The following is a 115343-nucleotide window of genomic DNA, read 5'->3' as shown; positions in this document are numbered from 1 at the left end:
TTCTTGCGGTCGGTCTCCTTACCGCGCTTGGCCCGCCACAGGTGGTACGAGGCGATGCCGACCACGAAGGCGGCGCCGGTGAGGAAGGCGGCGGTCATGGTGTGGAAGACCTGGACCAGGGTGGTGTTCTGGAACAGCACCCGGCCGATGTCGGTGAGCTGGGCCTTCCCGGTGGCCGGGTCGATCCGGTAGCCGACGGGGTGCTGCATCCAGGAGTTGGCGGCCAGGATGAAGTAGCCGGAGAGCACGGTGCCGACGGCCACCAGCCAGATGCAGGCGCAGTGCAGCTTCTTCGGCAGCCGGTCCCAGCCGAAGATCCACAGGCCGATGAAGGTGGACTCGAAGAAGAAGGCGATCAGCGCCTCCATCGCCAGCGGGGCACCGAACACGTCGCCGACGAAGCGGGAGTAGTCCGACCAGTTCATGCCGAACTGGAACTCCTGGACGATGCCGGTGACCACGCCCATGGCGATGTTGATCAGGAAGAGCTTCCCCCAGAACCGGGTGGCGTGGAAGTACTTCTCCTTGCCGGTCCTGACCCAGGCGGTCTCCAGGCCGGCCACGATCGAGGCCAGGCTGATGGTCAGCGGGACGAAGAGGAAGTGGTAGACGGTCGTGATGCCGAACTGCCAACGCGCGATGGTCTCGTGTGCGACTGCTAGTTCCACTGCGCCCTCTCTTGCTGAGATTGCCGTATTTCAGGACAAGCCGTACGTCTAGCACGGAACCGCAACCAACCCGGCCAAGCTTGCCCGCTTGTGAAAGTGAACACTTTCACAAGGAGAGTATCCACCATGCTTACGCAGGCCTCGACGGCGGGGTGTGGTTTTCGGTCAAGCAGATGATCCGACGGCGTTTCGGCCGGTCACAAGCGGCATCCGGGAGGACGCGGTGTACTGATCGGCGCTTGACAGCTCAGCGCTGGTGTGGGAGCTCCACCCGGAAGGCGGCGCCGCGGCCGGGCGCGGTGTCCAGGGTGATGGCACCGCCGTGCGCCCGGACCAGCGCCGAGGCGATGGCCAGGCCGAGGCCCGCTCCCCCGCCCTCGTGGCGGCTGCGCGAGGCGTCCACCCGGTAGAACCGCTCGAACACCAGGGAGGCCTGATCCTCGGTCAGGCCCGGACCGCGGTCGGCCACCTCCAGCAGGCAGCGGCCGTTCACCGAGCCGACGCCGATCCGCACCGCGGTACCGGTCGGGGTGTGCTTGACCGCGTTGCCGACCAGGTTGGTGACCACCTGGCGCAGCCGGGCCTCGTCGCCGACCACCGGCGCGGGCTGGGGTGCGCCGGTGCCGTCCGGTCCGGTGAGTGAGACGGGGCGTCCGGGATCGAGCGCGGTGAGGTCGTGCAGGGCGTCGGCGGCGAGGGTGCGCAGGTCCATCGGGGCGAGGTCGAGCGGGCGCTCCTCGTCGAGGCGGGCCAGCATGAGCAGGTCCTCGACCAGGCCGGCCATCCGGACCGCCTCGGACTCGATCCGGTCCATCGCCCGGTCCACGTCGTCCAGCGCGCCCATCCGGTGCAGCTCGGCGAAGCCGCGGATGCCGGCCAGCGGGGTGCGCAGCTCGTGCGAGGCGTCCGCGACGAAGCGCCGCATCCGGGCCTCGGAGGCGGCCTGCGCGGCGAACGCGGTCTCGATCTGGGTGAGCATGCCGTTGAGCGCGGCGGACAGCCGGCCGACCTCGGTCCGCGGGGAGAGCTCGGGCATCCGGTGGGAGAGCTCGCCGTCGGCGATCCGCTGGGCGCCCAGCTCGATCTGGTGCAGCGGCCGCAGGCCGGCCCGGACGGCGAAGGCGCCGAGCGCCGCGATGACCACCAGGACGGTGCCGCCGATGGTGAGGAAGGTGGTCTGCAGCCGGTCGAGGGTCTCCTCCACGTCGTCCATCGGGACGGCGACCAACACATAGCTGAAGGTGGAGAAGTCGCCCGGGTTGGCCCGCTGGACCGGCAGCACCAGGGCCCGCCAGTGCCCGCCGCGCCCGGAGGGGGTCGAGAAGGCATGGCCCTTGCGCTGGGCCAGCACGGCCGCGGTCAGACCCGGGACCTGAGGCGTCGGGTCGGTGTCCACCATCGGCTGGCGCTGCGTCGTCTGGACCGAACCGTCCGCGCCCAGCCACTGCACCACGAACTGGCTGGGCAGTCCGACCCGGCGGCCGGCCGCGTTGAAGAGGCCGTTGGAGTTCTGCTGGGTGACCCGGCCGGGGGCGCGCCGGGAGATCTGCTCACCCATGCGGTGCAGCTGATCGTCGGCCCGGTCCACCAGCTGTCCGCGGACGGTGTGGAGCACCAGGACGTCGCTGACCACCAGGCCGGTGGTGACCAGCAGCAGGGCCAGCACCAGCAGCCGGGTGCGCAGGGAGAAGCGGGCCGCCACGAGGTCAGCCCTGGGGCGGGCGGCGCAGCGCGTAGCCGATGCCGCGCACGGTGTGGATCAGCTTGGGGCCGTGCGTCGGGCCGGAGTCGAGCTTGCGGCGCAGGTAGGAGATGTAGGACTCGACGATGGAGAGGTCGCCGCCGAAGTCGTACGCCCACACGTGGTCGAGGATCTGCGCCTTGGAGACCACTCGGCCGACGTTGGCCATCAGGTAGTGCAGCAGCTTGAACTCGGTGGGGGAGAGCGAGACCTGTCGGCCGGCCCGGGTGACCTCGTGGGCGATCGGGTCGAGGGTGAGGTCGGCGACGGTGAGCCGGCCGTCGTCGGAGGGGCCGCCGGCCCGGCGGAGGATCGCCCGGATCCGGGCTATCAGCTCCTCCAGGCTGAACGGCTTGGTGACGTAGTCGTCGGCGCCGACGGCCAGGCCCTGGACCTTGTCGCCGGTGCCGTCCTTGGCGGTCAGGAAGAGCACCGGGACGTGCTCGGGGCTGTGCGGCCACTGGGCCTGGTCGCGCAGGCGCTCGACGACGGTGAAGCCGTCCAGGTCGGGCAGCATCACGTCGAGCACCACCAGGTCGGGGCGCTCGGTGGCGACGGCGGCCAGCGCCTCCTCGCCGGTGGCGGCGGAGGCGACCCGGAACCCGGAGAAGCGCAGGCTGGCCGAGAGCAGCTCACGGATGTTGGGCTCGTCATCGACGACCAGCAGGAATGCCTCGCCGCCGGTGTTCGCCACCTGTACTGTCCCTGACACGACTGATCCGCCTCCCGGTCGATTGCTCTGCATGGACGATAGCCCGGGGAGGCTACGCCGGGTGGATGAAAGTTGTATGAATCACCCGGTTTCCTCCCCGGTCAGTCGTCCGACGACCGCGCCGGATCAGCCGTTGCTCGGTGCGCCGGCCCCCGGACGGCCGCCGCCGAAGCCGGCCGCACCCTCGCTGAGCTGGGTGGCGGTGTAGCCGCCGTCGGCGCCCTTGGTGCCGACCACCGTGACGCTCTGGCCGGGCTGGAGGTCGGCGACCTTGCCCTCCTTGTTCATGGTGACCTTGGTCGAGTCCCCGGTGGTGACCTTGATCGTATTGCCCTGGGCGTCGGTGAGGTAGACGGTCGTGCCGTCCACCGCCTTCACCGTGCCGCGGGTGAAACCGCCGCCGTTCTGGCCACCGAAGCCGCCGCCCTGCCCCTGACCCTGGCCGTTCTGGCCGCCGCCGCTGCGGCGGCCGGTGCCGTTCTGGCCGCCGAAGCCGCCCTGGCCCTGGCCCTGGCCGCCCGCCCGGGGACCGGCCGCGGACGTGCTGCTGCTGTCGCCCTTCTCGTACCAGACGCCGCCGGCGAAGGAGACGACGGCGATCACGCAGCCGGACAGCGCCAGGGTGATCCAGGGAAGCTTGCGGCGCGGGGGCGCGGCCAGCTCGGCGGTGACGTCACGGGCGTCCGGCGCGGTGGCCAGCAGCTCCTGCTCGTCGGACATGGAGGTCTCCTACTCGTGCCGGAGGGCGTCGATGGGCCGCAGCGAGGCGGCGCGGTTGGCGGGGTAGCTGCCGAAGAACAGGCCGATGGCCACGGCGATCGCGAAGGCGCCGAGCACCGACTCGGGGATCACCACCGGCTTGATGCCGACGATGGAGAAGTGCGAGCCGACGATGCCGGCCAGCACGCCGAGCCCGGCGCCGACCACCGACAGCAGGGTGGACTCGGCCAGGAACTGCCCGAGGATGACCCGGCGGGGTGCGCCGAGCGCCTTGCGGATGCCGATCTCCTTGGTCCGCTCGGTGACGGTCACCAGCATGATGTTGGTGATGCCGATGCCGCCGACCAGCAGGGAGATGGCGGCCACCGCGCCGAGCAGCACGGTGAAGGTCTTGGTGGTGGACTCCCGGGCGGTCAGCAGCGAGGTCTGGTTGGAGATCCGGAAGTCGACCTTGGTGGCGTCCTGGATGGCGTGGGTGCCCATCAGGATCCGGGTGATGTCGGACTGGGCCTCGGCGGTGGTCTCGGCCGAGGAGGCCTGCACCAGGATCTGGTTGAGCGAGCCGAAGCCGGTGAAGGCGTTCTGCACGGTCGGCAGCGGGGCGATCACCACGTCGTCCGGGTCGTTGAAGCCGGTGGCGCCCTTGGTCTGCAGCACGCCGACCACGGTGAACGGGGTGCCGCCGATGGTGATGGACTTGCCGACCGGGTCCTCGGTGTCGAAGAGCTGCTTGGCGGTGGTGGAGCCGATCACCGCGACCTTGCGGGCGTTCAGCACGTCGTCGCCGGAGAAGTAGTCGCCGTGCGCCACCTTCTGGTTGGAGGTCTCGAAGTACGCCGGGTAGGTGCCGACGATCGAGCCGGGCTGGTACGAGATGTTCCCGTACAGCGCGGTGCCGGTGGTGGTGACGACGGGGGCGACCGACTTGATCGCCGGCGAGTCGGAGGCGGCGGCCGTGGCCAGCGCCTTGGCGTCGTCGACGGTGAGCTTCTTGGCGGCGGTGGCCGAGCCGCGCAGCGCGCTGGAGGAGACGGTCAGCGAGTTGGTGCCGAGCGCGGTGATGGAGTTCTTCACCGCGACCGAGGAGCCGTTGCCGACCGCGAGCAGCAGGATGACCGAGGCGACGCCGATCAGGACGCCGAGCATGGTCAGGGCGGAGCGCACCTTGTTGGCGGCCAGGCCGCCGACCGCGAAGCGGAGCATCTGCCAGGCGATCACACGCCCACCTCCACGGCGAGGGCCGGCGGCGGACCGTCGACCTCGGCCTGCCGGACGTCGCTGATGATCGCGCCGTCGACCAGCCGGATCACCCGCTTGGCATGCCGGGCGACCTCGTCCTCGTGGGTGATCATCACCACGGTCCGGCCGGAGGCGTTCAGGCGGTCGATGATGCCGAGCACCTCCTCGGTGGAGTGGCTGTCCAGGTTTCCGGTGGGCTCGTCGGCCAGCAGCATCGCCGGCGAGGTGACCAGCGCCCGGGCGACCGCGACGCGCTGCTGCTGACCGCCGGAGAGCTGGTTGGGCTTGTGCCCGGCCCGCTCGCCGAGGCCGACCAGCGAGAGCGCCGCGAGGGCGCGCCGGCGGCGCTCGGCGGCGCGCACGCCCGCGTACGCCAGCGGCAGCTCGACCTGGGCCAGCGCGGTGGTGCGCGGGACCAGGTTGAACGACTGGAAGACGAAGCCGATCTTGCGGTTGCGGACCAGCGAGAGCTGGCCCTCGTCCAGGTGGCCGACGTCGATGCCGTCCAGCAGGTAGCGGCCGGCGGTGGGGACGTCCAGGCAGCCGAGGATGTTCATCAGGGTGGACTTGCCGGAGCCGGAGCTGCCCATGACCGCGACGAAGTCGCCCTCCTCGATGTCCAGGCTGACGCCGAGCGGGCTGCCGTCCGGCGCGGACGGGCCGCGCAGGGCGTGCACGGTGGCGTCGCCGTGGCCGTACGACTTGGTGACCCGGCGGATCTGGATCACCGGGGGCTTGCCGGCCGCCATCAGCGGGTGCCTCCGCCGCCGCCGGTGCCACCGCCGCCACCGCCGCGGCCGCCGCCACCGCCACCGCCACCGCCACCGGTGAAGCCGCCACCGCCGCCGAGGCCGGGGAAGTTGCCGGACGGGAAGCCGTTGCCGGTGCCCGCCGTGGTGGTGGTCAGCTCGACCTTCTCGCCCTCGGTCAGGCCGTCGGTGACCTGCACGGTGGAGTCGCCCTCGACGCCGACGGCGACCTGGACCCGCTCGGTGGTGCCGTCGTCATGGACCACGGTCGCGGTGCGGGAGGAGCCGGTGCCGGCCAGCGCCGCGGTCGGGACCGAGAGCGCGTTGTCGGCCTCACCGGTGACCACCGAGATGGTGGCGCTCAGGCCGGTGCGCAGCTTGCTGGTGTCACCGCTGATCTGCAGCGTCGCGCCGTACTGCACCGCACCGTTGGTGGAGCTGGAGGGCAGCGAGCTGACCGACAGGACGGTCGCGTTGAGCTTGGTGTCGGACTGCGCGTTGAGCGCGACGGTGGCCGCCTGGCCCTTCTTCAGCTTGAGCGAGTCGAGCTCGGAGAAGGAGGCGGCGACCTGCATCCCGGTCGGGTTGGTCAGCACGATGAAGCCGCTCGGGGCGGCGGAGGAGCTGGTGGTGGTGGACGACTTGGCGGAGCCCGAGCCGCCGGAGCCCGCACCGGTGGAGGAACCCGTCGAGCTGGTGCCGTTGCCGGAGACGGTGTCGCCGACCTTGCCGGAGACCGAGGCGACCGTGCCGTCCGCGGTGGCGGTCAGCGTGGTGCCGGCCAGCGCCGTCTTGGCGTTGGTGAGGTTGGTCTCGGCGGTGTCCACCTGCTGCTGGGACTGCGCCACCTGGGCCTGGTCGACCTTGGTGGTGGTCGTGGTGGAGGGCTGCGGGGTCGCCGAGGCGCCGCGGCCGCCGCCGCCGGACTGGCCGCCGCCGGCGACCGTGGTGGTCACCGTCTCGCCGGCCTCGGCCTTGGTCAGGTTGGCCTCGGCCGCGTTCAGGGCGAACTCGGCGGCGTTCACCTGCTGCTGGGCGGCGGTGGTGTCGACGGTGGCCAGCACCTGGCCCTTCTTGACCGCGTCGCCGACCGCCACCTTGATCGCGGTCACCTTGCCGCCGGTGGTGAAGTCCTGCGCCGAGTCCGACGGCGAGGTGAGTGTGCCGGATCCGGACACGGTGGCCAGGACCGTGCCCTTGGCCACGGTCGCCGTCCGGACCCGGGCCTTGCTCGCGGCCGTACTGGTCCCGCCGTCCAGGGTGGTGTACGCCAGCGCGGCCCCGCCCAGCAGGGCCACGCCGAGCGCGGAGTTGACGAGGACGGCACCACGCCGTCGCGGAAGTACCTTCATGGCGGACAGCTTCGCCGGACGCCCTTGCGCACTCCTGGGCGGTGCCTGGGAGTCGGCTGAACCCAGCAATCCGGACATTACGGAGTTATCGCCCCGCCAGGGGTGGGCGCGCTACCCGGCAGCGGTGAACCCTTGAACGAACTGTCAGGAAGTTCCCAGGATTTCCCCGCCCCGGGTTCACCCGCCCCGCCACCGAGCGTGGACAGGCCCTCCCGACACGCGACAGGACCGCCCCCGAATCCGGGGACGGTCCTGTCGGAGCGCGCGTCGCGGCGGCTCAGAACTCCTTGCGGAAGGTCTCGGCGGTCGCCAGGAAGATGTCGTTGCCGGCCACCTCGCCGATCGACACCCGGACGCCCTCGCCCGGGAACGGCCGGACCACCACGCCCGCCCGGCCGCAGGCCTCGGCGAACTCCATGGTCCGCTCGCCCAGGCGCAGCCAGACGAAGTTGGCCTGGGAGTCGACCACGGTCCAGCCCTGGGCGGTGAGGCCGGCGGAGACCCGCTCGCGCTCCTGCACCAGCGCTTCGACCCGCTCCAGCAGGGCGTCCTCGGCGCGCAGCGAGGCGACCGCGGCGTCCTGGGCGAGCTGGCTGACGCCGAACGGCACCGCGGTCTTGCGCAGCGCGGTGGCCACCGGCTCGTGCGCGACCGCGAAGCCGACCCGCAGGCCGGCCAGGCCGTACGCCTTGGAGAAGGTGCGCAGCACGCAGACGTTGGGGCGGTCGCGGTAGAGCTCGATGCCGTCCGGCACCTGCTCGTCGCGGATGAACTCGCGGTAGGCCTCGTCGAGGACGACCAGCACATTGGACGGCACGGCGTCCAGGAAGCGGACCAGCTCCTCCCGGTGGATCGCGGCGCCGGTCGGGTTGTTGGGGTTGCAGACGAAGATCAGCCGGGTGCGGTCGGTGATCGCGGCCAGCATGGCGTCCAGGTCGTGGGCCTCGTCGGCGGTCAGCGGGACCGGGACGGGGGTGGCGCCGGCGACCTGGGTGATGATCGGGTACGCCTCGAAGGAGCGCCAGGCGAAGATGACCTCGTCGCCCTCGCCGGCGGCGGAGAGGATCAGCGACTGGGCGACGCCGACCGAGCCGGTGCCGGTGGCGATGTGCTCGGCGGGGACCCCGAAGCGCTGCGCCAGCTCGGCGGTCAGGCCGGAGACGGCCATGTCCGGGTAGCGGTTGAAGGTGCCGGCGGCGGCCACGGCGGCCTCCAGCACACCGGGGAGCGGCGGGTACGGGTTCTCGTTGGAGGACAGCTTGAACGAGTCGGCGCTGGCGGGCTTGCCGGGCTTGTAGGTGGGGATGCCGTCCAGGGTCGGGCGCAGCCGGGGGCCAAGCTCACTCACGGGTCTCTCCGTTTCTCTTCCTTGCGAAAGGTTCGTACCACCCCGGTCGGGTGCCTTGAACGATACCGATCGCCCTCACCCGTAGGGGTGAGATGCTCATCCGGGTCACGGGTGCAGATCAGCCATTCTGCCGGGTTCCGATGGCACATGTCAGAGGTAAGACGGCCGGAAAACCGCAGGTATCGAAGGGTCCCGTGCAGACCCGTTCATGGAGAAACGGTTCTTCAGCGTCCTGTAGCGAACCGGTCACAGAACGCCGTCATGCGCCATACGATCGGTCCGCCATGACAGCAGCAGCCAACCAGAACGGTCGACGACCCACCACCTCGCGGCGTCTGGAGCGGGCCGGAATCCGGGACGTGGCGGCGGCCGCCGGCGTGTCCATCACCACCGTCTCGGACGCCCTGAACGGTAAGGGCCGCCTGCCGGACGAGACCAGAAGCCGGGTGCGCGAGGTCGCCGAGCGCCTGGGCTACCGCCCGTCCGCCGCCGCCCGGACCTTGCGCACCGGACGGTCCGGCCTGATCGGACTGACCGTCACCACCTACGGCGAGGAGCCCTTCACCTTCACCGAGTTCGCCTACTTCGCCGAGATGGCCCGGGCCGCCACCAGCGCCGCGCTCAGCCGCGGCTACGCCCTGGTGGTGCTCCCCGCCTCCTCCCGGCACGACGTCTGGAGCAACATCGCCCTGGACGGCACCGTGGTGATCGACCCACCCGACCAGGACCCGCTGGTCAGCGAGCTCTACCGGTCCGGCGTCCCGGTGGTCAGCGACGGCAAGCCGGGCAACTGCCCGGTCACCGCCTGGGTCGACAACGACCACGAGGCCGCCGTGCTGGGCATCCTGGACCACCTGAGCGAGGCCGGCGCCCGCCGGATCGGCCTGCTCACCGGCACCTCCACCGACACCTACACCCGGCTGTCCACCGACGCCTACCTCGGCTGGTGCGGCCGGGTCGGCCAGGAGCCGGTCTACGAGACCTATCCCGCCCACGACCCGGCGGCCGGCGCGGTCGCCGCCGACCGGCTGCTCGCCCGCCCGGACCGCCCGGACGCGGTCTACGGCCTGTTCGACCCCAACGGCACCGACCTGCTGGCCGCCGCCCGCCGGTACGGCCTGCGGGTGCCCGACGACCTGCTGCTGGTGTGCTGCAGCGAGAGCGACGTGTACGCCGGCACCGAGCCGCCGATCACCACCCTGTCGCTCAAGCCGCGACGGATCGGCACCACGGTGGTCAACCTGCTCATCGACGCGATCGAGGGGATCGACTCGGGCACCGGCGGGGCCACCGCCGACCCGGGCACCGGCGGCCGGCTCTTCCCGCCGCGCTACCGGACCGCCGGGACCGGTCCGCCGCCCGGCACCCTGATGCCCACCGAGCTGATCGTCCGGGCCTCCTCGCAGCGACGCAGTCCCCGAACCACCGTCAGCCCGCCGCGTACGCCCGGCGAACTGTGATCCCCCGCCCGCCCGGCTCCCGCCCCACGGTCCGCTCCATCCCAGACCGGGGCAGACCGGGCGGGCACCACCATCGGGTGACGCCCCGAAGAATGTGGATACCGACCAGGTGAGGACGCCGGGAGAGTGCTCTTCCTATGATGGTCGAATGACACCCGAGGACCTCTTCCGCGAGCCCGAGCCACCACTCTCGGGAACCCGCCACCAGCAGGACCTCGACGTGCTCCCCTACGGCTCCTATTTCGAGCCCCCCGAGCAGGCCGCCGGGTACTCCTACGAGGAGACCAACAGCGGCTACGGCGGCGCGCGCTACCTGGAGCAGCACTGGGCCCCCGGCGGTGCGCCGTACCCCGGCCCCGCCACCGCCCAGGCACCCGGCCACTACGCGCCCAACGGCGGCGCCGAGGACCCGCAGGGCGCCCCGGCCCCGGCCGAGGGGCCCGCGCAGCACGAGGACCCGCCGACCATCGAGCTCGGCCCGCCCATCGCGCCCGTGCCGGACGTCCCGGAGGTCCACTTCCCCTACCCGCAGCCCGAGCCCGGCGAGGGCCCCGGCCCGCTCTACGTCATCGGCGACGTGCACGGGTACCTGGACGAGCTGCTCGCCGCCCTCCACCAGCAGGGCCTGATCGACACCGAGGGCCACTGGTCCGCCGGGCGCTCACGGGTCTGGTTCCTCGGCGACTTCACCGACCGCGGCCCGGACGGCATCGGCGTCATCGACCTGGTGATGCAGCTGGCCGCCGAGGCCGCCGCCGCCGGCGGCTACTGCCGCGCCCTCATGGGCAACCACGAGCTGCTCTTCCTCGGCGCAGCCCGGTACGGCGACGAGCCGGTGCAGTCCACCGCAGGCACCGCCTCCTTCCTCGCCGCCTGGCGGCTCAACGGCGGCCAGCAGCACGACCTGGAGCGCCTGGAGCCGCACCACGTCAGCTGGCTCTCCCGGCTGCCCGCCATGGGCATCGAGGACGGGCACCTGATGCTGCACTCCGACACCACCGCCTACCTCGAGTACGGCGAGACCATCGACGACGTCAACGACGCCGTGCACACCCTGCTCGCCGACGAGGGCATCGACGAGCTGTGGGACTGCTTCCGCAAGTTCACCAAGCGCTTCGCCTTCCGCGGACAGTCCGGCACCATGGCCGCCCAGGAGCTGCTCTCCACCTACGGCGGCTACCGGGTGGTCCACGGCCACAGCCCCATCCCGTACCTGACCGGCACCGACCACCCCGACGACGGCACCCCGCCGCACGTGCCCGGACCGTACATCTACGCCGACGAACTGGCCATCGCGATGGACGGCGGCGTCACCATGGAAGGCCGCCTGCTGGTCGCCCGACTTCCGCTGAACTGAACAACTGTCGAACGCTGCAAGGGCGCTGACCACACTGAAGTTCTGGAAACAGTCTGTCACCGCGCTCCCGCACACCCCTACCATCAAGGCACCGAGTCCACTCCGTAGACCTTGCGGAACGGGGTACCCATGAGCAACGCCCCGCACCTGCTCGCCGAGGACCGCCCAGACTTCGCGCGCATCCTCGACGAAGCACTGCGTGACGCCACCGTCCGGGACGCCCTGCGCACCCCCGGTGACCACCTCAACGCCGAACAGCTCCACACCAAGGCCATGCTGGAGGCCGGAACCATCGCCGCCGGCGCCGCGGAGGAGTACCGGCACTACCGCGCGCTGCGGGCGAGCCTGGCCGAGACGCCCGCGCCCGCCCACTCCACCCTCGGCGAACTCTCCGGGCGGCTGCGCTCCGAGGAGGGCGCCGGCTTCTTCCCGGTGCTGACCGTGCTGGCCCCGATCCTGGCCTGGTCCGCCGCACTCCTGCTGCTGCTGATCGGGTACGCGCTGCGCGCCGGCGCGCCCGACCTCACCCTCGGCCGGACCGTCGTCACCGCCGGCTGGGTCTCCCTCGCGGCCGGTGTGGCCGCGCTGTGCGTCGGCAGCATCGGCCTGGTGCTCACCGCCGTCCGCGACGGCTCCGCCACGCCCGGCGGCCACGACCCGCAGCTGCACGCCGACCTCGCCGACGCCCGCCGCGCCTGGCACACCGCCCTGCGCGAACGCGCCCTGCTGCCCTGGCTGCTCGCCAACCTCGACAGCGAACCCGCGCTCTCCCCGCAGCCGACCGGACGCCCCGTCCCGCCCGACCTGCTCAGCCCCGGCTACAGCCGCGGCACCTTCTCCAGCCCCGGCTTCTCCAGCCCCGGCGTCGAGGGCCTCACCGACCCGCAGGGCCGCACCCCGCGCTCCGCGGAGTTCACCAGCCCCGGCTACACCTCGCCGGACTTCACCGGCCCCGACGACGTCTGACCCGCCGAGGCCGGCTCCCGGCCGTGCGCGGGGCGCTCGGCGGCTGGGCGGTCGGTCGCGGGGCGCTCGGGCCGGGGTTGCGCCGCGGCGCGCGCACCACCCACCGCGACAACCACCGGCACGCCCGCCGCGCACGCCAGCGCGCAGCACAGCCAGATCCCGGTGTACGCGCCCTCGGTCGGCACGCCCGGACGCAGCAGCAGCCGGTCCAGCACCGTGGCCGCGCCCGCCCCCGCCGCCGCCCCGGCCAGCGACTTCAGCGTGTTGTAGACCCCCGTACCGATACCGGTCTGCTCCGCCGGCAGCCGGCGGATCAGCAGCCCCGGCAGCAGGCTCAGTTCGAGCCCGGCGCCGAACCCGGTGACCGCGCCCGCCGTCGCGAACTGCCAGAACGCGGCGTGCGCCAGCGCGATCGACCCGTAGCCGCCGGCGCACAGCGCGAAGCTCAGCGCCAGCATCCTGGCGGCGTCGTACCGGCGGGCCAACCGGTCCGCGACCAGCGCGCCGGCCATCGCGGCCAGCGTCTGCGGCAGCACCAGCAGGCCCAGTTGGAGCGGCACGGCCGCCAGGCCGTACCCGGTCGCGGCCGGATCCGCCGCCTGGAACGCCAGGGTCGGCCCCTGTGCCCCGTACAGCGCGCAACCGAGCAGGAAGCTGAGCACGAAGACCGGTGCGGTGGCCCGGCGGGAGAGCACCCGGACATCGACCATCGGCTCGGCGGTGCGCAGCTCCTGGCGGACGAAGAGTGCGAGCAGCGCCAGTCCGAGCGTCGCCGCCACCGCGGTGGCCGCCGCGGGCAGGGCGGCGCTTCCCGCGAGCGAGCAGAGCAGCAGGGCGAGGCCGAGCGAGAGCAGGGCGGAGCCGGCCCAGTCGATCCGGCCGCGGGCCCGGGTGGCGGACTCCGGGACCAGCCGCCAGACCACCGGCAGGGTGAGCGCGGGCAGTGCGGCCAGGGCCCACAGCAGCGGCCGGGTGGCGGCCGGCGAGGCGCCGAGTCCGCCCACCGCCACCGCGCCCAGGGTGGAGCCGACCGTCAGCGCGCCGACCAGCGGGCCGACCGCCCGGCTGCCCCGCTCCTCACCGAGCCGGTCGCGCAGCAGCGCGAACTCCAGCGGCAGCCAGGAGGCGAGGAAGCCGCCGAGGGCGCGGCCGAGCAGCAGCATCGGCAGGGAGTCGGCGAAGGCGGTGCACACCCCGCCGAGCAGGGTGAGCACGGTGGTGATCCGCAGCAGCAGCCGGTGTCCGTACAGGTCGCCGAGGCGGGAGGTCAGCGGGACGGCGACTCCGGCGACCAGGAACTCGGCGCCGAGGGCGAGGCCCAGATCGCCGGCGTCGAGGTGCAGCCGCTCGCCGAGCCGGGGCAGCAGGATCGGGAAGCCGCCCTGCAGCACACCGCTGGCGAACTCGACGGCGGCCAGCAGGGGAACGGCTCGCAGCGAACCGGCCGGCCTGGGAGCGGGCCGCCGACCGGCGGTGCCGAGGCCGGTCCTGCTGTCGGTGTCACGCATCGGCGGCTCCCTGGGGGACGGAGGTCGGACTCGGATCGGCGGTGCCCCGGACGCGGGTCGGCCCGGCGGCGGGGTGGCGGCAAGGATGGCTAGCCTGGTGGCCCTGTCCCCGCGCAGCGCACGAATCGGCAGCTGTCGCCCTCCCCGCGCAAGGATCGGCCATGATCGACGAGTTGGACCTGGCCCTGGTCGACGCCCTGCGGCTGGACCCGCGGGCGCCGTGGTCCCGGCTGGCCGGACCGCTCGGGGTCGACCCGGCGACGCTCTCCCGCCGCTGGGCCCGGCTGGCCGCCACCGGCGACGCCTGGGTGACCTGCTACCCGTCCGCCGACCGGATCGGTCGGGGGCTGACCGCACTGGTCGAGGTGGAGTGCCCCGCCGACCGGGTCACCGAGGTGGCGGCGGCCCTCGCCCGGCACCCGCAGACCGCCTCGATCGAACTGGTCACCGGCGGCGCCGACCTGCTGCTGACCGTCGGCGCACTCGACCCCGCCTCGCTGACCCGCTACATCCTGGAACGCGTCGGCGCCGTGCCCGGCGTCCTGCGCACCCGCACCTCGCTGGTGGAACGCACCGTCCGCGAGGGCAGCCGGTGGAGCGACGGCGCGCTGGACGCCGAACAGCGCCGCGCCATCGGCGGCCCGGCCGCAGGCCGCCCCGGTCGGCCGTCGGGCCGCCAGATCGAGCAGGACCTCGCGCTCCTCCACGCCCTCGGCGGCGACGGCCGGATGCCGTACGCCGAACTCGCCGACCGCACCGGCCTGCCGGCCACCACCGTCCGCCGCCGCCTCGCCGAACTCCGCGACTCCGGACGGCTGGTCCTGCGCTGCGACGCCTCGCCCCGGGTGACCGGCAACCCGGTGGCGGCCATGCTCTGGCTGGACGCCCCCGCCGGCCACCTCGAACAGGCCGCCCAGTGGCTCTCCGCCCTGCCGCAGGCCCGCATGTGCGCCGTCACCGTCGGCCCGGCCAACCTCGCCCTCTACCTGATCGTCCATCGAATGGTCGAACTGCGGCAATTGGAAGAGGAGTTGGCCCACCGATTTCCCGACATCCGCATCCGCGACCGCCAGGTCACCCTGCGAACGGTGAAGCTGGTGGGGCGACTCCTGGACGCGGAGGGTCGGGCGGTGGACTACGTTCCCATCGATCCCTGGGCCGGGGATTGAGCAGTCGTCAGATGCTCGATTGACGCACAGCCATGGCCGTGATTGCCCACCACATTCATTTTTTCATCAGCATTCTGATTTCCAACCATCTCCCGGACTGTGCGTCAGTCGAGCTTTCCGAGCGCCAGCGCGGCCAGCAGAGCCGCCGCATCCGCCAGCACCGCGTCGTCGAAGGCCGCCTGCGGCGAGTGGTTGTACGGCGCGGTGAACGGATCCCGGTCGGCCGGGCAGGCGCCGACCATCAGGTACGCGCCGGGGACGAGCGCCGCCAGGACGCCGAAGTCCTCGGAACCGGTGACCGGGCGCGGCATCTCCACGTACCGGTCCGCGCCGAGCAGGGTCCGCGCGGTGTCGGCCGCGTAGGCCGCCTCGGCCGGGTCGTTGACGGTGACCGGGTAGCCCTCGTCGATCTTGGCGTCGACGGCCAGGCCGTGCGCCTCGGCGACACCGCGGACCACCCGCAACGCCTCGGCCAGCACCTTTGTCCGGGCCTCGGGGGAGAAGGAGCGGATGGTCGCGGCGAACACGGCCTCGTCCGGGATGACGTTCTCCGCGGTGCCGGCGTGCAGGCTGCCCACCGTCAGGACCACCGGGTCGAAGGCGTCGAAGCGGCGGGTCACCATCGACTGCAGCGCCAGCACCGCCTCGCACGCCGCCGGCACCGGGTCGAGCGCGAGGTGCGGGCTCGACCCGTGCCCGCCCCGGCCGCGCAGCACCACCCGCAGCGAGTCCGACGCTGCCAGGACCGGCCCGGGCCTGGTCGCCACCCAGCCGCTCGGCAGCAGCGAGGCGCCCACGTGCAGCGCGTACGCCGCCACCGGCCGCTCCCCCGACGCCTCCAGCACCCCCTCGGCCACCATCAGCGCCGCCCCGCCCGCGCCCTCCTCACCGGGCTGGAACATGAGGACCACGCTGCCGGCGATCTCCTCCCGCCGCTCGGCCAGCAGCCGGGCGGCACCGACCAGCGCGGCGGTGTGCAGGTCGTGCCCGCAGGCGTGCATCGCACCGGGCAGTTCGGAGGCGTAGGGGAGTCCGGTGTCCTCCTGGACGGGCAGGGCGTCCACGTCCGCGCGGAGCAGCACCGTCGGCCCCGGGCGGGCGCCGCGCAGGACGGCGGTCACCGAGCCGAGCCGCTCACCGAGGACGATCTCCAGGCCGAGGCCGTCCAGCGCGGCCAGCACCTTGGCCCGGGTCAGCGGCACCTCCAGCCCGATCTCCGGCTCCCGGTGCAACGCCCGCCGGAGCTCGACGAGTTCGGGTTGCAGGGCCTCGGCCGCCGCACGGAGTCCAGCGGGATCACGGAAAGCCGACATGGCCACTCCTCGGGGTAGACGGTCCCCGCATCGTCACCCGCCCGCCACCCCCACCCCGCCCCCGCGCAAGGATCCGTCCACCCGCCCGGCACCGCGCACGGAAACGCCGCGGCGCCCCCACCCGAGCAACGGGAGAGGGCGCCGCAGGATGCGTGCGGGGTCAGTGGACCTGGTTCTCGGCAGCCGGGGCCGGGACGGCGTCGGCCGGCGCCGGGGCCGGGGCCACCATCGAGGCCTGCACCGGAGCCGGCTTGTTGCTGCGGTTGGCCAGCGAGCGGACGAAGTTGACGATCATCAGCACCGGCAGGATGAAGGCCTTGAAGAAGATGATGTACGTGCCGCCCTCGAAAATGAACCCGAGGTAGATGCCGTAACCGACGAAACCGACACCGGCGATCACGTTGAAGACGCGCCATCCGGCGCTGAGGCCCGAAGAAGCGACCGCGCCGATGCCCACCATCGCGACACCGCTGATGAGAAGGAGCACGACGTACCAGGAGAAAAGGGGCTCAACGCTGAAGTCGAGGTTCACAGAGATTCCCAAACTAGACATAAGGTATGCATAAGGTTTGACGCGCCCGCGTACAGTACTGGACTTTGCCCACGCGCGTCTTCCCTTTTCTTTACCGACCCTCCGACCCCCCTTGTCCCCCCGGTGGGGGAGCCGGATCCCTCCGTCCGACGACGCCCACCCGCCACCGCCGCTGCGATCGTCGAAGGGACCCGACGGGACACCAACTCCCGCCGCTCCCACGGAGGATCGCCATGACCGTCAGCACCGCCCTGACCCGCCTGCACGGCCGCACCGCCCCCGGCGTCCCCCGCTGGGCGGTCCGCGCCGCCTACGCCGTCACCCTGACCGTGCTGCCGTCCTGCGTGTGGCGGATCGCCGCCTTCACCTTCGACGCCCCGCTGGTCGAACGGCTCGACGCGCCCCCACCCGGCCACGGCCCGGTCCTGATCGGGGACGCGACCTGGTACGTCATCGTGCTGAGCGTGGTCAGCGAGGCCCTGGCCTTCCTCGCCGTCGGACTGGTCGCCGACTGGGGCGAGACCTGGCCCCGCTGGATCCCCCACCTCGGCGGCCGCCCCGTCCCCACCCTCGCCGCCGTCGTCCCGGCCGGCCTCGGCGCCGCCGTCCTTATGGTCTTCCCGCACTCCCTGCTGATGGCCGCCTGCGGCCGCATGCTCAACGGCCACCCCGCCACCGCGCTCACCCACGGCTGGCAGACCCCCGTCTTCTGGCTCGCCTACCTCCCCCTCGCCGCCTGGGGCCCCCTCCTCGCCACCCTCACCGTCCACTACCACCGCCGGAGGACACGTCAGTAAGGCAGCAGCACCGACGTGTCGAGGGTGAACCCGAACGGTTCGGGAATGTGGACTGCCTCCCCGAAGTCGGCGTCCTCGCGCATCCGGTAGCGCCCGGCCTCGGGCTCGCGGAAGAGCGTGACGGTCTTCTGGGTGGCGTCGACCACGAGGTAGAGCGGAATCTGCATCTGCGGGTAGTCGCGCAGCTTGCCGACCCAGTCGTTCTCCGGGTTGGACGGCGAGACGATCTCGACGGCGATGAGGGCCAGCTCCGCCGGGACGCTGTGCTCCGTACTGGCCATGGCGTCCTCGGGCAGGTACGTGAGATCGGGGTTCCGCAGCTTCGCGACCTGGGGAGAAGTCAGGTCCAGGTTGCCCGTCGAGAGGTAGCCGGCCGGCGCGTGTGCCTCGAACTGCCGGCGAACCACGGAGAGGTTCCGCTCGTGGATGGCCGACGGAGACGCCTGCACGATGATGACGTCACCCGAGAACTCGATCTTGAAGTTGGACGGAGCGGACCGTCGGAATTCCTCGATGAGCGCGATGTGCTCGGGGTTCATCTGTCCTCCAGGCGAGCGGCCCGGCTCCACGCTACCGGCAGTCGGCCGAGCACCACCGTGCGGACGCGGTCGGGCCGGGACGATGGTGGCGATGCCGCCTCCTCCTTCTCGGACGCCAGGACCTCCCGGTCGTACGGCCCTGGGACGGCCCTGGGACGGCGCCGCGGGCCCGGGATGGCGTAGTTCCACGGGCCGAGCCGCCCCGGGCTCCGTAGTGTCCGACTCGGACCAGTGGACCGATACGAGAGGGGACCCACCGGTGGCTCTCCACAGCGCACAGGAACCGGCGTCCGACCCGGCCGTCGACATCTTCGCCTCACCGTTGAGCGAACGCCCCCTGCCCAAGCGGGCCATGCCGGACTTCCCGGCGCCGCCGCCGGTGGTCTTCCAGCTGCTGCGCAACGAGCTCCTGCTGGACGGCAACGCCGCGCAGAACCTCGCCACCTTCTGCACCACCTGGACCGACGACGAGGTCCGCCGCCTGATGGACCTCTGCCTCGACAAGAACATCGTCGACAAGGACGAGTACCCGCAGACCGCGGAGATCGAGTCCCGGTGCGTGAACATCCTCGCCGACCTGTGGCACGCCCCGGCCGGGCCCGGCTCCGCCGACGCCAACGCGGTCGGCTGCTCGACCACCGGCTCCAGCGAGGCGGCGATGCTGTGCGGCCTCGCCCTGAAGTGGCGCTGGCGGGACCGCCGGCGGGCGGCGGGCCAGTCGACGGACCGGCCGAACCTGGTGTGCGGGCCGGTCCAGGTGTGCTGGGAGAAGTTCGCCCGGTACTTCGACGTGGAGCTGCGCCAGGTGCCGGTCGAGCCGGGGGCGACCGGCCTGCAGCCGCACCAGCTGCGCGAGTACGTCGACGAGAACACCATCGGCGTGGTCGCGATCCTCGGCGTGACGTACACCTGCACGTACGAGCCGGTGGCGGAGATCGCGGCCGAGCTGGACCGTCTCCAGGTGGAGACCGGCATCGACGTCCCGGTGCACGTGGACGCGGCGTCGGGCGGGTTCATCGCGCCGTTCCTCCACCGCGACCTGGTCTGGGACTTCCGGCTGCCGCGGGTCGCCTCGATCAACGCCTCCGGCCACAAGTACGGGATGGCCCCGCTGGGCGTGGGCTGGGCGTTGTGGCGCGACCAGGACGCGCTGCCGGACGGGCTGGTCTTCCACGTCGACTACCTCGGCGGCGACATGCCCACCCTCGCCCTGAACTTCTCCCGCCCCGGCGGCCAGGTGGTCACCCAGTACTTCATGTTCCTGCGCCTGGGCCGCGAGGGGTACCGCCGGGTCTACCAGGCCTGCGCCGACACCGCGCAGCACCTCGCCGGGCAGATCGCCGAGATGGGCCCGTTCACCCTGCTCTACGACGGCGTCGGCGCCCTGCCCGCCGTCTCCTACACCCTCACCGACCCGGACTCGGTCAGCTGGAGCCTGTACGACCTCTCCGACCAGCTGCGGATGCGCGGCTGGCAGGTCCCCTCGTACCCGCTGCCGCCGGACCGCCAGGAGACCGTCATCCAGCGCGTCCTGGTGCGCCACGGCGTCGACCGCGACGAGATCGAGCTGCTCGCCGAGGACATGCGCCGGGCCATCAAGCACCTCGACCAGGGCCACCCCCACGACCGCGACCGCGTCGGGTTCCACCACTGAGCCACCACGCACAGCGGCGCTGCCCCGGGAAGCCCCCTCGCCCTCCCGGGGCAGCGCCGTCGCGCGTCGCCCGCAGCACTGGGAAGCCCCCTCCGCTCCCCAGTACTGCGAGCCAGTGACACTTCGTCAGTCGGCCAGCGGCAGGTAGACGCGGTTGCCCTGGGCGGCGAACTCCTCGGACTTGGCCTGCATGCCGGCGAGGGCATCGGCGTCGTAGCCGGACTCGACGGCGGTGGCTCCGTCGCCGTGCTCGTCGCGGATCTTCTGGGAGATCTTCATCGAGCAGAACTTCGGGCCGCACATGGAACAGAAGTGGGCCGTCTTGGCGGGCTCGGCGGGGAGCGTCTCGTCGTGGAAGTCGCGGGCGGTCTCCGGGTCGAGGGCCAGGTTGAACTGGTCCTCCCAGCGGAACTCGAAGCGGGCGTCGGAGAGGGCGTCGTCCCAGGCCTGGGCGCCGGGGTGACCCTTGGCCAGGTCGGCGGCGTGGGCGGCGATCTTGTAGGTGATCACGCCGGTCTTGACGTCGTCCCGGTTGGGCAGGCCGAGGTGCTCCTTGGGGGTGACGTAGCAGAGCATGGCCGTCCCCCACCAGGCGATCATCGCGGCGCCGATGCCGGAGGTGATGTGGTCGTAGCCGGGGGCGACGTCCGTGGTGAGCGGGCCGAGGGTGTAGAACGGCGCCTCGTCGCAGATCTCCTTCTGGAGATCCATGTTCTCCTTGATCTTGTGCATCGGGACGTGCCCCGGGCCTTCGATCATCACCTGGACGTCGCGCTCGCGGGCGATCCGCCCGAGCTCGCCCAGGGTCTGCAGCTCGGCGAACTGCGCCTCGTCGTTGGCGTCGGCGATCGAGCCGGGCCGCAGGCCGTCACCGAGCGAGAAGGTGACGTCGTAGGTGCGCAGGATGTCGCAGAGTTCCTCGAAGTTGGTGTAGAGGAAGTTCTCCTGGTGGTGCGCCAGGCACCAGGCGGCCATGATCGAGCCGCCGCGGGAGACGATGCCGGTCTTGCGACGGGCCGTCAGCGGGACGTAGCGCAGCAGCACGCCGGCGTGGACGGTCATGTAGTCGACGCCCTGCTCGCACTGCTCGATGATCGTGTCGCGGTAGACGTCCCAGCTCAGTTCCTCGGCCCGGCCGTCGACCTTCTCCAGGGCCTGGTAGAGCGGGACGGTGCCGATCGGCACGGGGGAGTTGCGCAGGATCCACTCGCGGGTGGTGTGGATGTTGCGGCCGGTGGAGAGGTCCATGACGGTGTCGGCACCCCAGCGGGTGGCCCAGGTCATCTTCTCCACCTCCTCCTCGATCGAGGAGGTGACGGCGGAGTTGCCGATGTTGGCGTTGATCTTCACCAGGAAGTTGGTGCCGATGATGGCCGGCTCCACCTCGGGGTGGTTCACGTTGACCGGGATGACGGCCCGCCCGCGGGCGACCTCGTCGCGGACGAACTCCGGCTCCAGGCCCTCGCGGAGGGCGACGAACTCCATCTCCGGGGTGATGATGCCGCGCCGCGCGTAGCCGAGCTGGGTGACGGAGGCGCCGTCGCGGCCGCGCAGCGGGCGGCGCGGGCGGCCGGGGAAGACGGCGTCCAGGTTGCGGAGGTTGCCGCCGCGCGGCGCGGTGTGCTTGATCCCGTCGTCCTCGGGGCGGGCCTCGCGGCCCTCGTACTCCTCGACGTCGCCGCGCTGGCGGATCCACGCGTCGCGCAGGGCGGGCAGGCCGCGGCGGACGTCGGCCTCGTAGGCCGGGTCGGTGTACGGGCCGGAGGTGTCGTACAGCGGGACGGACTTGCCGTTGGTGAGCCGCACTTCGCGGTACGGGACGCGCAGGTCGGGCCGGCTGCCGTCGCGGTAGGCCTTGCGCCAGGCCGGGGTCGGGTAGCCGGTGGTCGCGCTGCCGACCGTGTTCTGGGCAGGCTGGTGTGCATCAAACGTGGTCATCTGACCTTCTACTCCCTACGCCGGCATTACCCGGTCCAGGTTCCTGCGGTCGGCGCAGCGGTTGGTACGTGTACTCACGTACCGTTCAGCGCCCTCTCAGCCCGGTGCTCCGAGCTCCCGTTGTCGCAGGCGGTGCCGCCTGCGCATGACGCCCAACACCGTAGCGCCCGCATCGACCCAGGTCCAGGGCGGGAGTTCCCGGGACGGGGCACCGCCTGTTCACGCCCGCGGCCGCGTGGAACACTCGACGGCATGGTGGGACTGATCGGGCGGGTCACCGGGCGGATCGGTACGGGGCTGGTCGGCGAGGTGATGGTGCACGTACCGCAGCGGCAGGGCTCGGAGGCGTTCCTGGCCTACCCGGCGACGCCGGGCGGGCCGATCCCGGTGGGTGCCCAGGTGGTGGTGGTCGATTACCAGCCACCGCGCACCGTCTATGTCGAACCGTTCTGACGGCCCGAAAATCCAGGGGCGCTGACGGTTTCTTGACACCCCTGGGACGGAATCAGTACGGCAGCCCCTTCCCCTGCGATCACGACAGGCGCAGAATCTCCGGTTGCCACCGCGTTCCGCGCCATCCTGCACAACAGAGCGCAGCCACGGGACCGGTGTGCCCTGAAGGGGGAATCAGCCGATGTTGATCGGCATCGCGGGCGCCGTGGCGGCGTCCATCATCGTCCTGGTCGTGCTGTTCAAGCTCATGTGGCGGGTCGCCGAGCCGAACGAGGCACTGATCATCTCCGGTTCGAAGCACGGCGAGGGTCTGGGCTTCCGGACCGTCACCGGCCGGGGAACCCTCGTTCTGCCCGGCGTGCAGGTGGTCCGCCGCCTCTCGCTGGACCTCAACGAGGCCGAGCTGGACGTGGAGTGCGTGACCAAGCAGGGAATCCCGGTCCACGTCAAGGGTGTCGTGATCTTCAAGGTGGGCGACGACCCGGTGTCGATCGCCAACGCCGCCCGCCGCTTCCTGGACCAGCAGAAGCTGATGGGCCAGCGGGTGCACAACGTGTTCGCCGGCCATCTGCGGTCCATTGTCGGCAGTCTGACGGTCGAGGACATGATCCGCGACCGGGAGCGGCTGACCGGGGAGACCCGGGCGGCGTCCGGCGCCGAGATGGAGAAGCTCGGCCTGATCATCGACTCGCTGCAGATCCAGGAGATCCTGGACCCGACCGGCTACATCCGGAACCTGGCCGCCCCGCACGCCGCCGCCGTCCAGCGGGACGCCCGCATCGCGGCGGCCGAGGCCGACCGGGTGGCCACCGAGGCGGAGCAGGAGGCGGTCGCCCGCAAGGCGGAGGCCACCCGCAACTCCGGTATCCAGCAGGCCGGTTACCAGGCCGAGATGGAGACCGCGACGGCCCGCGCGATGCAGGCCGGGCCGCTCGCCCAGGCCGCCGCGCGGCAGGAGGTCGTCGTCCAGGAGACCAAGGTCGCCGAGCTGGAGGCGCACCGCAAGGAGCAGCAGCTCCAGGCGGACGTCCGCAAGCCGGCCGACGCCCGCGCGTACGAGACCCGCACCAAGGCGCAGGCCGACCGTGACGCGCGGATCTCCGCGGCCGAGGCGCTCGCCCAGGAGACCGAGCTGAAGGCGGCGGCCGAGGCCAACCGCGTCAAGATCGCCGCCAACGCGGAGGCCGAGGCCACCCGGGCCCGCGGTCTGGCGGCGGCGGAGGCCACCAAGGCGACCGGTACGGCGGAGGCCGCCGCGGCCGAGGCCAAGGGTCTGGCGCAGGCCGAGGCGGCCCGGGCGCTCGGTCTGGCCGAGGCGGAGGCGATCAAGGCCCGGGCCGCGGCCCTCGCCGAGAACCAGGAGGCCGTGGTCGCCCAGCAGTTGGCGGAGAAGTGGCCGGAGATCGTGCGGGCCGGCGCCGAGGCGTTCGGCAACGTCGAGCACATGGTGCTGCTGAACGGCGCGGACGGCATGGCGGAGACCTTCGCCAAGGCGCTGACCATGGGCGGCACCGGCCTGGGCCTCGCCCGGCAGCTGCTGAACTCGATGAACGCCGAGCCGGCCGGGAAGGAGCCCGCGAAGCGGGAGCCCGCGGCCGGGGTGCCGGTCACCCAGGTGATCCCGGTGCAGCAGGACCAGGACTGACCGGACGCGTCCCGACCCGACGACGCGACGACGCCGCGCCCGCCCACGACCCGTGGGCGGGCGCGGCCCTTCTCCCGGGAGCCCCGTGTCCTCCGGAAGTCCTGCCGGACGGCCTCGGCGGGCCTCACGAGTCTCAGCGGGTCTCAGGGGTCCGGTACGCCTCGGCGATGGCGTGGAAGACCGCCTTGGTCCGCCACGCGCCGCAGTCGTCCCGGGTGACCACGGCGTACGAGGCGAGGTCCAGGTCGTGGCGGGGGTCGTCCGGCCGGTGCGGGGCGCGGTAGGCCGCGTAGGTGAACCAGAAGGCGCCGTCGACGCCCTCCGCCTCGAAGACCGCCAGCAGGTCGTGCAGGTGGCGCACCTGCTCCTGCTCGTCCCGGACCAGCTCCTCGGTGATCACCGGGGGCTGCTGCTCGTAGTCGGCCACCGCCCAGCCCAGGCCGCCGCGGTCCGCGGCGCCGGCGTAGGTGCAGCAGCCGAACTCGGTGACCACCACCGGCTTGCCGTGGGCGAGGTGGCCGCGCAGCTCGTCCCGGTAGCGGTCGGCGTTGTGGGCGTCGCGGTAGGCGTCGACGGCGACCAGGTCGAAGGGCGCCCACTCGATCCGCTCCCAGCTGCCGGAGGCGTAGGTGACCGGCCCGCGGAAGAGCGTCCGGGCGGCGTCGGCGGTCTCGGCGAGGAAGCCGTTCAACCGGGCCAGGGTGGCGGGGAGGGTCCGCCAGGTGGCCGGGTCGGAGAGGGCGGCGATCCGCTCCCCCAGGTCGGCGCCGGGAAGGAACCCCTCGGCGAACAGGGTGAGTTCGCAGCCGAGCACCAGGACCACCCGGGCGCCGGCGGCCCGCAGTTCCTCGGCCCGGCGGGCGCTGTCCAGCAGAAGGGGCCGCATGCCCTCGGGGTCCAGCCCGCAGGGGAAGGGGGCGAACCAGACCTCCAGGCCGGCCTCGGCGGCGTACGCGGCGGCGGCGGCGATCCGCTCCGGGTCGGCTCCGGTGATCCGGACGGCGGTGCAGTGCAGTTCGTCGGCGATGGTCCGCATCTCGCGGCGGACCTCCTCGGGATCGAAGTGCGGCCGGGAGCTCTCGCCGGCCGGGGTGAACCCGGTGTCGTAGTTGATGCCCTTGGTGCGCATGGCGGTCGTTCCCCGATCGACGGCTCGGACTGGGCAGTTCTCGGACTGGGCGGTGGAGTCGGCCGGTGGGCTCAGGCCGCGGTCTCGGTGCTGATCCGCTGTCCCAGGCGGGCGGCGAAGGGGTTGGCGACCACGGTGGCGAGCACGATCGCGGCGACCAGGAACACGGTGCCCAGCCAGACCATGGTGTCCACCGGGAGGGTGTACGCGCCGACCACCTTGGCCGTGCACTCGGCGAGCAGCATGCCGCCCCAGACCAGCGAGAAGGCCCGCTCGTTGCGGCGGAAGGAGGTGTCACCGGCGGAAAGCCGGTCCCAGGCCGCGGACCGGGCGGCGTCGCCCCGGACCACGAACGGCCGCATGCCGCGGGACATCATCGGACGGCCCGCCAGCGCGGAGACCAGGATCGCGCCGCCGATCACACTGCTGACCACGGCGTCCTTGGCGATCGCCAGCCGGGCGTCCCCGGTGAAGCCGGAGAGCGCGATGCCGACCACGTTGACCACCAGCATCAGCAGGGCGAGCCCGTTGACCGAGCGCTCCCGCACCAGGCCGACGACGGTGCGGACCATCGGGACGGCACTGCCGACGGCCAGCGCGGCCACCACACCGAGCCCGAGGACGCCGTGCGCCACGTAGTAGGCGCCGATCGGCACGGCCACGTCGATCGCCAGCGGCCGCAGCGCGGCGGCGGCGCCCTGCCGGGCGGCGGTCCGTGCGGCGGTCGATCCGGCGCTCTGTCCGGTACCGGCCTTCGGCTCGGTGGTGATCGCGCCGGTGGTGATGAGTGCCATGGTCCGCTCCCCGTGGTCCCGCTGTCGCCGGTCTCTCCGACCTCTCGAGAATCCCGCGAACGGCAGGTCCGGAGTCAGTGTCCGCTGTGCTCGAAAGCGCATGACAGATGTCACGGCACGGTCGGTGACACCGCCTCACGACGAAGTCCCGGCACCGGGGTTGTCCACACCCCGGGCCGGGACTCCGTCCTCGCCCGTCCCCCGTCCGACGCCCCCCCGCGTCAGCTCTTGACGGCCTTCTTCACCAGGATCACCACCGCGGCGGCGATGCCCACCAGCACCAGCACATTGATCAGGAATCCGATCAGGCCGCTGACGACGCCGATGACGAACCACATCAGCTTCCAGGCGATCACCACGGCGATGATCGGAACCACGATGTTGCGCACCCACGAGGGCAGCGACTTCCAGAGCTCAGCCATGTCCGTTCCTTCTCTCCCCTCGGGCTCGGCGTCGGTCTGTCCGCCGCGGTCCCGCTCGCTTTCGGTACTTCGACCGTACCGGGACGGCAGAGGCGAAACGAGGTCTCCGGCCCCCGAGAAGACCCGGAGATCACCCCGAGACCGGGCCTCGGGGCTCACCCTGGTGCCGCTCCGCGGACCGCTGTGGGCCTTGTTCAGACAGGCCAGCGCTCACCGCGCCAGGCGGCGTCCCAGAACATCCACTCGTAGCGCGAGGTGGTGGTGAAGTGCTCGACCATCCGCCGCCGTTCGGCCGGGGAGATCTCCTCCCCCAGCCGGTCGGTGAGCTCCAGCACCCGCCGGACCACCGCCTGGAACGCCTCGTCGCCGTAGGTGGCGATCCACTTGGCGTACAGCGGCTCCGGCGAGGAGGCCGCCAGCAGCCGCTCGCCGACCCGGGCGTAGATCCAGTAGCAGGGCAGCACCGCGGCCAGCGCCTCCGCGAAGGAGCCGCCGTACACGGTGGCCAGCAGGTAGCTGGTGTACGCGCGGGTGGTCGGCAGCACCGGCTCCTCGGCGGCCCGCTCGACGCTCTCGCCGAACGCGGTCATGAACTCGGCGTGCATCCCCTGCTCGGCGGCGATCGCCCCGACCGCGTCGTCGGCGAAGGCCCGTACGTCCTCCTCGCCCGGCGCCTTGGCGGCGCAGACAGCCAGCGCGCGGGCGTAGTCCCGTAGGTAGTGCGAGTCCTGGACGACGAAGTGGCGGAACGCCTCGCGCGGCAGGGTGCCGTCGGTCAGGCCGGCGATGAACGGGTGGGCGAGGATCTCCGCGTAGATCGGCTCGATCGCCGCCCACAGTTCGTCGGTCAGGTTCACAGCATCGCTCCTCGGCGTGGTCAGGTCTCGGGCGGGGAGAAGACCACCAGCACCCGCAGCTCCTCGGTGATGCGGTGGAACCGGTGCGGGACGCCGGCCGGCACGTACACCACGCTGCCGCGTCCGACGGTGGTGGTCTCCCCGCCCACGGTCAGCTCGGCCCGGCCGCTGATCACGGTGTAGATCTCGTCCTGCTCGTGCGGGCCCTGCGGGTCGGTCTCACCGGGGGAGAGCGCGTACAGGCCGGCGGACATGTTCCGCTCCTTGAGGAAGCGCAGGTAGGCGCCACCGTGGGCGGCCCGCTCCGCGTCCAGCTCGTCCAACCGGAACACCTTCACCGCGGCCGCTCCCCTTCCGTGCCAGCCCGCACCGGCTCCCCCGGCGGGCCCCATTCAACAACATCCCTCGGGGAGCTTCCCTGCGGCCGTCCGGCCTGCGACCATCCGCACCATGAAGAGTTTCGTGATCAAAACACTCATCAACGCGCTGGCGATCTGGGTGGCGGCCTGGATCGTCGACGGGATCGTGCTGTCCGGTGACGGCTGGCAGGACAAGACCCTCACCGTGATCGCGGTCGCGCTGGTCTTCGGGGTGGTCAACTTCCTGATCAAGCCGTTGGTGAAGCTGTTCTCGCTGCCGTTGTTCATCCTCACGCTGGGGCTGATCACCTTCGTGATCAACGCCCTGATGCTCTGGCTGACCTCCTGGGCCTCCGACAAGCTCTCGCTGGACTTCCACGTCGAGGGCTTCTGGGCCGCGCTGCTGGGCTCGCTGATCATCAGCGTGGTGTCCTGGGGCCTGCACCTGGCCCTCGGGGACGACTGAACCGACTCCCGCCGGAACGCCGGCCGGCCGCCGCGGCGGTCAGCCGGCGTTCTCGCGTCCGGGGGCGGCGAGGATGCTGGCCAACTGTGTGTCGAGCTCGACCCCGATGGTCTCCTGACCCATCGGCACCACCCGGTCGGTCCGCGCCAGGAAGGCGATCAGCGGCGGGACACCGGCCCGCATCCGGGCGTCGCCCTCCGGGGAGTGCAGCACGATGGCGACCTCGCCGAGCTCCTCGCCGACCGGGTGGATGTGCACGTCGCCCTCGCCGGTGGGCCGGCTGATCCCGTCGACCAGCAGCTCGCGCGCGAACACCCAGGTGACCGGGGCGTCGCCGGGGAGGTGGAAGGTGAAGGCCACCGCGTACGGGTCCTCGGCGTCGTACTCGAGGTCGACCAGGATGCGGAAGGAGAGCTCGTCGGACACCACGAGGTGCATGACCACGTGGGCCTGGACCGTGTTGTGCATGTACCAGTACCTCTCGTTCTGCCCGGCCGGGGTGTTGAGGGCCACCGGAGTTTTGTCCTGATTCGCCGTTCAATCCCCATCGTCCAGGTTTGCAAACGATGAGGACAAGATGAGCTTTTTCAAATGGTGAACGAGCCCCGACCCCCGGTCGGCGCACGCCCTCCGGTCAGCGCACGAACGCCGGGGACATCGCGCCCACCAGCGAGCGCAGCCGGCCGGCCGCGGCGGTCAGCCGGTCGGACTGCTCGACCGGGAGCGAGATCGCCATGGTGGCCACCACCGAGCCGATGGTGATCGGGACGGCGGCGCACACCGTGCCCAGCGCGTACTCCTGGCGCTCCGTCACCGGCACGGTCGGGCGGACCGCCGCCAGCCGGCGCAGCACCGTGCCCTCGCGGGCGACGGTGTACGGGGTGAGCGCCGACGGCGGGTGGCGGTCCAGGTGGTCGCGCCGCTCGTCCTCGCCGAGTTGGGCGAGCAGGCACAGGCCGACCGCGTGCGCGTGGGCGGTGGCGCGGAAGTCGGCCCACTCCTCGACGGCCGGGTGCTGCGGTCCGGCGACCACGTGCACCACCCGGATCTCGCCCTCCTCGTACACCGCGTAGTAGACGGCGGCGCCGAGTTCGTCGCGCAGCTCGGCCATCCGGTCGTGGAGGTCGGCGCGGGCGTGCTGGCGGGTGTCCGCGCGGCTGATGCCGTCCAGCGAGTCGCCGAAGAAGAACTTCCCGCCGACGCGGCACAGGTAGCCCTCGTGGGTGAGGGTGCGCAGCAGGTGGTACGTGGTGCCGAGCGGCAGGCCCGCGGCGCGGGCGAGCTGCTTGGCGGTGGCTCCCTGCAGATGTGCGCCGACCGCCTCCAGCAGGCGCAGCGCGCGCTGGACGGAGGTGATCAGCGTGGGTGACCCGGCCGGCCGTATGCCCCGGGTGCTCGCTCTGTCGGCCGTCCCGGTCATCTGGTCCATGGCCGCCTCATCCCCCTGGTCATTCGGAAGCCGTTCGGAAGCCGTTCGGGGCAGTTCGCTCGCTTTCCGCCCGATAGCGGCTCATTGCAGCACACCGCGGGCCCGCGTGCACCCAGGCGCGACACGGACGGCCGAAGCGCTCCCGAATCATCCGTTCGGCGGAACCCGTACCTCCGATTCACCCACTCGTTCGGGTTTGGCCGCGGGCCCGGTGCGGGAGACTCCCGCACAACGCTCGCGCCCCGGAGGTGGCAAGCATGGCCGGCCCCGTCCGCCCAGTGGTCAAGCGCACCGCGAGGGCGATCCTGCTGGAGCTGGACCGGGACGATCCGCACGCGCCCGCCTCGATCGTGCTGATCAAGCGCGTCCGGCCGGGCTCCCCGCACCCGTACTGGATCACGCCGGGCGGCGGGGTGGAGCCCACCGACCGGACGGTGGTGGAGGCCCTGCACCGCGAGGTGGACGAGGAGCTCGGCGGCAAAGTGGCGGACGTGGTGCCCGCCTTCGTCGACACCGTCGCCCACTCCCACCACGAGGACGGCACCCTGGCCCATCCGCACGGGGTGAAGGTGCAGCACTTCTTCGTCTGCCGACTGGCCTCGATCGACCCCAGCCGACGGCACGGCCCCGAGGTGGACGAGCCGCGCGGCGAGTACGAGATCGTCCGGCTGCCCTTCACTCGCGAGGGCGTCACCTCGGTCAACGTCGTGCCGCCCAGCCTGCGGGCGTACCTGGCGGCCAACATCGAGGGCGTCCGCGCCCTGCTCGCCCACGACCTCGGCTGATCCGGCGCCGGCTACGCCAGGTCTCCGACCAGGTCGTGGTGGATCTCGGCGGAGGTCAGCCCGGCCCGTTTGAGGGCGGCGGTGCCGCGCCGGACCATGGCCGGCGGGCCGCTCAGGTAGGCCCGGAAGCCGTGCCACGGCGCGTACCGGGTGACCACCTCGGGCAGTTCGCCGGCCAGTGCCTCGCCGGGCGCCACCTGCTGGTCGGAGACCACCGGCCGGACGGACAGCCACAGGTGGCGCTCCGCCAGCTCGCGCAGGTGCGCCAGCTCGTACAGCTCGGCGCTCCGCCGGGCGCCGTAGAAGACCTCGACCTTGCGGCTGCCGGCGCCGTACGCGGCGACCTCCTCGACCAGGGCGCTGATCGGGGCGATCCCGGTGCCGCCGCCGATGCAGAGCAGGTTGGCGTCGCTGCCGTGGTCGACCACCATCGAGCCGGCCGCCGGGCCGAGCCGCAGCACGTCGCCGGGCGCCGCCCGGTGGACCAGCGCGTTGCTCACCCAGCCGGCCTGGACGGCCTTCACGTGGAAGGTCAGCAGGCCGTCGGAGCGCGGCGCGCCGGAGAAGGAGAAGTGCCGCCAGACCCGCGGCCACCAGGGCGTCTCCACGGTGGCGTACTGGCCGGCCCGGTAGGGGTACGCCTGGTCGGGGCGCAGGGTGACGACGGCGATGTCGCGGGTGCGCCGCTCGTGCGCGACCACCTCGGCCTGCCACCAGGGCGGGGAGGTGCGGGCGGCGTCCTCGGCCGCCTCGATCATGATCCGTGAGACCAGTCCGTAGACCCGCCGCCAGGCCAGTTCGGTCCGGTCGTCCCAGCGGCTGCCGCAGTACCGGGCCAGCGCGGCCACCAGGCACTCGCCGACCGGTCCGTAGTGGGCGGCGAGGGTGCCGTACTTGCGGTGGCCCTGGCCGAGGCGGGTGAGGTACGCGGTCAGTCCGGCCGGGTCGTCGGCGCTGGCGGCGGCCATCAGCAGGGCGTGGAACAGCCGGTCGCGCTGGACGTCCATGGCCGCCGGGAACATCGCCCGGATCTCCGGGTGGTGGACGAAGATCAGCGCATAGAAGTGGGCGGTCGCGCGGTCGGCGACCGGCTCCACCACCGCGAGGGTGGTCCGGATCAGCTCGATGTCCTCGGCGGTGGGCGCCTCGGTGGCGCTCACCCGGACGGGCACCGCGGCCGGCAGGGCCGGAACGGCGGGCGCCGCGGGGGCGGCGGGCGGCTCGGCCAGCGTCTCCAGGGCCCAGGCGCGGCTCCAGTGGTCGCCGGGGCCGGACCAGTTGAGCCCGGGGGCGTCGGTGAACAGCGGCCGGTGGCCGACCGGGGGCGGGTCCGCGGGCAGGCTCGGCGCGGGGATCCGGGGCGGCTCGGTGGGCTTCGCCGGGATCGCGGGCAGCCCGGCGGCCACGGGCGGGTCCGCGGACGGCACCGGCTCGGCCGGATCCGCGGGGGGCCGGGCCTCGACCGCTCCGCCCTCGGTGGCGGAACCGGCCGCGGCGGGCCCCAGACCCGGTACGGACGAGGCCGCCGCCGATCCGGGCCCGACCCTGACGACTTTCAGTGGCCTGTTCTTCAGCGCGATCTGACGAGTGCCCAAGAGAATCGTTTCGCTTCCGGTCGACCAATCTGCTGACGGCCTCAGCAGATTGGCACCAGGCGTGAAGCTCATCCGACAAATCGCGAGAACCCCGGACACCCGCGCCCCGGGCGCGCTACGCTCGCTCGACCTACGGCCACCTTGCGCAGTGGAGCCACCACGCAAGGTGACCGGAGAAACGGAACCGCGCGCGGTGTCAGAGCCGGCGCAGCAGCAGTCCGGGCTGCTCGACGCAGTCCGCGACGAACCGCAGGAACCCGCCGGCCGTCCCGCCGTCGCACACCCGGTGGTCGAAGGTGAACGACAGCTGCGTCACCTGGCGCACCGCCAACTGGCCCTCGTGCACCCACGGCTTGGGCGTGATCCGGCCGACGCCCAGCATGGCCGCCTCGGGGTGGTTGAGGATCGGCGTCGAGCCGTCCACCCCGAAGACGCCGTAGTTGTTGAGCGTGAAGGTGCCGCCGGTCAGTTCACCCGGGGTGAGCGAGCCGGCCCGGGCCGCCTCGGTCAGCCGGGCCAGTTCGGTGGTCAGCTGCTCGGTGCCCATCAGCTGGGCGTCGCGCACCACCGGCACCACCAGGCCGCGCTCGCTCTGCGCGGCGAAGCCCAGGTGGACGGCGGAGTGCCGGCGGATGCCCTCCGGACCGACGCTGGAGTTGAGCTCCGGGAAGCGCTCCAGGGCGGCGGTGCAGATCCGGGCGAGCAGCGCCAGGACGCTGACCTTGGGACCGGCGGCGCGGTTCAGCTGCTGCCGGAGCTCCATCAGCCCGGTGGCATCCGCGTCCACCCAGCAGGTGGCGGCGGGGATCTCCTGGTGGCTGCGGGTGAGCTTCTCGGCGATCGTCTTGCGCAGACCGCGCAGCGGCACGATCTCGTCGGCGACGGTTTCACGTGAAACAGCGGCCGCGACCGGCGCGGGGGCGGCCTGCGCCGGGGCGGCGACCACCCGCTCCACGTCGCGCCGCATGATCAGCCCGTCCGGACCGCTGCCGGCCACCCCGGCCAGGTCGATGCCGTGCTCGCGCGCCATCCGGCGGACCAGCGGCGAGATCACCGCCACCACGGCCGGGACGGCGGGTGCGGCAGGCGCGGCGACGGCCGCAGGAGCGACCGGAGCGACCGCGGGAGCGGCCGCCCGGGCGGCGCCGTTGCCTGCCACCACGCGCCGGCGCCGGGCGCCCTTGCCGCCCTCCGCGACGCCGTACCCGACCAGCGGGCGCTCGGGCGCGGGCTCGGCGTCGTCGCTCGACGCGACCGACACCGCGACGGTCACCAGCGGGGCGCCGACCGGCACCTCCTCGCCGACCTCGCCGAAGCGGGCGGTGACCACGCCGCCGTACGGGCAGGGCACCTCCACCACGGCCTTGGCGGTCTCCACCTCGACCACCGGCTGGTCGATCGCGATGACCTCGCCGACCTCGACCATCCAGCGCACCACCTCGGCCCCGGTGAGTCCCTCACCGAGGTCGGGCAGCGTGAACTCACGGACCACGGCCATCGACATCAGTCCTCCCACTGGAGCCGGGCGACGGCGTCCAGGATCCGGTCCACCCCGGGGAGGTGGTGGTGCTCGAGCATCGGGGGCGGGTACGGGATGTCGAAGCCGGTGACCCGCAGCACGGGCGCGGCCAGGTGGTGGAAGCACTTCTCGGTGAGCCGGGCGGCGATCTCCGCACCGGCGCCGCCGAAGCCGGTCGCCTCGTGCACCACGACCGCGCGGCCGACCGAGCGGACCACCTCGCAGGCGGTCTCCTCGTCGAACGGCACCAGGGTGCGCAGGTCGAGCACGGAGAGGTCCCAGCCCTCGGCCTTTGCCGCCTCGGCGGCCTCCAGGCAGACCGGCAGCGACGGGCCGTAGGTGATCAGCACGGCGGAGCGGCCGGTGCGGCGCAGCACCGCCTTGCCGATCGGCTCGACCGGCGCGGTCGGGTCCCACTCGGACTTGCCCCAGTAGAGCCGCTTGGGCTCCAGGAAGACCACCGGGTCGTCGGAGGCGATGGAGGCGCGCAGCAGCCCGTAGGCGTCGGCGACGGTGGCCGGGGTGACCACGTGCAGGCCGGCGGTGTGCGTGTAGTACGCCTCGGAGGCGTCGCTGTGGTGCTCCACGCCGCCGATGCCACCACCGAACGGGACCCGGATGGTGATCGGCAGCGGCAGCTTGCCCGCGGTGCGGTTGCGCATCTTGGCGACGTGCGAGAACAGCTGCTCCATCGCCGGGTAGGCGAAGGCGTCGAACTGCATCTCGACCACCGGGCGCAGGCCGTACATGGCCATGCCGATGGCGGTGCCGAGGATGCCGGCCTCGGCCAGCGGGGTGTCCAGGCAGCGCTCGGGGCCGAACTCGGCGGTCAGCCCGTCGGTGATCCGGAAGACGCCGCCGAGCTGCCCGACGTCCTCGCCCATCACGTGGACGGTGGGGTCGGCCTTCATGGCGTCGTGCAGGGCGGTGTTGAGCGCCTGCGCCATGGTGGAGGTCCTGGTCGCCGCGGCGCTGCGGGCGGGGGCGGTGGTCATCAGTGGTGCACCTCGGCCTCGGCGGCCAGCTCGGCGGCGAGCTGCGCGGCCTGCTCGCGCAGTTGCTGGGTGGGCTCGGCGTAGACGTGCGCGAAGAGCGACATCGGGTCGAGCTCGGGTTCGGCGTGGAACTCGGCGCGCATCCGGGCGGCCAGGGCCTCGGCCTCGTCGGCGGCGTCCTGGACCAGCTGGTCGTCGAGCAGGCCGAGCTCGCGCATGCCGCGTTCCATCAGCAGGATCGGGTCGTGCTCGCGCCAGGCGGCGACCTCCTCCTCGTGGCGGTAGCGGGTGGCGTCGTCGGCGTTGGTGTGGGCCTCGACCCGGTAGGTGAGCGCCTCGATCAGGGTCGGGCCGCCGCCGCTGCGGGCGCGCTCGACGGCCTCGGTGAGCACGGCGTGCATGGCGGGGGCGTCGTTGCCGTCCACCAGGCGGCCGGGCATGCCGTAGCCGACGGCCTTGTGGGCCAGGGTGGGCGCCGCGGACTGCTGGGTGAGCGGCACGGAGATCGCGTAGCCGTTGTTCTGCACCAGGAAGACCACCGGGGCGTGCAGCACGGCGGCGAAGTTCAGCGCCTCGTGGAAGTCGCCCTCGCTGGTGCCGCCGTCGCCGAGCATCGCCAGGGCGACGGTCGGGTCGCCGGCCAGGCGGGCGGCGTGGGCCAGGCCGACGGCGTGCGGGGCCTGGGTGGCGAGCGGGGTGCACAGCGGTGCGGTGCGGCTGGCCTTCGGGTCGTAGCCGGTGTGGGCGTTGCCGCGCAGCAGCGTGAGCGCCTCGAGCGGGTCGACGCCGCGGGAGACCACCGCGAGGGTGTCCCGGTAGCTGGGGAAGAGCCAGTCCTGCTGCTGGAGGGCCAGCGCGGCGGTGATCTGGCAGGCCTCCTGCCCGGTGGAGGCCGGGTAGACGGCGAGTCGGCCCTGCTTGGTCAGGGTGGTGGCCTGCTGGTTGTAGCGGCGGCCGACGACGAGGCGTCGGTACAGCTCGCGCAGCAGGGCCGGGTCGGTCTTCTCCAGGGCGGGGGTGCCCAGGACGCGGACCGGTGCGGCGTCCGGCAGCAGTGGCTCGGGGTCGGTGCGGGGGGCGGTGGCGCCCGGGAGCCAGCCGGGTACGGCGGCCGTGTGTCTGTGGTCGAGAACGGTCATCTCGGGCACCTCCTGGGTGGCGGGGGCTCCCTACCGATTGTTCGGTCGTCTGTTCATCTTGACCAGAACCGTGACAAGGTGGTGGACAGTCGGCCGGAATGGCGGTCTGCTGGAGTCAGCACGTCCAATGAGGGAGGGTGGGGGGCCATGTCGGCTGAACAGATGTCCAGACTCGACCGTGTCGACCGGTCGATCCTGCGGCTGCTGCAGCAGGACGGTCGCGCCTCGATCCGCTCGGTGGCCGAGCGGGTGCACGTGTCCAGGGCCAATGCGTATGCCCGGATCTCCAGGATGGTCGAGGACGGAGTGATTCGCGGCTTCACCGCCCGGGTCGACCACGAACGGGCCGGTCAGGGCGCCACCGCGTACATCACCCTGAAGATCGTCCAGAACTCCTGGCGGGCGGTGCGCGAGCAGCTGCTCCAGCTGCCGGGGGTGGCGCACATCGCGCTGGTCGGCGGCGACTTCGACGTACTGCTGCTGGTCCACACGGCGGACAACCGCTCGCTGCGCGAGCTGGTGCTCAGCCGGATCCAGGCGATCCCGCAGGTGCTGTCCACCCAGACCATGCTGGTCTTCGAGGAGACCGACCAGGTCCCGCCGGACCTCTGAGCCGAAGACGCCTCCGGGCCCCGGGAACGCCGCTGCCCCCGGACGGCGGACCGTCCGGGGGCAGCGGGTGGTGCGGGGATGCGGCCGGTCAGTTGGTGCCGGCCACCGCCAGGGTGTTCACCGGGTCGATCGGGCCGGCGGCGCCGGGGACCTCGGTGTCCATCCAGCCGGACCAGCGGCCGGTGGAGTAGTCGCCGTTGGCGTTGAGGACGTGGTCGCCCCCGAGGCCGAACAGCCGCAGCGAGTTGCCGGTGTAGGTGGCCACCAGCGCGGTCAGCGGGGTGGTCTGCCCGGTCGCGCCGGAGACGTCGCCCCAGCTGGTCCAGGCGCCGGCCGCGTAGTCGGCGGTGGCCTGCTTGACCTTGCCGTCCACCAGCGCGAGCAGGTGCTGCTTGGAGCCCACTGCGACGGTGGTCAGGCCGGTGACCGTGCCGGTCAGCGGGCCGACCGCGCCGGTCACGTCGCCGTAGCCCCACGCGCCGCGGTTGTAGTCGCCGTCGGCCACGTGGATCCGGCCGTCGGTGCCCAGGCCGTCGATGTGCAGCACGTTGCCGTTGGCCGCGGCGGTGATGCCGGTGAGCGCGCCGGTCGGCAGACCGATGGCGCCCGAGACGTCACCCCAGGTGTACCAGCGGCCGGTGCCGTAGTCGGCGGTCGCCTCCAGCAGTCGGCCGCCGGAGATCACCACCACGTGCATCTTGCTGCCGGTGGCGGCCACCGTCACCTCGGTCGCCGGGGCGGTCAGCGGCCCGGCCAGACCGGTCACCTGGAGGTCGTACCAGGGGCTCCACTCGCCGGTGAGCAGGTTGCGGTCGGCGGTCCAGACGTGGCCGGCGGCCAGCGTCACGGCGTGCAGCTGACCGTTCAGGTAGAGCACGGCGAAGCGCTGCTTCGGGTCGGGCGTGGTGCCGGCCGCCGGGAGGGCGTGGAAGGTCTCCCAGACGCCGCGGGAGTAGTTGGCGCCCGCGTTGACCGAGCCGGTGGTGGTCTGCGCCAGCAGCTGCACCCGCTCGCCGGCCGCCAGCACGTTGGTCGGCGCCGCGACCAGCTGCACGTCGTCGGCCGAGACGTAGGCGAGCCGGTGGTTGTACCGGATCGGGTAGTACTTCTGGCCGCCGGTCACCCAGGTGCGGTCGTGCGCCGCGCTGCCGTCGATGGTCGGGGCGTAGTAGAAGTCGCCGTTCACCGGGGTGACGGACACCGGGACGTAGCTCTGGCCGGCCGGGAGGGTGGCGCTGAGCGCGGTGATGTTCGGGTCCGGGGCCGGGACGCCGGCCGCCGCGTACGCGCCGTACTCCGGGTAGGAGCGGCCGTAGACCGCGACGCTCGACAGCCCGGGCTTCGGGGTGAGGACGAACTGGCCGGCCCGGTTGTCGGCGGCGGCGATGCTGCCGTCGTTCCAGAACCAGGCCTTCTGGCCGTTGTACCAGATGGCGGTCCACTGGCCCTGCACGTCGGCGACCACGTAGCTGCCGCCGGCCACCGCCTTGTCGGACCAGTCCGCGGCGTTCTGCGTGCCGTTGCCGATCAGCGGGCCGCCGGGGGAGCTGTACAGGTAGACGAAGTTCGCCGGCTGGGCCGGGACGTTGTTGATCACCGGCCGGTAGGCGTTGGAGAACGGCGGGTTGATGGTCACCCGGCCGCCGATCACGTAGCCGGAGTCCGGCGAGACGTGGGCGCCGACCAGATCCATGTAGTGGTTCCAGTCCCAGAACGTGCCCGGGTCCCAGTGCATGCCGGCGACCGCGCTCTGGGTCGGGCCGGGCACCTCGTCGTGGCCGATGATGTGCTGGCGGTCCAGCGGGACGCCGAAGCGGTCGGCCAGGTAGCGGGTGAGCGTCGCCGAGGACTGGTAGAGCTGCTCGGAGTACCAGCTGGCCCCGCTCAGCGCGTAGCCCTCGTGCTCGATGCCGACGCTGTGCATGTTGAGGGTCTTGTTGCCGGCGTGCCAGGCGACGTTCTTGTCCGCCACCATCTGGGTGACGTGGCCGTCGCTGGAGCGCAGCAGGTAGTGCGCGCTCGCCATGGTCGCCGGGTTCTGGAAGGTGGCCAGCGAGCCGGCGTAGCCGCCCTCGGTGTCGTGGATGACGATGTGGTCGATGTCGGCGCCGGTGCGGTTCGCGACCGAGTAGTTGCCGAAGTCGCTGAGGTCGGAGCTGTTCTGCGCGTACGCGGCCGGCTGGAAGTCGCAGCTGAGCGTGGACGGGCACTCGATCGGGTCGGTGGCGGCCGCCAGCGCGGTGCGCGGCGCCGACCGGGAGGCGGTCTGCACGCCGCGGTCGACCGCCGGGCTGTGCTTGGCGGCGGCCGGGTCGGCGGCGAGCGACACCCGCTGGCCCTCGGAGGTGGTGCGGGAGGCGCCGAGCTTGATCGTGCCGAACACCCGGTCGGCGAACTCCCGGCCCTCGGCGGCGCTCTGGGCGTCGGTGCCGCCGTTGCTGTAGCCGACCACCGCGCCGTACCAGGCCGCCGGGTCGCTCGAGAGCGGGGCCTTCGCGTTCTGCTGCAGCTGGGCCAGCAGGGCGGCGCCGCCGCGGATGCTCTGCAGGGTGTCGCCGCGCAGATCCGCCGCCGGACGGTTGATCAGCTTGGCGGCGGTGTCGAGCGTGTGCAGGGCGGGGCTGTCCACCGGCGCCGCCGGGGCGGCCTGGGACCTGGCCCGCGGCTTGGCGTCGCCGTCGCCGCGCAGGTCGACCTCCGGCTGGGCCGCGGCCTGCGCCGCCGCCACCGCCGCCAGGTCGACCTGGGTCAGGCCCATCACGTTGTAGTTGCCGGTGGTGCTCGGCCGGCCCTGGTGCGACTCCCACCGGGTCTCCTGGTAGGAGACGGCCAGCAGGACGCTCTCGGGGACCTTGAACTCCTTTGCGGCCGCGGTGAACTGGGCCTGAAGCCCGGCGGCCGGGGCCGCCTGGACCGGCGCCGCGGCGGCGAGCGGAGCGCCGCTCACCACCAGGCCGAGCGCGGCGAGGGTCGCCGTCGCGGTCGCCGTCGCGCGCAACGGTGACCGCGGTCGCGGTATGCGGGGATGCTGGGTCAACTGACCGTCCGACCTTTCCTGTTCGCCCGGGAAGTCGAGGCGAACGTATCAGGCCGGTCGGACGGCGATCCGGCTACCGGGCCCGCAGTCCGTCGAAGGCCAGGTGCACCACCGCGTCGGCGACCCCGTCGGCGCTCCTGGCGCCCGGCCGGTACCACTCGACGATCGAGTTGATCATGCCGAACAGCAGCCGGGTGGCCAGCCGCGCCTCGACGTCCGAGCGCAGCTCGCCCGCCGTCACCGCGGCCCGCAGCAGCTCCGCGACCCGGTGGTCGAAGTCGCGGCGGCGCTCCAGCGCCCACAGCTCGGTCGCGGTGTTGCCGCGCACCCGCAGCAGCAGCGTCACGTACGGCAGCTCGGTGAGCAGCACCTCGGTGGTGCGGCGCACCACGTGCTCCAGCCGGTCCACCGAGCGGCCGGACGAGGCGGCCGGCTCCTCCAGGATGGCGAACAGCGCGTCCAGCGCGCGGCCCACGGCGAGCCGGAGCAGTTCCTCCTTGCCGCGGACGTGGTGGTAGATGGAGGACTTGGAGATCCCGGCGGCCCGGGAGAGGTCCTCCATCGAGGTGCCGTCGTACCCGCGCTCGTTGAAGACCTCGACCGTGACGGCCAGCAGTGACTCGACGGTGTAGGCGGTGCGCGTGGTGTTCTCGGCCATGGTCACGAGTATCCCCGCCGCCGATCACCCGGCACAGGCCGGGTCACCGGCCGGTGCGCCCGGCCGCCCGGTCCGCGGTGTCCTCGGCAACGTAGTACGCCGGCCGCCGCTGCACCGCGGTGTAGATCCGCCCGACGTACTCGCCGAGCAGCCCCACGCAGATCAGCTGCACCGCCCCGATGAACAGCACCCCGACGAACAGCGAGGTCCACCCGGGCACGGTCATCCCGGCCAGGTAGACGCTCAGGCTGAAGACCACCAGCAGCAGGCAGGTGACGAAGCTGACCGCGCCGAGCCAGGTCGCCACCCGCAGCGGCGCCGCCGAGAACCCGGTGACGCTGTCCACCGCGAGCCGCGCCATCCTGCCGACCGGGTACTTGGTCTCCCCGGCGACCCGCTGCTCCCGGACGTAGCGCACCTCCCCGCTGGGGAAGCCCAGCCAGGGCACCAGCAGCCGGTAGACCCGGTGCTGCTCGGGCAGCTCCTTGAGCGCCTCCACGGCCTCCCGGCTGAGCAGCCGGAAGTCGCCCGCCTGGGCCGGCACCTGCCGGCCGACCAGCCGCCGCATCAGCCAGTAGTAGGCGCCGGCCGTGTGCCGCTTGAACCCGGAGTCGCTGGAGCGGTCCTCCCGCACCCCGTAGACGATGTCCAGGCCGTCCCGGCGGGCCAGCTCCAGCATCTCGCCGAGCTTCTCCGGCGGGTCCTGGAGGTCGGCGTCGATGGTTGCCACGTACGCGCCGTCGGCCCGGTCCAGCCCGGCGGTCAGCGCCGCCTGGTGCCCGCAGTTGCGGCGCAGCCTGACGAGGCGCAGCTGCGGCCAGTCGGTCCGCAGGTCGTGCAGCAGGTCGGGGGTCTTGTCGGTGCTGCCGTCGTCGACGGCGACCACCTCGTACGGCTCGTCCAGCCCGTCCAGGGCGGGGCGCAGCCGGTCGGCGAACGCCCGCAGGGCGTCCTGCTCGTTGAACATCGGGACGACCACGGAGAGTGTGATCCCGGTGCGTGCCTCTGAATCCATCAGGTGCTCCACGGTCGTACGGTGTTCGGATTTTACCCGCCGACCCTCCGCGCAGGTACAGACCAGTAAGGGGTGCCGTAGGCTCGCCCGGACCATGTCGTTCGGCGGGAGGGACCAGATGTCCACGGGCGCGATCCCCGGCGCGGTCGGTCTGGCGGAGGAGCCGCGGACCGCCGAACCGGAGACCTTCCGGCAGTGGGCCGGTCTCACCGCCCGCCGTTACGGTCCGGCGCTCGGGGTCTACGGCGCGGTGAAGCTGATCGGCTTCACCGTCTTCATGGCGCTGCTCGGCTGGTCCGGCGAGTACCTGACGAAGAACCCCCGGTTCGGCGGCGGCGCCCACACCTGGGACGTGCTCGGCGGCTGGGACGGCTGGTGGTACCAGCAGGTCGCCACCCAGGGCTACCACCCGGCGCTGGTCGCGACCGCCGGCGGCCCGTGGGCGTACGAGCAGAACTCGGTCGCGTTCTTCCCGCTCTACCCCGGCCTGATGCGGCTGGTCTCGACCGTCACCGGGCTCGGCCCGTACGGCGCCGGGATGCTGGTCTCGGTGCTGGCCTCGTTCGCCGCCGCGGCCGGCATCTTCGCCGTCACCACCCGGCTCGCCGGGCGGCGGGCCGGCGTCATCGCGGCCGCCGTCTGGGGCCTGTTCCCCGGCTCGGGCGCCGAGTGGGCGGTCTACTCCGACTCGCTGTTCGTCGCGCTGGCGGCCTGGGCCTGCTACTTCGTGATGACCGGCAGCTGGCTGGCGGCGGGGGTCACCACCTTCGTCGCCGGCCTCAACCGGCCGACCTCGGCGGCGCTGGTCGCCGCGCTCGGCGTGGCCGCGCTGATCGCCCTGCTGCGCCGCCGGGACGGCGTCCTCGGCCCGGTCACCGCCGTCCTGATCGCACCGCTCGGCCTGGCCGGCTACCTCGCCTGGGCGAGCTGGAAGATGGGCAGCTGGACCTCCTACTTCGAGCTCCAGCGCGGCGCCTGGCTGCACTTCTTCGACTACGGCGCGCACACCGGCAAGGTGCTGCGCGGCGTGCTGCTGGGCCACCACGACTACGTCTTCGGCTACCCCACCGAGGACCTGATCGCGGTCCTGCTGGTGTTCACCCTGCCGGTGCTGCTCTTCCTGCTGGTCCGGCTGCGCCCGCCGCTGTTCCTGCTGGTCTACACCGTGGTGACGATCGTCCTGGTCCTGGGCAGCCAGCAGATATTCGGCAACACCTCCCGCTACCTGCTGCCCTGCTTCCCGCTGTTCGTCCCGATCGCGGTGGCCCTGCGACGGCTGTCGCTGCCCTCGCTGGCCGCCGTGCTCACCGTCGGCGCGGCCGCCTCCGGCTGGTACGCGGGCTACGTCCTGTTCGAGCTCGGCATCCCGTAGAGCAGCCGGTACGCCCGAGCGCTCTCGTCCCGGCCGGGGCGTTGCGCGGCGCCGGGGACGATCATTCGGGAGGGTCTTCGCCCCGACCGATCGTTCGGTTACGCTGAGGCGTGACCCGCCCGCCCCTATGAGGAGCGCACCATGGCTGCTGCGACCCCCAACCCCCTGGTCGCCGAACTGATCGACCGCCATCAGGAGACCCTCGACCGCGCCCTCGCCGCGATCGAGAGCCGTGACTACTGGACTCCGTACCCGGAGTTCCCCAAGGCGTACGGCGAGACGGGCGCCGCGGACGGCCAGGCCGCGTTCGACGCGCTGCTCGGCTCGGTGTTCCGGATCGAGGGCCAGCCCACCAACGGCGACCTGGTCTCCGGCGAGGCGTCGCCGTACGGCATCGAGCTGGGCGTGAGCTACCCGCACGCCGAGGCGGACGAGCTGATCGCCGCCCTGGAGGCGGCGCGTCCGGGCTGGGCGGCGGCGGGCCCGGCGGCCCGGGCGGCGGTCTGCCTGGAGATCCTCGGCCGGATCAACGCCCGCTCGCACGAGTTCGCGCAGGCCGTGATGCACACCACCGGCCAGGCGTACGGCATGGCGTTCCAGGCGGGCGGCCCGCACGCGCAGGACCGCGGCCTGGAGGCGGTGGCCTACGCGTACGCCGAGCAGGTCCGGCTGCCGAAGAGCGCGAACTGGACCAAGCCGCAGGGCAAGCGCGACCCGCTCAGCATGGTGAAGGAGTTCACCGTGGTGCCGCGCGGCACCGCGCTGATGATCGGCTGCAACACCTTCCCGACCTGGAACGGCTACCCGGGCCTGTTCGCCTCGCTGGCGACCGGCAACTCGGTGCTGGTCAAGCCGCACCCGCGGGCCGTACTGCCGCTGGCGCTGACCGTCCGGATCGCCCGCGAGGTGCTGACCGAGGCGGGCTTCGACCCGAACCTGGTCTGCCTGGCGGTCGAGCACGAGGGCGGCACGATCGCGGCGACCCTGGCCGTCCGGCCCGAGGTCAAGATGATCGACTACACCGGTTCGACCGGCTTCGGCGACTGGCTGGAGGACAACGCCCGCCAGGCCCAGGTCTACACCGAGAAGGCCGGCGTCAACACGGTGGTGCTGGACTCCACCGACAACTACCGCGGCATGCTGGGCAACCTGGCCTTCGCGCTGAGCCTGTACAGCGGCCAGATGTGCACCACCCCGCAGAACCTGCTGATCCCGCGGACCGGCGTCCGCACCGACGAGGGCTCCAAGTCCTACGACGAGGTGGTCGCCGACCTGGCCGGCGCGATCGACGGCCTGCTCGGCGACGACGCCCGCGCGGCGGCCGTCCTGGGCGCCGTGGTCAACCCCGGCGTGCTGCAGCGCAGCGTGGCCGCGGCCGGCGGCGAGTACGGCGAACTCGCCCTCGCCCCGCGGGTGGTGGCCTCGCCCGAGTTCCCGGGCGCGACCATCCGCACGCCCGCCCTGGTCAAGGCCGACGCCGACAAGCCCGACGACCGGACGGCCTTCCTCGGCGAGTGCTTCGGCCCGGTGGCCTTCGCGGTGGCGGTGGAGTCCACCGAGGCCGCGGTCGAGCTGCTCCGCCGCACCGTGCGGGAGCAGGGCGCGATGACCGCCGGCGGCTACACCGTGGACGAGGGGGTGGAGGACGCGCTGGTCGCCGCCTGCCTGGACGCCGGTGTCTCGCTGTCGCTCAACCTGACCGGCGGGGTGTACGTCAACCAGACCGCGGCCTTCTCCGACCTGCACGGCACCGGCGCCAACCCGGCCGCCAACGCCGCGTACTGCGACGGCGCGTTCGTCGCGAGCCGGTTCCGCACGGTGGAGGTCCGCCGGCACGGCTGAGCCGTCGGAACGTGACCGGTGGCCCGTTTCCCTGGGGGCGGGGAGCGGGCCACCGGCGTCTTCGGGGAGGGCGCGGGCCTCAGGACCGCCGGGCCCGGCGCGGGTTGAAGACCCACACCCGCAGCAGGACGAACCGCACCAGGGTGGCCAGCGCGTTGGCCGCCACCAGCGCCGCCAGTTCGACCCCGTGCGCGGAGTCCGGCCGCACGGCGTGCAGCAGGGCGATGGCGGCGCTGCTGAGCACCAGTCCGATCAGGAAGGCGATGCCGCCCTCCACCTGGTGCCTGAGCGCGTCGCGCGGGCCTGTGACGCCGAAGGTGAACCGCCGGTTGGCCGCCGTGTTGAACACCGCCGTGACGGCGAGCGCCACGGCGTTGGCGACCAGGGCCGGCACCGCCTGCCGGGCCGCCAGGTAGAGCAGCAGGTAGGCCACCGTCGACAGGGTGCCGATCACCGCGAAGCTGGCCAGCTGCCAGCCGAGCCCGGGCGGCAGCTGGGCGCGGCGGGCGGCCGCGGGCAGGTCGAGGCGGTCGGCGCCGGAGAGCGAGCGGCGGGCCACCCGGGCCATGCCCCGCAGGTCGTCCAGCGCGGTGCGGACGATGTCCACCCGGCTGTCCGGGTCGTCCACCCAGTCCACCGGCACCTCGTGGATCCGCAGGCCGGAGCGCTCGGCCAGCAGCAGCAGCTCGGTGTCGAAGAACCAGGCGTTGTCCTCGACCTGGTCCAGCAACTGCTTGACCACCTCGGTGCGGCCGGCCTTGAAGCCGCACTGGGCGTCGGAGAACTTGGCCGCCAGGGTGGCCCGCAGCAGCAGGTTGTAGGTGCGCGAGATGAACTCCCGCTTGGGGCCGCGGACCACCGCCGAGCCGCGGTGCAGCCGGCTGCCGATGGCCAGGTCGCTGTGGCCCGACAGCAGCGGGGCGACCAGCGGGAGGAAGGCCTCCAGGCCGGTGGACAGGTCCACGTCCATGTAGGCGACCACATCGGCGTCGCTGGCGCCCCAGACCTCGCGCAGCGCCCGGCCGCGGCCCTTGAGGTCCAGGTGGACGGCGGCGACCTGCGGGATCTCCTCGGCGAGCCGGGTGGCGACCGCCCAGGTGCCGTCGAGGGAGGCGTTGTCGGCGATGGTGATCCGGTAGTCGTACGGGAAGGTCTCGCCGAGGTAGGCGTGCAGTTCCCGCACGCAGCGCTCGACCGTGTGCTCCTCGTTGTGGACCGGGACGACCACCTCGACCAGCCGAGTCCGCACCGTGGTGTCGTCGGTGGTGTCGCCGGTGGCGAGGGGGCCGACCGCGGTCGCGCCCCGCATTGCGGGCTGTGTCATGGGAAGAAGGTTCACAGCCGCTGATGGGGCCGCGATGATGGCAGTCTGAGATCGCGCTGAGAACCCGCACGCCGAGCCACGGGAGACGACGATGTCCGAGAATCAGCCCACCGCCGACGTGCTGGTCGTCGGGGCCGGCCCGACCGGTCTGCTGCTCGCCGGTGACCTGGCGGCGGCCGGGCTGCGGGTGACGGTGCTGGAGAAGCGCGCCGCCGAGTCCAACCTGACCCGGGCGTTCGCCGTGCACGCCCGCACCCTGGAGCAGCTGGACGCGCGCGGACTGGCGGACGAACTGATCGCCACCGGGCAGCCGCTGCGCTCGCTGCGGCTGTTCGGCCGGCTGCGGGTGGAACTGGGCGACCTGCCGACCCGCTTCCCGTTCGTCCTGATCACCCCTCAGTCCCACACCGAACGGCTGCTCCAGGAGCGGGCGTCGAAGGCCGGGGCGACGCTGGTGCGGGGCGCCGAGGCGGTCGGGCTGCGGCAGGACTCCGAGGGGGTGTCGCTGACCGTCCGGGAGGGCGGGGCGACCACCACCCACCGCGCCCGGTACGCGGTCGGCACCGACGGCGTGCACAGCACCGTCCGCGACCTGCTGGGCATCCCGTTCCCGGGCGAGTCGGTGGTCAACTCGGTGATGCTGGCGGACGTCCGACTGCGCCGGGAGCCGGACGAGGTGCTGACGGTCGGCGCGAGCGAGGCCGGCTTCGCCTTCCTGGCACCGTTCGGCGACGGCTGGTACCGGGTGATCGCCTGGGACCGCGCCCGGCAGCGCCCGGACGGCGACCCGGTGGAACTCTCCGAGATCGCCGAGCTGGCCCGGGCCGTGTTCGGCGTGGACCACGGCTTCACCGAGGCCCGCTGGACCTCGCGCTTCCACAGCGACGAGCGGCAGGCGCCGACGTACCGCTCGGGCCGGGTGTTCCTGGCCGGCGACGCCGCCCACTGCCACTCCCCGGCCGGCGGCCAGGGCATGAACACCGGCCTTCAGGACGCCGCCAACCTGGGCTGGAAGCTGGCCGCCACCCTGCAGGGCTGGGCCCCTGACGCCCTGTTGGACACCTACCAGACGGAGCGTCACCCGGTGGGCCGGGCGGTGCTGCGCAGCTCCGGCGCGCTGGTGCGGATCGCCCTGGCGCAGAACGGGCCCAGCCGGGCGCTGCGCTCGGCGCTCACCGCGGTCGCCGACCACCTCGGCCCGGTGGCCGAGCTGGGCGCCAAGCAGATCTCCGGCATCGGCATCTCCTACCCGGCGCCGAAGGGCTCCCACCCGCTGGTCGGACGGCGGCTGCCGGACCTGCGGCTGGCCGTCGACCGGCCGGGCGGGCCGTCCCGGCTGTACGAGGCGCTGCGCGGCGGCCGGGCGGTGCTGATCAGCAACGACGAGCTGTCGGTGGCGGACGCCTGGTCGGAGCGGGTGGTGACGGCGGCGCCGGCCGACCCGCACGGCAAGCTGCGCGACACCGTGCTGCTGGTCCGCCCGGACGGCTACGCGGCCTGGGCCGGCGTCGACCCGACCCGCGGCGAGCTGCGCACCGCGCTGGCGTACTGGCTCGGCCGGCCCGCGGACTGAGGCCGGGACCGAGGCCGCGGCGGGCGGCGCGGCGCTACCGGCCCACCTTCTCGTAGTGCCGTGCCGCCTTCGCGCGATTTCCGCAGACGGCCATCGAGCACCACCGCCGGCGCCCGTTCTGCGACGTGTCGAAGAAATGCAGGATGCAGGTCGGGTGGGCGCACGCCTTGATGCGGTGGGCGCCCTGGTCGAGCAGGTTCAGATAGTCGTCGGCGGCGAGCCAGGCGGCCAGCCATTCCGGTTCGTCGACCTCGACGTCACGCTCGGGTCCGGCCGCGGCGAGCCGGTGGAGCAGGCGCCCGTGGGCCAGCACTCCGTTCAGTGCGGCGTACGCGGCCGGGCGCTCCTGCGCACCGTCCGCGACCAGGGCGCCGAGCGCCTCGCGGGCCGTGCGGACGGCCCGCAGGGAGGCCTCGTCGGCGGGGCAGCGCTCGGCGAGGCCGGCCGAGGCGAGCCAGATCCGGTAGCCGTCGAGGTCGGTGAGCAGGTCGTTCACGGGGGTGCCGCGCCAGCGCGTGTTGAGCAGATCGAGGGCGAGCGGTTCGCCAATCAGCGGTCGCGGGTCGCGGGGGTCAGCCATGCGGTCGAGTGTAACTCTGTTCCAACCGGCCGGTATTCAGTGTATTCAATTCAAATTCCACACTTGACTGTTCTTTGATAAGTAATTGCTCAGGCATGGGCCTTTTCCTGAGAGTTTTCTGGGAGATTCTGGCAAGCGTTTTCGAACCGGAACGCCCCACACTTTCCGGAGGAGCCCCCGTGCGACCCCGCTCGCTCGCCCTTGCCTCGGCGCTCGCCGTCCTGCCACTGACCGTGGTCTCGCTGGGCGTCAGCACCGCCCAGGCGGCGCCGACCCCGAACGCCACCGCCCGGGTGGCACTGCCTCAGACGGTGACCCCCGCGGTCGCCCACTCGAACAAGAAGGGCGACGTCCCCGCCGAGCAGCAGATCTCGGTGGCCGTCAGCCTGAAGCTGCACAACACCGCCGAGCTCGACCGCTTCCTGCACGCGCTGGCCACCCCCGGCACCGCCGAGTACGGCCACTACCTGACGCCCGAGCAGTTCGGTGCCAAGTTCGGCGCCACCCAGGCCGACGTGGACCAGGTCCGCGCCTTCCTCACCGCCCAGGGCCTCAAGGTCGGCTCGGTGAGCGCCAACCGCCAGGTGATCGACGCCACCGGCTCCGCCGACCAGGTCGCCAAGGCCTTCGGCACCCACGAGTCGACCTACACCGACCCGCAGCAGGCCGGTGCCACCTTCTTCGCCAACGACTCGGCCGCCACCGTCCCGGCGGCCCTGGCCGGCGTGGTCGAGGGCGTCGACGGCCTCAACAACCGCACCGTGCGCACCACCCGGATCGCCAAGCCCGGCGCGTCCACCCCGCACGCGACCCCGAGCGGCTTCGGCCCGGCCCAGTACGACGGTGCCTACAACCTGAACAAGGTCGGCGCCGACGGCACCGGCACCACGGTGGCGCTGTGGGAGTTCGACGGCTACAAGTCCACCAACCTCTCCACCTACGACTCGCAGTTCGGCCTGTCCGGCCCGGCGATCTCCACCGTCTCGGTGGACGGCGCGAACTACGACTCCAAGCCCGGCGAGGGCCAGGGCGAGGTCGAGCTGGACTCCGAGATCGTCCGCGGTGTCGCCCCCAAGGCCACCCAGCTGATCTACGAGGCCCCGAACAGCGACCAGGGCGAGATCGACATGGCCGCCAAGATCGTGGCCGACAACCGCGTCTCGGTCATCTCGATCTCCTGGGGCTCCTGCGAGCCGGACACCACCGCCTCCTCGATGACCGCGGTGAACAACTCCTTCAAGCAGGCCGCCGCCCAGGGCATATCGATCTTCTCGGCCTCCGGTGACGACGGCTCCAAGGACTGCACCCGCTCCACCAGCGGCGCCTCGGTCACGGCGGTCGACTTCCCGGCCTCCAGCCCGTACAACACCGGCGTCGGCGGCACCAACCTCAAGGTGAGCGGCAACGCCTACTCCTCGGAGTCGGCCTGGTCCACGGCCGGCGGCGGCGTCTCCACCCAGTACGCCAAGCCGAGCTGGCAGACCGGCACCGGGGTGAGCGGCACCATGCGCACCGTCCCGGACGTGTCCTCCAACGCCGACCCGGCCAGCGGCTTCGCGATCTACACCCAGGGCACCTCCAGCGCCGGCTGGCAGGTCTACGGCGGCACCTCGGCGGCCGCGCCGCTGTGGTCCGGCTACGCCGCGCTGTTCAACCAGAAGGCCAAGGCGGCCGCCCAGCCGGTCCTCGGCGAGGCCAACCCGAAGCTCTACTCGCTGGCCAACTCCAGCTCCTACGGCTCGGTCTTCCACGACGTGACCACCGGCAGGAACCAGGACTTCCCCACCAAGGCCGGCTACGACCAGGTCACCGGCTGGGGCACCCCGGTCGCCGACGCGCTGACCACCGCCCTGCTCGGCGGCACCACCCCGCCGCCGTCCGGTAACTGCACCGCGGCGCAGCTGATCGGCAACGCGGGCTTCGAGACCGGCTCCGCCGCCCCGTGGACCACCTCCTCGGGCGTGGTCGACAACTCCGCCTCCGAGGCCGCCCACGGCGGCTCCTGGAAGGCCTGGATGGACGGCTACGGCTCCGCCCACAGCGACAGCGTCTCGCAGACCGTCTCGATCCCGGCCGGCTGCAAGGCGACCTTCAGCTTCTGGATGCACATCGACACCGCCGAGACCGGCTCGACCGCGTACGACAAGCTGACCGTCCAGGCCGGCTCCACCACGCTGGCGACCTACTCCAACGTGAACGCGGCCACCGGCTACGTCCAGAAGTCCTTCGACCTGTCGGCCTTCGCCGGCCAGAGCGTCACCCTGAAGTTCACCGGCACCGAGGACTCCTCGCTGCAGACCAGCTTTGTGATCGACGACACCGCGCTCAACGTCTCCTGACGTTGCCTCATGTGACGCCGGTACGGGCCTCGGGGCCCGTACCGGCTCCTTGTGTTTCGGTAATGTTTCAACCTTGGCTGATCTGCGATTTCCTTGTCGTGACCACTGTCATATGTCCGGCTTGATGACGTAGCCTCTCGTCCCTGACTAGGGTTCCCACAGCTCGGTGGCACTCCTCCCGCCGCAAAGTGGCGCCGGGGGCGAACCCGCCCCGAGCTCGCCTGGTGGGGAAGGTGTCGCATGGGCTCTCAGCAACCTCAGCATGCCGGCCGGCTTCGGCTGGTCGGACAGCGCGATTCAGGGCCCGAGGACGCCCCGGTGGTCGCCGCCGCGCCGGACCACGGTCCCGCGGCCGCCTCGGCGCCCCCGGCGCCGGCCGCCGGCTTCGCCGACGTGCTCAACGCCGCGATCGAGGCCAGTGGCCTCAGCCTGGACCGGATCCGTTCCGCCCTGGCGAAACAGGGCGTCAGGGTGTCCATCACCACGCTCAGTTACTGGCGCCGCGGCCGCAGCCAGCCCGAGCGCGCCACCTCGCTGCGCGCCGTCCACCTGCTGGAAGAGCTGCTCGGCCTGCGTCACAACACGCTCAGCTCGCTGCTCGGCCCGCCCCGGCCGCGTGGACGCTGGGTGACGCCGCCGGGCAGCCCGGACGGGCTGCGGGTCGAGCAGGTGTGGCCCGGCGAGCAGGAGATCGCCGAGGTCTTCGCCGAGCTGGACGCCCCGCCCACCGGCGAGCTGGAGCGGCTGTCCATCCACGACTCGTACTTCGTCGACGCCAACCGCCGCGGCCACCTGCTGCGGATGCGCCAGGTGGTGCGCGCCACGGTCGCCGAGGTGACCCGGCACGTGGTGGTGCACAAGGCCGACGACGGCGTCACGGTCTGCCCGGAGATCACCTCCGTGCGGCACGCCCGGCTCGGCCGGGTGCGCCGGCGCCCGGAGAGCGGCCTGCTGGTGGCCGAGCTGCTGCTCGACCGCCCGCTCGGCCTCGGCGACTCCACCGTCTTCGAGTACGAGGTGGAGATCCCGGACAGCGGGGAGACCATCGACTACGGGCGCTTCTTCGCCGTGCCGGTCCGCGAGTACGTGCTGCAGGTCCACTTCGACCCCGGGGCCGTGCCGGTGCAGTGCGAGCGCTTCGACCGCTCGCCGGCCGAGGAGGTGGACCGCAGCCGCCAGCAGCTGTGGATCGGCGCCTCCGCCAGCGCCCACGTCCTGGCCACCGACCAGCGGCCCGGCCAGGTCGGCATCCGCTGGCAGTGGGAGTGACCGGCGTCTAACCGCTTCACAACTCCATACCGGTTGCACCCTCGCTGACTAACCTCTACTGTCATCAGTACTGGTTAGCCATCGAGGGGAGTCGCCCGCATGCCCAGCACGCTGCAGACCGGACACGTCGGCCTGAACGTCACCGACCTGGCCCGCTCCACCGCCTTCTACCGCCGGGTGCTCGGCCTCGACCTGGTCGCCGAGAACCAGGACCCGAAGCGCCCGTTCGCCTTCCTCGGCCGCCACGGCGCCCCCGTACTCACCCTCTGGCAGCAGTCGGACGGCGACCACGACACCGCCCGGCCGGGGCTGCACCACCTGTCCTTCCGGGCCGAGTCCCTGGACGAGGTCCGGGCCGCCGAGGAGGTGCTCAAGGAGATCGGCGCCGAGTTCGCCCACGAGGGCGTCGTCCCGCACGCCGAGGGCGCCACCTCCGGCGGGATCTTCTTCTTCGACCCGGACGGCATCCGCCTGGAGATCTTCACCCCGTCCGGCGTGCCGGCCGACGCCGAGGCCCCCACCCCCGCCGCCCCGACCTGCGGCTTCTTCTAGGCGGGCGGCACGCCATGACCACCACCCGCTCCGGCTTCCACGCCGGCGAGCGCGCCGTGCAGGCCCGGGCCGGTCTGCGCGAGCGCGCGGACCACGTCGGCCGCTCCATCGGCGCGGTCATCCCGCCGGTCGCGGCCCGCTTCCTGACCGAGCGCCACACCCTGGTGGTGGGCGCCGCCGACCGGCACGGCGACCTGTGGGCCACCCTGCTCGGCGGGCGGCCCGGCTTCCTGCGGGCCGTCGGCGACACCGGCCTCGCGGTCGCCGCCCGCCCGGTGCCCGGCGACCCGCTGGCCGAGGCGCTCGCCGAGCCCGCCCGGGTCGGCACCATCGCCCTGGACCCGGCCGGCCGCCGCCGGATGCGGCTGAACGGCCGCTCCGAGCCGGACGGCCGCGGCGGCCTGCTGATCGACGCCGAGCAGGTCTTCTCCAACTGCCCGCGCCACATCCACCGCCGCACCCCGCACCCCGTCGCACCCAGGGCCGCCGCGGCCGCCACCGGCTCCCGGCTCACCCTGCGCCAGCAGCTCGCCCTGGCCACCGCGGACACCTTCTTCCTCGCCTCCGCCGACCCCGCGGGCGACGTCGACGCCTCCCACCGCGGCGGCGCCCCCGGCTTCGTCACCGTGCTCGGACCCGACCGGCTGCGCTGGACCGAGTACCCGGGCAACGCGATGTACATGACGCTCGGAAATCTGGAGCTGCGCCCCTCGGCCGGCCTGCTGCTGCCCGACTGGGAGACCGGCGGCGCCCTGCTGCTCACCGGCCGCGCCCGGGTCGACTGGGCCGATCCCGCCGCCCCCGCCGTCGACTACCGCGTCACCCGGGTCGTCGAACTCCCCCACGCCACCGCACTCACCTGGACGGAGGACGACGCCCCGCCGAACGGCCGCTGATCCACCATCAGCCGAAACAGAGCCAAATGATCCGTTTTCACCCGAACTGCCCCGTTCTCCTGCCCATCGGGTGGTAGCACCGGGCGGGAGCGGAGAACGTGTTGCCATTCCCTGATGGAAAGGCAGGACCACCGTGCTGATGGAGTTCACGGACGTGGAGCCGGGCGCGGACTGCGCCTGCGGCGGCTGCGGGGCGCGCCGCCGGGCGCGGCTGCACGCCGCCCGGATCGAGGACGGCGGCCATCGGGCGGCCCGGGGCGCCCGCCGGGCCGCCCTCCTGGTCGCCGCCGTCGGCAGCGTGCTCGGCGGCGGCACCGCCGCGATAGCCGCCCCCGCGCCGCAGCCCACCGGGGGCGCCGGGATACCCGAGGCCCCGCAGGGCGGCGTCAGCGGCCTGTACGGCGACGACACCGCGGCCGCCCCCCAGCCGCGCGCCGTCCGGCCCGCCACCACCCGGTCCGAGATCATGCAGCGCGCGCAGACCTGGGTCGACCAGCAGGTCCCGTACTCGATGAGCCGCTTCTGGTCGGACGGCTACCGCCAGGACTGCTCCGGCTTCGTCTCGATGGCGTGGGGCCTGGGCACCAGCCAGACCACCTGGACCCTGCCGAACTTCGCCGACCGGATCGGCAAGGACGACCTGCAGCCCGGCGACGCGCTGATCTTCAACAACGCGGCCAACCCTGAGTCCGGCTCGCACGTGGTCCTGTTCGGCGGCTGGGCCGACGACGCGCACACCCGCTACGTCGCCCTGGAGCAGACCCGCCCGGGCACCATGAAGCGGACCAACCCGTACGCGTACTGGAGCAACTCCGGCTCCTACCTCCCGTACCGCTACCGCGGCCTGTCCCAGCCGATGCCCGCGCCGGACGCGGACGCCTTCCCCGGCGCGGACCGGTTCGGTCCCGGCCAGGTCAACCCGTACGTCACCCGGCTCGGCGAGATGCTGGTCCAGCGCGGCGGCGCCCGGTTCTACCACGAGGGGCCGAGCCCGGACTGGGGCGAGGCGGACCGTCAGGCCACCCAGGCGTTCCAGCTGGCCCAGGGCTGGCGGGACGCGGAGGCCGACGGCTACCCCGGCAAGGACACCTGGGACTTCCTGGTCCACAGCAAGGGCCGCGACATCCCGCCCGCGGACGTCTCGCCCCCGCCGCCGGCCACCGTGCCGCCCGCTCCGACCACCCAGACCACCCAGGGCGCACCGGCGCAGCCCGCGCCGCAGGCCGCCCCGGGCTTCCCGGGCGCGGACCGGTTCGGCCCCGGCCAGGTGAACGACTACGTCCGCCGACTCGGCCTGGCGCTGGTCGCCAAGGGCTACGGCCGCTACTACACCGAGGGCCCGAGCCCCGACTGGAGCGAGTCGGACCGGCGCAACGTCCAGGCCTTCCAGCTGGCCCAGGGCTGGCGGGGCGCCGAGGCCGACGGCTACCCGGGTCCGCACACCTGGCGGCTGCTCTTCGGCTAGCCGGAGCGTTCCCGGCCGAGCGGCGCGGTCTCCGCGCCGCTCAGCCGTGTTCCGCGTGGACGCGGATCCAGCTGTGCATGGCGATGGCGGCCGCCGCCCCGGCGTTGATGGAGCGGGTGGAGCCGAACTGGGCGATCGAGCAGACCGCCCGGGCGTGCTGCCAGGCCTCCTCGGTGAGGCCGGGCCCCTCCTGGCCGAAGAGCAGGACGCACCGCTCGGGCAGCTCGAAGGTCTCGATCGGCACCGCGCCCGGCAGGTTGTCGATCCCGATGATCGGCAGGTCCCGCTCGGCGGCGAAGGCCGCCAGCGAGGCGACCGAGTCGTGGTGGCGGACGTGCTGGTACCGGTCGGTGACCATGGCGCCGCGCCGGTTCCAGCGCCGCCGTCCGACGATGTGCACCTGCTCGGCCAGGAAGGCGTTGGCGGTCCGCACCACCGAGCCGATGTTGAAGTCGTGCTGCCAGTTCTCCACGGCGACGTGGAAGCCGTGCCGCCGGGTGTCCAGGTCGGCGACGATCGCCTCACGGGTCCAGTAGCGGTACCGGTCGACCACGTTGCGGCGGTCACCGGCGGCCAGCAGCCCGGGGTCGTAATTGGGCCCGGACGGCCAGGGCTCCGGGTGCGGCCCGACCCCGATCTCGCGGTCGTCCGGCGCGAAGGCGTCGTCGTACTGCTCGCCCCGGTGGGGCACACCCGTCTCGTTCACGCAGTCGAGGGTACGGCCCCCTCGGCGGCGCTCTCCTCGGCGGCGGCCGCCGCCCGCGGTCGGACGGCCTTCTCCAGCTCCGCGAGGGCGTGCATGACCAGCCGGGCCCCGGCCCGCACCACCTCGACGCCCTCGGCGGCCTCCTCGGCGGGCAGGTCGGCGAGCTCGGCGTCGAGCCGCGCGTGGGTCTCGCGCAGGGCGGCGAAGTCGACCGGCTGGCCGAGCAGCACGGCGGCCGCGGCGACGGCGGTGGCGTCGCGCAGCTCCTCGGCGAAGCGCAGGGCGCCGGGGACGGGCGGGCTGTCCGGGGCGGGCAGGTGGGCCTCCATCACCACGCTGGAGCGGCCCAGCATTCCCATCGCGGTGCGGGCCCGCTCGACCTGGCGGCGGGAGAGTTCGGCGGGGTGGTGGACCGGCTCGGCCTCGGCCCGGTCGAGGGCGGCCAGCATCTCGCCGCGAGCCTCGCGGGCGTCCAGCAGGGCGGCCCGGACGGCCTTGTCCGCCTGCCCGACGCCCGGGGCGCCGAACGCGGTGAAGACGGCGGAGCTGTACCGCCCGACCGCCGCCAGCCACTCGGCCAGCCGCTCCGGCAGCCGGGCGGTCTGCCAGGTCGGGAAGAGCGCGTACGCGCCGAGCGCGACGGCGCCGCCGAGCAGCGTCATGGCGACCCGTTCGACCGCGGTCTGCACAGGGTCGCCGGGCTGCAGGCCGAGCAGGAGGACCACGTACGAGGAGACGCAGACGGTCATCAGCGCGTACCCGGTGCGCAGGGTCAGGTAGGCGCCGCCCATGCAGACCACGGCGAGCGAGGCGAGTACCCAGGGCCCGGGGTGGAAGAGCTGGACCACGCCGGTGGCGACCAGGACGCCGACGCTGGTGCCGACCAGCCGGGCCACCCCGCGGCTGGCGGTCTGGGCGAAGTCGGGGCGCATCACCATGGTGGCGGTCATCGGCGCCCAGTAGCCGTGGTGGAGGCCGAGCAGCCGGGCGGCCAGGTAGGCGGCGGTGACCACGCCGGAGAGCCGGACGGCGTGCTGGAGCACGGCCGAGCGCGGGTGCAGCTGGCGGCCGACGGTGCGCAGCGCGGAGGGCACGGTGCGCAACAGCGGCGGGCGGCGCAGGCCGGGGCCGGTGGGGGCGGGGGTGACGGTGGAGCGGTCCTGCTGGTCGAGGCGGTCGGCGGCGCGGCCCAGCAGGCCGATGATCCGGCGGGCGGCGCGGCGGGGGGCGCCGCGCAGGGCGGGGCCGTGGGCGGGGCGGGCGAGGGCGAGGCCGGCGCTGTCGCTGGGGGTGCGGAACGGGTCGCCGGTGCGGATGGCGTGGGCGAGCGCGTCCAGCACCTCGGCGGCGCCGGCCAGCACCTCGCGGGCCTGGTCGCGGGCGGGGCCCTCAGCGGGGGCACCGACCCGGGGGTCGGCCAGGGCGGCGAGGGCGGGCCGGATCCGCTCGGCGATGCCGCGCAGGCCGCGCAGCTCGGGCGGCCGGTGCCGGGCCTGCCAGGGGGTGAGCGCGGCGGCCTGGCGGGCCACCACGAACGGTTCCGGGTCGACGGGCGCGGTCGGGTCCTGGCGCAGCCGGCGGGCGTAGTCGCCGAGGGCGGCGTAGACGTCGGCGAGGGCGTCGCGCTGGGCGCGCCAGCTGCCGATCGGCCAGGCCAGTACCAGCAGGGCCTGGACGGCTCCGCCGAGGGCGCACAGGGCGCCGTGGCCGAGCGCGCTGACGGCGCTGACCGGGAGCTGGACGACGACCAGCATCACCGCGAGGGTGGTGGAGGCGACCACGCCGGCGGTGGGGCCGACCGCCCAGGCCAGGCCCGCGCCGAACGCCCAGACGGCGAGCAGCACCGGGAAGGCGCCGGGGACGCCGACGGCCAGGTAGCCGAGGAAGGTGCTGACGCCCAGTCCGATGGCGGCGGCCACGGCGAGCGAGGCGCGGGGGCGGAAGCTGCGCTGGAAGGTGGCGGTGCCGGCGATGAAGGCGCCCATCGCGGCGGAGGTGGCGGGGCCCGGTCCGAACAGCGCCAGGGTGGGCAGCACGACCAGTCCGGCGGCGACGGCGCCGCGGAGCGCGCGGCGGGGGTCGGTCAGCGACCGGTCCAGGGTCAGCCCGGCCTTCGCGGTGTCACGAAGGGCGACGAACCAGGACATAAAGGGAGCCTATCCGCTCTCCGGCCGCGACCCCTCCGCTGGCCGCTCGACCAGACCGGCCGGACCTGCCGGACCTGCCGGACCGGCCAGGCCCAGGAGGCCGAGCAGGCCGACCGCCCACCGCTCGAGCCGCCGCAGCGCCCCGGTGGGCAGGAAGACGGCGTCCGCCGCGATCATCGCCAGCGAGAAGAACGGCAGCCCGAGGGTGACCGCGATGGCGGCGTGCTCGGCCATCATCAGCGCCAGCAGCACGTTCTTCAGCCGCCGGTTGGCCAGCGTGAACGGGAAGGCGACCTGGGCGACCACGGTGCCGTAGGAGAGCGCGACCGTGGTCAGCAGCCCGGCCCCGAGCAGCCCGGACAGGGCCGGCCAGGGGGAGAAGTAGCCCAGGTGCAGCGGGTAGTAGACCGCGGTGCCGTCCTGCCAGCGCGAGCCCTGGATCTTGTACCAACCGGCGGTGGAGTAGATCAGCACCACCTGGACGGCGATCACCAGCATCGCGCAGTTGTGCAGCATCGAGGCCAGCGCGTCCAGCACCGCGCGCACCTCCCCGGGCTGTTCCCCGGCCGCCGGCCCGGCGGGGGAGCGGCGGGCCCGTCGGCGGGCGTCCAGCGACCAGACCAGCCCGCAGCGGGTCAGCGCCAGGTAGATCGCCATCAGGTGGACCACGTTGTCGCCGCCGTCACCGACCAGGATATTGCGGTTCTGCAGGGAGACGGCGGTGACGGCGAACAGCACGCTGCTCGCCCTGGTCCGCCAGCCGAGCAGCAGCGCGGCGGAGGCCAGGATCGCCAGGTGGTACACCAGCTCGAACCACCACCGGTCGGAGGACCGGCCGAGCACGGTGAAGGCGTGGGTGTCGGCCAGCAGCTGCCGGGACAGGTCGGACGACCAGGGCGACAGGTCGCCGTACAGGACCCGCCGGTGGGGCCACTCGCGGAGCAGGAAGCCGCCCCAGGCGAGCGCGACGCCGATCCGCACCACGGCGGCCTGGTGGGCGGCGAGCGGGGTGAGCAGGACCTCCCAGCGCCCGGGGCGCCGCTCGGCGGGCGCGGGCGGTCCGGCGGGCGGGGGTTCGGCGGCGTCCCGGTCGAGGACGGGTACGGGGTCGCTCACGCCAGCCCCCGGTAGTCGTCCTCGTTCACCGGCCACCAGGGCAGCTCGCGGTAGTCCGGGTCGGTGGAGACCTGCTCGGGGCTCCAGGGGGGCGGTGCCACGGTCCGGGCACCGACCCGGAACTGGATCTGCAGAATCCTTTCACCGCCCGCGGTGCGGCCGATCCGCTGGAGCGCGATCCGCTTCAGGTACTCCTCGGCCAATTTGGCCCGCGGACCGGCCACCGCACCGTCCTGCTGCGGGTGGGTGGCGTCGTAGAAGTCCCACGCCCGGCGCAGCAGGTTCTGGTCGACGTGGCTGGGCGCCGGGTTGTGCCGGACCGCCGCGAAGTCCTGGGCGGTCAGCCCGGTCCAGTCCCGGGTGGTGATCCGGCCGTCCCCCGCGATGGTCTGCACCCGGGCGTCGACCATGACGTTCTGCTGCAGCGGGTTGGGCGCGAAGAGCTTCCAGTTCTGCTCGAACTCCGGGTAGACCACCGCGTCGACCTCGGCCCGGTACCGCCGGGAGACCGCGTTCTCCGGCGCCACGTGCAGGAACAGCGCGGCCAGGAACAGCGCGGTGCCCGCGGCCAGCCCGAGCGCCGCGACCGAGAGCACGACCCGAGCGGGGACGGACCAGACACGCACGCGGGCCATCCTGCACCAGCCCGCGCCCCCGCAACAGGGGCGCGACGCGCGCTAAGGCCTGTCCGACAGGCCTCAGAGGACGTACGCGGGCGCGCCCGAGCTGCTCACCATCGGCCGGCCGGCCGCCTCCCACGCGTACATGCCGCCGTCCACGTTGACCGCCTCGCGCAGACCGTTGGCGACCAGGTACTGCACCACCTGCGCGGAACGCCCGCCGACCCGGCAGAGCACGTACAGCTTCTCCTCCGGCAGCTCCTCGAGCCGGGCCAGCACCTGCCCGATCGGGACGTGCAGCGCCCCCTCCACGTGACCGGCGTCCCACTCGTCCTGCTCGCGGACGTCGAGCAGGACGGCGTCCGACGGCACCGAGGCGGCGTCGGTGGTGGGCAGCGCTTCAGCGAACATCGTGGCGGTCTCCTGGTCCTCGCGGCTCTCGCGGCCCCCGGAATCCCCGGGTCGGCCACCTCCATTGTGACCGGCCGGCGCCGCGGGCAGCAGCCCCTCCAGCCGGTCCCGGCGCTCGGCGGCGGTGGCCAGCAACTGCTCGGCCAGCTCCTCCAGCAGCCGCTCGGGCTCCTGCGGGGCCAGCAGCAGCAGCTCGCCCATCGGCGTGCGCTCCAACCGGACCTGCTCGGCGGCGAGCGCGCCGATCCGGCCGGTCAGCCACTCCAGGCGCTGGCGCAGCCAGCCCAGCCGGTCGGGGGAGTCCGCGGCGGGCGCCGACTCGGGCGCGGTCGACCACTCCTCGGCGAGCTGCTCCAGCTGCCCGCCGTCGCCCCGCGCGTACGCCTCGTTGACCCGGGCGATGAAGGCCGAGCGGCGGGTCTGCTCCGCCGGGTCGGTGCTCAGGTCCGGGTGGGCCCGGCGGGCCAGGTCGCGGTACAGGCGCTGCGCCTCGCGGTCGGGGCGGACCTGGCGGGCCCGCTGCTCGGCCTCCCACAGCCCGTCCGACGGCACCTCGTGCTCGTCCGGCGGCTCGACCCGGGCGCGCGCCTCGGCGGCCAGCCTGAGGTCCTCGGGGTCACCGCTCAGCGCCGCCACCGCCTCGGCGATCAGCGCGTCCAGCTCGTCGAGGCGGGCGTAGAGCGGGCCGAGCAGCTGGTGGTGGACCAGGGCGAAGTTGTCGATCTCGACCCGCAGCGTCTCCACGTCGACGTCCAGGGTCAGCCAGGCCAGCTCGGCGGCGGCGACCTGCTCCTCCAGCTGCTGCCGCTCCGGGTCCGCCCACAGCGCCGGGCTCTGTTCGCTCACCCGCGCCACCCTACCGGGGCCCGCCCCGCGGCCGTCCGCAAAGCGACACCCTGATCCGCCCGGGTGAACCCGGTGCACCCGACGGCGCACGCAGCGTGACACGCAACTGATACTCACGAATCTCCCCGATTCGCTGTCGTACGCGCCCCCGTCCGTGCTTCGCTGGAGGGCGCACGCGGTACAAGGCGAGGAGCAGCGGCCGGAAAAAGGGGCAGACCGAATCCATGGTGGACGAGCCCAACTCCACACCGAACCGGGGGGACGTCCCGGGTGGCCACCCGTCAGGCGTGGTCGCCCTGCTTCGCGTCGCCGCCGTACTGGTCGACCCGGACGGCCGGATCGCCCAGTGGAACCGCACCGCCGAGGAACTCTTCGGGCACCGGGCCGAGGTCGCCTGCGGCCGCTCCGCCCACGGCCTGCTGCCCGCCGTCGAGCCCCGACCGGAGACCGCGGGACCGGCCGCACCCGGCACCGGCCGGCGCTGCGACGCCCTCGACACCCTCGACGACCTGACCCAGCAGGACACGCCCTGGGCCGGCTCGATGGCCGTGCACGACCGCGAGGAACGGCTGCGGGACGTGCTCTGGTGGGCCTACCCGCTGATCGAGCCCGGCGGCCGCTCCCTGCTCGCCCTGGCCGCCGACGCCCGCCCGCTGCGCACCTCCGGCCCCCGGATCGCGGTCGGCGAGGGGCTGCGCCCGTACGCGGCGGCGCCCGCGCCCGGCCGCCCGCACCGGGTCGCGGCCGCCTTCGCCCCGCCGGGACCGGCCGACGCGTCCGCCCTGGCCGCACTCCTGCCCAAGGGGTCCGAGGAACGGCGGCGCCGGGTGCTCGACCAGCTGGCCGCCGCCGGACTCCCGGCGATCTGGGTGGACTCCGCCACCCGCCTGCCGATCCTCCCCTACCAGGCGTCCACCTCGGGCACCGCCCGGCTGGCGGCCGGAATCGGCCGCCGCTACCCGACCCCGCAGCAGCGCGCGGCCCGCCGCCCGCCGGACCCGCTGCGCCCGTCCGGCCGCGGCCCGCAGGCGCCCCGGACCCTCCCCACGGCCGACGGCACGCCCGACGGCGGGCGGACCCTCGGCAGCACCATCCCAGGCCCACGCGACGCCGGCGCCGGTTCCGGCCCCGCCGGCCCGACCCCGGGAGGTCCCACCATCGACTCCGCCGCAGGCGGCCGCGGACCGGCCGCCCCCGAGACACCCGGGCTGCCCGCGCAGCCGGCCGACCCCTCCGACGACCTCGCGCCCACCATCGACGTGCCCGGCCAGAGCGCGCCGCCGACCGACGGCGTGGAGGTGGTCCGGGGCGTCCCCGACGACAACGAACTGGCCCTGCTGAACACGATCGGCAGCCAGGTCGGCACCACCCTGGACCTCGACACCACCGCCCGCGAGCTGTGCGAGGTGCTGGTCCGCCGGGTCGCCGACTTCGCCTGCGTCGATCTGCTGGACGGCCTGATCTCCGACAGCGAGCTGCCCGACGAGGAGCCCGACGACGCCACCGTGCTGCGCCGGGTGGCCCGCGCCTACAAGGGCGCCGGCGGCCAGTGGGACCACGTCCTGGACGAGGGCGCGCTGCTCACCATGCCGAGCTCCACCCCGCCCGGTCTGGCGCTGCAGGAGAACAAGCCGGTCCTGGTCCCGGTGATCAGCCCGGACGTCGCGGTGGAGTACGCGATCTCGCTCGGCGGCCCGGAGCTGGTCCCGGTGGTGGCCGGCCGCTCCATGCTGGTGCTGCCGCTCTCCGCCCGGGGCAACGTGCTGGGCATCCTCAAGCTGCTGCGGCTGCCCGACCGCTCCCCGTTCACCCGCGGCGACGCCGACACCCTCCAGGAGCTGGCGGTCCGGGCGGCGCTGTCGCTGGACAACGCCCGGCTGCACCGGGCCGAGTCCAAGGTCGCCACCACCCTGCAGCGCTCGATGATCCCGACCCGGCCGCCGAAGATCCCCGGCGTGCAGATCGCCCACCGCTACATGCCGGGCGACCGCAAGGCGGAGGTTGGCGGCGACTGGTTCGACGCGATCCAGCTGCCCGGCAGCCGGGTGGCCCTGGTGGTCGGCGACGTGATGGGCCACGGCCTGCACTCGGCCGCGGCGATGGGCCGCTTCCGCACCGCCATGCAGACCCTGGCCGCGCTCGACCTGCCGCCCGGGCAGCTGCTGCGCCACCTGGACAACCTGGCGCACAAGCTCGGCGACGACCACCTGGCGACCTGCCTGTACGCGGTCTACGACCCGATCAACCGGACCTGCGAGCTGGCCAGCGCCGGCCACGTCCCCCCGGTGCTGGTCCACCCGGACGGGCGGGGCGAGCTGCTGGAGATCCCGGAGGGCGCGCCGATCGGCGTGGGCGGGGTGCCGTTCGTCGCCAAGACGATCGACGTCTCGGACGGGTCGATGCTGGTGATGTGCACCGACGGCCTGGTCGAGGTGCGGGGCGGCGACATAGGAGAGGGGCTGGCCGCGCTCTGCGGCAACCTGATCGACCCGAAGCAGACCCCCGAGGAGGCCTGCGACACCGTCCTGAACACCCTGCACTCGGACGACCGGCAGGACGACATCGCCCTGCTGGTGGCCCGCTTCGACGGCGTCCCGCCGAGCGAGGTGGCCACCTGGCAGCTCGGGGTGACCGAGGCGGAGGTGGGCCGGGCCCGGCGACTGGTCCGCGACCAGCTGACCGCCTGGCAGCTGACCCCGCTGAGCGAGACGGTGGAGCTGCTGGTCTCCGAGCTGGTGACCAACGCCGTCCGGGTGGCCCGGGCCGAAGTCCAGCTGCAGCTGATCCGGGTGGACAAGCTGTTGGTGGAAGTCATGGACGACAACCACAACCTGCCCTCGCTGGAGCCCGCCGAGTCGATGGACGAGCACGGGCGCGGCCTCAACCTGGTCTCCAAGCTGGCCGAGAAGTGGGGCACCGCGCGCAAGGCGGTCGGCAAGGTCGTCTACTTCGAGATGCCGCTGCCACGCGGCTAGTACCGCGTCACGAGCGGCGGGCGCTCACGGGGTGAGCGCGGTGGCCCGGGTGCGGCGCCCGGCCTCGGCGGCGATCGAGGCGGCGGCGCCCACCCCGGCCAGCACCCGCGGCCAGAAGTCGCCGAAGACCTCCACCGAGGCGGCGATCAGCGCCGCCGTCAGCAGCGCGACCACGTGCTCGAGCCCGGCCAGGTTGGGCAGCAGGACCGCCTCGACGACCATCGCCAGGGCGACCGCGGCGCCCGTCCACCAGGCGCGGCAGCGGAAGGCGACCACCACGGCGAGCGCCACCACGGCCGCCGACGGGCCGGTGTCGCGGACGTGCGCGACCCACCGCGGGAAGCCGAACAGGTGCTCCGGGCCGATCATCACGCCGATCCGGGCGAAGAGGGTGCCCGCCAGCGTGCAGGCGTACGCGACCAGCAGGGTCAGCCGGCGGCCGAGGACGATCTCGGCGATGCCGAAGACCAGGAACACCTGGGCCAGCGCCCCCCACACCGGCAGGTCCAGCGCCGGCACGTACAGCGACAACGGGGTGCGCAGCAGCGAGAGGTCCAGCGGCAGCCCGGCCCGGACTACGCCGACCCGGCTGACGAAGTGCTCGCCGCCGGGCAGGTGCTGGAGAACGGAGAACAGCAGGATCAGCAGGGTCGCCCCCGCGGCCAGCGGTACGGCGGCGAAGCGTTTCCGCACCACCCGGTCCTTGACGGTGCCGAAGAGCACCCCCCACTCGGCGACAGCGGATCGGACGACGAATGCGCCGATCCCGTTTCGCACGCCCCCCGCGTGGGTCATCTGCTTCACGACTCCCTGCTCCCCGTCCGATCCTGCGGAAACCGAAACAACTCTTTATGCCACTACTTCGACCGTACGCATCGGATAAAGGGAAGTCATCAGCTTTCGCGCCCGTCCCATGTCATCCCCCAGGAGTAGTGGGGACCGGTTTCCCTCCGCCCCCCGGCGGAGGGACCACCCCTACCCGCGCCGGTGCCGTCGCCGGAACAGCGCAGGAAGACTCGGAACAGTGATGAATCCCTCGGCGCGGGCACTCGCCAGGCCGATCCGCGGGATCTCGCTGCTCTTCTCGAACAGCAGATAACGCGGCTCCCAGATCGGGCGGTACTTCGCATTGGCCCGGTAGAGGGACTCGATCTGCCACCAGCGGGAGAAGAATCCGAGCACCGAGCGCCAGAGCCGCAGGACCGGCCCCGCACCGAGGCGCGACCCGCGCTCGAATACCGAGCGGAACATCGCGAAGTTCAGCGAAACCCGCGCGAGACCCACCTCCTCGGCGCGCTGCAACAGCTCGATGACCATGAATTCCATCAGGCCGTTCTCGCTGTCGCGGTCGCGCCGCATCAGGTCCAGCGACAGACCGTCTGCACCCCACGGGACGAAACTGAGCAGCGCACGCAGCTTTCCGTCGCCGTCGAAGCACTCGAGCATCACGCAACGCCCGTCGTCCGGGTCGCCGAGCCGCCCCAGCGCCATCGAGAAACCGCGCTCGGTGGCCCCGTCCCGCCAGTGGTCCGCCTTCTCCACCAGCTCGGCCATCTCGGCCTCGGGAATGTCCTCGTGCCGACGGATCCGCACGGTGTACCCGGCCCGCTTGACCCGGTTGTACGCCTGGCGGACCACCCGCATCGCACGGCCGTCCAGCGAGAACTCGTCCATCTCGACGATCGCCTCGTCGCCCAGCTCCAGCGCGTCCAGGCCGTGCCGGGCGTAGATCACGCCGGCCTCCTCGGAGGCACCCATCACGGCCGGGGCCCAGGCGTGCTCCCGGGCCTCGCCCAGCCAGGCCTCGATCGCCCCCGGCCACGCCTCCGGATCGCCGATCGGGTCGCCCGAGGCCAGCGAGACACCGCCGACCACGCGGTAGGCGACGGCCGCCTTGCGACTGGGGGAGAAGATCACCGCCTTGTCCCGGCGCAGCGCGAAGTAGCCCAGCGAGTCCCGCTCGCCCTGCTTGTCCAGCAGAGCGCGCAGCTGCGCCTCGTCCTCGTCGCTGAGCAGTTCCTCGCCGCGCGGGCTGCGGAAGGCCACGTACACCACGCCCAGGAAGAGCAGCGCGCCCATCACGTTGATGACCGCGTTGACCCAGGTCGGGACGGAGATCACGTCGGCCACCCGGTCCGAGGGGGCGATGGTGACCATGCGGAAGAGGGAGTAGACGAACCGGGTGCCGAAGCCGGCGCCGCTCAGCGAGTTGGTCAGCTCGACCAGCACCGAGCCGATCAGGCCGCCGACCGCGAGGCCGAGGACGGTGGCGGCCGCCGCGGTCTTCGGGTTGGAACGGTCGCCCTTGGAGGTGAACTCCTGGCGGCCCACCAGCAGGGCCACGAAGAATCCGACCGTCAGGACAGTCGAGAACCAGTTCAGCGGGTGGCTGCGGTACTGGGGGCCGAACAGCATGAACGCCACGTACCCGCCGCTGAACACACCGCACAGCACCACGTTGAAGATCCAGGCGGCCCGCTTGCGGCGCCTCATCGCGACCGCGAGGAACAGCGACAGCATCACCGTGGTCAGACCGCCGGTCACCAGGTACGGCGTGAAGTACTCGCCCTCCCGGTGGCTGCGCAGCTGGTTCCGGAACGGCACCGCGAACACCGCCACCAGGTTGACCAGGGCCATCAGCCGCAGGTACCAGACCGTCGCGGCGACGGCCCGGGGCCGCCAGCGGGCCATCAGGCCGTTGTCATCACCAGGACGCGCGGAGGACGCGGCCGAGGGCGCCGTCTTCACAGTGGACACAGCTCCCATTCCAGACGATCAAATATCGGGGCGCATCCGCACGGCACCCGGGCGATTCAGCCCCGATTTCCATGGTTCACCACCCCGGATGAGAATTGCGTGAATCCGGTAGCGGATTCCCACCCCCGCCGATCGGCGGGGGTACCCCTAAGGCCCCGTACGCTGCCCGTACCCGCCCGTACCGGGACGTAGCCAACGAAGACGCAGCCAACGAAGGAGTGCACATGCCGACCACCCGGGTCCTGATCGTGGACGACGAGGTGCTGGTGCGCTCCGGGCTCGGCCTGATCGTCGGCTCCGCCCCCGACCTGGACGTCGTCGGCAGCTGCTCCGGCGGCCAGGCCGAACAGCTGGTCGGCGAACTCGCCCCGCACGTGGTGCTGCTCGACATCCGGATGCCCGACCTGGACGGCCTCACCGTCCTGCGCCGGCTGCGCGCCCTGCCCGACCCACCGGCCGTCGCCATGCTCACCACCTTCGACACCGACGAGTACATCGGCACCGCACTGCGGGCCGGCGCCGCCGGCTTCCTGCTCAAGGACACCGCACCCGAGCAGCTGGTGCACGCGGTACGGATCCTGGCCTCCGGCGGCAGCGTGCTCTCCCCCACCGTCACCCGCACCGTGATCGGCGGCTACGTCGAGGGCGGCGGCCCCGACGCCGAGGCCGCCGCGCTCACCCGCCAGCTCACCGGCCGCGAACTGGACGTCCTGGTCCTGCTCGGCGAGGGCCTGTCCAACGCCGAGATCGCCGACCGGCTGTTCCTCGGCACCGGCACCGTCAAGGACCACATCAGCGCCATCCTCGGCAAGCTCGGCGCCACCAACCGGGTCCAGGCCGCGGTGCTCGCCCACCGCGCCGGCCTGGTCCGCGACACCGACCAGAGCGGCGCATGAGACGCCTCCCGGCCTGGACGACCTCGCCGCGCACCATGCTGCTGGTGCCCGTCGCCCTCGCCGCCCTGGACGCCGCCCTGGTCGCCCGCAACTCCTCCCCCTGGCAGCTGGCCCTGTCCGCACTGGCCGCCGCCGCCCTGCTGCTGCGCCGGCGCTTCCCGGTCACCGTGCTGCTGCTCACCCTGCCCGGGGCCTTCATCACCGAGATCTGGCTCGCCCCGCTCACCGCGGTCTACTCGGTGGCCACCGCGTACACCAGCGTCCGGATCACCGCCGTCTGCGCCAGCGCCTTCGCCCTGGTCGAGTTCTTCCACTGGCCGCTCGGCGAGGACATCTTCGTACTCAGCCGCGACAACGCGCTCTACGCCATCCAGTCGATCATGCTCGCGGCCGGACCCGCCGCACTCGGCATGCTCGCCCGTACCCGCCGCGAACTGGCCGAGCGGCTGGCCGAACTCACCGAGGGCCGGCAGCGCGAGAGCCGGCTGCTGGCCGAACGGGTCCTGGCGGGGGAGCGGGCCCGACTCGCCCGCGAGATGCACGACGTGGTCTCCCACCAGGTCAGCCTGATCTCCATCCAGGCCGGCGCGCTCCAGGTCTCCACCGGCGACCCGACCGCCAAGGAGACCGCCCGCACCATCCGCGAGCTGTCGGTGCGGACCCTGGAGGAGCTGCGCCAGATGGTCGGCGTGCTGCGCGCCGCCAGCGTACGGCGGGACGAACCGCTCGCCCCGCAGCCGCGGCTGGCGGACCTGCCCAGGCTGATCGAGGGCAGCGGCCTCGCGGTCACCGCCGAGCTCGCCCCCGAGGACCGGCCCTGGCCCGAGGCGGTCGAACGGGCCGCGTACCGCACCGTCCAGGAGGCGCTGACCAACATCACCAAGCACGCACCGGGCGCCCCGGTCCGGGTCAGCCTCGCCTCCCGCGGCGCCCGGCTGCTGGTCGAGGTCCGCAACGGCCCGCCGCCGCACCCCTCCGGCCCCGTCCCCGCCCCGCTGCCCGGCGGCGGCCACGGCCTGGTCGGCCTGCGCGAACGCGCCCAGCTGCTCGGCGGCACCCTCTCCGCCACCGCGACCCCCGACGGCGGCTTCACCGTCCGCGCCGAACTCCCCGCCGCCGGCGAGTAGCCCGGCCCCCTCCGAAAGCGCGTCCCCGGCACCGGTCGCCCGCGCGGTGCCATGATGGCGGCCACCGAGACGAGGAGGCGCAGGGTGCAGCGGCCGGACGACCAGGGGCGGGTGGACGGCCGGACGGAGCGCGGACGGCAGACCCGGGAGCGGATCGCCGACGCGATGCTCGCGCTGCTCGACGACGGCGCGACCCGGTTCGTCGCCGAGCAGGTCGCCGAACGGGCCGGCGTCTCCCGCCGGCTGGTCTTCCATCACTTCGAGGACATGGGTCATCTGGTCGAGGCCGCCGTCACCCGCCGGCTGGACCAGCTCACCGCCCAGGTCCGCCCGCTGCCGACCGAGGGCCCCCGGGAGCTGCGGGTGGCGGCACTGGCCGAGCAGCGCGCCCGGATCCTGGAGTGGGCGCTGCCCACGCGGCTCGCGGTGCTGCGACTGGAGAACCCGTCCGACCGGGTCGAGCAGGCGGTCCGGCAGACCCTGGAGTTCGCCCGGCTGCGCCTGACCCAGGTCTTCGCCGTCGAACTGGACGCGCTGCCCGAGGAGCGCCGGACCGATCTGCTCAACGCCCTCGACGCGCTCACCACCTGGAGCGCCTGGCACCACTGGCGCAGCAGCGGCCTGAGCGTGCCGCAGGCCCGCCGGACCATGGCGTCCGCCGTCCTCGCCCTGCTGGCCGGTTACGACCGGGCCTGACCGCCTCCGCCCACCCGTGCGATCCGCCGCAGCCGCCGCACGGACAGAAACTTGCACTGACGATGCAATATGATCGCACACCCGGGCGGATCCACCGTCCCCTCGACCCGCCCGTCGCACCGCGATCGGTTCGCCGACGCAGGACCCCTGCCCCAGGAGGCCACCCCGCGCCTCCCCGACCGACCTCCCGTCAGATCCGCTCCCGACGCCACCTCAGAGCCCCCATCACGGTTCTGTCACATTTTCAACGAACCGGGAACCCAATCGGACTGGCTACCTCTCAGTAATGGCCCGGAATTCCCCTTCAATCCGGTCAAAACCTGCCATCAGAGCGCCATCCGACGCCCAATCGGACGATTTGCCGCCGTCTTGGCGCGCACTCCATCCTTCTCCGGTCCCTCGGCGACAGCCGAACTGGTGTACGCATCAAACCCCCTGGAACATGACATGTTCACACATTCCGTGCCGCATCAGACCCGGCACGCCGACGACGCCGACGCCCCCACCGTCGCCGTCGTCGGTCTGGGATACGTCGGCCTGCCCACCGCCCTCGCCCTGCTCACCTCCGGCAGCCGGGTGATCGGACTCGACGTCAGCGCCGCCCGCCTGGACGCCATCCGCGACCGCAGCGTCGACCTGTTGCCCGCCGACCACGAGCGCCTCACCGCCGCCGTCCGGGACCCGCGCCTCACCCTCACCACCGACCCCGCCGCGCTGGCCGCCGCCGACACCGTCATCGTCTGCGTACCGACCCCGGTCGACGCGCACCTGGTGCCCGACCTCGACGCACTCGCCGCCGCCTGCGCCACCGCCGTCGCACACGCCGTACCCGGCCAGCTCCTGATGCTGACCTCCACCACCTACGTCGGCACCACCCGCGACCTGCTGGTCGGCCCGCTCACCGCCCGCGGCTTCACCGTCGGCGAGGACATCCACGTCGCCTTCTCCCCCGAGCGGATCGACCCCGGCAACGCGCACCACGCCCAGGACTCCACCCCCCGCGTGGTCGGCGGCGCCACCGAACGCTGCACCGAACTCGCCGCCGAGGTCCTGCTGCGCACCGCCCCCTCGGTCCACCGGGTCACCTCCCCGGAGACCGCCGAGATGAGCAAGCTCTACGAGAACACCTTCCGCGCCGTCAACATCGCCCTGGCCAACGAGTTCGCCGACAACTGCCGCAGCCTGTCGCTGGACCCGCTCGAGGTCATCGACGCCGCCGCCACCAAGCCGTACGGCTTCATGCCCTTCTACCCCGGCCCCGGCGTCGGCGGGCACTGCATCCCCTGCGACCCGCACTACCTGCTCTGGCAGCTGCGCCGGCTGCGGATCGCCTCGCCGCTGGTCGACACCGCGATGACCGCGATCGCCGGCCGGCCCCGCCAGGTCGTCGGACGCGTCCGCGAACTGCTCGGCGAGCGCGGCCGCCCCGTCGCCGGCGCCCGGATCCTGCTGGTCGGCGTCAGCTACAAGCCCGGCGTCGCCGACCTGCGCGAGTCCCCCGCCCTGGAGATCCTCGAGGAGCTGGCCGACCTCGGCGCCGAAGTCTCCTTCCACGACCCGCTGGTGACCCGGGCCCGCCTGCACGGCAAGCTCGCCGACAGCGTCGTCGAGCCCGCCGCCGAGACCTGGGACCTGGTGGTCGTGCACACCGTCCACCCCGGCAGCGACCTCGGCTGGCTGACCGGCCAGAGCGCCGTCCTGGACGCCACCTACCGCCTCACCGACCTTCCCTCGAGGGCCGTGCTGTGATCCTCCACCCGCTGCCCGCGCCGGAGGAGACTCCGGCCGGGCCGCCCCCCGGCCTGCCCGCCACCGACCGGGTCCTGCCCCCGCTGCCCCCCGGCGTCCGCGCCCCGGTCCGCCGGCCCGGCCCGCTCGGCCGCGCCATGGACCGGATGGACCCCGCCGTCCGGCACGGCTTCCGCCGCGTGCTGACCCTGCTGTGCATCCTGCCGCTGCTGCTGATCCTCGCCCGCGAGGCACCCCGACTGCCGCAGAGCCCGCTGATCCTCGGCTACGGCTTCGTCGTCCTCACCGGCACCATCGCCATGCTGTACATCGCCTACAGCAAGTACGACGACCCGGCCGTCCGCGAACTGCGCCGGCGCCCGCGCGACCTGGACACCTTCCCGCCGCTGCCCGCCGTCCCCCGGGTGAGCTTCCTGCTCGCCGTCAAGGACGAGGAGGACTGCATCGAGGACTGTGTCCGCTCGATGGCCGCCTCCGACTACCCCGACCTGCAGATCGTCGTCGTCGACGACCTCTCCGAGGACGGCACCCGGGACGTCCTGCGCCGTCTCGAGCACGAACTGGACATCACCGTCCTCTACCTGGACAAGAACCTCGGCAAGAAGCACGCCCTGGTCCGCGCCTGCGAGATCGCCGACGGCGACGTCATCGCCTTCACCGACTCCGACTGCATCCTCGCCCCGGACGCGCTGCGCCGCTGCATCGACGCCCTGGTCCGCCACCCCGAACTCGGCGCGGTCAGCGGCCACTGCCGGGCCCTGAACGCCCCGGTGAGCGTCTTCACCCGGGCCCAGGACGTCTGGTACGAGGGCCAGTTCCGGGTCGCCAAGGCCGCCGAGGCGGTCTTCGGCTCGGTCGCTTGCGTCTCCGGGCCGCTCGCCGTCTTCCGCCGCGACGCGATCTACAACTACCTGCCCGCCTGGGCCGGCGACCGCTTCCTCGGTGCCCCGTTCCGCTTCGCCACCGACCGGCAGCTCACCGGCTACGTGCTCGGCCAGAAGTGGAAGGGCCAGGGCCTCAAGCGGCAGTACGCCGACTCGCCGTTCGTCACCGCCGAGGACTTCCCGGAGCGCACGTGGCGGATCGGCTACGTCCAGTCCGCCCGGGTGTGGACCAACGTCCCGGCCCGGTTCCGGCCGTTCATGAAGCAGCAGATCCGGTGGAAGAAGAGCTTCATCCGGAACATGTGCTTCACCGGCACCTTCATGTGGCGCCGCGGCCTCGGCCCGGCCGCGCTCTACTACGGGCACGCGCTGTGGGTGGTGTCGGCGCCGTTCATGGCCTTCCGCCACCTGCTCTGGGCGCCGCTGCACGGCGCCGCCTTCCTGACCCTGCTGTACCTGTGCGGCGTCGTCCTCAAGGGCCTGGTCTGGGGCCTGGCCTTCAAGGTCGACAACCCCGGCGACACCCGCTGGCGCTACCGCCCGGTGATGAGCCTGCTCTCCTCGGTGGTCCTCGCCTGGCTGCTGCCGTACTCGCTGGCCACCATCCGACGCGGCGTCTGGTCGAGGAGCGCGACATGAGAATCCTGCGTGCCGTGGGGCGGTTCACCGCCGCCGTCCTGTCCGCCGCCGTCGTCGTCGGCGTCTACGCCGTCGTGCTCTCCCGAGGAAGTCTGCTGTGAACGCAACTCCCGACGCCCGGCGCGCGGGCGGCCGGCGCGGAGTCCTGCACTGGATCGCCCGGCTGACGCTGGTGGCCGTGGCACTGTCCGTCCTCGCCCTGCCGTTCTACGCCGGCTGGCAGTACTACGTCTTCCGCCGCGACGTCACCCCGCAGGGCGCGCCCGCCCCCACCCACCTCGACCGGGCGCTCCAGGCCTCCTGGCACAGCGGCGCCGAGAAGCTGCCCGAGGCCGCCCCGCCGGTCGTGCTGACCTACCACGACATCAGTCCGACCAACCCCAGCCAGTACGTGGTCACCCCGCAGCGCTTCGACGAGCAGCTGGCGGCCCTGGAGGCGGCCGGCTACCGGACGCTGACCACCGACGAGTTCGTCGACTACCTGAGGGGCGGGCCGGCGCCGCCGCGCTCGGTCTACATCACCTTCGACGACGGCACCAACGGCCTGTGGGTCTACGGCGACCGCATCCTGGCCAAGCACCACATGCACGCCGCGTCCTACCTGATCACCGGCAAGGTCGACCACAACCGCCCGTACTACCTCTCCTGGGCCGAGATCTCCCGGATGGCCGCCTCCGGCCGCTGGGACTTCCAGGACCACACCCACGACCTGCACCAGCGCGGTCAGGTCGACGCGGACGGCACCCAGGCCTCGGCGCTGTCCAACCGGCTGTGGCTGCCCGCCAAGCAGCGGGTGGAGAACGTGGAGGAGTACCAGGCCCGCCTCGACGGCGACATCGCGCAGAGCCTCACCGACTTCGCCGACCACGGCCTCCCCCGCCCGCAGCTGTTCGCCTACCCGTTCTCGGAGATGAGCGAGCGGATCAACCTGCCGATCCCCGGCCCCTCGCTGCAGGGCGTTCTGGAACGGACCTTCGTCGCCACCCTCACCGACCTCACCCACCGCCCGCTGCCCGCCGGGCGCCGGGCAGCCGCCGCACGGCAGGTCCAGCGGCTGGAGGTCTTCCAGGACACCACCGCCGACCAGCTGCTGACCCAGGTCAGGCAGTGGACGCTGGTCCCGCCCGTCGCGGACGCCCCGCTCCAGGAGCCCGCCTCCTGGGTGCGCACCGACGGCAGCAACGCCAAGGACATCGGCGTGCTCACCGGCGCCGGCCCCTACCCGGGCACCAGCGGGTACGCCGCCGCGGACTACCTGCCGATGGCCTCCGTCGACTGGACCGACTACACCGTCACCGCCACCGTCTCCGACCTGGCCGACGGCGGCAACAACGTGAACCTCACCACCCGCAACGACAGCGCGGACCCGATCACGGTCGGCCTCAGCCGCTCCACGGTCACCCTGCTGCGCGGCAGCGGCGACAAGCGCGAGCAGATCTCCGCCAAGCCGCTGGTCGCCGCCGCCACCCACCAGATCGACGTAACGGTCAGCGGAAACCTGGTCAAGGTCCTTGTCGACGGCCGCACCGAGCTGAGCACCACCACCACCGCGACCGGCGGCAACGCCACCGGCGGCATCTCCCTGTCGGTGCGCAACGGCTCCGACAAGACGCCGTGGCCCAGGTTCACGGCACTCAAGGTGGCCCAGGTCCCGCCCGGCGCGGCGACCTCCGCCGCCAGCACCCTGAGCGTGGCCAAGGCCGTGCTGCTCGACCCCGGCGCCAGCTGGGCCACCGCACCCGGCGTGCCGTCGAGCATGCACGTGGGCGGCGACGGACTGGCCCCGACCGGGCTCGCGCTGTCCGACTACGCGGCCTTCGAGCAGGAGCGCACCGCCGGCTGGACCCGGTACACGGTCCGCGGCACCGTCCGCCGGCTGAACACGCCGGGGGTCTCCGCCGCGCTGTGGGCCCGGGTCGGCAGCCCCGGCGCGGTAAGCGTCGAGGTCAGCCGCCGCGGCGTCAAGGTGCTCTCCGGCAGCGCCGACAACCGCAGGCTGGTGGCGTCCAGGGCGCTGGCCGACGCCGACCACCACGACGTGGAGATCACGGTCGGCTCGGAGACGACCTGGATCACCGTGGACGGCACGGTGAACTTCGCCGTCCCGGCCAAGGGCGACGCCGGCGGCACCGGCGGCGTGGCGTTCTCGGCCTACCGGGACGTCACCAGGAACGCCTGGCCGACCGTGCGCAACCTCAAGGTGTACGAGGCGGCGGTCAAGTGAGCGACCGTGATCCGATGACGGGCCCGGAGACGGTGGGCGATCATGGCCCGGTGACCGACCACGACCCGAACGACCATCGTCCGCTGCTCGGCCGACGGGCCCTCCTGCTCGGCGGCTCCGTCGCGGCGCTGGCCGCGGCGGCCGCGGCCTGGGAGCTGTGGCCGGCGCCGGACGCCGGCCCGGCCCCGTTCCGCCCGGCCCTCGGCCCGGACGGCCTGGTCACCAACGAGTACGCCTTCCGCAACCAGCAGGCCGCGGACGCCCGCGTCAGCCAGGACTGGGTGGCCACCAGCGGTTCGCTGTTCGCCAGGGACGGCGCCGGCTGGACCGGCGCCCCCGACGGCGATTCCCCCGGCCCCGCCTCGGACCGGCACACCGGCTCGTCCGTCTTCCGCCTGGTCACCCGCCGCCGGGACTTCGGCGACTGCCAGGTCACCGCCCGGGTCCGCCTGCAGGCGCCCGGCACCACCGGCCGCACCCCGTCCCAGGACTGGGACGGCGCGCACCTGTGGCTGCGCTACCGGAGCCCGCAGCAGCTGTACGCGCTCAGCTTCCGGCGCCGCGACGGGCACGTGGAGATCAAGCGCAAGACCCCGGGGCCGGACGCCGACACGTCCGACCAGGGCGACTACCGGACGCTCGCCGAGGGCAAACACTCCTTCCCCTACGGCGAGTGGCACGAGGTCGGAGCGAGCGCCCGCACCATGCCCGACGGCCGGGTCCACCTGACCCTCACCGTCGACGGCGCCACCGTCCTGGAAACCGTCGACGACGACCCCGAACGCCTCACCGCACCCGGCGGCGTGGGTCTGCGGGGCGACAACACCGATCTGGAGTTCCGCGACTTCCGGATCGGCTCGTACTGAACCAGTGGGCCCGGCCGACCGGCCGGGCCCACTGTCTTCTCCGTCACATCCCGGGAGAACGGGAAAGGCCCCGCAGATCCTGAGATCTGCGGGGCCTTCGCTGTGCGCGAGGGGGGAGTTGAACCCCCACGCCCTTTCGGGCACTGGAACCTGAATCCAGCGCGTCTGCCTATTCCGCCACCCGCGCATGGGTGTTGTCTTCAGATGCTTGCCGCTCTTCCGACCTGCCGAGAAGCTTACCGCATCTCTTGGGGTCTTCCGTTCGGCTCCCTCTCGGGCGCCCCTTCCGACATGGAAAACATTAGCACGACCTGCGGGGTACCTCCGAATCCATTCCCCGCGGACCCGCAAGCGGAGGGAGGCGAACGAGTGAGCGGGCGCCGGGGCGGGTAGCCCTCACGGGCGCGACGTGGCCAGGGGAACCGTACGGATGGCCCGGGCGTGGATACGATCAGTACGGAAGTACCGCTATCGAGCCGGCCCGACGCCGGCCCGGACGACGCCCTGGAAGGGGGTGCCCCGTGGGAGTCCTGAAGAAGTTCGAGCAGCGACTCGAGGGTCTCGTCAACGGCACCTTCGCCAAGGTGTTCAAGTCCGAGGTCCAGCCGGTGGAGATCGCGGGCGCGCTGCAGCGCGAGTGCGACAACAACGCCACCATCTGGAACCGCGACCGCACGGTCGTCCCGAACGACTTCATCGTCGAGCTCAGCCCGCACGACCACGAGCGCCTCAGCCCGTACGCGGGCCAGCTGGGCGCCGAGCTGGCCGGCATGGTGCGCGAGTACGCCGAGGCCCAGCGCTACACCTTCATGGGGCCGCTGAACGTCACCCTGGACAAGGCCGACGACCTGGACACCGGCCTGTACCGGGTGCGCAGCCGCACCCTCGCCTCCGAGGAGGTGCCGGCCCCGCCCGCACCCCCGGCCGCCCCGCCCGGCTACGGACGCCAGCCCACCCCGCCCGCACCCGGCGCACCGTGGCAGCAGCCCGGCGCGGCCCCGTACGGTGCGCCGCCCCCGCCGACCGCGCCCCCCGCGATGCCGCCGGCCCCGCCGTCGGCCGGCGGGAACGTGCGGCCCTTCCCGGGCGCCGGGCACAGCGGCACCAACACCCGCCGCTGGGTCGAGGTGAACGGTGCCCGGCACCAGATCACCGGCAGCGCCGTGGTGCTGGGCCGCTCCACCGAGGCGGACATCCGTATCGACGACCCCGGGGTGTCCCGCAAGCACGCCGAGATCCGCCCCGGAACACCCGCGATGGTGCTCGACCTGGGGTCCACCAACGGCATCGTGGTGGACGGACAGCACACCCAGCGCGCTACGCTCCGCGACGGCTCCCGAATCGTCATCGGGTCCACCACCATCGTCTACCGACAGGTCGAAGGGTAGAGCGGCCCCCTATGTCAGATCTGACCCTGACGGTCATGCGGCTGGGTTTCCTCGCCGTGCTGTGGCTGTTCGTCATCGTCGCGGTGCAGGTGATCCGCAGCGACCTGTTCGGCACCAAGGTGAACCCGCGCGGGGCGCGGCGGCCGGCGGCCGCCCAGGCCCCGGCCGGCCGGGCGCCGCAGAGCCAGCAGGCCGCCACCCAGCAGCAGCCGCGGCCCCGCCGCGGCGCCCCGACCCACCTCGTGGTGGTGGCGGGTTCGCTGCAGGGCACCACCGTCGCCCTCCAGGGCCAGACCATCACGCTGGGCCGGGCGCACGACTCCACCATCGTGCTCGACGACGACTACGCGTCCTCCCGGCATGCCAGGATCTACCCCGACCAGACTGGGCAGTGGACGGTCGAGGATCTAGGCTCCACCAACGGCACCTATCTGGACCGTCAGCGGCTCACCGCCCCGACACCGTTCCAGGTCGGCGTGCCGCTCCGCATCGGCAGGACCGTCATCGAGCTACGGAAGTAGTCAGCACATGAGGACCAGCACCCCGTCCACCCAGAGGAGGGTCCGGACCGCATGACTCTCGTGCTGCGCTTCGCCGCCGGCTCGCACAAGGGCCTGATCCGGGAGGGGAACGAGGACTCCGGCTACGCCGGTCCCCGGCTGCTGGCCGTCGCCGACGGCATGGGCGGCGCGGCGGCCGGCGAGGTGGCCTCCTCGGAGGTCCTCGGCTCGATCGTCCGCCTGGACGAGGACATCCCCGGGGCCGACCTGCTCACCCTGCTGAACGACGCGGTGCAGACCGCCAACGACCGGCTGCGGCAGATGGTCGAGGAGGACCCGCAGCTGGAGGGCATGGGCTGCACCCTCACCGCGATGCTGTGGACCGGCCAGCGGATGGGCATGGTCCACATCGGCGACTCCCGCGCCTACCTGCTGCGCGACGGCTCGCTGGTGCAGATCACCCAGGACCACACCTGGGTGCAGCGGCTGGTCGACGAGGGCCGGATCACGCCCGAGGAGGCCGAGACCCACCCCCAGCGCTCGCTGCTGATGCGTGCCCTGGACGGCCGCGGCCAGGTCGAGCCCGACCTGTCGATCCGCGAGGTCCGGGCCGGCGACCGCTACCTGATCTGCTCCGACGGCCTGTCCGGCCCGGTCAGCCACCAGACCCTGGAGGAGACGCTCGGGAGCTACTACGCCCCGCAGCAGACCGTCCAGGAGCTGATCCAGCTCGCCCTGCGCGGCGGCGGCCCGGACAACATCACCTGCATCGTCGCCGACGTGATCGACGTCGGCGCCACCGACACCCTCAGCGGGCAGCTGGCGGACATCCCGGTGGTGGTCGGCGCGGTCGCCGACGCCCAGCCGCACCCGCTGGCCGACCCGAGCGTGCTCGACACCCCGGCGGGCCGCGCCGCCGGCCTCGGCCGCCCGCAGGCGCCGCAGGGCGCCTTCGGCCCGGCCGCGGGCTACCCGCAGGCCCACGGGGACGCGTACGGCGACCAGGCGGGCGGCTACGGCGACCCGTCCGCCGGCTACGGCGCCGCCCCCGGCTTCGGCCCGGCCCAGGGCTACGAGGAGGGCCCGGCGGGCTCCTTCGGCCAGCCCGAGTCCTTCGGTGACGCGGAGCCCTACGGCCACGCCGACTACGACGACTACGAGGAGCGGCCGAGCCGGCGCAAGCGCCGCCGCGGCCTCAAGATCACGCTCTCCGCGCTGGTCGTCCTCGGCCTGCTCGGCGGCGCCGGCTGGTTCGGCTGGCAGTGGACCCAGGACCAGTACTACGTCGGCGCCGACGGCGACACCGTCGCCGTCTACCAGGGCGTCAACCAGAACCTGGCCGGCTTCGGCCTCTCCTCGGTGTACGAGAAGCACGGCGACGTGGAGCTGAAGTTCCTGCCGACCTTCCAGCGCACCCAGGTGACCAACACCATCCAGGCCAAGAGCCTGGAGGACGCCAAGGACCAGGTCCGCAAGCTCGGCGACCAGGCGACCGTCTGCAAGAAGGTCGCCGCCGCCAAGGAGGCCTCCTCGGCCTCCACCGGCACTCCCGCCACCGCACCGCCTCTCACCGAGCAGGAGCAGCAGATGGCCGCCGCCTGCCCGGGCCAGTAGGCCGTACCGCACCAGCCGTCGGGGAGCGGCCTACCCGTGAGCACCTTTGACCTGAGCCCAGAGACCAACGCCGCCAACCGGCGACCGAACACCACCATCACCCCGGCCGCGGCACCCAACCGCCGCAACACCGAGCTGGTGATGCTGGGGTTCGCCGTCCTCGTACCGATCCTGGCGTACGCCAACGTCGGCCTCGCCATGGACGGCAGCCTGCCCGCCGGCATGCTCGGCTACGGCATCGGCATGGCCGCGCTCGCGCTGATCGCCCACCTGGCGGTCCGCCGCTTCGCGCCGTACGCCGACCCGCTGCTGCTGCCGCTGGCCACCCTGCTCAACGGGCTCGGCCTGGTGATGATCTGGCGGCTGGACAAGGCCGGCAAGCTGCTGCGCAACAACTTCGCGGCCGCCCCCAACCAGCTGATGTGGTCGGGCCTGGGCGTCGCCGTGTTCATCGGCGTGGTGCTGCTGCTCAAGGACCACCGGATCCTCCAGCGGTACACCTACATCTCGATGGTGGTGGCGCTGGTGCTGCTGGCGGCGCCGGCCTTCTTCCCCTCCCGGCAGGAGGACTTCGGCGCCAAGATCTGGATCCGCTTCGGGTCCTTCTCGATCCAGCCCGGCGAGTTCGCCAAGATCATCCTGACGATCTTCTTCGCCGGCTTCCTGATGGTGAAGAAGGACGCCCTGGCCCTGGCCAGCCGCCGCTTCATGGGCCTGATGCTCCCCCGCGGACGCGACCTGGGCCCGATCCTGATGGTCTGGCTGCTGTCGATCCTGATCCTCGTCTTCGAGACCGACCTCGGCACCTCGTTCCTGTTCTTCGGCCTGTTCGTGGTGATGCTCTACGTCGCCACCGAGCGGACCAGCTGGATCGTCTTCGGCCTGGTGATGTCGGTCGGCGGCGCCGCCGTGGTCGCCACCATGGAGCCGCACGTCAAGACCCGCATCAACGCCTGGCTCGACCCGATGGCCGCCTTCGCGCCGCACCCGCCCGCCAACTCCAGCGAGCAGATCGGCCAGACCCTGATGGCGCTGGGCTCCGGCGGCACCACCGGCACCGGCCTCGGCCAGGGCCGCTCCTGGCTGATCCAGTTCGCCGCCAAGAGCGACTTCATCCTCGGCTCCTTCGGCGAGGAGCTCGGCCTGACCGGCCTGATGGCGGTCTTCATGATCTACGCACTGATCGTCCAGCGCGGCCTGCGCACCGCCCTGGCCGCCCGCGACGCCTTCGGCAAGCTCCTCGCCACCGGCCTGACCTCGGCCTTCGCGCTGCAGGTCTTCGTGGTCGCCGGCGGAGTCACCGGCCTGATCCCGCTGACCGGCATGACGATGCCCTTCCTCGCCCAGGGCGGCTCCTCACTGGTCGCCAACTGGGCACTGATCGCCCTGCTGCTCAAGATCAGCGACATCGCCCGCCGTCCCGCCGCCGAGCCGGCCGCCGCCATCCCGGAACCGACCAGGGGACCCGTCTCGTGAACAAGCCCATCCGCCGAGTCTCGATCTTCTGCCTGGTGCTGATCCTGGCCCTGATGGTGCGCGTCAACTGGGTGCAGGGCGTCCAGGCCGCCGCCTGGGCGAGCAACACGCACAACGACCGCAACCGCTACGACCGCTACGCCTACCCGCGCGGCAACATCATCGTCGGCGGCCAGCCGGTCACCAGCTCCGACTTCGTCAACGGCCTGCGCTTCAAGTACAAGCGCTCCTGGAACGACGGCGCGCTGTACGCCCCGGTCACCGGCTACTCCTCGCAGTCCTTCGGCTCCAGCCAGCTGGAGTCGCTGGAGGACGGCATCCTGTCCGGCACCGACTCCCGGCTGTTCTTCCGCAACACCCTGGACATGCTGACCGGCAAGCCCAAGCAGGGCGGCGACGTGGTCACCACGATCAACGCCAAGGCGCAGAAGGCCGCCTTCGACGGCCTGGGCAACAAGAAGGGCGCCGCGGTCGCGATCGACCCGCGCACCGGCGCGATCCTGGCGCTGGTCTCCACGCCGTCCTACGACCCGGGCACCTTCTCCGGCGGCGCGGACACCGACGTCAAGGCCTGGACCGACCTCAACGCCGACCCGAACAAGCCGATGCTCAACCGGGCGCTGCGCGAGACCTACCCGCCCGGCTCGACCTTCAAGCTGGTCACCGCGGCGGCGGCGTTCGAGAACGGCAAGTTCCAGTCGATCGACGACAGGACCGACACCCCGAACCCGTACGTGCTGCCGGGCACCAAGACCCCGCTGAAGAACGCCAGCGACGACGAGCCGTGCGAGAACGCCACGCTCAAGGTCGCCATGGACTACTCCTGCAACACCGTCTACGGCAAGATCGGCGCCGAGCTGGGCAAGGACAAGATGCGCGCCCAGGCGGAGAAGTTCGGCTTCAACAACGACAAGCTGGACATCCCGATCCGCCCGGTGACCAGCGCCTTCCCCAAGGCCTCCGACCCGGCCGGCACCGCGATGGACTCCATCGGCCAGCACGACACCCGGGCCACCCCGCTGCAGATGGCGATGGTCGCCGCGGCGATCGCCAACAACGGCACGCTGATGGAGCCGTACCTGATCGCCCAGGAGCGCTCGGCCCGCGACGTCATCTCCAACCACACCGAGCACCAGCTCGGCCAGGCCGTCTCGCCGGCCACCGCCCAGAAGCTGCAGCAGCTGATGGAGAGCGTGGTCCAGAACGGCACCGGCAAGAAGGCGAAGATCGACGGCGTCACGGTCGGCGGCAAGACCGGCACCGCCCAGCACGGCCAGGACAACTCGGGCCTGCCGTTCGCCTGGTTCATGTCCTACGCCAAGGGCGGCGACGGCACCCAGGTCGCGGTCGCGGTGGTGGTCGAGGACGGCGCCGCCGAGAGCGCCGAGATCAGCGGCGGCAGCCTGGCCGCGCCGATCGCCAAGTCGGTGATGCAGGCGGTGCTGAGCAAGTAGCGCACCCCCGTCAACCACCGCGCACGCCCCTCCGGGCCCCGGCCGTCACCCGGCCGGGGCCCGGTCGTATACGTCACAATCGTCCCGATTCCCTTGGCGCGCCCGCCGGAATTGCCACAATGGGACGGTCCACGTCCATACCGGTCTGGTCTCAGGTGGCGGTCTGTTCGGGCTCGGTCAGGTTGGCCCGGTAGCGTATCCGCCAGCAGCGGGTGTACCCGCAGCCGCCCACGGCCCCGGCCGCGGGGGACCGGGACCGCGAAACCGGCGGGGCACCGGCAGCGTCCAACAGAGCGTGCGGGGACACCTACGTCACATCCTCACCACCCGGTGAGGGAGAGGGTCGGAGATATGGAAGAGCCTCGTCGCCTCGGCGGCAGGTACGAGCTCGGCGGCGTCCTGGGACGCGGCGGCATGGCCGAGGTCTACCTTGCCCATGACACCCGGCTCGGCCGTACGGTCGCCGTGAAGACGCTCCGCGCCGACATGGCCCGCGACCCGTCCTTCCAGGCCCGCTTCCGCCGCGAGGCGCAATCCGCGGCCTCCCTCAACCACCCCGCCATCGTCGCCGTCTACGACACCGGCGAGGACTACATCGACGGCATCTCCATCCCGTACATCGTGATGGAGTACGTCGAGGGGTCCACCCTCCGGGAGCTGCTGCACTCCGGGCGCAGACTGCTGCCCGAGCGCGCCCTGGAGATGACCATCGGCATCCTCCAGGCGCTCGAGTACTCGCACCGCGCCGGCATCGTCCACCGCGACATCAAGCCGGCCAACGTGATGCTCACCCGCCAGGGCAACGTCAAGGTCATGGACTTCGGCATCGCCCGCGCGATGGGCGACGCCGGCATGACGATGACCCAGACCTCCGCGGTCATCGGCACCGCCCAGTACCTCTCCCCCGAGCAGGCCAAGGGCGAGACCGTCGACGCCCGCTCGGACCTCTACTCCACCGGCTGCCTGCTGTACGAGCTGCTCACCGTGCGGCCGCCGTTCGTCGGCGACTCCCCGGTCGCGGTGGCCTACCAGCACGTCCGCGAGGAGGCCCAGCCGCCGTCCGCGTACGACCCCGAGGTCCGCCCCGAGATCGACGCGATCGTGCTGAAGGCCCTCGCCAAGGAGCGCGACTACCGCTACCAGTCGGCCGACGAGATGCGCGACGACATCGAGCGCTTCCTCGACGGCCTGCCGGTCGCCGCCGCCCAGCAGGCCGCCGCCTTCGGCATGGGCGCCCCGGGCTACGGCTACGACCAGAACGCCCAGTACGACCCGTACGGCCAGACCAACGTCCTGCCGCAGCAGGGCGGCGCGGCCGGCCCGACCACCATGCTCCCGCAGGTCGGCGCCCAGCAGGCCGGCTACGGCTACCAGGACGACGGCTACGGCTCCGGCGGCGACGGCTACGACGACGGCCGGGGCGGCGGCGGACGCCGCCGCGAGGAGCCGCCGAAGAAGAACACCTCCTGGATCGTCCTCGCCGTGGCGGCGGTGCTGGTCCTGGTCGGCGCCTTCTTCGTGGTCCAGGCGATGGTGAAGAGCGGCGACGCCACCGGCGGGAAGACCACCTCGCCCAACCTGGTCGGCAAGTCCCTGGCCGACGCGCAGAGCGCCGCCAAGGCGCAGAACGGCTCGCTGACCGTCCAGGCGGCCGACCCGGTCGCCTGCCCGGACACGAAGATCGCCAAGGACACCGTCTGCACCCAGGAGCCGGTTGCCGGCAGCTCGATCTCCCCCACCACGGTGATCAAGGTGCACCTGTCCTCCGGCCCGGCCGAGACCCCGGTCCCGGACGTCACCGGCCAGACCAAGGACGCGGCGACCGCAGCCCTGCAGAAGCTGGGCTTCCAGGTCACCACGACCTACCAGAACGACGACAAGATCGACCAGGACAAGGTCATCTCGCAGACCCCGACCGGCAAGGCCGCCGCGGGCGGCACCATCGCCCTGGTGGTCTCCTCCGGCCAGCAGAAGGTCGCCCTGGTCTCCACCGTCGGCCAGCAGCAGGACGCCGCGACCCAGGCCCTGTCCGACCTCGGCATGAACGTCCAGGTCAAGACCCAGGCCGTCAGCGACCCGACCAAGATCGGCCAGGTCATCGACCAGAACCCGAAGTCCGGCCAGGTCAAGAAGGGCACCCCGGTCACCATCACGGTCGGCAAGCAGGCCGACAAGGTGAACGTGCCGATCCTCCAGGGCAAGACCTACAAGCAGGCCTACGACTCGCTCAAGCAGCTCGGCCTCACCCCGCAGGTCATCCTCGGCCCGCAGGACGAGAACGCCGTCGTCATCCAGAGCGACCCGCAGTCCGGCACCCAGGTCGACCCCGGCTCCGTGGTCCGGCTCTGGACCAAGGCGGGCGACAAGCCCACGCCGTAGGGCCGACACCCCGAACCACACCCCGGAGGGGCCGCACCGCACGGTGCGGCCCCTCCGGGCTTCCCGGCCGACGGTGACGGGCGATGGGCGTTGTACACAGGGTTATCCCCAGGGCGGGCCGGCCTCGCCCGAACGGGCTAACGCCCGGTCAGCACCGCTGACCGACACCCCGACGCGGCACCCGGTGCCAGAAGTTATCCACAGCTCGCGAACAACCGTTCACCACGGGCCCCGGTCGGCCGGCCGCCGCCTGGCAGCCGGGCCGGTCGGGCCGTCAGGACGACGTCACTGACGGCCTGACAGCGCCTCCGGCTCGCCCTGGCTCCGCGGCTGCTCCCCCACCAGCTTGCCGAACTGGATCAGACGACCCCGCGCACTGAACTCCGGCGTACACGTCGTCAACGTGATGTACCGACCCGGCTGGGTGAAGGGCGACCCCTTCGGCACCGGCTGGATCACCCCGACATTGGTCGGCGGCGTCTCCGGAATCCCACCCGCCACCTCGTACGTGTAGAACGTCGTCGCGGTCTCCACCACGATCTTGTCCCCCGGCACCAACTGGCCGATCTTTCGGAACGGCTGACCGTGCGTCGTACGGTGCGCCGCGATCGCGAAGTTGCCCGCGGCGTCGGACGGCATCGCCGTACCGGTGTAGTGCCCCACCAGGCCCTTGTCGAGCACCTGCTGCTTCCCCGTGCCCTCGGCGATCGGGTACTTCAGGTCCAGCTTGGGGATGTGCAGGATCGCGAAGCCCTGACCCGGCTCGAACGCCCCGGCCGGCTTCGGCGCCGTCCCACCCGGCGGCACCGGCTGCTGCGTCGCCCACTGCTGCTCCAGCCGGCTCCCCGCGGCATCCGCCGACGCGTCCGCCTGCACATTGGTCCACCACAGCTGGTACGAGACGAACAGCAGCATCACCACGCCCAGCGTGATGAACAGCTCGCCGAACATCCGGGCCACCACGACCCGCCTGCGCTCCTTCGGGCGCACCCGCGGCCCCGAGGACCGCCCGGCCGCCCGCCGGCGCCCGGAACCCGCCCCCAGCGCCGCCCTGCCCCGCTCCTGGCGGCGCCCGGACCGGCCACCGGCCGACTCCTCGCCCGCCCCGGCCACCGCCGGATCCTCCGCACCCCCAGGACCCTCAGGACCCTCAAAGCCCTCAGGACCCGACCCGGCGGCCGGCAGCCTCAACTGCAGCGTCTGCTCCACGGGCTCGTACACCCCCCACTCCTCCGGGTCGGTGCCACCCCTCGCGCCCCCCTCCGGGCGTACCGCCGTCACCCGATCACCCCCGGCCGATCACCGGGGCCAGACCGGCCGACCGGCCGACCGCCTCCGGGAACCCGCACTCGGCCAGCCAGTTGGCCAGCATCCGGTGCCCGCCCTCGGTCAGCACCGACTCCGGGTGGAACTGCACACCCTCCACCAGCAGGTCCCGGTGGCGCAGACCCATGATCACACCGCTCTCGGCCGTCCGGGCGGTCACCACCAGTTCGTCCGGCACCGTCGCCGCCTCGACCGCCAGCGAGTGGTACCGGGTCGCCGTCATCGGCGACGGCAGACCCTCGAACACACCGCCGTCCTCGTGCTCGACCAGCGAGGTCTTGCCGTGCAGCAGCTCCGGCGCCCGGTCCACCACCGCCCCGTACGCCACCGCGATCGACTGCAGCCCCAGACAGACACCGAACACCGGCAGCCCCACCGACGCGCAGTGGTGCACCATCTCCACGCACACCCCGGCCTCCTCCGGCGTACCCGGACCGGGCGAGAGCAGCACCCCGTCGAACCCCGGGCCGTCCGCCTCCCGGCGGCGCACCGCGTGCTCCACCGTCACCTCGTCGTTGCGCACCACCTCGCAGGTCGCACCCAACTGGTACAGGTACTGCACGAGGTTGAAGACGAAGCTGTCGTAGTTGTCCACCACGAGGATCCGGGGCGGCCGGCCGTCCGAGGTCATCCTGCTACTCCTGGGTGCGGGATCGGGAAGAGGGGAAAGGGGAGCGACCCGGCTCAGCCGGCGCCGCCCTCGTCCACCGTCACGTCACTGAAGGGCAGCAGCGGCTCGGCCCACGGGAAGACGTACTGGAACAGGACATAGACCACCCCGAGGACCAGCAGCAGGGCGATCAGGGACCGCACCAGCGTGTTCCCCGGCAGATGCCGCCAGATCCAGGTGTACATGGAGCTCCTCGGTGATTCGGTCCGCACAAGCGTATTGCGTGCCGGACGCCGCTCACGGCCACTTTGCCGACTACTGGACCCGCACGGGCGACCTACTGCCCCGGCGCGGGCGACGCCCACCGCAGGTCGACCGAGCCCGCGTACCCGGGCACCACCATGTCGCTGCTCTCCTGGACCTTCCAGCCCAGCCCGTACGCGGCCACGTAACCCAGGTAGTTGCGGATCGTCGGATCGGCGTCCACCGCGGCCTTCAGCCCGTCCGTCCGCCCCACCGCCCGGATCACGTACGGCGGCGAGTACACCCGGCCCTGCAGCAGCAGCGTGTTGCCCACGCACCGCACCGCACTGGTGGCGATCAACCGCTGGTCCATCACCTGGATCCCCTCCGCGCCACCCCGCCACAGCGCGTTGACCACCGCCTGGATGTCCTGCTGGTGGATCACCAGGTCGTTGACGCCCGGCTCGGGCACCCCGGGGATCTTCGCGGTGGCGTTCGGCGGAGCGTCGTTGAGCGTGACGGTCAGCCCCGGCCCGCGCAGCGGATCCAGCCCCGCGGCCTCCTCCAACGCATCCAGCCGGGCCGTATCGGCCGGACTCTGCCCCTGCTGCTGCACCAACCGGTCCGCCCGGTCCTGCTCCCCGCCCACCTGCTCCTGCAACTGCTGGTTCTGCGTCGAGCGCTGCCGGATCACATCGCTGAGCTTCAACAGCGAGTTGTCGGTCCGCAGCGAGGTGCCCTGGGCGGTCTGCGCGCTGATGTAGAAGAGCAGCCCGGCGAGCGCGAAGACGGCGCAGGTCAGGGCACGTCCGACAATTCGGGTCCCGCGGGACCGCCCGGAGCGGGGCTCTGCGGGAATCGTGGAATTCGGCACCGTACCCTTATCTCCTTCCGACCCGGAGAACCACTACGCTAACGGACGCCGGTGGCATGTGCGGAGCACGATCCGTACCGACCGGCCCCACAGCCGCCCACGTCCCGCTGCTCACTGCGCGGTCACAGCGCATCGACAGGAGAACCTCTCGTGCCGAAGTCTCGACTCCGCAAGAAGTCCGACTACACCCCGCCGACCGCTACAACGGCGGTGAAGCTCAGCTCCGGGCGCGGCTGGGTCGCTCCGCTGATGCTGGTCTTCTTCCTGGTCGGCCTGGTCTGGATCGTCACCTACTACGTGACCAGTGGCGCCTGGCCGGTCGAGGCCTGGGGCAACTGGAACATCCTGGTCGGATTCGGATTCATCGCGGCGGGCTTCGGCGTCTCCACGCAGTGGAAGTAGGCGCGAGCCGCTTTCCCGCTTCATCCGCACCGCTCCGGGCCTGCCCGGGGCGGTTCTCGGGCTGCCGCGGGCGGGCTCGGTGAGCCACGCCCCGAACGTTTATCCACACAGTTATCCACACTGGGGAAAAGTCGCCCCGGCCTGTGGATAACTTGCCGTACCCATACCCCGCACCGGCGTTCGCCAATTCAGGAATTCCGCAGCAGGACGCGCGTAGATCAGGCCTTTCCGGCGAGCCCGGCACACCGGCTGTGCACAGCCGCGCGCACACTGTGGACAACCACCCGGCCCAGCATGCCGCCGACCGCCCGCTCAGCCGCTCAGGCGCGCCGTCCCCAGCAGCACGAGCAGCACGGTCACCCCGAGCATCCCGGCCACCGTCAACGTCTGGACCACGTCCCGGCGCGCCCGTGGGGCGTACATCATCCCCACCGCCGTGACGGCGCCGGCGACCAGCCCGCCGATGTGGGCCCGCCAGTCGATCCCGGACACCGAGAACGTGATCACCAGGTTGAAGACCAGCAGCGCGACCACCGGTCCGAGCGGCACCCGGTTCAGCCGGAACAGCACCACCGTGGCGCCCAGCAGCCCGAAGATCGCCCCGGAGGCGCCCACCGAGTACAGCGCCGACCCGGAGACCAGGTACGCCAGCCCGTTGCCGACCAGGCCGGAGACCAGGTACAGCGCCAGGAAGCGCACCCGGCCCAGCACCCGCTCCAACTGCGGGCCGAGCACCCACAGCGAGACCATGTTCATCGCGATGTGCACCACACTGGCGTGCACGAACATCGCGGTCAGCAGCCGGTACCAGTCCTCCGGCCCACCGGCGACCCCGAGCCGCACCCCCGGCACCGGCACGTAGCTGAACAGGCCCAGCCGCATCTTCCAGGCCGGGTCCAGGTACTCGGTCAGCAGGAAGACCAGCACGTTCAGGCCGATCAGCACCTTGGTGACCACCGCGCCGTCACCGGCCGGCAGCCCGCCGAAGCGCCCGGTGGGACGGGAACGGTGCTGGGCGGCGTCCTGCACGCACTCCGGGCACTGGAAGCCCACCGAGGCGCTCACCATGCACTGCGGGCAGATCGGCCGGCCGCAGCGGACACAGCCCACCCCGGTCTCCCGCTCCGGGTGCCGGTAGCAACCGGGCAACGCGTGGCCGCCCTCGACCGGGGGCCGTACCGGCTCTTCCGGATGCATCCCGCCGTCCCTCCTCCTGACCGATCCCGGCGACCCCACCGCCTCCGGGGTACCGCCGCGACCGTCCAGGCTACTGCCGCGGACCCGGCCGCGGGCGATCTCTCCACCGGCCGGTCACCACGCCGTCGGCCGGGCGGTCGCCGCGGCCCCGCCTGGCGGTCGCCGCGGCGCCGGAAATCGGCCCGCGACCCCCCGCAGACGGCGCAGCCTGACGTGCCCGAGGACGAAACGGGGTGCATGATCTCCAATCAGGTGGAAATGTGCATAGCGGACAGCCGCCGGACATGCGCCGAGAAGCCGAGAAGGAGAAGCCCGTGACCCGTACGGAGACAGCGCGAGACACTGCAGGCCGCACCATGGACGCCCTCGCGCCCTACGCCGCGGGAGCCAGGGACGCCGCCGTGCACTACGCCGACGAGGCCCGCCAGCTGCTCGGGCCCAAGCTGGAGGCGCTCGGCCCGAAGGCCGCCGCCGCCGGCGCCCAGGCCCGTACCGGCGCCGCACACGCCGCCCACAGCGCCCGGACGCAGTACGTGAAGCACCTCGCCCCACGCCTGGAGCACGCCTTCTTCAGCCTCTCCCCCGAGGCCCAGAAGGCCACGCTCAAGGCCGTCCACCGCGCCCAGGAGGCGGCACTGGCCGCCAAGCTCTCCGCCGCCCAGGCGGCCGGAGCAGCCCGGGCCGGCCTGGTCCCCAAGGTCACCGACGCCTACCAGGGCGCCGTCGACTCGGTCTCCCCGTACGCCCAGGAGGCCCAGGCCCGGGGCGCCGCCGCCCTGACCGCCCTGCAGGGGCACGTCAGCGCGGCCGAGATCAGCGAACTCGCCGCCAAGAACATCAAGAAGGAGAACCGCAGCGGCTGGACCACCGGCCTCGCCGTCGCGGGCACCATCGCGATCGGCACCGGCGTGATCGCCTGGCAGTGGTACCGCAAGCAGAGCAACCCGGAATGGCTGGTCGAACCGCCGGCCGACCCCACCGCCACCCCGGCCGGCGGCGCCGGCAACAGCACCGGCCACAGCACCGGCGCGCACGCCTCCGGTTCCGGCACGGTCCCCGGCTCGGCCCCGGCCGGCAGCGCGAGCGGAGCACCCGTCGGCGACACCGTGATGAACGGCTCCGCCCCGCGGGACCCGGCCGACGGCACCTCGACCTCCACCCCCGCCGAGGACAACGGCGCGGGCGACCCCAAGCCCGGCCCGCCGTCCGGCACCAAGCACGCCTCGGACGACCGGCCCAAGCCGCACGACCCGCGCAAGCCGCACTGAACCGGGCCGCCGCACGCACAAACGCAGGTGGGCCGATCCGTCGAAACGGATCGGCCCACCTGCGGTGCTGTGGAGCTTAGGAGATTCGAACTCCTGACATCTGCCATGCAAAGACAGCGCTCTACCAACTGAGCTAAAGCCCCGAGTGCCATGCACCGGACACTAGAGTACCCGCTCCCGGCGAAAACCCGGAGCGGGTTGGCACGTCCGACGGACGGCGATCGCGCCCGACCCCGGCCGGTGGCCGGAGCCGGGTCGCGGAAGATCGTCAGTGACCTCAGCGGCCGGCCGGGACCGGGTCGGTGGCCTCGGTCCACAGGTCCTGCTCGGCCTTGTCGGCCTGGACCTGACGGTAGACAAAGAAGCCGCCGAGGGCGACCAGGGCGACCAGGAGAAGCTTCTTCACCGCGGGGACCTCGTCCTTCTTGCATTCGGGGATGTGCGAGCACGAACCAGCGGTCAGGCTACAGACCGCCCTGCGGCCGATGATACACACCGGTAACCCTTTCCAGGGCGGCCACCACTGCGTCCAACCGGCCGATCCGAACCAGGGTTTGACGTCGGCCGAAGCACCACCGCCACACCCGTGTCCACAGGGTTCAACGACCGTGTCCCCAGGCACGTTCCCACCCTGTGGACAACTCCCGGGTCCGGCGTGAACTCCTGTCACTCCGGACCCGGGAAAGAGGGACAGGCTGTCCCTCTTAACGTCGACCGCTACGGGCGGCGGCGGATCCGCGACCGCACCAACTCGCCGCGGACCACCCGCAGCTCCTCGCCCAGCCGGCCGACCCGCTCGCCGAGCGCGGTGATCACCGCACCCTGCGCGTCGATCCGCCGCTCAACGGAGCCGAGGCGGTCCTCGTCGGGCACCTCGAACGGGTCGAGCCCGTCGATCTTCCGCCGCCACGCCTCGGCGGCGGGGTCGCGGCTGACCGTCTCGTACTCGTCCCAGCGGAGCCGGCTCCAGTGCCTCCACGGCCGCGCCCGGACGGGGCCGGCCTCGACGACGTCGAGCATGTGCTCCCGCACCCGGCGCGCGACGTCGCTGTCGCGCAGGAGCATCGCGACGTTCAACACCGCCCGCCGGGTGAACACGGTGAGTGCACACCGAGCCTGTGGATAACTTCCGGGAAAGGGCGACAGGCTGTCGCCCTTAAAAGTTTCCAGGTCAGAGCCGCGCAGCACGGCCATGCCGTTGGCGGCCAACTCGGTGCGGTGACGTTCCGTTACCTTCTTGACGGTCTTCTCGGGCACCTCGAAGTAGTCGGCGACCATCTTCGTGGTGACGTGCACACCGTCCGGGAGGAGGGTGAGCGCCTTGACCTTGTCGAGCGCGTCGGTGCGGCCGCACAACTGGCGGCGGAAGCTCCGCGACTCGAGGATGACGGCTTCCATGGACATGGGGATGCCTCACACGGGTTGAGTGATCTCGATGGACCGCCCTGTATCCCCAGGCGTACGGGACCGGACTTCCGCCGGCCGGAGCAGAGGTCGCGCTACGTCCACAGATCCCATGACCGGTACTGACGCCCGGCTATCCCCGACTTCACAACGGCTTCGTGTCGCCCAACCCCATGTTGCCTCTGCGCATCCGGTCCAACGAGCGGGGAGCCAGCGGGGTTACGACCACAACGTCGAAGGGCCCGACCACCATGTGGTCGGGCCCTTCAACTTCGGTGGGGCTAACAGGACTTGAACCTGTGGCCTCTTCCTTATCAGGGAAGCGCTCTAACCGTCTGAGCTATAGCCCCTTGCCGCACTGAAAGATTAGCGGACCGACGGCCGATCTCCCAAATCCGTATCGGCGCGGTCCGCCGAGCGGCCCAGCTCAGCCGCTCCGGAGAGCCACTGCTCACGGGTGGCGGGCAGCCCGCTGGCGCCGTCGGGGCCGGGGCGGACGGCGAGCACCTGGTTGATCCCGATGCGGTTCTGCTCGAAGGCGAGGGCGGAGGCGGCCATGTACAGGCGCCAGACCCGGGCGCGCCCGCGGCCGACCAGGGAGACGGCCTGCGGCCAGTGGGCCTCCAGGTTGGCCACCCAGTCGCGCAGGGTCAGCGCGTAGTGCTCCCGCAGCGACTCGACGTCCCGCACCTCGAAGCCGGCCTCCTCCAGCCGGGTGACGGTGGTGCCGATCGGCGAGAGCTCCCCGTCGGGGAAGACGTACCGGTCGATGAAGGGGCTGGGCCGGTAGGGCTCGCCGGGCAGCTCGGGGCGTCGCGCGATCTGGTGGTTGAGCAGCCGCCCGCCGGGGGCGAGCAGGCCGTACAGGCCCCGCGCGTAGGTCAGGTACTCGGCGGAGCCGACATGCTCGGCCATGCCGACGCTGGAGACGGCGTCGAACGGCCCGTCGGGGATCTCCCGGTAGTCCTGGAGGCGGATCTCGACCCGGTCGCCGAGGCCGGCGTCGGCGACCCGCTGCCGGGCGAGGGCGACCTGCTCCTCGGAGATGGACACGCCGACGGCCTGGACGCCGTAGTGACGGGCCGCGTGCAGGACGAGCGACCCCCAGCCGCAGCCGACGTCCAGCAGGCGCATGCCGGGCCGCAGGCCGAGCTTGCGGCAGATCAGGTCGAGCTTGGCCTCCTGGGCGTCCTCCAGGCTCTTGGCGGCGGGCGTCCAGTAGGCGCACGAGTAGACCATCGAGCTGCCCAGCACGAGGCCGTAGAAGTCGTTGCCGACGTCGTAGTGGTGGCTGATCGCGGCGCGGTCGCGCAGGCGGCTGTGCAGGCGCCCGCGGCGGCGGCGGACCTCCTCGGCCGGGGGCGCCGGCTGCGGGCCCAGGGTGCCCAGCCGCAGGGCCGTGGCGAGCAGGGCGCGGCCGCGCTCGCCGAGCACGTCACGGGGGCCGAGCCGCAGCTGCCGGATCCGCGGGTCCTCGGCGACCTGGGCGACCGCGTCGAGCACCTCGTACAGGTCGGAGTCCGGGGCGATCTCCAGGTCCCCGGAGACGTACGCGCGGGCGAGTCCGAGCTCGCCGGGCTGCCAGATCAGCCGGCGCACCGCGCGGCGGTTGCGCAGCACCAGCGCGGGGGCGCCCGCCGGTCCGGCCATCGAGCCGTCCCAGGCCTGCACCCGCAGGGGGAGCGGCAGTCCGAGCAGCCCCTCCAGCGCGCCGGTCAGTTGCCTCGCGATCTCCGCCATGACGACCTCCGCCCCAGCCGTACCGTCCACGTGCGCCCGACCGGCGGGCACACCCGCGCAGCAGGCTTCCCGGTCGGTGGATTCACTAATCCACGCCGCGGGGCCGTCGGCCCTTCGGCGCGCCGTCCGGTCACCCGTATCGCCGCATCGGGACCCTCGAACACCGGCGGGTACGCCGAAGGGCCCCGGAAGCTGCAACAGCCTCCGGGGCCCCGGAATTCCGATCCGACTGACGGGACGTCACCGCGCCTGCGGGCGCCGCCCGGTCAGTGGGCGCGGACGGTCGATCCGACCCGGCGAGGGGTCACTCCTCCTCGGCGAGGGTCAGCTCGACACCGCCGGCGAAGCCCGCCGCGTAGTTGTAGATGAAGGCGCCCAGGGTGCACAGGGCGGTCATCAGGACGACGTCCACCACGGCGATCAGCGTGGTGAACATGAACACCTTGCCGAAGCCGATGTAGTCCATCAGGTTGAAGCCGCCGGAGCTGCTGTCGTTGCCCGTGACGTCCTTCAGCGTGGAGCTGATCGAGTCGAAGACACCCAGCCCGTCCAGGATCATCCAGAGCAGCGCCGAGGCCACGATGATGATCACGCCGACGGCGAGGGACAGCAGGAAGCTGACCTTCATCACCGACCACGGGTCGACCTTGGTGACCCGCAGCCGGGCCTTGCGGGTACGGCCGCCGGACGCCGGGGGAGCGGCGGGACGGCGCGCCGCCCCGGTGCCGCGCCCGGCCCCGTCGGTCCGGGTCCCGCGGGCCGGGGTGGGCTGGCCCTTGGCGTAGGTGGTGGGCTGGGAGAACCCGCTGCCCGCCGTCGGCGCGGCGGCGGGCGGGGCCGGCGGCTGCGCCGGGGTCTGGGCGCTGAAGCCCGCCCCGTGCGTCCCGCCCGCGCCCGGCTGGCCGGCCGAGGCGACCGGCGGCATCAGCGACGTGGACGCCGCCGGGTGCTCGGGCGGACGCGGGGGCATGCCGCCGCCGTACGGCGCTCCGCCCTGTCCGCCCGGCAGGCCGCCCGTGGCACCTCCAGCACCCGTGGCTCCACTCACCCTGGTCCTCCCGAACCGTCTCCCAGACCGGCGCCCGCCGTCCTGGTCCATCTCTGCTCGTCCACCGTACGGCCCCGAGGCCCGGTGCCGGTCAGCGGCCGGTGCCCGCCCCGGCCTGCGGGGCGGGCACCGACGCACGGCGGCCGCGGTCAGGCCTGCTCGGCCGCACCGTCCGTCGCCTGCTCCGAGACCTCGGCGGACCCGGCAGCCGAGTCCTCGGCGGCCTCGTCGCCGGTGCCCTCGTCCTCGTCGGCCTCCGCGTTGCGGGCCATGCCCACCACCGCGTCGCGCTTTCCGAGGTTGATCAGTTGGACGCCCATCGTGTCACGTCCGGTTTCACGCACTTCGGAAACTCGGGTGCGAATCACACCGCCGGACAGCGTGATCGCCATGATCTCGTCGGTCTCCTCGACCACCAGAGCACCGACCAGCGAGCCGCGGCCCTCGACGATCTTCGCCGCCTTGATACCGAAACCGCCACGTCCCTGGACACGGTACTCGTCGACCGACGTCCGCTTGGCGTAGCCGCCGTCGGTCGCGGTGAAGACGAAGGTCCCGGGCCGGATCCCGTTCATCGACAGCAGCTCGTCGTCCTCGCGGAACGACATGCCCTTCACACCGGAGGTGGCCCGGCTCATCGGCCGCAGTGCCTCGTCGGTCGCGGTGAAGCGGATCGACTGGGCCTTGCGGGAGATCAGCAGCAGGTCGTCCTCGGCGGAGACCAGCTCGGCGCCGATCAGCTCGTCGTCCCGGCCCTCCTCGTCCTGCCGCAGGTTGATCGCGATCAGACCGCCGGAGCGCGGGGAGTCGTAGTCCTTGAGCGGGGACTTCTTCACCAGGCCGTTGCGGGTGGCCAGCACCAGGTACGGCTTGTCCTCGTAGGTGCGGACGGCCATCACCTGCGCGATGTGCTCCTCCGGCTGGAAGGCCAGCAGGTTGGCCACGTGCTGGCCGCGGGCGTCCCGGCCGGCGTCGGGCAGCTCGTAGCCCTTGGCGCGGTACACCCGACCCTTGTTGGTGAAGAACAGGATCCAGTTGTGGGTGGTCGTCACGAAGAAGTGGTCGACGATGTCGTCCTGCTTCAGCTGCGCGCCGCGCACGCCCTTGCCGCCGCGCTTCTGCGAGCGGTACAGGTCGGAGCGGGTGCGCTTGACGTAGCCGCCGCGGGTGATGGTGACGACGATGTCCTCCTCGGCGATGAGGTCCTCGATGGAGAGGTCGCCGTCGGAGGGGATGAGGGTGGAGCGCCGCTCGTCGCCGTACTTCTCGACGATCGCGGTGAGCTCCTCGGAGACGATGCCGCGCTGGCGCTCGGGGGAGGCCAGGATGGCGTTGTACTCGTCGATCCGGCGCTGCAGCTCGTCGTGCTCGTCCATGATCCGCTGCCGCTCCAGGGCGGCCAGGCGGCGCAGCTGCATCTCCAGGATCGCGTTGGCCTGCAGCTCGTCGATGGTGAGCAGGTTCATCAGGCCGGTGCGGGCGGCGTCGGCGCTCTCCGAGGCCCGGATCAGCGCGATGACCTCGTCGATCAGGTCGAGCGCCTTGAGCAGGGCGCGCAGGATGTGCGCGCGCTCCTCGGCCTTGCGCAGCCGGAAGGTGGTGCGCCGGACGATGACCTCGACCTGGTGGTTGACCCAGTGCCGGATGAAGGCGTCGAGCGAAAGCGTGCGCGGCACGCCGTCGACCAGGGCCAGCATGTTGGCGCCGAAGTTGGTCTGCAGGTCGGTGTGCTTGTACAGGTTGTTCAGCACGACCTTGGCGACCGCGTCGCGCTTGAGCACGATCACCAGGCGCTGGCCGGTCCGGGACGAGGACTCGTCGCGGACGTCGGCGATGCCGGCGACCTTGCCGTCCTTGACCAGGTCGGCGATCTTCAGCGCCAGGTTGTCCGGGTTCACCTGGAACGGCAGCTCGGTGATGACCAGGCACTGGCGGCCCTGGATCTCCTCGACCTCGACCACCGCGCGCATGGTGATCGAGCCGCGGCCGGTGCGGTACGCGTCCTCGATGCCGCGGCGGCCGACGATCAGCGCGCCGGTCGGGAAGTCCGGGCCCTTGATGCGCTCGATCAGCGCCTCCAGCAGGTCCTCGTTGGAGGCCTCCGGGTTGGCCAGATACCACAGGGCGCCGGAGGCGACCTCGCGCAGGTTGTGCGGCGGGATGTTGGTGGCCATGCCGACCGCGATGCCGGTGGCACCGTTGATCAGCAGGTTGGGGATGCGGGCCGGCAGGACGGTGGGCTCCTGCGAGCGGCCGTCGTAGTTGGCGGCGAAATCGACGGTCTCCTCGTCGATGTCGCGCATCATCTCCATGGCCAGCGGCATCATCTTGCACTCGGTGTAGCGCATGGCCGCGGCCGGGTCGTTGCCCGGGGAGCCGAAGTTGCCGTTGCCGTCCACCAGCGGCATCCGCATCGACCACGGCTGGGCGAGGCGGACCAGGGTGTCGTAGATCGAGGTGTCGCCGTGCGGGTGGTAGTTGCCCATCACGTCGCCGACCACGCGGGCACACTTGTAGTAGCCCTTCTCGGGCCGGTACCCGCCGTCGTACATCGCGTAGAGCACGCGCCGGTGCACCGGCTTGAGGCCGTCGCGGACCTCCGGCAGGGCACGCGAGACGATCACGCTCATCGCGTAGTCGAGGTAGGAGCGCTGCATCTCGGTCTCGAGCTCGATCGGCTCGACCCGCATGGTGCGCTGGGGTGATTCGGTGCTGTCCTCGGGCTCGCCGCCGTCGGGACGGTTGTCGTCGACCACTGGTGGTCAGTTTCCTTTCAACGATCCTGACGGGTGCGTCACACGTCCAGGAAGCGGACGTCCTTGGCGTTGCGCTGGATGAAGGAGCGGCGGGCCTCGACGTCCTCGCCCATCAGGACCGAGAACAGGTCGTCGGCGCGGGCCGCGTCCTCCAGGGTGACCTGGAGCAGCAGCCGGTGCTCGGCGTCCATGGTGGTGATCCGCAGCTCCTCGGCGTTCATCTCGCCGAGACCCTTGAAGCGCTGGATGGCGTCGTCCTTGGGCAGCCGGCGCCCGGCCTCCACGCCGGCCGCGATCACCGCGTCCCGCTCGCGGTCGGAGTAGGCGTACTCGAAGTCGTCCTTGCCCCACTTGATCTTGTAGAGCGGGGGCATCGCCAGGTACACGTACCCGGCCTCCACCAGCGGCCGCATGAAGCGGAACAGCAGGGTGAGCAGCAGGGTCCGGATGTGCTGTCCGTCGACGTCGGCGTCGGCCATCAGCACGATCTTGTGATACCGCAGCTTGGACTCGTCGTAGTCCTCCTGGATGCCGCAGCCGAAGGCCGAGATCAGCGCCTGGACCTCGGTGTTCTGCAGCACCTTGTCGATCCGGGCCTTCTCCACGTTCAGGATCTTGCCGCGGATCGGGAGGATCGCCTGGGTGCGCGGGTCGCGGCCCTGCTTGGCCGAGCCGCCGGCGGAGTCACCCTCGACGATGAAGATCTCGCACTCGGCCGCGTCCTTGGACTGGCAGTCGGAGAGCTTGCCCGGCAGCGACGCCGACTCCAGCAGGCCCTTGCGCCGGGTCAGGTCGCGCGCCTTGCGGGCGGCGACCCGGGCACTGGCGGCCTGGATCGACTTGCGGACGATGTCCGCCGCCTCGGTCGGGTTGCGGTCCAGCCAGTCGGCCAGGTGCTCGTTGACCACCTTCTGCACGAAGGTCTTGGCCTCGGTGTTGCCCAGCTTGTCCTTGGTCTGGCCCTCGAACTGCGGCTCGCCGAGCTTGATCGAGATGATCGCGGTCAGACCCTCGCGGATGTCCTCGCCGGAGAGGTTGTCGTCCTTCTCCCGGAGCAGCTTCTTGTCGCGCGCGTACCGGTTCATCAGACCGGTCAGCGCGGCCCGGAAGCCCTCCTCGTGGGTACCGCCGCCGTGGGTGTGGATGGTGTTGGCGAACGAGTACACGCCCTCGGTGTAGGACGCGTTCCACTGCATCGCGATCTCGACCGAGATCCGCTTGTCCTTGTCCTCCGCCTCGAAGTCGATCACCGAGGGGTGGACCGGCTCGCCCTTGCGGGAGTTCAGGTGGGCGACGTAGTCGGCGATGCCGCCGTCGTACTTGTACGTGACCGAGAGCGGGTTGCCCTCCTCGTCGGCGTGTTCCAGGCGCTCGTCGGTCAGCGAGATGGTCAGCCCCTTGTTGAGGAACGCCATCTCCTGGAAGCGCCGCGACAGCGTCTCGAAGGAGTAGACCGTGGTCTCGAAGATGTCGCCGTCGGCCCAGAACGTCACGCTGGTGCCGGTCCGGCCGGTCTCCTCGTGCTTGGCCAGCGGAGCGGTCGGGGCACCCGACTTGTACTCCTGCGTCCAGCGGGCGCCGTCGGTCCAGATCTCCACCGCGAGGCGGGTGGACAGCGCGTTCACCACGGAGATGCCGACGCCGTGCAGGCCGCCGGAGACGGCGTAGCCGGCGCCGCCGAACTTGCCGCCGGCGTGCAGCACGGTCAGCACGACCTCGACGGCCGGCTTGTCCTGGCCCGGCATGATGCCGACCGGGATGCCTCGGCCGTTGTCGATCACCCGGACGCCGCCGTCGGCCAGGATGGTCACGTCGATGGTGTCGGCGTGCCCTGCCATGGCCTCGTCGACGGAGTTGTCCACGATCTCCTGCACCAGGTGGTGCAGGCCGCGCTCGCCCGTCGAGCCGATGTACATGCCCGGGCGCTTGCGGACGGCGTCGAGGCCCTCCAGCACCTGGATCGCGCTGGCGTCGTAGGCCTTGTTGCCGGACTGGTCGGTGGGGTCTGGGTTCTGGCTGGGAATGCCGGAATCGGCCACGAAGCGCCCTCTCTGGCACAGCGCGGGCCGCATCCCCGCCCCCGGATGGGGCAAGCGTGCGACCACGGCGTTTCGACTCGGTTGCTGCAAGCAACGGTGTTTGGCTCTCAGTCTACCGGTACGACTGACAGAGAGGGGCGTTTGGCAGCCCCTGAGGGCAGATGTGCCGCCCTGAATCCCCTCTGCACATGTCCCGATACTCGGCCCGGGGGCTCAGAGCCCTCACGCGGGCCGCCAGCCGTTCCGGAGCCGTTCACTCCGAGTGATCCCGGAGCCCGCACCACCCGGCCCGCCGACTCACCCCCAGGTGTCGCCCGGCCCCTTGCTCCCCGGCGCGCGAAGGCGCCCGTACCCCCGCACCGGCGCGTCCGGCCCCAGCACCTTGATCACCCGCACCGTGCCGTGCCCCAGCTCGTGGTTCAACCGAGCCACCAACTGCCGAGCCAACAAACGGAGTTGCGTCGCCCACGCGGTCGAGTCGCACTGCACCGTCAGCACCGCCTCGGCCTCCACGTACGACTTCGGCACACAGTGCGCCGCAATGTCCGGACCGACGATCTGCGGCCAGCGGCCCATCACCCCGCCCACCGCGGCCGGCGCCTCCCAACCGCGCTCCGTGATCAAACGATTCAGCGCCGCCCCCAACGGCACCGGATCCCGCCCGTCCGCCCGCGCCCCCGAACGCAGCCCGTGCCGCCGCGCCTCCCGCTTCTCCCGGACCTGCTCACCCCGCTTGCGCGCCTGCTCCTTCGCCGCCCGCAACGCCACCCGCGCCAGATCCACGCCCGACGGCTCCACACCCGACGGCTCCGGAGTCCCGGCCATGGCACGCTCCTATCCCCAGGCTGTGGACGGTGAAGTACTCAAGAGTACGGAACACCAGGGACTCACGGGTCCAGACGGGCCACCGTGCCCTCCGAGACCGCGTACCGCGCCCCCGCCAGCGCCTTCGGCACGTCCTCCGCCACCGCCGCCGTCACCAGCACCTGCTCACCACCCGCCACCAGCTCCGCCAGCCGGTCCCGCCGCCGCGCGTCCAGCTCCGCGAACACGTCGTCCAGCACCAGCACCGGCTCCCCGCCGTCCGACCGCAACAACTCGTACGAGGCCAACCGCAACGCCAGCGCGTACGACCACGACTCCCCGTGGCTCGCGTACCCCTTCGCCGGCAGCGGCCCCAACCGCAGCACCAGCTCGTCCCGGTGCGGCCCGACCAGCGTCAGCCCCCGCTCGATCTCCTGCTTGCGCGCCCCCTGCAGCGCCTCCAGCAACTGCAGCTCCGCCTGCTCCCGGCTGGACGGCAGCTCCCCCTCGAAGGACGAGCGGTACTCCAGCACCGTCTCCCCGCCCCCCGGCGCCAGCTGGTGGTACGCCTGCGAAACCAGCGGCTGCAGCGCCGCCACCAGCTGCAGCCGGAAGGCGGTCAGCTCCGCCCCGGCCCGCGCCAGGTGCCCGTCCCAGACCTCCAGGGTCGACAGGTCCGCCCCCTTGCCGCCGCCCGCCCGACGGGCCATCGCGGCGGTCTTCAGCAGCGCGTTGCGCTGCTTCAGCACCCGCTCGTAGTCCTGCCGCACCCCGGCCAGCCGCGGCGCCCGGGCGGTCAGCAGCTCGTCCAGGAAACGCCGGCGCTCCCCCGGGTCGCCCTTCACCAGCGCCAGGTCCTCCGGGGCGAACAGCACCGTCCGCAGCACCCCCAGGACGTCCCGCGGCCGGACGTTGTCCGAGCGGTTGATCCGGGCCCGGTTGGCCTTCCCCGGGGTGATCTCCAGCTCCACCAGCGTGGTCCGCGCCCCCTGCACCACGCTGGTGCGGATCACCGCCCGCTCGGCTCCCAGCCGCACCAGCGGGGCGTCGGTGGCCACCCGGTGGCTGCCCAGCGTCGCCACGTACCCGACGGCCTCCACCAGGTTGGTCTTGCCCTGGCCGTTCGGGCCCACGAACGCCGTCACGCCCAGGTCGAGCGGAACCTCGACCCGGGCGTAGGAACGGAAATCGGCGAGCGACAGATGCGCGACATGCATGACGGGGTACGGCGCTCGCCTTCTCGGTGGTGGCTTCGCGTGCTTACTTCGACTCGACCGCGTGGCCGCCGAACTGGTTGCGCAGCGCGGCGATCATCTTCATCTGCGGCGAGTCGTCCTGACGCGAGGCGAACCGCGCGAACAGCGAGGCGGTGATCGCCGGCAGCGGCACCGCGTGGTCGATGGCGGCCTCGACCGTCCAGCGGCCCTCGCCCGAATCCGCGGCCCAGCCCTTGAGCTTGGCCAGGTGCTCGTCGTCGTCCAGCGCACGCACGGCCAGGTCCAGCAGCCAGGACCGGATCACCGTGCCCTCCTGCCAGCTGCGGAACACCTCGCGCACGTCGGTGACCTCGGGCGCCGCCTCCAGCAGCTCCCAGCCCTCGGCGAAGGCCTGCATCATCGCGTACTCGATGCCGTTGTGGACCATCTTCGCGAAGTGGCCCGCGCCCACCTTGCCGGCGTGCACCGAACCGAACGCGCCCTCCGGCTTCAGCGCGTCGAAGACCGGCTGCACCTTCGCCACGTGCTCGGCGTCGCCGCCGTACATCAGCGCATAGCCGTTCTCCAGGCCCCAGACACCGCCGGAGACACCGCAGTCGACGAAGCCGATGCCCTTGGCCGCCAGCAGCTCGGCGTGCTGGATGTCGTCCGTCCAGCGGGAGTTGCCGCCGTCGACCACCACGTCGCCGGGGGAGAGCAGCTCGCCGAGCAGCTCCACGGTGTCCCGGGTCGGGCCGCCGGCCGGCACCATCACCCAGACCACGCGCGGAGCCTCCAGCTTGGCGACCAGCTCCTCGAGGCTGTCCACGTCGGCGAGTTCGGGGTTGCGGTCGTACCCGATCACGGTGTGGCCGGCGCGGCGGATGCGCTCGCGCATGTTGCCGCCCATCTTGCCGAGACCGATGAGGCCGAGCTCCATGAGAAGTCCTTACCTGTGGTGACGTGCCTGGCGGCGGCGCCCTTGCCGCACTGCCCTGAGCCTACGCCGGGAAGCGACGGGGGCCCCCTCCGGCAGGCGGAGGAGGCCCGTCATCCACACCCTGTGGATCAACGACCGGTCAGCCGGACAGGCGCACCGGCATGATCAGGTACTGGTAGGCGTCGTCGGCCTCGGCGTCCACCGCGGCCTTGCCGGTCAGCAGCGCCGGCTTGGTCGGGGTGGTGAAGCTCAGCTGCGCGTAAGCGGAGTCGATGGCCTTGAGGCCCTCCTCCAGGTAGCCCGGGTTGAAGGCGATCGAGATGTCGTCGCCCTCCAGGTCCGCCTCGACCCGCTCGGACGCCTGCGCGTCGTCGCCCGAACCGGCCTCCAGGGTCAGCACGCCCTGCTCGAAGTTGAGCCGGACCGGGGTGTTGCGCTCGGCCACCAGCGAGACGCGCTTGAGCGCCTCCAGGAACGGCTGGGTCTGCACCGCGGCCACCGCGCTGAACTCGGTCGGGAAGATCGACCGGAACTTGGGGAACTCACCCTCCAGCAGGCGGGTGGTGGTCCGCCGGCCGGCGCCCTCGAAACCGATCAGGCCCTCGCCGGCACCGCCGGTCGCCAGCGCGATGGAGACCGTGTCGCCGCTGCCCAGGGACTTGGCGATGTCCTGCAGGGTCTTGGCGGGCACCAGGGCGACCGCGTTGATGTCCGGCTGCTCGGGCTTCCACAGCAGCTCGCGGACGGCGAAGCGGTACCGGTCGGTGGCGGCCAGGGTGATCCGGTCGCCGTCGATCTCCACCCGGACGCCGGTGAGCACCGGCAGGGTGTCGTCGCGGCCGGCGGCCACGGCGGCCTGGCTGACCGCGGAGGCGAACACGTCGCCGGAGACGGTGCCGGTCGCGGTCGGCATCTGCGGCAGCGACGGGTACTCCTCCACCGGCAGCGTCGGCAGGGTGAACCGCGAGCTGCCGCACACCACGCTGACCCGCATGCCGTCGGTGGAGATCTCCACCGGGCGGTTGGGCAGGTTGCGGGAGATGTCGTTGAGCAGGCGGCCGGAGACCAGCACCGTGCCCTGCTCCTCGACGTCCGCCTCCAGCTCGACCCGGGCCGAGACCTCGTAGTCGAAGCCGGAGAGCGCCAGGGAGCCCTCCTGGGCCGTCAGCAGCAGGCCGGCCAGGACCGGCACCGGCGGCCGCGCCGGGAGGCTGCGAGCAGCCCAGGCCACCGCCTCCGCGAGGACATCACGCTCCACCCGGAACTTCACCGGTAACCGCCTCCTGGCTTCTGCTGTCGCTTGTGCTGTTGATCGTCGTACCTGCACCTGTCGACCGGACGGACCGCTCGGCCACCGGGTGCCGGAGAACAGTCTGACGTACTCCACCGACAGACGGGGCAGATGGGCGGAAGCAAGCCGAACAGATGTCGGGGCCGGCTTGTCCACAGATTTCGGCCCGCCCCACTGTTGATCAAGCTCAGGGGTCTCTATGTGTAGTAGTAGTAGTAGGGCCTGTGGAAACCGTGGATAACCGCGTTTGCGCAGCTCAGGGCCTGTTTTTTGTCCACAGAACCTGTGGACCGCCAGTGTGGACAACCAGGCCTTGCTGTGGACGACTGAGCGTTACCCACAACCCACCCTGAGTATCCACAGGTTATCCCCAAGTCTGTCCCCAGCTTCGACCCCGGTTATCCACGGGGCCCTGGGCAACATCACGTGACGGCTTTCACACCTGGGCATGAACGGCCGAGCAATGTTGTCGAACTGTGGACGAGGCTGTGGAGAACCTGGGGATAACTGGGATTTCCCTGGGGACAAGCAGTGGATAACCCGGAGGCCACTCTGACGGCCCAGCAGATTTCCACACCCTGTGGACAAGTCTTGTGCACAAGTCCCCAGGCACCTGACCTGCGCCGAAGAGCCTAGCGGCGTACCGCCTGTGGAGGAATTCTGGATAACTCGGCGTTCCCCAGGCTGTGGACGGGGTAGAACCACCCGCTCCTGTGGACGACCGCCGATCGGGCCGATCCCGTTCGAATTGTTGCTCAGATGTTCGGTACGGCGGCAGGCCTGGCGGACCGTCGGCCCGGAGTCCGCAGGGCGTCTGCCGACCCGTCGGCCGAACCATTCCTGCCCCGCCCCGGCGGCCTCCACACCTCGCCCGCGGCCACGAAAAAGGGGAGCCGGGCCAACGGCCCGACTCCCCTGCACACGGCCAACCGGCCTGCGGCGACTAGCTCTTGATGCGGTTGGTCAGCTCGGTGACCTGGTTGTAGATGGACCGCCGCTCGGCCATCAGCGAGCGGATCTTCCGGTCCGCGTGCATCACCGTGGTGTGATCGCGGCCGCCGAACTGAGCACCGATCTTCGGCAGCGACAGGTCGGTCAGCTCCCGGCAGAGGTACATGGCGATCTGGCGGGCCGTCACCAGCACCCGGCTGCGCGAGGAGCCGCAGAGGTCGTCCACGCCCAGCCCGAAGTAGGCCGCCGTCTGCTGCATGATGACCTGCGCGGTGATCTCCGGGCCGGCGTCCTCGTCCCCGCCCGGGATCAGGTCCTTGAGGACGATCCCGGCCAGCTCCAGGTCGACCGGCGCCCGGTTGAGGTTGGCGAAGGCCGTCACCCGGATCAGCGCGCCCTCCAGCTCGCGGATGTTGCGGGTGATCCGGGAGGCGATGAACTCCAGCACGTCGGCCGGGGCGTTCAGCTGCTCCTGGATCGCCTTCTTCCGCAGGATCGCGATCCGGGTCTCCAGCTCCGGCGGGGTGACGTCGGTGATCAGTCCCCACTCGAAGCGGTTGCGCAGCCGGTCCTCCAGCGTGATCAGCTGCTTGGGCGGCCGGTCCGAGGAGAGCACGATCTGCTTGTTGGCGTTGTGCAGGGTGTTGAAGGTGTGGAAGAACTCCTCCTGCGTGGACTCCTTGCTCGCCAGGAACTGCACGTCGTCGACGAGCAGGATGTCCACGTCCCGGTACCGCTTGCGGAACGCGTCCGCCTTGCCGTCCCGGATGGAGTTGATGAACTCGTTGGTGAACTCCTCGGAGCTCACGTACCGCACCCGGGTGCCCGGGAAGAGGCTGCGCGAGTAGTGCCCGATGGCGTGCAGCAGGTGGGTCTTGCCCAGCCCGGACTCGCCGTAGATGAAGAGCGGGTTGTACGCCTTCGCCGGGGCCTCGGCCACCGCCACCGCCGCGGCGTGCGCGAAGCGGTTGCTGGCGCCGATCACGAAGGTGTCGAACAGGTACTTGGGGTTCAGCCGGGCGGCCGGCTCGTCCTTGCGCGGGCCGCCGGCGGGCGGTGCGCCGGGCGGCGCGGGCACGCCGGGGGCGGGAGTGCGCTCGACCGGGGAGCCGGGACCGCCCGGACCGCCCGGGCGGAGCGCCGGGGGCTGCGCGGGCGGCCGGGCCGGGGTGCGGCGGGCGGCCGCGGAGCGTGGGCGGTCCTCGTCGGGGGAGCCGAGCGCGCCGCCGAACAGGTCGCCCTGGGCGGAGTCGGCGGTGGAGCGGCCGCCGCGCCGGGGCGCGGGCTCGCCGCGCCGCTCGGGACGGGCGGGGGCCGGCGGCCAGCCGCCGGCCTCGTCGCTGCCCTCGTCCTCGTAGGGAGCGCCCTCGTAGCCGGACGAGCCGTAGGACGGACCGGACTGGTAGGGCTGCTCGTAGGGGCGCTGGTAGTCCTGGGAGGGCGGCGGGTAGCTCTCGGCCGAGGGCCAGCCGCCGGGCTGCTGCTGGTGCGGGTAGGCCGGGCCCTGCTCGTAGGAGGGCGGGGGCCACTCGTCGGCGGGGGCGGCGGGCGGCTCGGGGGCCGGTGCGGCGGGGGCGGGCGGCGTGGCGCCGGCGTCCACCATGACCGCGATCCGGACCGGGCGGCCGAACTCGCGGGAGAGCGCGTCGGTCAGCTGCGGCAGCAGCCGGCCCTCCAGGACCTGCTTGGCCCGCTCGTTGGGGGTGGCCAGCAGCGCCGTACCGTGCATCATCCACATCGGCTGGGTGCGGCGCAGCCACATCTTGTCGCTGTCGGCGGCCCCGGCGTCGTTGACCAGTTGTTCGACGACCTTCGCCCAGACGAGGACGAGATCGCTGTTCAGGTCAGCCACTGGAGCACGCTTTCTCGTTCCCCGAGGTGCGGGGTGTCAAGGGACAGAACAAACCAGACAAGTCCTGCAACGGTAGTCAGCGGACAGAGCTGATTCAAGTCGTTGTCCACAGGCTGTGGGCAACAGGCCCCGGTCCGGCTGGTTTGACCCTCGACCCCGCTCCCGCGTACCGTAACCAGGTCGAGTTGTCGATGGCCGCTGCCGCATGTCCGCGGGTCCGCCCGCTTCCATGACGCGCGCAGCACGGGCGCCGTGGATCGCCTCAATCCCAGCAGATCTGGGTCGTTGGGGCCGGATTTCCCGATCACAGGGGAGATCACGCGGACGCACGGTGACGGCCAAGCGACCTCCCGTCATCCTACGATTCATCCCAGGAGCCCCCGAGTGAGCAAGCGCACCTTCCAGCCGAACAACCGTCGTCGCGCCAAGACCCACGGCTTCCGGCTGCGCATGCGTACCCGCGCCGGCCGTGCCATCCTGTCGGCCCGTCGTGGCAAGGGCCGCGCCGCGCTGTCCGCCTGATCTTCGCCGAGGGTCTGCAGTGCTGCCCACCGAGAATCGGCTGCGGCGGCGCCAGGACTTCGCGACCGCGGTGAAACGCGGTCGCCGGGCCGGTCGGCCCCTGCTGGTGGTCCATCTCAACAGAGACGGCGAACCGGTGGGGCCGAGCGACCGGAACAGCGACTTGCACCCGCACGTCGCCGAGGGGCTTCCTTCGGCGCGTGCGGGTTTCGTCGTGAGCAAGGCCGTGGGTCCCGCGGTCGTGCGCAACCTGGTGAAGCGTCGACTACGTCACCTGATCCGTGAGCGTCTGTCCAGGCTGCCCGCAGGTAGCCTGATAGTGGTACGTGCGCTGCCCGCGGCGGCGGACGCTTCGTACCACGATCTCGAGCACGACCTGGACGCGGCGCTGCGGCGTCTGCTCCGGGCGGAGCCGACCGGCAGTGCGCCGACGGGAGCAGGGCGATGAAGTACCTGCTGATGGGCCTGATCAGGCTCTACCAGTGGACGATCAGTCCGCTGCTCGGCCCGGTCTGCCGCTACTACCCCTCGTGTTCGCACTACGGGTACGAGGCGGTGCGTGTGCATGGAGCGATCAAGGGCAGCGGTCTCACCGCCTGGCGCATCCTGCGCTGCAACCCCTGGTCCCCCGGAGGGGTCGACCACGTTCCGCCGCGCAAGCACCCGGTGTGGCATCGCCGGCTGCGCAATCTGCTGAGCCCCACGAGCGGGACCGCCGAGCCGGAGCCGGTGGCGAAGCCCGATGTCCAAGGAGTCTGACCGGTGACCTTCGGTTTTCTGAGTCCCCTCTACACAGCGGTGTCCTGGATCATCGTCCAGTTCCACTCGCTGTTCAGCCACGTCTTCGATCCCGACGGTGGCTTGGCGTGGGGCCTGTCCATCGTGATGATGGTGGTCGTCATCCGGATCTGCCTGATCCCGCTCTTCGTGAAGCAGATCAAGGCGACCCGGGCCATGCAGGCGATCCAGCCGAAGATGAAGGCCATCCAGGAGCGCTACAAGAACGACAAGCAGCGCCAGTCCGAAGAGATGATGAAGCTGTACAAGGAGGCGGGTACCAACCCGTTCTCCAGCTGCCTTCCCATCATCGTGCAGGCGCCGTTCTTCACCGCCCTCTACGGTGTGCTGGCCTCGGTCGCCAATGACAAGCCGATCGGCGTGATCAACGCCGACCTGCTGGCGAGCGCCAAGCAGGCGCACATCTTCGGTGCGCCGCTGTCGGCGAAGTTCGTCGGCGCGGACAGCGTCCACATCCAGATCGTCTGCGCGGTCATGATCGTGCTGATGTCGCTGTCGCAGTTCATCACCCAGCGCCAGCTGATGACCAAGAACGTCGACCTCACGGTGAAGACGCCGTTCATGCAGCAGCAGAAGATGCTGATGTACGTCTTCCCGGTCATGTTCGCCGTGATGGGCATCAACTTCCCGGTCGGTGTCCTGGTCTACTGGCTGACCACCAACGTCTGGTCGATGGGCCAGCAGCTGATCGTCATCCGCAACAACCCGACGCCGGGCAGCAAGGCCTTCGCCGAGCGCCAGGAGCGGTTGAAGCGGCAGGGCCGGATCAACCCGGACGGCTCGATCAAGAAGGTCGGCCTGATGGCCATGCTCTCGGGCGGCAAGTCCTCGTCGTCGGCCGCCGCGGCCGCTGTGGTCGAGGAGAGCGTGCAGGTCCGCCGGCAGCAGCCGCGCAAGCAGAGCAAGGCCCAGCGCCAGGCCGCCGGCTCGCACCAGGGTCCCGTGCTGCACAAGGACGGCGAGGCCGAGGTCGCCGAGGCCGAGCCCGCGGACGCCGCTCCGGTGGACGCCGAGCCGGCGGGTGCCGGCCGTCCGGGCGGGGCGAAGCCCGCGGGGGCCAAGCCGGGTGCCCGGCCGGGCCAGCGCCAGCAGCCCAAGCGCGGCGGCCAGCGGCCGAAGAAGAAGTCCTGACGGACCTCTCCAGAACCTCCTACTCGGCCCCCATCCGAGGGCCCATCCTCATCGAAGGAGTCCACCAGTGACGGAAGGCACCACCTCCGCGGTCGATGCGCCCGCGGGCGGCGCCGAGGTCATCACGCGTCTGGAGCGCGAGGGTGACATCGCGGCCGACTACCTCGAGGGTCTGCTGGACATCGCGGACCTCGACGGTGACATCGACATGGACGTCGAGGGCGATCGCGCCCTGGTGTCCATCGTGAGCGACGGCGACGACCGGACGCTGCAGCGCCTGGTGGGCCACGACGGCGAGGTGCTGGAGGCGCTGCAGGAGCTGACCCGGCTGGCCGTCCACCGGGAGACCGGCGAGCGCAGCCGCCTCATGCTGGACATCGCCGGCTTCCGGGCGCGCAAGCGCTCCGAGCTGGCCGAGCTCGGCGCCGAGGCGGCCGAGCAGGTCCGCAGGACCGGTGAGCAGGTCAAGCTGAAGCCGATGACGCCGTTCGAGCGCAAGGTGGTGCACGACGCGGTGGCGGCGGCCGGCCTGCGCAGCGAGTCGGAGGGCGAGGAGCCCCAGCGTTGTGTGGTCGTGCTGCCGGCCTGACGCCGGTGGCGGTCCGGTGACCGACCCCGTCCGCTTCTGCGGGCGGGGTCGTCCCCTTTACGGGGTCGGGTTTACGGGTTTACGGGGTCGGGTCTACGGGTTTACGGGGTCGGGTCTACGGGGTCGGGCGCGGGCGCCCCTTGGATCGGCGGGGGGCACCTTCCCCGGCCCCCGCTTTGCGCCGGGGGACCGCGGGGTGGGAACGTGCGTGGTGACGTGCGGTGGCACTGCGCGGTGGGACGTTTCACGTGAAACAGTGCAGGTACGGCGGGTGGATTCGACGGTGAGCGGAGAGGCACAGATGGACAGGGACGGCGTGGCGGCCGAGGTTCCGGCCGAGGGCGGGCCGGTGGAGGGCCTGACCGAGGCTCCGGCCGTGGCCGGGCAGATCTTCGGGGATCGCCTGCCGATGGCCGTGCGCTACACCGAGCTGCTGGCGACGGCCGGGGTGCAGCGCGGGCTGATCGGTCCGCGCGAGGTGCCGAGGCTGTGGGACCGGCACGTGCTGAACTGCGCGGTGCTGGCGGAGCTGCTGCCGGCCAACGCCTCGCTGTGCGACGTGGGCTCCGGGGCCGGCCTGCCCGGCATCCCGGTGGCGCTGGCGCGCCCCGACGTCTCGGTGACCCTGCTGGAGCCGCTGCTGCGGCGGACCACCTTCCTGGAGGAGGTGGTCCGGGAGCTCGGTCTGGAGAACGTGACCGTGCTGCGCGGCCGGGCCGAAGAGACCGTGGGCAAGGTGGCGGTGGACGTGGTGACCGCGCGCGCGGTGGCGCCGCTGGACCGGCTGGCCGGCTGGGGGATGCCGCTGCTGCGCCCGTACGGGCAGATGCTGGCGCTGAAGGGCGACACCGCGGAGCAGGAGCTGGCCGACTCGCACGCGGCGCTGAGCCGGCTGGGTGCGGTGAAGTGGTCGGTGCTCTCGGTCGGCGAGGGCGTGCTGGAGACCTCGACCCGGGTGGTCCGGGTGGAGGCGGGGGAGAGCCCCGGCGGGGTGCGGGCGGCCAACCGGCGGGCCAAGGCGGCTAGGGCCGGCCGCGGCGGCAAGGGCGGGGATACGGCCGGACGGGGTGCGGGGCGCCGCCGACGTTGATCGCTCCGGTGTGTCGCACCGTCAGATTTACGACATTCCGGGCATCGTGTTTCACGTGAAACGTCGCTCACTCCTCACCGGAGTACTTGATCAAGGGCTCCATGCCGGGCTCGGCCGGGTCCGGGCCGCGACTGTTGCTGCTCCGGTTTCACGTGAAACACTGACCCCCATGCAGGACTCCGAGATCGTCGCTCAGGTCGATGACACGCCCATCGCACGCGCTGCCCAGGCCGCGGTGCAGGTCGCGGGACGCGCGGGCGAAGGGCTGCCCAGGCCCGCCACGACCCGGGTGATGGTGGTGGCCAACCAGAAGGGCGGGGTGGGCAAGACCACCACCACCGTCAACCTGGCCGCCTCGCTCGCCATGCACGGGCTGCGCGTCCTGGTGATCGACCTGGACCCGCAGGGCAATGCCTCGACTGCGCTCGGCATCGACCACCACGCCGAGGTGCCGTCCATCTATGACGTGCTGGTCGAGGGCAGGCCGCTGGCCGACGTGGTCCAGCCGGTGGTGGACGTCGAGGGCCTGTTCTGCTGCCCCGCCACCATCGACCTGGCCGGCGCGGAGATCGAGCTGGTCTCGCTGGTGGCCCGGGAGAGCCGGCTGCAGCGCGCCATCGCCGCGTACGAGCAGCCGCTGGACTACGTCCTGATCGACTGCCCGCCCTCGCTCGGCCTGCTCACCGTCAACGCCCTGGTGGCCGGCCAGGAGGTGCTGATCCCGATCCAGTGCGAGTACTACGCGCTGGAGGGCCTCGGCCAGCTGCTGCGCAACGTGGAGCTGGTCCGGGCGCACCTCAACCCGGTGCTGCACGTCTCCACCATCCTGCTGACCATGTACGACGCCCGGACCCGGTTGGCCGCCCAGGTCGCCGAGGAGGTCCGCACCCACTTCGAGCAGGAGGTGCTGCGGACCGCGATCCCGCGCTCGGTGCGCATCTCCGAGGCCCCCAGCTACGGGCAGACCGTGCTGACCTACGATCCTGGTTCCAGCGGTGCGCTCTCCTACCTGGAGGCGGCCCGGGAACTGGCGGTCCGCGGGGCCGCCGGCACGGTGGGGCAGCAGCGCACCGGCTCCGGCCGGCACGCGGCGCCGACGGCAGAGCACGGCAGCACGATGGAGGACAACCGGTGAGTGGTGCGCGCAGGGGTCTGGGACGAGGGCTCGGGGCGCTGATCCCGGCGACCGCGCCGGCCGGCGGAGTCGGCACGGCCGAACCCGCGGTGGCGCCGCCCGCCCGCGGGGCGGGTGTGCTCTCCCCGGCGTCGCTGCCGGTGCTGCCCACCGACCGCGGCACGGTGGCGGCCAAGGCCGCCGCCGAGAGCCTGCGCGAGCTGGCCGGCGAGAGCGTCCCGGCCAGTGTGCTGGAGCAGGCGCTGGCGCCGGTCGACGGGGCACGCTTCGCCGAGCTCCCGCTGGAGTCGATCACCCCCAACCCGCGGCAGCCGCGCGAGGTCTTCGACGAGGAGAAGCTGGACGAGCTGGTCGCCTCCATCAAGGAGGTGGGTCTGCTCCAGCCGGTGGTGGTCCGTCAGGCCGGACCCGACCGCTACGAGCTGATCATGGGCGAGCGGCGCTGGCGGGCCTCCCGGCTGGCCGGCCTGGAGCTGATCCCCGCGATCGTCCGCGCGACCGACGACGACAAGCTGCTGCTGGACGCGCTGCTGGAGAACCTGCACCGCGCCGAGCTCAACCCGCTGGAGGAGGCGGCCGCCTACGACCAGCTGCTGCGCGACTTCTCCTGCACCCACGACGAGCTGGCCGACCGGATCGGACGCTCCCGTTCGCACGTCTCCAACACGCTGCGGCTGCTGAAGCTCTCGCCGGCCGTGCAGCGCCGGGTGGCCGCCGGGGTGATCACCGCCGGGCACGCCCGCGCGCTGCTCGGGGTCGCCGACGGCGAGCGGCAGGACCAGCTGGCCAAGCGGATCATCGCGGAGGGCCTCTCGGTGCGGACCACCGAGGAGATCGTGGCGCTGATGGGCCGTGAGGAGGCGCCGAAGAAGGCCGCCGCCCCGAAGGCCGGCAAGATCCTCTCCCCGGCCTTCAACGAGCTGGCCGACCGGCTCTCCGACCGCTTCGACACCCGGGTCAAGGTCGAGGTCTCCCAGCGCGGCGGAAAGCTCGGCAAGGGCAAGGTGGTGCTGGAGTTCGCCTCGGTCGAGGACCTCAACCGGATCCTCGACAGCCTGGCTCCGGGGGAGGACGGGCTGCGGCTCTCCAAGGGCTGAGCCATCCACGACGCATGGACGGGTGCATGTTTCACGTGAAACGTGCACCCGTTCTGCTGTCCGGAGCAGACTGGAGTCCGACACTGAGGAGGAGGTGTGGGGAGTGGGGCGGAGGATCGTTCCGCTGACGCTGGACAACCTCGCGGACCTTCCGACGACCTGCCGCTCCTGTGTGTTCTGGGAGCTCGACCCGGTGAGCGGCCGGGCGGCGGTGGAGTCGGGGAAGGCCGAGTCGGAGAAGGAGGGATGGATCTCCGACGTCCTGCTGGAGTGGGGGTCGTGCGGCCGGGTGGCGTACGTGGACGGGGTACCCGCCGGGTTCGTGCTCTACGCCCCGCCGGCGTACGTGCCGCGCTCGCAGTCGTTCCCGACCAGTCCGATCTCGCCGGACGCGGTGCAGTTGATGGTCAGCCGACTCCTGCCCGGATACCAGCGGCAGGGACTCGGACGGGTGCTGGTCCAGTCGGTGGCCAAGGACCTGATCGGCCGGGGCTTCCGGGCGATCGAGGCGTTCGGCGCGGTGGGCCGGGAGATCCCGAGCTGCGTACTGCCGGCCGACCATCTGCTGGCGGTGGGCTTCAAGACCGTCCGGCCGCACCAGCGGTACCCGCGGCTGCGGCTGGAGGCCCGCACCACGCTCTCCTGGCGCGGTGACGTGGAGGGGGCGCTGGAGCGGCTGCTCGGCGGGAGCCGGCGGAAGGAACCCGCCCTGCGTCCGTTCTGAGCCGACACGTGGGCGGGAACGGTTTCACGTGAAACACCGAGCGCCCCCCGGAGGATCCTCCGGGGGGCGCTCGGTGTGGCCGACTAGATGAACTCGGCGAGCTCGCGCAGCAGCGCGGCCTTCGGGCGGGCGCCGGTGATGGTCTTCACCAGCTCGCCGTTCCGGTAGACGTTCAGGGTCGGGATGGAGATCACGTTGTACTGCGCGGCCGTCGCCTGGTTGGCGTCGACGTCGAGCTTGGCGATGGTCAGCTTGTCGCCGTGCTCGGCCGCGATCTCCTCGAGGATCGGGGCGACCTGGCGGCACGGGCCGCACCAGGTGGCCCAGAAGTCGACCAGGACGGGCTTGTCGCTCTTGAGGACCTCGGCGTCGAAGTTCGCGTCGGTCACTTCCTTGGTGGCGCCGGCCACGGGGACTCCTTAGGGGTCGGGCGAAGGGGGGTGCGTTGGTGACAACAATGCCGGGTGCCGTTCTGTTTCACGTGGAACGGGCCGGCGGCGGGGGGCAGGTCAGACGGCGACCGCGGCGGCCTGGGCCTCCAGGTCGGCCAGCGAGGCGAGGTAGCGCTCGGCGTCCAGCGCGGCCGAGCAGCCGGTGCCCGCAGCGGTGATCGCCTGGCGGTAGGTGTGGTCGACCACGTCGCCGGCGGCGAAGACGCCGGGGATGTTGGTCCGGGTGGAGGGGGCGTCCACGGTGAGGTAGCCCTCGGCGTCCAGGTCCAGCTGGCCCTGGAAGAGCGCGGAGCGCGGGTCGTGGCCGATCGCGATGAACAGGCCGGTGACCGCCAGCTCGCGCTTCTCGCCGGTGGTGGTGTCGCGCAGGGTGAGACCGGTCAGCTTCGGGTCGCCGTGGATCTCGTCCACCGCGCTGTCCCAGGCGAAGGAGATCTTCGGGTCGGCGAAGGCGCGCTCCTGCATCGCCTTGGAGGCGCGCAGGGAGTCGCGGCGGTGGACGACCGTCACCGAGCGGGCGAAGCGGGACAGGAAGGTGGCCTCCTCCAGGGCGGTGTCGCCGCCGCCGACCACCGCGATGTCCTGGTCGCGGAAGAAGAAGCCGTCGCAGGTGGCGCACCAGGAGACACCGCGGCCGGAGAGCTCGTCCTCGCGGGGCAGGCCCAGCTTGCGGTGCTGGGAGCCGGTGGTGACGATCACGGCGCGGGCGCGGTGGACGGTGCCCTCGGAGTCGGTGACGGTCTTGACGTCACCGGTGAGGTCGACGGAGACGATGTCGTCCGGCACCAGCTCGGCGCCGAAGCGCTCGGCCTGGGCGCGCATGTTGTCCATCAGCTCGGGGCCCATGATGCCGTCGCGGAAGCCCGGGAAGTTCTCGACCTCGGTGGTGTTCATCAGGGCACCGCCGGCGGTGACCGCGCCCTCGAACACCAGCGGCTTCAGCGAGGCACGCGCGGTGTACAGGGCGGCGGTGTATCCGGCCGGGCCGGAGCCGATGATGATCACGTTACGGACGTCGCTCACTGCATCTCCTGGTTCGCATCGCGACCCGCTGTAGTGCGGGGAGGGCGGTTCTGCTCCGCCGCCCGGGACAACGACTGACCAGTCTCCCGCATTCCCAGGCCCGAGTGCACCACGCTCTCGGAGTGTGGGCTTCCGGCTCCCGTCCGGGGGAGGAATCAGCGGCCCGTCGCGGGGACGGCCACCGGGTCGCCCGGGCGGCCGCGGGGGCGGCGTCAGTGGTCGCTGACGGTGCGCTGCAGCAGGACGGTGGCGCCCGGGCAGTCGGGGGTGACCAGGTAGACGTCGACCCGGCCGGTGCCCTCGGCGGAGGGGTAGACGAGCGCGGTGACCGGGGTGGTGCCGTAGCGGCCGGTGGCGGTGGCCAGCGGGAGCCGGTCGGCGTGGCCGGTCGCCGCGGTGACGCAGGCGGGCGGCGCCTGGTTCGCGGGGCGGCCGTCGGACGGGTTCTCCACCGCGATGCCGGGGGAGGGGCGGGTCGCCAGCAGGGTGTGGACCTGGGCGGCCAGGGTGTCCTCGCGGAACTCCTGGAGCGAGGCGGTGGCGGGCAGCCGGGAGGACGGTGCACCGGTGCTCTTGCCGGCCCCGGAGCCGGTGCCGGGAGCGAGGGCCGGGGCGCTGTGGCCCGCGTCGGCGGTGACCGCGGTGGAGCCGCCGCCGTGCGTGCCCTGGAAGAGCAGGACCGAGCCGAGGGTGAGCACACCGGCCAGCACGGCGGTGACGAGCAGGAGTTGGGTGGCGCTGCGGCGCCGGCTGCGGCCGGGCCCGCCGGCCGGCGCGGGCCGGGTCGAGCCGCCGGGTCGAGCGGCCTCCTTGGGGCGTCCGGGCGGCGGCGGGGTGGGTCGGGACGCCCGGGGGCCGGGCGTGGTCGCGGGCCGCTCGGGGGCCGGGGTGACGGCGGCGCGGGCGGCGGACTCGGCGGCGAGGGCGGCGTCGATCCGGGCGGCGATGTCCTCGGGCATGGCCGGAGGTTCGGTGTCGCCCAGCAGCCGGGAGACCTCGGCGAGCGCGGCGTGGGTCTCGGCGCAGTCCGGGCAGTCGGCGAGGTGCGCGCGGACCTCGGCTGCCCGTTCGGCGGGGAGCAGGTCCTCGGTGAGGTCGGCGAGGACGTCGATGTCGGGGTGGTCGTCCGGCTGCCGGTCGGAGGAAGGCGGGTGCGGGGTCATCGCGGGCTCGCATCTCCTTCCAGGGCCGGGGCGGTCCGGGCGGGGCCCGTGGATGTGACGGGGCCGGGGCGCTCCGGGTTCCCGCCGGCGGATGTTTCACGTGAAACGGTGCGCGGTTCCCCTCCGGGCGTACCGTCCGCGGTTTCACGTGAAACACGGTCCGCCCGCAGGTGGCCGAGGAGCGGGAGCAGCCGGGCCCGGCCGCGGGCGCAGCGGCTCTTGACCGTGCCGACCGGCACGCCGAGCATCTCGGCGGCCTCGGCGACCGGGTACCCCTGCATGTCGACCAGGACCAGGGCGGCGCGCTGGTCGGCGGGCAGGCCGT

99 protein-coding genes, 3 tRNA genes and 1 pseudogene (2 of these 103 running past the window's edge) are annotated in these 115343 nt (G+C 72.4%); 44 read left to right on the top strand and 59 right to left on the bottom strand.

Translation table 11 applies throughout. From position 1 onward, the window contains the following. The 8 genes from FHR36_RS32150 to hisC all read right to left on the bottom strand — a co-directional run. Nucleotides 1-668 carry the 5' portion of a cytochrome ubiquinol oxidase subunit I gene (locus FHR36_RS32150; RefSeq protein WP_253802924.1) on the bottom strand. The gene continues 874 nt to the left of window position 1, outside the view, so the window shows 668 of its 1542 coding nt (coding positions 1-668); its start codon is at nucleotides 666-668; its stop codon lies beyond the left edge, outside the window. A 247-nt stretch (nucleotides 669-915) separates the two neighbouring features. Next, nucleotides 916-2370, bottom strand: coding sequence for a sensor histidine kinase (locus tag FHR36_RS32145; RefSeq protein WP_253802922.1), 1455 nt, complete (start codon nucleotides 2368-2370; stop codon nucleotides 916-918). Nucleotides 2371-2374: 4 nt separating this feature from the next. Next, nucleotides 2375-3154: a response regulator transcription factor gene (locus FHR36_RS32140; protein ID WP_380231368.1), complete on the bottom strand. Its 780-nt coding sequence runs from the start codon at nucleotides 3152-3154 to the stop codon at nucleotides 2375-2377. A 93-nt stretch (nucleotides 3155-3247) separates the two neighbouring features. Beyond that, entirely contained in the window at nucleotides 3248-3841 is a 594-nt protein-coding gene (locus tag FHR36_RS32135) for a DUF5666 domain-containing protein (RefSeq protein WP_253802917.1), read from the bottom strand. A 9-nt stretch (nucleotides 3842-3850) separates the two neighbouring features. Then, nucleotides 3851-5059 (bottom strand): ABC transporter permease, encoded by a 1209-nt coding sequence (locus FHR36_RS32130; protein ID WP_253802915.1) that lies wholly within the window; start codon nucleotides 5057-5059, stop codon nucleotides 3851-3853. Further along, nucleotides 5056-5829, bottom strand: a complete 774-nt coding sequence (locus FHR36_RS32125; RefSeq protein WP_253802912.1) for an ABC transporter ATP-binding protein — start codon at nucleotides 5827-5829, stop codon at nucleotides 5056-5058. The genes FHR36_RS32130 and FHR36_RS32125 overlap by 4 nt, the downstream gene beginning before the upstream one ends. Beyond that, nucleotides 5829-7181 (bottom strand): efflux RND transporter periplasmic adaptor subunit, encoded by a 1353-nt coding sequence (locus tag FHR36_RS32120; protein WP_253802909.1) that lies wholly within the window; start codon nucleotides 7179-7181, stop codon nucleotides 5829-5831. Before FHR36_RS32120 ends, FHR36_RS32125 begins: the two co-directional genes overlap by 1 nt. 277 nt (nucleotides 7182-7458) lie before the next feature. Then, on the bottom strand, nucleotides 7459-8529 hold the full coding sequence (gene hisC, locus FHR36_RS32115) for a histidinol-phosphate transaminase (RefSeq protein WP_253802905.1): 1071 nt from the start codon (nucleotides 8527-8529) through the stop codon (nucleotides 7459-7461). A 284-nt stretch (nucleotides 8530-8813) separates the two neighbouring features. Between hisC and FHR36_RS32110 the strand changes: the two genes are divergently transcribed. From FHR36_RS32110 to FHR36_RS32100, 3 genes are all read left to right on the top strand, one after another. Next, nucleotides 8814-9989, top strand: coding sequence for a LacI family DNA-binding transcriptional regulator (locus tag FHR36_RS32110; protein ID WP_253802902.1), 1176 nt, complete (start codon nucleotides 8814-8816; stop codon nucleotides 9987-9989). 148 nt (nucleotides 9990-10137) lie between these two features. Continuing rightward, complete coding sequence (locus FHR36_RS32105; protein WP_301330895.1) at nucleotides 10138-11346, top strand: metallophosphoesterase; 1209 nt, start codon at nucleotides 10138-10140, stop codon at nucleotides 11344-11346. A 129-nt stretch (nucleotides 11347-11475) separates the two neighbouring features. Beyond that, on the top strand, nucleotides 11476-12312 hold the full coding sequence (locus FHR36_RS32100) for a hypothetical protein (protein ID WP_253802899.1): 837 nt from the start codon (nucleotides 11476-11478) through the stop codon (nucleotides 12310-12312). On the opposite strand, the gene FHR36_RS32095 is transcribed toward FHR36_RS32100, so the two are convergent. Further along, nucleotides 12273-13820 (bottom strand): MFS transporter, encoded by a 1548-nt coding sequence (locus FHR36_RS32095; protein WP_253802896.1) that lies wholly within the window; start codon nucleotides 13818-13820, stop codon nucleotides 12273-12275. The genes FHR36_RS32100 and FHR36_RS32095 overlap by 40 nt on opposite strands. Before the next feature lie 161 nt (nucleotides 13821-13981). On the opposite strand from FHR36_RS32095, the gene FHR36_RS32090 reads away from it, so the two are divergent. After that, entirely contained in the window at nucleotides 13982-14989 is a 1008-nt protein-coding gene (locus FHR36_RS32090) for an Lrp/AsnC family transcriptional regulator (RefSeq protein ID WP_253802894.1), read from the top strand. A 104-nt stretch (nucleotides 14990-15093) separates the two neighbouring features. On the opposite strand, the gene FHR36_RS32085 is transcribed toward FHR36_RS32090, so the two are convergent. Together FHR36_RS32085 and FHR36_RS32080 are read right to left on the bottom strand one after the other, a co-directional pair. Further along, the gene (locus FHR36_RS32085; RefSeq protein WP_253802892.1) at nucleotides 15094-16302 is read right to left on the bottom strand and encodes a M20 metallopeptidase family protein; all 1209 of its coding nucleotides are present in this window, start codon (nucleotides 16300-16302) and stop codon (nucleotides 15094-15096) included. 160 nt (nucleotides 16303-16462) lie between these two features. Continuing rightward, the gene (locus FHR36_RS32080; protein ID WP_253802890.1) at nucleotides 16463-16834 is read right to left on the bottom strand and encodes a hypothetical protein; all 372 of its coding nucleotides are present in this window, start codon (nucleotides 16832-16834) and stop codon (nucleotides 16463-16465) included. 233 nt (nucleotides 16835-17067) lie between these two features. Here FHR36_RS32080 and FHR36_RS32075 point away from each other — a divergent pair, with 233 nt between their 5' ends. Next, a complete protein-coding gene (locus tag FHR36_RS32075; RefSeq protein ID WP_253802888.1) occupies nucleotides 17068-17631 on the top strand; it encodes a hypothetical protein in 564 nt (187 codons plus the stop codon). Here the strand turns inward: FHR36_RS32075 and FHR36_RS32070 are convergent. After that, on the bottom strand, nucleotides 17625-18170 hold the full coding sequence (locus FHR36_RS32070) for a Uma2 family endonuclease (protein WP_253802886.1): 546 nt from the start codon (nucleotides 18168-18170) through the stop codon (nucleotides 17625-17627). The two genes, FHR36_RS32075 and FHR36_RS32070, sit on opposite strands and share 7 nt — an antisense overlap. A 259-nt stretch (nucleotides 18171-18429) precedes the next feature. Between FHR36_RS32070 and FHR36_RS32065 the strand changes: the two genes are divergently transcribed. Beyond that, the gene (locus tag FHR36_RS32065; RefSeq protein ID WP_253802883.1) at nucleotides 18430-19824 is read left to right on the top strand and encodes a glutamate decarboxylase; all 1395 of its coding nucleotides are present in this window, start codon (nucleotides 18430-18432) and stop codon (nucleotides 19822-19824) included. Between the two features lie 126 nt (nucleotides 19825-19950). On the opposite strand, the gene thiC is transcribed toward FHR36_RS32065, so the two are convergent. Beyond that, nucleotides 19951-21762 (bottom strand): phosphomethylpyrimidine synthase ThiC, encoded by a 1812-nt coding sequence (thiC, locus tag FHR36_RS32060; RefSeq protein ID WP_253802881.1) that lies wholly within the window; start codon nucleotides 21760-21762, stop codon nucleotides 19951-19953. A gap of 252 nt (nucleotides 21763-22014) precedes the next feature. Here thiC and FHR36_RS32055 point away from each other — a divergent pair, with 252 nt between their 5' ends. Further along, a complete protein-coding gene (locus FHR36_RS32055) occupies nucleotides 22015-22215 on the top strand; it encodes an NfeD C-terminal domain-containing protein (protein ID WP_253802879.1) in 201 nt (66 codons plus the stop codon). A gap of 181 nt (nucleotides 22216-22396) precedes the next feature. Next, nucleotides 22397-23860, top strand: coding sequence for a flotillin family protein (locus tag FHR36_RS32050; RefSeq protein ID WP_253802877.1), 1464 nt, complete (start codon nucleotides 22397-22399; stop codon nucleotides 23858-23860). A gap of 133 nt (nucleotides 23861-23993) precedes the next feature. Here FHR36_RS32050 and FHR36_RS32045 read toward each other — a convergent pair whose 3' ends face one another. The 5 genes from FHR36_RS32045 to FHR36_RS32025 form a co-directional block, all read right to left on the bottom strand. Further along, the gene (locus FHR36_RS32045) at nucleotides 23994-24989 is read right to left on the bottom strand and encodes a glycoside hydrolase family 113 protein (RefSeq protein WP_253802874.1); all 996 of its coding nucleotides are present in this window, start codon (nucleotides 24987-24989) and stop codon (nucleotides 23994-23996) included. A 71-nt stretch (nucleotides 24990-25060) separates the two neighbouring features. After that, nucleotides 25061-25783 carry a VC0807 family protein gene (locus tag FHR36_RS32040; RefSeq protein WP_253802871.1) on the bottom strand — a complete coding sequence of 241 codons (723 nt, stop codon included), beginning with the start codon at nucleotides 25781-25783 and terminating at the stop codon, nucleotides 25061-25063. Between the two features lie 221 nt (nucleotides 25784-26004). Further along, the gene (locus FHR36_RS32035; RefSeq protein ID WP_253802867.1) at nucleotides 26005-26205 is read right to left on the bottom strand and encodes a DUF5326 family protein; all 201 of its coding nucleotides are present in this window, start codon (nucleotides 26203-26205) and stop codon (nucleotides 26005-26007) included. Nucleotides 26206-26399: 194 nt separating this feature from the next. Next, nucleotides 26400-27062, bottom strand: a complete 663-nt coding sequence (gene tenA / locus FHR36_RS32030; protein ID WP_253802864.1) for a thiaminase II — start codon at nucleotides 27060-27062, stop codon at nucleotides 26400-26402. Between the two features lie 20 nt (nucleotides 27063-27082). Further along, complete coding sequence (locus FHR36_RS32025; RefSeq protein WP_253802861.1) at nucleotides 27083-27400, bottom strand: cupin domain-containing protein; 318 nt, start codon at nucleotides 27398-27400, stop codon at nucleotides 27083-27085. Between the two features lie 112 nt (nucleotides 27401-27512). On the opposite strand from FHR36_RS32025, the gene FHR36_RS32020 reads away from it, so the two are divergent. Next, on the top strand, nucleotides 27513-27887 hold the full coding sequence (locus FHR36_RS32020) for a phage holin family protein (RefSeq protein WP_253802858.1): 375 nt from the start codon (nucleotides 27513-27515) through the stop codon (nucleotides 27885-27887). Nucleotides 27888-27926: 39 nt separating this feature from the next. On the opposite strand, the gene FHR36_RS32015 is transcribed toward FHR36_RS32020, so the two are convergent. Beyond that, nucleotides 27927-28355, bottom strand: a complete 429-nt coding sequence (locus FHR36_RS32015; RefSeq protein WP_253803249.1) for an SsgA family sporulation/cell division regulator — start codon at nucleotides 28353-28355, stop codon at nucleotides 27927-27929. A gap of 166 nt (nucleotides 28356-28521) precedes the next feature. Next, on the bottom strand, nucleotides 28522-29316 hold the full coding sequence (locus FHR36_RS32010; protein WP_308199696.1) for an IclR family transcriptional regulator: 795 nt from the start codon (nucleotides 29314-29316) through the stop codon (nucleotides 28522-28524). Between the two features lie 257 nt (nucleotides 29317-29573). Here FHR36_RS32010 and FHR36_RS32005 point away from each other — a divergent pair, with 257 nt between their 5' ends. Next, nucleotides 29574-30101: an NUDIX domain-containing protein gene (locus FHR36_RS32005; RefSeq protein WP_253802856.1), complete on the top strand. Its 528-nt coding sequence runs from the start codon at nucleotides 29574-29576 to the stop codon at nucleotides 30099-30101. Between the two features lie 11 nt (nucleotides 30102-30112). Here the strand turns inward: FHR36_RS32005 and FHR36_RS32000 are convergent, their stop codons facing one another. The 4 genes from FHR36_RS32000 to pdhA form a co-directional block, all read right to left on the bottom strand. Further along, entirely contained in the window at nucleotides 30113-31696 is a 1584-nt protein-coding gene (locus tag FHR36_RS32000) for a globin domain-containing protein (protein WP_253802854.1), read from the bottom strand. Nucleotides 31697-31892: 196 nt separating this feature from the next. After that, nucleotides 31893-33194: a dihydrolipoamide acetyltransferase family protein gene (locus FHR36_RS31995; RefSeq protein ID WP_253802853.1), complete on the bottom strand. Its 1302-nt coding sequence runs from the start codon at nucleotides 33192-33194 to the stop codon at nucleotides 31893-31895. Nucleotides 33195-33199: 5 nt separating this feature from the next. Beyond that, on the bottom strand, nucleotides 33200-34210 hold the full coding sequence (locus tag FHR36_RS31990) for an alpha-ketoacid dehydrogenase subunit beta (RefSeq protein ID WP_253802851.1): 1011 nt from the start codon (nucleotides 34208-34210) through the stop codon (nucleotides 33200-33202). After that, complete coding sequence (gene pdhA, locus FHR36_RS31985; RefSeq protein ID WP_253802850.1) at nucleotides 34210-35349, bottom strand: pyruvate dehydrogenase (acetyl-transferring) E1 component subunit alpha; 1140 nt, start codon at nucleotides 35347-35349, stop codon at nucleotides 34210-34212. The genes FHR36_RS31990 and pdhA overlap by 1 nt, the downstream gene beginning before the upstream one ends. A 162-nt stretch (nucleotides 35350-35511) precedes the next feature. Between pdhA and FHR36_RS31980 the strand changes: the two genes are divergently transcribed. Then, entirely contained in the window at nucleotides 35512-35961 is a 450-nt protein-coding gene (locus FHR36_RS31980) for an Lrp/AsnC family transcriptional regulator (protein WP_253802849.1), read from the top strand. Nucleotides 35962-36049: 88 nt separating this feature from the next. On the opposite strand, the gene FHR36_RS31975 is transcribed toward FHR36_RS31980, so the two are convergent. The 3 genes from FHR36_RS31975 to FHR36_RS31965 form a co-directional block, all read right to left on the bottom strand. Continuing rightward, on the bottom strand, nucleotides 36050-38959 hold the full coding sequence (locus tag FHR36_RS31975) for an N-acetylmuramoyl-L-alanine amidase (protein WP_253802847.1): 2910 nt from the start codon (nucleotides 38957-38959) through the stop codon (nucleotides 36050-36052). A 112-nt stretch (nucleotides 38960-39071) separates the two neighbouring features. After that, nucleotides 39072-39656 carry a TetR/AcrR family transcriptional regulator gene (locus FHR36_RS31970; RefSeq protein ID WP_253802845.1) on the bottom strand — a complete coding sequence of 195 codons (585 nt, stop codon included), beginning with the start codon at nucleotides 39654-39656 and terminating at the stop codon, nucleotides 39072-39074. 43 nt (nucleotides 39657-39699) lie between these two features. Further along, nucleotides 39700-40671, bottom strand: a complete 972-nt coding sequence (locus tag FHR36_RS31965; protein ID WP_253802843.1) for a glycosyltransferase family 2 protein — start codon at nucleotides 40669-40671, stop codon at nucleotides 39700-39702. A 118-nt stretch (nucleotides 40672-40789) separates the two neighbouring features. Here FHR36_RS31965 and FHR36_RS31960 point away from each other — a divergent pair, with 118 nt between their 5' ends. Both FHR36_RS31960 and paaN read left to right on the top strand, forming a co-directional pair. After that, entirely contained in the window at nucleotides 40790-42043 is a 1254-nt protein-coding gene (locus FHR36_RS31960; protein ID WP_253802841.1) for a glycosyltransferase family 39 protein, read from the top strand. Nucleotides 42044-42184: 141 nt separating this feature from the next. Then, the gene (gene paaN, locus FHR36_RS31955; protein ID WP_253802839.1) at nucleotides 42185-43885 is read left to right on the top strand and encodes a phenylacetic acid degradation protein PaaN; all 1701 of its coding nucleotides are present in this window, start codon (nucleotides 42185-42187) and stop codon (nucleotides 43883-43885) included. 79 nt (nucleotides 43886-43964) lie between these two features. Here the strand turns inward: paaN and FHR36_RS31950 are convergent, their stop codons facing one another. Beyond that, nucleotides 43965-45209, bottom strand: coding sequence for a bifunctional glycosyltransferase family 2/GtrA family protein (locus tag FHR36_RS31950; protein ID WP_308199695.1), 1245 nt, complete (start codon nucleotides 45207-45209; stop codon nucleotides 43965-43967). A 91-nt stretch (nucleotides 45210-45300) separates the two neighbouring features. Here FHR36_RS31950 and FHR36_RS31945 point away from each other — a divergent pair, with 91 nt between their 5' ends. Continuing rightward, nucleotides 45301-46782, top strand: coding sequence for an FAD-dependent monooxygenase (locus FHR36_RS31945; protein WP_253802837.1), 1482 nt, complete (start codon nucleotides 45301-45303; stop codon nucleotides 46780-46782). A 34-nt stretch (nucleotides 46783-46816) separates the two neighbouring features. Here FHR36_RS31945 and FHR36_RS31940 read toward each other — a convergent pair whose 3' ends face one another. Continuing rightward, complete coding sequence (locus tag FHR36_RS31940) at nucleotides 46817-47362, bottom strand: CGNR zinc finger domain-containing protein (RefSeq protein WP_253802835.1); 546 nt, start codon at nucleotides 47360-47362, stop codon at nucleotides 46817-46819. Nucleotides 47363-47541: 179 nt separating this feature from the next. Between FHR36_RS31940 and FHR36_RS31935 the strand changes: the two genes are divergently transcribed. The 5 genes from FHR36_RS31935 (at nucleotide 47542) to FHR36_RS31915 (ending at nucleotide 53883) form a co-directional block, all read left to right on the top strand. Beyond that, complete coding sequence (locus tag FHR36_RS31935; protein ID WP_253802833.1) at nucleotides 47542-49701, top strand: protease pro-enzyme activation domain-containing protein; 2160 nt, start codon at nucleotides 47542-47544, stop codon at nucleotides 49699-49701. Between the two features lie 240 nt (nucleotides 49702-49941). After that, a complete protein-coding gene (locus tag FHR36_RS31930) occupies nucleotides 49942-50970 on the top strand; it encodes a hypothetical protein (protein WP_253802832.1) in 1029 nt (342 codons plus the stop codon). A 99-nt stretch (nucleotides 50971-51069) separates the two neighbouring features. Continuing rightward, nucleotides 51070-51522, top strand: coding sequence for a VOC family protein (locus FHR36_RS31925; protein ID WP_253802831.1), 453 nt, complete (start codon nucleotides 51070-51072; stop codon nucleotides 51520-51522). 14 nt (nucleotides 51523-51536) lie between these two features. After that, complete coding sequence (locus FHR36_RS31920; protein ID WP_253802830.1) at nucleotides 51537-52418, top strand: pyridoxamine 5'-phosphate oxidase family protein; 882 nt, start codon at nucleotides 51537-51539, stop codon at nucleotides 52416-52418. A 139-nt stretch (nucleotides 52419-52557) separates the two neighbouring features. After that, entirely contained in the window at nucleotides 52558-53883 is a 1326-nt protein-coding gene (locus FHR36_RS31915) for a peptidoglycan-binding protein (RefSeq protein WP_253802829.1), read from the top strand. 40 nt (nucleotides 53884-53923) lie between these two features. Here the strand turns inward: FHR36_RS31915 and FHR36_RS31910 are convergent, their stop codons facing one another. The 5 genes from FHR36_RS31910 to FHR36_RS40135 all read right to left on the bottom strand — a co-directional run bounded on the left by FHR36_RS31910 (nucleotide 53924) and on the right by FHR36_RS40135 (nucleotide 59729). After that, nucleotides 53924-54589 (bottom strand): TrmH family RNA methyltransferase, encoded by a 666-nt coding sequence (locus tag FHR36_RS31910; RefSeq protein WP_380232074.1) that lies wholly within the window; start codon nucleotides 54587-54589, stop codon nucleotides 53924-53926. Beyond that, entirely contained in the window at nucleotides 54586-56736 is a 2151-nt protein-coding gene (locus FHR36_RS31905; RefSeq protein WP_253802828.1) for an FUSC family protein, read from the bottom strand. Before FHR36_RS31905 ends, FHR36_RS31910 begins: the two co-directional genes overlap by 4 nt. Nucleotides 56737-56745: 9 nt before the next feature. After that, entirely contained in the window at nucleotides 56746-57753 is a 1008-nt protein-coding gene (locus tag FHR36_RS31900; protein WP_253803245.1) for an HTTM domain-containing protein, read from the bottom strand. 95 nt (nucleotides 57754-57848) lie between these two features. Continuing rightward, nucleotides 57849-58478, bottom strand: a complete 630-nt coding sequence (locus FHR36_RS31895; protein ID WP_253802827.1) for a DUF5819 family protein — start codon at nucleotides 58476-58478, stop codon at nucleotides 57849-57851. A 72-nt stretch (nucleotides 58479-58550) separates the two neighbouring features. Then, nucleotides 58551-59729, bottom strand: coding sequence for a rhodanese-like domain-containing protein (locus FHR36_RS40135; protein ID WP_253802825.1), 1179 nt, complete (start codon nucleotides 59727-59729; stop codon nucleotides 58551-58553). Between the two features lie 224 nt (nucleotides 59730-59953). On the opposite strand from FHR36_RS40135, the gene FHR36_RS31885 reads away from it, so the two are divergent. Next, complete coding sequence (locus tag FHR36_RS31885) at nucleotides 59954-62704, top strand: ATP-binding SpoIIE family protein phosphatase (protein ID WP_253802822.1); 2751 nt, start codon at nucleotides 59954-59956, stop codon at nucleotides 62702-62704. 24 nt (nucleotides 62705-62728) lie between these two features. On the opposite strand, the gene FHR36_RS31880 is transcribed toward FHR36_RS31885, so the two are convergent. Further along, nucleotides 62729-63499 (bottom strand): hypothetical protein, encoded by a 771-nt coding sequence (locus tag FHR36_RS31880; protein WP_253803244.1) that lies wholly within the window; start codon nucleotides 63497-63499, stop codon nucleotides 62729-62731. A gap of 180 nt (nucleotides 63500-63679) precedes the next feature. Next, a complete protein-coding gene (locus tag FHR36_RS31875; protein WP_380232077.1) occupies nucleotides 63680-65470 on the bottom strand; it encodes a phosphatidylglycerol lysyltransferase domain-containing protein in 1791 nt (596 codons plus the stop codon). 215 nt (nucleotides 65471-65685) lie between these two features. Here FHR36_RS31875 and FHR36_RS31870 point away from each other — a divergent pair, with 215 nt between their 5' ends. The 7 genes from FHR36_RS31870 (at nucleotide 65686) to FHR36_RS31840 (ending at nucleotide 74542) form a co-directional block, all read left to right on the top strand. Continuing rightward, complete coding sequence (locus tag FHR36_RS31870) at nucleotides 65686-66357, top strand: response regulator (RefSeq protein ID WP_253802820.1); 672 nt, start codon at nucleotides 65686-65688, stop codon at nucleotides 66355-66357. Further along, nucleotides 66354-67484, top strand: coding sequence for a sensor histidine kinase (locus tag FHR36_RS31865; RefSeq protein WP_253802818.1), 1131 nt, complete (start codon nucleotides 66354-66356; stop codon nucleotides 67482-67484). The genes FHR36_RS31870 and FHR36_RS31865 overlap by 4 nt, the downstream gene beginning before the upstream one ends. 84 nt (nucleotides 67485-67568) lie before the next feature. After that, nucleotides 67569-68180 carry a TetR/AcrR family transcriptional regulator gene (locus tag FHR36_RS31860; protein ID WP_253802816.1) on the top strand — a complete coding sequence of 204 codons (612 nt, stop codon included), beginning with the start codon at nucleotides 67569-67571 and terminating at the stop codon, nucleotides 68178-68180. Nucleotides 68181-68627: 447 nt separating this feature from the next. Continuing rightward, nucleotides 68628-69929: a nucleotide sugar dehydrogenase gene (locus FHR36_RS31855; protein WP_253802814.1), complete on the top strand. Its 1302-nt coding sequence runs from the start codon at nucleotides 68628-68630 to the stop codon at nucleotides 69927-69929. Next, a complete protein-coding gene (locus tag FHR36_RS31850; RefSeq protein ID WP_407660873.1) occupies nucleotides 69926-71452 on the top strand; it encodes a glycosyltransferase family 2 protein in 1527 nt (508 codons plus the stop codon). The genes FHR36_RS31855 and FHR36_RS31850 overlap by 4 nt, the downstream gene beginning before the upstream one ends. Before the next feature lie 97 nt (nucleotides 71453-71549). Then, entirely contained in the window at nucleotides 71550-73676 is a 2127-nt protein-coding gene (locus tag FHR36_RS31845; protein WP_253802813.1) for a polysaccharide deacetylase family protein, read from the top strand. Between the two features lie 50 nt (nucleotides 73677-73726). Then, nucleotides 73727-74542, top strand: coding sequence for a LamG domain-containing protein (locus tag FHR36_RS31840; RefSeq protein ID WP_253802812.1), 816 nt, complete (start codon nucleotides 73727-73729; stop codon nucleotides 74540-74542). A 103-nt stretch (nucleotides 74543-74645) separates the two neighbouring features. On the opposite strand, the gene FHR36_RS31835 is transcribed toward FHR36_RS31840, so the two are convergent. Further along, nucleotides 74646-74729, bottom strand: a tRNA-Leu gene (locus FHR36_RS31835). Nucleotides 74730-75063: 334 nt separating this feature from the next. Between FHR36_RS31835 and FHR36_RS31830 the strand changes: the two genes are divergently transcribed. The 6 genes from FHR36_RS31830 to pknB all read left to right on the top strand — a co-directional run bounded on the left by FHR36_RS31830 (nucleotide 75064) and on the right by pknB (nucleotide 83353). After that, the gene (locus FHR36_RS31830) at nucleotides 75064-75930 is read left to right on the top strand and encodes an FHA domain-containing protein (RefSeq protein ID WP_253802811.1); all 867 of its coding nucleotides are present in this window, start codon (nucleotides 75064-75066) and stop codon (nucleotides 75928-75930) included. An 11-nt stretch (nucleotides 75931-75941) separates the two neighbouring features. Next, a complete protein-coding gene (locus FHR36_RS31825) occupies nucleotides 75942-76451 on the top strand; it encodes an FHA domain-containing protein FhaB/FipA (protein ID WP_253802810.1) in 510 nt (169 codons plus the stop codon). Between the two features lie 51 nt (nucleotides 76452-76502). Beyond that, a complete protein-coding gene (locus FHR36_RS31820) occupies nucleotides 76503-78044 on the top strand; it encodes a PP2C family protein-serine/threonine phosphatase (protein WP_253802809.1) in 1542 nt (513 codons plus the stop codon). A gap of 36 nt (nucleotides 78045-78080) precedes the next feature. Beyond that, complete coding sequence (locus FHR36_RS31815; protein WP_380232082.1) at nucleotides 78081-79520, top strand: FtsW/RodA/SpoVE family cell cycle protein; 1440 nt, start codon at nucleotides 78081-78083, stop codon at nucleotides 79518-79520. Beyond that, entirely contained in the window at nucleotides 79517-80974 is a 1458-nt protein-coding gene (locus FHR36_RS31810; protein ID WP_253802808.1) for a peptidoglycan D,D-transpeptidase FtsI family protein, read from the top strand. The genes FHR36_RS31815 and FHR36_RS31810 overlap by 4 nt, the downstream gene beginning before the upstream one ends. A gap of 351 nt (nucleotides 80975-81325) precedes the next feature. Next, nucleotides 81326-83353, top strand: coding sequence for a Stk1 family PASTA domain-containing Ser/Thr kinase (gene pknB / locus FHR36_RS31805; protein WP_253802807.1), 2028 nt, complete (start codon nucleotides 81326-81328; stop codon nucleotides 83351-83353). Nucleotides 83354-83638: 285 nt separating this feature from the next. Here pknB and FHR36_RS31800 read toward each other — a convergent pair whose 3' ends face one another. From FHR36_RS31800 to FHR36_RS31785, 4 genes are all read right to left on the bottom strand, one after another. Continuing rightward, nucleotides 83639-84316 carry a class E sortase gene (locus FHR36_RS31800; RefSeq protein ID WP_253802806.1) on the bottom strand — a complete coding sequence of 226 codons (678 nt, stop codon included), beginning with the start codon at nucleotides 84314-84316 and terminating at the stop codon, nucleotides 83639-83641. 322 nt (nucleotides 84317-84638) lie between these two features. Continuing rightward, nucleotides 84639-85310 carry an aminodeoxychorismate/anthranilate synthase component II gene (locus FHR36_RS31795; RefSeq protein WP_253802805.1) on the bottom strand — a complete coding sequence of 224 codons (672 nt, stop codon included), beginning with the start codon at nucleotides 85308-85310 and terminating at the stop codon, nucleotides 84639-84641. A gap of 53 nt (nucleotides 85311-85363) precedes the next feature. After that, nucleotides 85364-85534, bottom strand: coding sequence for a hypothetical protein (locus FHR36_RS31790; protein ID WP_253802804.1), 171 nt, complete (start codon nucleotides 85532-85534; stop codon nucleotides 85364-85366). Between the two features lie 92 nt (nucleotides 85535-85626). Next, nucleotides 85627-86406, bottom strand: a complete 780-nt coding sequence (locus tag FHR36_RS31785; protein WP_380232083.1) for a DUF881 domain-containing protein — start codon at nucleotides 86404-86406, stop codon at nucleotides 85627-85629. A gap of 150 nt (nucleotides 86407-86556) precedes the next feature. On the opposite strand from FHR36_RS31785, the gene crgA reads away from it, so the two are divergent. Continuing rightward, complete coding sequence (gene crgA, locus FHR36_RS31780; protein ID WP_253802803.1) at nucleotides 86557-86808, top strand: cell division protein CrgA; 252 nt, start codon at nucleotides 86557-86559, stop codon at nucleotides 86806-86808. Nucleotides 86809-87120: 312 nt separating this feature from the next. Here the strand turns inward: crgA and FHR36_RS31775 are convergent, their stop codons facing one another. Next, the gene (locus tag FHR36_RS31775) at nucleotides 87121-88005 is read right to left on the bottom strand and encodes a rhomboid family intramembrane serine protease (protein WP_253802802.1); all 885 of its coding nucleotides are present in this window, start codon (nucleotides 88003-88005) and stop codon (nucleotides 87121-87123) included. Nucleotides 88006-88319: 314 nt separating this feature from the next. Between FHR36_RS31775 and FHR36_RS31770 the strand changes: the two genes are divergently transcribed. After that, nucleotides 88320-89273, top strand: coding sequence for a DUF5324 family protein (locus FHR36_RS31770; RefSeq protein WP_253802801.1), 954 nt, complete (start codon nucleotides 88320-88322; stop codon nucleotides 89271-89273). A gap of 70 nt (nucleotides 89274-89343) precedes the next feature. Here FHR36_RS31770 and FHR36_RS31765 read toward each other — a convergent pair. The 13 genes from FHR36_RS31765 to dnaA form a co-directional block, all read right to left on the bottom strand. Then, nucleotides 89344-89416: transfer RNA gene (locus FHR36_RS31765), tRNA-Ala, on the bottom strand. 134 nt (nucleotides 89417-89550) lie between these two features. Next, nucleotides 89551-89679 (bottom strand): DLW-39 family protein, encoded by a 129-nt coding sequence (locus FHR36_RS31760; protein ID WP_253802799.1) that lies wholly within the window; start codon nucleotides 89677-89679, stop codon nucleotides 89551-89553. 311 nt (nucleotides 89680-89990) lie between these two features. Next, a complete protein-coding gene (locus FHR36_RS31755) occupies nucleotides 89991-90677 on the bottom strand; it encodes a hypothetical protein (protein WP_253802797.1) in 687 nt (228 codons plus the stop codon). Nucleotides 90678-90953: 276 nt separating this feature from the next. Beyond that, a tRNA-Ile gene (locus FHR36_RS31750) sits at nucleotides 90954-91027 on the bottom strand. Between the two features lie 16 nt (nucleotides 91028-91043). Then, entirely contained in the window at nucleotides 91044-92417 is a 1374-nt protein-coding gene (locus tag FHR36_RS31745; RefSeq protein WP_253802795.1) for a class I SAM-dependent methyltransferase, read from the bottom strand. Between the two features lie 304 nt (nucleotides 92418-92721). After that, a complete protein-coding gene (locus FHR36_RS31740; RefSeq protein ID WP_253802793.1) occupies nucleotides 92722-93387 on the bottom strand; it encodes a DUF3566 domain-containing protein in 666 nt (221 codons plus the stop codon). A gap of 227 nt (nucleotides 93388-93614) precedes the next feature. Next, on the bottom strand, nucleotides 93615-96155 hold the full coding sequence (gene gyrA, locus FHR36_RS31735; RefSeq protein ID WP_253803234.1) for a DNA gyrase subunit A: 2541 nt from the start codon (nucleotides 96153-96155) through the stop codon (nucleotides 93615-93617). A gap of 104 nt (nucleotides 96156-96259) precedes the next feature. Beyond that, the gene (gene gyrB, locus FHR36_RS31730) at nucleotides 96260-98293 is read right to left on the bottom strand and encodes a DNA topoisomerase (ATP-hydrolyzing) subunit B (RefSeq protein WP_253802791.1); all 2034 of its coding nucleotides are present in this window, start codon (nucleotides 98291-98293) and stop codon (nucleotides 96260-96262) included. A 264-nt stretch (nucleotides 98294-98557) separates the two neighbouring features. Then, complete coding sequence (locus FHR36_RS31725) at nucleotides 98558-99085, bottom strand: DciA family protein (RefSeq protein ID WP_253802789.1); 528 nt, start codon at nucleotides 99083-99085, stop codon at nucleotides 98558-98560. A 62-nt stretch (nucleotides 99086-99147) separates the two neighbouring features. After that, the gene (recF, locus tag FHR36_RS31720; RefSeq protein WP_253802787.1) at nucleotides 99148-100281 is read right to left on the bottom strand and encodes a DNA replication/repair protein RecF; all 1134 of its coding nucleotides are present in this window, start codon (nucleotides 100279-100281) and stop codon (nucleotides 99148-99150) included. A 43-nt stretch (nucleotides 100282-100324) separates the two neighbouring features. Further along, entirely contained in the window at nucleotides 100325-101200 is an 876-nt protein-coding gene (gene gnd, locus FHR36_RS31715; RefSeq protein ID WP_253802785.1) for a phosphogluconate dehydrogenase (NAD(+)-dependent, decarboxylating), read from the bottom strand. A 139-nt stretch (nucleotides 101201-101339) separates the two neighbouring features. After that, nucleotides 101340-102470 (bottom strand): DNA polymerase III subunit beta, encoded by a 1131-nt coding sequence (gene dnaN / locus FHR36_RS31710; RefSeq protein ID WP_253802783.1) that lies wholly within the window; start codon nucleotides 102468-102470, stop codon nucleotides 101340-101342. A 964-nt stretch (nucleotides 102471-103434) separates the two neighbouring features. Beyond that, entirely contained in the window at nucleotides 103435-105294 is a 1860-nt protein-coding gene (gene dnaA, locus FHR36_RS31705) for a chromosomal replication initiator protein DnaA (protein WP_253802781.1), read from the bottom strand. Between the two features lie 384 nt (nucleotides 105295-105678). Between dnaA and rpmH the strand changes: the two genes are divergently transcribed. From rpmH to FHR36_RS31660, 9 genes and pseudogenes are all read left to right on the top strand, one after another. After that, nucleotides 105679-105816 carry a 50S ribosomal protein L34 gene (rpmH, locus tag FHR36_RS31700; protein WP_253802779.1) on the top strand — a complete coding sequence of 46 codons (138 nt, stop codon included), beginning with the start codon at nucleotides 105679-105681 and terminating at the stop codon, nucleotides 105814-105816. Nucleotides 105817-105835: 19 nt separating this feature from the next. After that, nucleotides 105836-106264 (top strand): ribonuclease P protein component, encoded by a 429-nt coding sequence (rnpA, locus tag FHR36_RS31695; protein ID WP_253802778.1) that lies wholly within the window; start codon nucleotides 105836-105838, stop codon nucleotides 106262-106264. Next, nucleotides 106261-106575: a membrane protein insertion efficiency factor YidD gene (gene yidD, locus FHR36_RS31690; protein ID WP_253802777.1), complete on the top strand. Its 315-nt coding sequence runs from the start codon at nucleotides 106261-106263 to the stop codon at nucleotides 106573-106575. Before rnpA ends, yidD begins: the two co-directional genes overlap by 4 nt. A 3-nt stretch (nucleotides 106576-106578) precedes the next feature. Continuing rightward, entirely contained in the window at nucleotides 106579-107745 is a 1167-nt protein-coding gene (gene yidC, locus FHR36_RS31685; RefSeq protein WP_253802776.1) for a membrane protein insertase YidC, read from the top strand. Nucleotides 107746-107812: 67 nt separating this feature from the next. After that, nucleotides 107813-108334 (top strand): Jag family protein, encoded by a 522-nt coding sequence (locus tag FHR36_RS31680; RefSeq protein WP_253802775.1) that lies wholly within the window; start codon nucleotides 107813-107815, stop codon nucleotides 108332-108334. A gap of 301 nt (nucleotides 108335-108635) precedes the next feature. Continuing rightward, nucleotides 108636-109424 (top strand): 16S rRNA (guanine(527)-N(7))-methyltransferase RsmG, encoded by a 789-nt coding sequence (gene rsmG / locus FHR36_RS31675; protein ID WP_253802774.1) that lies wholly within the window; start codon nucleotides 108636-108638, stop codon nucleotides 109422-109424. 142 nt (nucleotides 109425-109566) lie between these two features. Beyond that, a pseudogene (locus FHR36_RS31670) lies at nucleotides 109567-110559 on the top strand (ParA family protein); the annotation flags it as partial. Beyond that, a complete protein-coding gene (locus FHR36_RS31665; RefSeq protein WP_253802773.1) occupies nucleotides 110556-111656 on the top strand; it encodes a ParB/RepB/Spo0J family partition protein in 1101 nt (366 codons plus the stop codon). The pseudogene FHR36_RS31670 and the gene FHR36_RS31665, both read left to right, overlap by 4 nt. 103 nt (nucleotides 111657-111759) lie before the next feature. After that, complete coding sequence (locus FHR36_RS31660; RefSeq protein WP_253802771.1) at nucleotides 111760-112380, top strand: GNAT family N-acetyltransferase; 621 nt, start codon at nucleotides 111760-111762, stop codon at nucleotides 112378-112380. A gap of 83 nt (nucleotides 112381-112463) precedes the next feature. Here FHR36_RS31660 and trxA read toward each other — a convergent pair whose 3' ends face one another. The 4 genes from trxA to sigM form a co-directional block, all read right to left on the bottom strand. After that, nucleotides 112464-112790 (bottom strand): thioredoxin, encoded by a 327-nt coding sequence (trxA, locus tag FHR36_RS31655; RefSeq protein WP_253802770.1) that lies wholly within the window; start codon nucleotides 112788-112790, stop codon nucleotides 112464-112466. Nucleotides 112791-112889: 99 nt separating this feature from the next. Then, nucleotides 112890-113855, bottom strand: coding sequence for a thioredoxin-disulfide reductase (trxB, locus tag FHR36_RS31650; protein ID WP_253802768.1), 966 nt, complete (start codon nucleotides 113853-113855; stop codon nucleotides 112890-112892). Nucleotides 113856-114067: 212 nt separating this feature from the next. Further along, a complete protein-coding gene (locus FHR36_RS31645) occupies nucleotides 114068-115018 on the bottom strand; it encodes an anti-sigma factor family protein (protein ID WP_253802766.1) in 951 nt (316 codons plus the stop codon). After that, nucleotides 115015-115343 carry the 3' end of an RNA polymerase sigma factor SigM gene (gene sigM, locus FHR36_RS31640; protein ID WP_253802764.1) on the bottom strand. The gene runs 397 nt beyond the window's last position, so 329 of the gene's 726 nt are visible here — the last part of the coding sequence; its start codon lies off the right edge, out of view; it ends in the stop codon at nucleotides 115015-115017. Before sigM ends, FHR36_RS31645 begins: the two co-directional genes overlap by 4 nt.

The organism is Kitasatospora cinereorecta, assembly GCF_024172095.1.
In the GTDB taxonomy this organism is placed as follows: Bacteria; Actinomycetota; Actinomycetes; order Streptomycetales; family Streptomycetaceae; genus Kitasatospora; species Kitasatospora cinereorecta.
The sequence above is the reverse complement of the archived record's forward strand: the minus strand, read 5'-3'. Positions and strand labels throughout refer to the sequence as shown.

Bases quoted from the DNA above. Each gene is read 5' to 3' on its own strand.
- FHR36_RS32140 (WP_380231368.1), bottom strand. From the start codon at position 3,154: ATGCAGAGCAATCGACCGGGAGGCGGATCAGTCGTGTCAGGGACAGTA.
- FHR36_RS32135 (WP_253802917.1), bottom strand. From the start codon at position 3,841: ATGTCCGACGAGCAGGAGCTGCTGGCCACCGCGCCGGACGCCCGTGAC.
- FHR36_RS32125 (WP_253802912.1), bottom strand. From the start codon at position 5,829: ATGGCGGCCGGCAAGCCCCCGGTGATCCAGATCCGCCGGGTCACCAAG.
- FHR36_RS32120 (WP_253802909.1), bottom strand. From the start codon at position 7,181: ATGAAGGTACTTCCGCGACGGCGTGGTGCCGTCCTCGTCAACTCCGCG.
- FHR36_RS32110 (WP_253802902.1), top strand. From the start codon at position 8,814: ATGACAGCAGCAGCCAACCAGAACGGTCGACGACCCACCACCTCGCGG.
- FHR36_RS32105 (WP_301330895.1), top strand. From the start codon at position 10,138: ATGACACCCGAGGACCTCTTCCGCGAGCCCGAGCCACCACTCTCGGGA.
- FHR36_RS32100 (WP_253802899.1), top strand. From the start codon at position 11,476: ATGAGCAACGCCCCGCACCTGCTCGCCGAGGACCGCCCAGACTTCGCG.
- FHR36_RS32095 (WP_253802896.1), bottom strand. From the start codon at position 13,820: ATGCGTGACACCGACAGCAGGACCGGCCTCGGCACCGCCGGTCGGCGG.
- FHR36_RS32090 (WP_253802894.1), top strand. From the start codon at position 13,982: ATGATCGACGAGTTGGACCTGGCCCTGGTCGACGCCCTGCGGCTGGAC.
- FHR36_RS32085 (WP_253802892.1), bottom strand. From the start codon at position 16,302: ATGTCGGCTTTCCGTGATCCCGCTGGACTCCGTGCGGCGGCCGAGGCC.
- FHR36_RS32075 (WP_253802888.1), top strand. From the start codon at position 17,068: ATGACCGTCAGCACCGCCCTGACCCGCCTGCACGGCCGCACCGCCCCC.
- FHR36_RS32070 (WP_253802886.1), bottom strand. From the start codon at position 18,170: ATGAACCCCGAGCACATCGCGCTCATCGAGGAATTCCGACGGTCCGCT.
- thiC (WP_253802881.1), bottom strand. From the start codon at position 21,762: ATGACCACGTTTGATGCACACCAGCCTGCCCAGAACACGGTCGGCAGC.
- FHR36_RS32055 (WP_253802879.1), top strand. From the start codon at position 22,015: ATGGTGGGACTGATCGGGCGGGTCACCGGGCGGATCGGTACGGGGCTG.
- FHR36_RS32050 (WP_253802877.1), top strand. From the start codon at position 22,397: ATGTTGATCGGCATCGCGGGCGCCGTGGCGGCGTCCATCATCGTCCTG.
- FHR36_RS32045 (WP_253802874.1), bottom strand. From the start codon at position 24,989: ATGCGCACCAAGGGCATCAACTACGACACCGGGTTCACCCCGGCCGGC.
- FHR36_RS32040 (WP_253802871.1), bottom strand. From the start codon at position 25,783: ATGGCACTCATCACCACCGGCGCGATCACCACCGAGCCGAAGGCCGGT.
- FHR36_RS32035 (WP_253802867.1), bottom strand. From the start codon at position 26,205: ATGGCTGAGCTCTGGAAGTCGCTGCCCTCGTGGGTGCGCAACATCGTG.
- FHR36_RS32020 (WP_253802858.1), top strand. From the start codon at position 27,513: ATGAAGAGTTTCGTGATCAAAACACTCATCAACGCGCTGGCGATCTGG.
- FHR36_RS32015 (WP_253803249.1), bottom strand. From the start codon at position 28,355: ATGCACAACACGGTCCAGGCCCACGTGGTCATGCACCTCGTGGTGTCC.
- FHR36_RS32010 (WP_308199696.1), bottom strand. From the start codon at position 29,316: ATGGACCAGATGACCGGGACGGCCGACAGAGCGAGCACCCGGGGCATA.
- FHR36_RS32005 (WP_253802856.1), top strand. From the start codon at position 29,574: ATGGCCGGCCCCGTCCGCCCAGTGGTCAAGCGCACCGCGAGGGCGATC.
- FHR36_RS31995 (WP_253802853.1), bottom strand. From the start codon at position 33,194: ATGGCCGTGGTCCGTGAGTTCACGCTGCCCGACCTCGGTGAGGGACTC.
- FHR36_RS31990 (WP_253802851.1), bottom strand. From the start codon at position 34,210: ATGACCACCGCCCCCGCCCGCAGCGCCGCGGCGACCAGGACCTCCACC.
- pdhA (WP_253802850.1), bottom strand. From the start codon at position 35,349: ATGACCGTTCTCGACCACAGACACACGGCCGCCGTACCCGGCTGGCTC.
- FHR36_RS31980 (WP_253802849.1), top strand. From the start codon at position 35,512: ATGTCCAGACTCGACCGTGTCGACCGGTCGATCCTGCGGCTGCTGCAG.
- FHR36_RS31970 (WP_253802845.1), bottom strand. From the start codon at position 39,656: ATGGCCGAGAACACCACGCGCACCGCCTACACCGTCGAGTCACTGCTG.
- FHR36_RS31965 (WP_253802843.1), bottom strand. From the start codon at position 40,671: ATGGATTCAGAGGCACGCACCGGGATCACACTCTCCGTGGTCGTCCCG.
- FHR36_RS31960 (WP_253802841.1), top strand. From the start codon at position 40,790: ATGTCCACGGGCGCGATCCCCGGCGCGGTCGGTCTGGCGGAGGAGCCG.
- paaN (WP_253802839.1), top strand. From the start codon at position 42,185: ATGGCTGCTGCGACCCCCAACCCCCTGGTCGCCGAACTGATCGACCGC.
- FHR36_RS31950 (WP_308199695.1), bottom strand. From the start codon at position 45,209: ATGACACAGCCCGCAATGCGGGGCGCGACCGCGGTCGGCCCCCTCGCC.
- FHR36_RS31945 (WP_253802837.1), top strand. From the start codon at position 45,301: ATGTCCGAGAATCAGCCCACCGCCGACGTGCTGGTCGTCGGGGCCGGC.
- FHR36_RS31940 (WP_253802835.1), bottom strand. From the start codon at position 47,362: ATGGCTGACCCCCGCGACCCGCGACCGCTGATTGGCGAACCGCTCGCC.
- FHR36_RS31930 (WP_253802832.1), top strand. From the start codon at position 49,942: ATGGGCTCTCAGCAACCTCAGCATGCCGGCCGGCTTCGGCTGGTCGGA.
- FHR36_RS31925 (WP_253802831.1), top strand. From the start codon at position 51,070: ATGCCCAGCACGCTGCAGACCGGACACGTCGGCCTGAACGTCACCGAC.
- FHR36_RS31920 (WP_253802830.1), top strand. From the start codon at position 51,537: ATGACCACCACCCGCTCCGGCTTCCACGCCGGCGAGCGCGCCGTGCAG.
- FHR36_RS31915 (WP_253802829.1), top strand. From the start codon at position 52,558: ATGGAGTTCACGGACGTGGAGCCGGGCGCGGACTGCGCCTGCGGCGGC.
- FHR36_RS31905 (WP_253802828.1), bottom strand. From the start codon at position 56,736: ATGTCCTGGTTCGTCGCCCTTCGTGACACCGCGAAGGCCGGGCTGACC.
- FHR36_RS31885 (WP_253802822.1), top strand. From the start codon at position 59,954: ATGGTGGACGAGCCCAACTCCACACCGAACCGGGGGGACGTCCCGGGT.
- FHR36_RS31880 (WP_253803244.1), bottom strand. From the start codon at position 63,499: ATGACCCACGCGGGGGGCGTGCGAAACGGGATCGGCGCATTCGTCGTC.
- FHR36_RS31875 (WP_380232077.1), bottom strand. From the start codon at position 65,470: ATGGGAGCTGTGTCCACTGTGAAGACGGCGCCCTCGGCCGCGTCCTCC.
- FHR36_RS31870 (WP_253802820.1), top strand. From the start codon at position 65,686: ATGCCGACCACCCGGGTCCTGATCGTGGACGACGAGGTGCTGGTGCGC.
- FHR36_RS31865 (WP_253802818.1), top strand. From the start codon at position 66,354: ATGAGACGCCTCCCGGCCTGGACGACCTCGCCGCGCACCATGCTGCTG.
- FHR36_RS31855 (WP_253802814.1), top strand. From the start codon at position 68,628: ATGTTCACACATTCCGTGCCGCATCAGACCCGGCACGCCGACGACGCC.
- FHR36_RS31825 (WP_253802810.1), top strand. From the start codon at position 75,942: ATGTCAGATCTGACCCTGACGGTCATGCGGCTGGGTTTCCTCGCCGTG.
- FHR36_RS31820 (WP_253802809.1), top strand. From the start codon at position 76,503: ATGACTCTCGTGCTGCGCTTCGCCGCCGGCTCGCACAAGGGCCTGATC.
- pknB (WP_253802807.1), top strand. From the start codon at position 81,326: ATGGAAGAGCCTCGTCGCCTCGGCGGCAGGTACGAGCTCGGCGGCGTC.
- FHR36_RS31795 (WP_253802805.1), bottom strand. From the start codon at position 85,310: ATGACCTCGGACGGCCGGCCGCCCCGGATCCTCGTGGTGGACAACTAC.
- FHR36_RS31790 (WP_253802804.1), bottom strand. From the start codon at position 85,534: ATGTACACCTGGATCTGGCGGCATCTGCCGGGGAACACGCTGGTGCGG.
- FHR36_RS31775 (WP_253802802.1), bottom strand. From the start codon at position 88,005: ATGCATCCGGAAGAGCCGGTACGGCCCCCGGTCGAGGGCGGCCACGCG.
- FHR36_RS31755 (WP_253802797.1), bottom strand. From the start codon at position 90,677: ATGTCCATGGAAGCCGTCATCCTCGAGTCGCGGAGCTTCCGCCGCCAG.
- FHR36_RS31745 (WP_253802795.1), bottom strand. From the start codon at position 92,417: ATGGCGGAGATCGCGAGGCAACTGACCGGCGCGCTGGAGGGGCTGCTC.
- FHR36_RS31740 (WP_253802793.1), bottom strand. From the start codon at position 93,387: ATGCCCCCGCGTCCGCCCGAGCACCCGGCGGCGTCCACGTCGCTGATG.
- gyrA (WP_253803234.1), bottom strand. From the start codon at position 96,155: ATGCGGGTCGAGCCGATCGAGCTCGAGACCGAGATGCAGCGCTCCTAC.
- gyrB (WP_253802791.1), bottom strand. From the start codon at position 98,293: ATGCGGCCCGCGCTGTGCCAGAGAGGGCGCTTCGTGGCCGATTCCGGC.
- FHR36_RS31725 (WP_253802789.1), bottom strand. From the start codon at position 99,085: ATGGCCGGGACTCCGGAGCCGTCGGGTGTGGAGCCGTCGGGCGTGGAT.
- recF (WP_253802787.1), bottom strand. From the start codon at position 100,281: ATGCATGTCGCGCATCTGTCGCTCGCCGATTTCCGTTCCTACGCCCGG.
- gnd (WP_253802785.1), bottom strand. From the start codon at position 101,200: ATGGAGCTCGGCCTCATCGGTCTCGGCAAGATGGGCGGCAACATGCGC.
- yidD (WP_253802777.1), top strand. From the start codon at position 106,261: ATGAAGTACCTGCTGATGGGCCTGATCAGGCTCTACCAGTGGACGATC.
- rsmG (WP_253802774.1), top strand. From the start codon at position 108,636: ATGGACAGGGACGGCGTGGCGGCCGAGGTTCCGGCCGAGGGCGGGCCG.
- FHR36_RS31645 (WP_253802766.1), bottom strand. From the start codon at position 115,018: ATGACCCCGCACCCGCCTTCCTCCGACCGGCAGCCGGACGACCACCCC.